Origin of the sequence: Moraxella sp. E33BD (assembly GCF_041807865.1) — a bacterium.
GTDB classification, from domain to species: Bacteria; Pseudomonadota; Gammaproteobacteria; order Pseudomonadales; family Moraxellaceae; genus Moraxella; species Moraxella haemolytica.
Map to the genome: position 1 here is coordinate 1 of NZ_JBGTZD010000007.1, position 115,343 is coordinate 115,343.

General features: G+C 41.1%; 115 protein-coding genes, 1 tRNA gene and 2 pseudogenes (1 of these 118 running past the window's edge). 60 read left to right on the plus strand and 58 right to left on the minus strand.

What is annotated here, in order from left to right:
- The 4 genes from ACERC6_RS05295 to ACERC6_RS05310 form a co-directional block, all read left to right on the plus strand.
- The coding region (locus tag ACERC6_RS05295; RefSeq protein WP_373628065.1) for a Tfp pilus assembly protein FimT/FimU at positions 1–660 on the plus strand (660 nt) is incomplete at its 5' end.
- Between the two features lie 11 nt (positions 661–671).
- Positions 672–1,706 (plus strand): 5'-nucleotidase, encoded by a 1,035-nt coding sequence (locus tag ACERC6_RS05300; RefSeq protein ID WP_284674030.1) that lies wholly within the window; start codon positions 672–674, stop codon positions 1,704–1,706.
- 68 nt (positions 1,707–1,774) lie between these two features.
- Complete coding sequence (locus ACERC6_RS05305; protein WP_373628066.1) at positions 1,775–2,617, plus strand: TatD family hydrolase; 843 nt, start codon at positions 1,775–1,777, stop codon at positions 2,615–2,617.
- Positions 2,614–3,384: a tRNA threonylcarbamoyladenosine dehydratase gene (locus tag ACERC6_RS05310; RefSeq protein WP_284674032.1), complete on the plus strand. Its 771-nt coding sequence runs from the start codon at positions 2,614–2,616 to the stop codon at positions 3,382–3,384. The genes ACERC6_RS05305 and ACERC6_RS05310 overlap by 4 nt, the downstream gene beginning before the upstream one ends.
- Positions 3,385–3,446: 62 nt before the next feature.
- Here the strand turns inward: ACERC6_RS05310 and efp are convergent, their stop codons facing one another.
- Positions 3,447–4,016 carry an elongation factor P gene (gene efp / locus ACERC6_RS05315; protein WP_284674033.1) on the minus strand — a complete coding sequence of 190 codons (570 nt, stop codon included), beginning with the start codon at positions 4,014–4,016 and terminating at the stop codon, positions 3,447–3,449.
- A gap of 145 nt (positions 4,017–4,161) precedes the next feature.
- Between efp and epmB the strand changes: the two genes are divergently transcribed.
- The 3 genes from epmB to lpxC all read left to right on the plus strand — a co-directional run bounded on the left by epmB (position 4,162) and on the right by lpxC (position 6,444).
- Positions 4,162–5,178, plus strand: coding sequence for an EF-P beta-lysylation protein EpmB (epmB, locus tag ACERC6_RS05320; RefSeq protein ID WP_373628067.1), 1,017 nt, complete (start codon positions 4,162–4,164; stop codon positions 5,176–5,178).
- Between the two features lie 57 nt (positions 5,179–5,235).
- Positions 5,236–5,312 (plus strand) — tRNA-Val (locus ACERC6_RS05325).
- A gap of 199 nt (positions 5,313–5,511) precedes the next feature.
- Positions 5,512–6,444 (plus strand): UDP-3-O-acyl-N-acetylglucosamine deacetylase, encoded by a 933-nt coding sequence (lpxC, locus tag ACERC6_RS05330; protein WP_373628068.1) that lies wholly within the window; start codon positions 5,512–5,514, stop codon positions 6,442–6,444.
- On the opposite strand, the gene ACERC6_RS05335 is transcribed toward lpxC, so the two are convergent.
- Positions 6,427–6,657, minus strand: a complete 231-nt coding sequence (locus ACERC6_RS05335; RefSeq protein ID WP_373628069.1) for a hypothetical protein — start codon at positions 6,655–6,657, stop codon at positions 6,427–6,429. The genes lpxC and ACERC6_RS05335 overlap by 18 nt on opposite strands.
- A gap of 101 nt (positions 6,658–6,758) precedes the next feature.
- Positions 6,759–7,274 carry a hypothetical protein gene (locus ACERC6_RS05340; RefSeq protein WP_373628070.1) on the minus strand — a complete coding sequence of 172 codons (516 nt, stop codon included), beginning with the start codon at positions 7,272–7,274 and terminating at the stop codon, positions 6,759–6,761.
- A 272-nt stretch (positions 7,275–7,546) separates the two neighbouring features.
- Here ACERC6_RS05340 and ACERC6_RS05345 point away from each other — a divergent pair, with 272 nt between their 5' ends.
- Positions 7,547–8,209 carry a CHAP domain-containing protein gene (locus ACERC6_RS05345; protein WP_373628071.1) on the plus strand — a complete coding sequence of 221 codons (663 nt, stop codon included), beginning with the start codon at positions 7,547–7,549 and terminating at the stop codon, positions 8,207–8,209.
- Between the two features lie 97 nt (positions 8,210–8,306).
- On the opposite strand, the gene ACERC6_RS05350 is transcribed toward ACERC6_RS05345, so the two are convergent.
- Entirely contained in the window at positions 8,307–8,906 is a 600-nt protein-coding gene (locus ACERC6_RS05350; protein WP_373628072.1) for a hypothetical protein, read from the minus strand.
- 69 nt (positions 8,907–8,975) lie between these two features.
- On the minus strand, positions 8,976–9,296 hold the full coding sequence (locus tag ACERC6_RS05355; protein ID WP_284674040.1) for a YhbY family RNA-binding protein: 321 nt from the start codon (positions 9,294–9,296) through the stop codon (positions 8,976–8,978).
- A 176-nt stretch (positions 9,297–9,472) separates the two neighbouring features.
- On the opposite strand from ACERC6_RS05355, the gene ACERC6_RS05360 reads away from it, so the two are divergent.
- The 3 genes from ACERC6_RS05360 to ACERC6_RS05370 all read left to right on the plus strand — a co-directional run bounded on the left by ACERC6_RS05360 (position 9,473) and on the right by ACERC6_RS05370 (position 13,086).
- On the plus strand, positions 9,473–10,105 hold the full coding sequence (locus ACERC6_RS05360; RefSeq protein ID WP_373628073.1) for an RlmE family RNA methyltransferase: 633 nt from the start codon (positions 9,473–9,475) through the stop codon (positions 10,103–10,105).
- 125 nt (positions 10,106–10,230) lie between these two features.
- Entirely contained in the window at positions 10,231–12,129 is a 1,899-nt protein-coding gene (gene ftsH, locus ACERC6_RS05365) for an ATP-dependent zinc metalloprotease FtsH (protein ID WP_284674553.1), read from the plus strand.
- A gap of 177 nt (positions 12,130–12,306) precedes the next feature.
- Complete coding sequence (locus ACERC6_RS05370) at positions 12,307–13,086, plus strand: lysophospholipid acyltransferase family protein (protein ID WP_373628075.1); 780 nt, start codon at positions 12,307–12,309, stop codon at positions 13,084–13,086.
- 82 nt (positions 13,087–13,168) lie between these two features.
- On the opposite strand, the gene ACERC6_RS05375 is transcribed toward ACERC6_RS05370, so the two are convergent.
- The 5 genes from ACERC6_RS05375 to ACERC6_RS05395 form a co-directional block, all read right to left on the minus strand.
- Positions 13,169–13,657, minus strand: a complete 489-nt coding sequence (locus tag ACERC6_RS05375; RefSeq protein ID WP_373628077.1) for a peptidylprolyl isomerase — start codon at positions 13,655–13,657, stop codon at positions 13,169–13,171.
- A 162-nt stretch (positions 13,658–13,819) separates the two neighbouring features.
- On the minus strand, positions 13,820–14,335 hold the full coding sequence (lspA, locus tag ACERC6_RS05380) for a signal peptidase II (RefSeq protein WP_373628078.1): 516 nt from the start codon (positions 14,333–14,335) through the stop codon (positions 13,820–13,822).
- Entirely contained in the window at positions 14,328–17,114 is a 2,787-nt protein-coding gene (gene ileS, locus ACERC6_RS05385; RefSeq protein WP_373628080.1) for an isoleucine--tRNA ligase, read from the minus strand. Before ileS ends, lspA begins: the two co-directional genes overlap by 8 nt.
- Positions 17,115–17,205: 91 nt before the next feature.
- A complete protein-coding gene (locus ACERC6_RS05390) occupies positions 17,206–17,670 on the minus strand; it encodes a hypothetical protein (protein WP_373628081.1) in 465 nt (154 codons plus the stop codon).
- Entirely contained in the window at positions 17,667–18,437 is a 771-nt protein-coding gene (locus ACERC6_RS05395; protein ID WP_373630509.1) for an MFS transporter, read from the minus strand. The genes ACERC6_RS05390 and ACERC6_RS05395 overlap by 4 nt, the downstream gene beginning before the upstream one ends.
- A 522-nt stretch (positions 18,438–18,959) precedes the next feature.
- Between ACERC6_RS05395 and ACERC6_RS05400 the strand changes: the two genes are divergently transcribed.
- Together ACERC6_RS05400 and ACERC6_RS05405 are read left to right on the plus strand one after the other, a co-directional pair.
- Positions 18,960–20,288: a solute carrier family 23 protein gene (locus ACERC6_RS05400; RefSeq protein WP_373628164.1), complete on the plus strand. Its 1,329-nt coding sequence runs from the start codon at positions 18,960–18,962 to the stop codon at positions 20,286–20,288.
- Positions 20,289–20,501: 213 nt separating this feature from the next.
- Entirely contained in the window at positions 20,502–22,004 is a 1,503-nt protein-coding gene (locus ACERC6_RS05405) for a sodium:alanine symporter family protein (protein WP_284674048.1), read from the plus strand.
- A gap of 213 nt (positions 22,005–22,217) precedes the next feature.
- On the opposite strand, the gene fdxA is transcribed toward ACERC6_RS05405, so the two are convergent.
- From fdxA to ampD, 4 genes are all read right to left on the minus strand, one after another.
- Positions 22,218–22,541 (minus strand): ferredoxin FdxA, encoded by a 324-nt coding sequence (gene fdxA, locus ACERC6_RS05410; RefSeq protein ID WP_284674049.1) that lies wholly within the window; start codon positions 22,539–22,541, stop codon positions 22,218–22,220.
- Positions 22,542–22,836: 295 nt separating this feature from the next.
- Entirely contained in the window at positions 22,837–23,334 is a 498-nt protein-coding gene (locus ACERC6_RS05415; protein ID WP_373628083.1) for a hypothetical protein, read from the minus strand.
- Between the two features lie 140 nt (positions 23,335–23,474).
- Positions 23,475–25,025, minus strand: coding sequence for a murein biosynthesis integral membrane protein MurJ (gene murJ, locus ACERC6_RS05420; protein WP_373628085.1), 1,551 nt, complete (start codon positions 25,023–25,025; stop codon positions 23,475–23,477).
- A gap of 152 nt (positions 25,026–25,177) precedes the next feature.
- A complete protein-coding gene (ampD, locus tag ACERC6_RS05425) occupies positions 25,178–25,801 on the minus strand; it encodes a 1,6-anhydro-N-acetylmuramyl-L-alanine amidase AmpD (protein WP_284674555.1) in 624 nt (207 codons plus the stop codon).
- Positions 25,802–25,847: 46 nt separating this feature from the next.
- Here ampD and ACERC6_RS05430 point away from each other — a divergent pair, with 46 nt between their 5' ends.
- Together ACERC6_RS05430 and ACERC6_RS05435 are read left to right on the plus strand one after the other, a co-directional pair.
- Positions 25,848–27,647 (plus strand): DUF4105 domain-containing protein, encoded by a 1,800-nt coding sequence (locus ACERC6_RS05430; protein WP_373628086.1) that lies wholly within the window; start codon positions 25,848–25,850, stop codon positions 27,645–27,647.
- Between the two features lie 73 nt (positions 27,648–27,720).
- Entirely contained in the window at positions 27,721–28,560 is an 840-nt protein-coding gene (locus ACERC6_RS05435; RefSeq protein WP_373628087.1) for an NAD-dependent epimerase/dehydratase family protein, read from the plus strand.
- A gap of 71 nt (positions 28,561–28,631) precedes the next feature.
- On the opposite strand, the gene ACERC6_RS05440 is transcribed toward ACERC6_RS05435, so the two are convergent.
- The 10 genes and pseudogenes from ACERC6_RS05440 to ACERC6_RS05485 all read right to left on the minus strand — a co-directional run bounded on the left by ACERC6_RS05440 (position 28,632) and on the right by ACERC6_RS05485 (position 43,406).
- A complete protein-coding gene (locus ACERC6_RS05440; RefSeq protein ID WP_373628089.1) occupies positions 28,632–30,995 on the minus strand; it encodes a penicillin-binding protein 1A in 2,364 nt (787 codons plus the stop codon).
- Between the two features lie 329 nt (positions 30,996–31,324).
- Positions 31,325–32,491, minus strand: coding sequence for a 2-methylaconitate cis-trans isomerase PrpF (gene prpF / locus ACERC6_RS05445; RefSeq protein WP_373628091.1), 1,167 nt, complete (start codon positions 32,489–32,491; stop codon positions 31,325–31,327).
- A gap of 52 nt (positions 32,492–32,543) precedes the next feature.
- Entirely contained in the window at positions 32,544–34,100 is a 1,557-nt protein-coding gene (locus tag ACERC6_RS05450; RefSeq protein ID WP_373628093.1) for an RNA-directed DNA polymerase, read from the minus strand.
- 80 nt (positions 34,101–34,180) lie between these two features.
- On the minus strand, positions 34,181–36,760 hold the full coding sequence (acnD, locus tag ACERC6_RS05455) for a Fe/S-dependent 2-methylisocitrate dehydratase AcnD (protein WP_373628094.1): 2,580 nt from the start codon (positions 36,758–36,760) through the stop codon (positions 34,181–34,183).
- 96 nt (positions 36,761–36,856) lie between these two features.
- A complete protein-coding gene (locus ACERC6_RS05460; protein ID WP_373628095.1) occupies positions 36,857–38,302 on the minus strand; it encodes an HAD-IA family hydrolase in 1,446 nt (481 codons plus the stop codon).
- A gap of 68 nt (positions 38,303–38,370) precedes the next feature.
- A pseudogene (prpC, locus tag ACERC6_RS05465) lies at positions 38,371–39,532 on the minus strand (2-methylcitrate synthase).
- A 145-nt stretch (positions 39,533–39,677) separates the two neighbouring features.
- Positions 39,678–40,445, minus strand: coding sequence for a sulfite exporter TauE/SafE family protein (locus tag ACERC6_RS05470; protein ID WP_373628096.1), 768 nt, complete (start codon positions 40,443–40,445; stop codon positions 39,678–39,680).
- Positions 40,446–40,454: 9 nt separating this feature from the next.
- Positions 40,455–41,234 carry a TauD/TfdA family dioxygenase gene (locus ACERC6_RS05475; protein WP_373628097.1) on the minus strand — a complete coding sequence of 260 codons (780 nt, stop codon included), beginning with the start codon at positions 41,232–41,234 and terminating at the stop codon, positions 40,455–40,457.
- Positions 41,235–41,297: 63 nt separating this feature from the next.
- Positions 41,298–42,188 (minus strand): methylisocitrate lyase, encoded by an 891-nt coding sequence (gene prpB, locus ACERC6_RS05480; protein WP_373628098.1) that lies wholly within the window; start codon positions 42,186–42,188, stop codon positions 41,298–41,300.
- A gap of 294 nt (positions 42,189–42,482) precedes the next feature.
- Entirely contained in the window at positions 42,483–43,406 is a 924-nt protein-coding gene (locus tag ACERC6_RS05485; RefSeq protein ID WP_373628099.1) for a LysR family transcriptional regulator, read from the minus strand.
- A 385-nt stretch (positions 43,407–43,791) separates the two neighbouring features.
- On the opposite strand from ACERC6_RS05485, the gene ACERC6_RS05490 reads away from it, so the two are divergent.
- The 3 genes from ACERC6_RS05490 (at position 43,792) to ACERC6_RS05500 (ending at position 46,541) form a co-directional block, all read left to right on the plus strand.
- Positions 43,792–44,058 carry a DUF4212 domain-containing protein gene (locus tag ACERC6_RS05490; protein ID WP_284674065.1) on the plus strand — a complete coding sequence of 89 codons (267 nt, stop codon included), beginning with the start codon at positions 43,792–43,794 and terminating at the stop codon, positions 44,056–44,058.
- A 3-nt stretch (positions 44,059–44,061) separates the two neighbouring features.
- Positions 44,062–45,837, plus strand: a complete 1,776-nt coding sequence (locus ACERC6_RS05495) for a sodium:solute symporter family protein (protein ID WP_284674066.1) — start codon at positions 44,062–44,064, stop codon at positions 45,835–45,837.
- Between the two features lie 236 nt (positions 45,838–46,073).
- Positions 46,074–46,541, plus strand: coding sequence for a hypothetical protein (locus tag ACERC6_RS05500; RefSeq protein ID WP_284674067.1), 468 nt, complete (start codon positions 46,074–46,076; stop codon positions 46,539–46,541).
- A gap of 187 nt (positions 46,542–46,728) precedes the next feature.
- Here ACERC6_RS05500 and ACERC6_RS05505 read toward each other — a convergent pair whose 3' ends face one another.
- Positions 46,729–47,238, minus strand: coding sequence for a helix-turn-helix domain-containing protein (locus tag ACERC6_RS05505; protein ID WP_284674068.1), 510 nt, complete (start codon positions 47,236–47,238; stop codon positions 46,729–46,731).
- A 64-nt stretch (positions 47,239–47,302) separates the two neighbouring features.
- Between ACERC6_RS05505 and ACERC6_RS05510 the strand changes: the two genes are divergently transcribed.
- The 10 genes from ACERC6_RS05510 to gdhA all read left to right on the plus strand — a co-directional run bounded on the left by ACERC6_RS05510 (position 47,303) and on the right by gdhA (position 59,067).
- Complete coding sequence (locus tag ACERC6_RS05510; RefSeq protein WP_373628100.1) at positions 47,303–48,298, plus strand: TerC/Alx family metal homeostasis membrane protein; 996 nt, start codon at positions 47,303–47,305, stop codon at positions 48,296–48,298.
- Between the two features lie 38 nt (positions 48,299–48,336).
- Complete coding sequence (locus ACERC6_RS05515) at positions 48,337–48,912, plus strand: TerD family protein (protein ID WP_284674070.1); 576 nt, start codon at positions 48,337–48,339, stop codon at positions 48,910–48,912.
- Between the two features lie 81 nt (positions 48,913–48,993).
- A complete protein-coding gene (locus ACERC6_RS05520; protein WP_284674071.1) occupies positions 48,994–49,671 on the plus strand; it encodes a hypothetical protein in 678 nt (225 codons plus the stop codon).
- A gap of 176 nt (positions 49,672–49,847) precedes the next feature.
- Positions 49,848–51,620 (plus strand): gamma-glutamyltransferase, encoded by a 1,773-nt coding sequence (gene ggt, locus ACERC6_RS05525; protein ID WP_373628101.1) that lies wholly within the window; start codon positions 49,848–49,850, stop codon positions 51,618–51,620.
- A 239-nt stretch (positions 51,621–51,859) separates the two neighbouring features.
- Positions 51,860–52,888: a tRNA (adenosine(37)-N6)-threonylcarbamoyltransferase complex transferase subunit TsaD gene (gene tsaD, locus ACERC6_RS05530; RefSeq protein WP_373628102.1), complete on the plus strand. Its 1,029-nt coding sequence runs from the start codon at positions 51,860–51,862 to the stop codon at positions 52,886–52,888.
- Positions 52,889–53,109: 221 nt separating this feature from the next.
- Complete coding sequence (locus ACERC6_RS05535) at positions 53,110–54,087, plus strand: DUF1852 domain-containing protein (protein ID WP_373628103.1); 978 nt, start codon at positions 53,110–53,112, stop codon at positions 54,085–54,087.
- Between the two features lie 88 nt (positions 54,088–54,175).
- Positions 54,176–55,213 (plus strand): methionine synthase, encoded by a 1,038-nt coding sequence (locus tag ACERC6_RS05540; protein ID WP_373628104.1) that lies wholly within the window; start codon positions 54,176–54,178, stop codon positions 55,211–55,213.
- 77 nt (positions 55,214–55,290) lie between these two features.
- The gene (locus tag ACERC6_RS05545; protein WP_373628105.1) at positions 55,291–55,782 is read left to right on the plus strand and encodes a flavin reductase family protein; all 492 of its coding nucleotides are present in this window, start codon (positions 55,291–55,293) and stop codon (positions 55,780–55,782) included.
- 248 nt (positions 55,783–56,030) lie between these two features.
- Positions 56,031–57,479: a C13 family peptidase gene (locus tag ACERC6_RS05550; RefSeq protein WP_373628106.1), complete on the plus strand. Its 1,449-nt coding sequence runs from the start codon at positions 56,031–56,033 to the stop codon at positions 57,477–57,479.
- Between the two features lie 247 nt (positions 57,480–57,726).
- Positions 57,727–59,067, plus strand: a complete 1,341-nt coding sequence (gene gdhA, locus ACERC6_RS05555; RefSeq protein ID WP_284674079.1) for an NADP-specific glutamate dehydrogenase — start codon at positions 57,727–57,729, stop codon at positions 59,065–59,067.
- A 279-nt stretch (positions 59,068–59,346) separates the two neighbouring features.
- Here the strand turns inward: gdhA and ACERC6_RS05560 are convergent, their stop codons facing one another.
- From ACERC6_RS05560 to ACERC6_RS05575, 4 genes are all read right to left on the minus strand, one after another.
- On the minus strand, positions 59,347–60,189 hold the full coding sequence (locus ACERC6_RS05560) for a sulfite exporter TauE/SafE family protein (RefSeq protein ID WP_284674080.1): 843 nt from the start codon (positions 60,187–60,189) through the stop codon (positions 59,347–59,349).
- Positions 60,190–60,208: 19 nt separating this feature from the next.
- On the minus strand, positions 60,209–60,397 hold the full coding sequence (gene ccoS, locus ACERC6_RS05565; RefSeq protein ID WP_284674081.1) for a cbb3-type cytochrome oxidase assembly protein CcoS: 189 nt from the start codon (positions 60,395–60,397) through the stop codon (positions 60,209–60,211).
- A 196-nt stretch (positions 60,398–60,593) separates the two neighbouring features.
- The gene (locus ACERC6_RS05570; RefSeq protein ID WP_373628107.1) at positions 60,594–62,054 is read right to left on the minus strand and encodes a protein adenylyltransferase SelO family protein; all 1,461 of its coding nucleotides are present in this window, start codon (positions 62,052–62,054) and stop codon (positions 60,594–60,596) included.
- A gap of 95 nt (positions 62,055–62,149) precedes the next feature.
- Positions 62,150–63,331, minus strand: a complete 1,182-nt coding sequence (locus ACERC6_RS05575; RefSeq protein WP_284674084.1) for a fatty acid desaturase — start codon at positions 63,329–63,331, stop codon at positions 62,150–62,152.
- Positions 63,332–63,686: 355 nt separating this feature from the next.
- Here ACERC6_RS05575 and ACERC6_RS05580 point away from each other — a divergent pair, with 355 nt between their 5' ends.
- Positions 63,687–64,298 (plus strand): TetR/AcrR family transcriptional regulator, encoded by a 612-nt coding sequence (locus tag ACERC6_RS05580; RefSeq protein ID WP_373628108.1) that lies wholly within the window; start codon positions 63,687–63,689, stop codon positions 64,296–64,298.
- 178 nt (positions 64,299–64,476) lie between these two features.
- Here the strand turns inward: ACERC6_RS05580 and nhaA are convergent, their stop codons facing one another.
- Positions 64,477–65,700, minus strand: coding sequence for a Na+/H+ antiporter NhaA (gene nhaA / locus ACERC6_RS05585; protein ID WP_373628109.1), 1,224 nt, complete (start codon positions 65,698–65,700; stop codon positions 64,477–64,479).
- A 124-nt stretch (positions 65,701–65,824) separates the two neighbouring features.
- Between nhaA and ACERC6_RS05590 the strand changes: the two genes are divergently transcribed.
- The 6 genes from ACERC6_RS05590 to ACERC6_RS05615 all read left to right on the plus strand — a co-directional run bounded on the left by ACERC6_RS05590 (position 65,825) and on the right by ACERC6_RS05615 (position 71,346).
- Positions 65,825–65,965, plus strand: a complete 141-nt coding sequence (locus tag ACERC6_RS05590) for a hypothetical protein (protein ID WP_373628110.1) — start codon at positions 65,825–65,827, stop codon at positions 65,963–65,965.
- A 140-nt stretch (positions 65,966–66,105) separates the two neighbouring features.
- On the plus strand, positions 66,106–67,392 hold the full coding sequence (gene coaBC, locus ACERC6_RS05595) for a bifunctional phosphopantothenoylcysteine decarboxylase/phosphopantothenate--cysteine ligase CoaBC (RefSeq protein WP_284674088.1): 1,287 nt from the start codon (positions 66,106–66,108) through the stop codon (positions 67,390–67,392).
- Complete coding sequence (locus ACERC6_RS05600; protein WP_373628111.1) at positions 67,389–68,159, plus strand: TSUP family transporter; 771 nt, start codon at positions 67,389–67,391, stop codon at positions 68,157–68,159. The genes coaBC and ACERC6_RS05600 overlap by 4 nt, the downstream gene beginning before the upstream one ends.
- Before the next feature lie 170 nt (positions 68,160–68,329).
- Positions 68,330–70,039, plus strand: coding sequence for an AMP-binding protein (locus ACERC6_RS05605; protein WP_373628112.1), 1,710 nt, complete (start codon positions 68,330–68,332; stop codon positions 70,037–70,039).
- A 132-nt stretch (positions 70,040–70,171) separates the two neighbouring features.
- Positions 70,172–70,888 (plus strand): ribonuclease PH, encoded by a 717-nt coding sequence (gene rph, locus ACERC6_RS05610; RefSeq protein ID WP_284674091.1) that lies wholly within the window; start codon positions 70,172–70,174, stop codon positions 70,886–70,888.
- The gene (locus ACERC6_RS05615; protein WP_284674092.1) at positions 70,888–71,346 is read left to right on the plus strand and encodes a hypothetical protein; all 459 of its coding nucleotides are present in this window, start codon (positions 70,888–70,890) and stop codon (positions 71,344–71,346) included. Before rph ends, ACERC6_RS05615 begins: the two co-directional genes overlap by 1 nt.
- Positions 71,347–71,376: 30 nt before the next feature.
- On the opposite strand, the gene hemJ is transcribed toward ACERC6_RS05615, so the two are convergent.
- The 5 genes from hemJ to serB all read right to left on the minus strand — a co-directional run bounded on the left by hemJ (position 71,377) and on the right by serB (position 76,750).
- A complete protein-coding gene (gene hemJ, locus ACERC6_RS05620) occupies positions 71,377–71,802 on the minus strand; it encodes a protoporphyrinogen oxidase HemJ (protein WP_284674093.1) in 426 nt (141 codons plus the stop codon).
- 97 nt (positions 71,803–71,899) lie between these two features.
- Complete coding sequence (locus tag ACERC6_RS05625) at positions 71,900–73,741, minus strand: autotransporter domain-containing protein (protein WP_373628113.1); 1,842 nt, start codon at positions 73,739–73,741, stop codon at positions 71,900–71,902.
- 54 nt (positions 73,742–73,795) lie between these two features.
- A complete protein-coding gene (bioB, locus tag ACERC6_RS05630; protein WP_373628114.1) occupies positions 73,796–74,848 on the minus strand; it encodes a biotin synthase BioB in 1,053 nt (350 codons plus the stop codon).
- A 132-nt stretch (positions 74,849–74,980) separates the two neighbouring features.
- On the minus strand, positions 74,981–75,460 hold the full coding sequence (locus ACERC6_RS05635) for a hypothetical protein (protein ID WP_373628115.1): 480 nt from the start codon (positions 75,458–75,460) through the stop codon (positions 74,981–74,983).
- Between the two features lie 186 nt (positions 75,461–75,646).
- Entirely contained in the window at positions 75,647–76,750 is a 1,104-nt protein-coding gene (gene serB, locus ACERC6_RS05640; protein WP_373628116.1) for a phosphoserine phosphatase SerB, read from the minus strand.
- A 293-nt stretch (positions 76,751–77,043) separates the two neighbouring features.
- Here serB and ACERC6_RS05645 point away from each other — a divergent pair, with 293 nt between their 5' ends.
- From ACERC6_RS05645 to ACERC6_RS05685, 9 genes are all read left to right on the plus strand, one after another.
- Complete coding sequence (locus ACERC6_RS05645) at positions 77,044–78,345, plus strand: hypothetical protein (protein ID WP_284674098.1); 1,302 nt, start codon at positions 77,044–77,046, stop codon at positions 78,343–78,345.
- Positions 78,346–78,485: 140 nt separating this feature from the next.
- Positions 78,486–78,704 carry a PA3496 family putative envelope integrity protein gene (locus ACERC6_RS05650; protein ID WP_373628165.1) on the plus strand — a complete coding sequence of 73 codons (219 nt, stop codon included), beginning with the start codon at positions 78,486–78,488 and terminating at the stop codon, positions 78,702–78,704.
- Between the two features lie 97 nt (positions 78,705–78,801).
- Positions 78,802–79,323, plus strand: coding sequence for a YecA family protein (locus tag ACERC6_RS05655; RefSeq protein WP_373628117.1), 522 nt, complete (start codon positions 78,802–78,804; stop codon positions 79,321–79,323).
- Positions 79,324–79,412: 89 nt separating this feature from the next.
- Positions 79,413–79,814: a YbjQ family protein gene (locus ACERC6_RS05660; RefSeq protein ID WP_373628118.1), complete on the plus strand. Its 402-nt coding sequence runs from the start codon at positions 79,413–79,415 to the stop codon at positions 79,812–79,814.
- A gap of 15 nt (positions 79,815–79,829) precedes the next feature.
- Positions 79,830–80,315, plus strand: a complete 486-nt coding sequence (locus ACERC6_RS05665; protein ID WP_373628119.1) for a YbjQ family protein — start codon at positions 79,830–79,832, stop codon at positions 80,313–80,315.
- A 130-nt stretch (positions 80,316–80,445) separates the two neighbouring features.
- Positions 80,446–83,313, plus strand: coding sequence for a valine--tRNA ligase (locus ACERC6_RS05670; RefSeq protein ID WP_373628120.1), 2,868 nt, complete (start codon positions 80,446–80,448; stop codon positions 83,311–83,313).
- A 70-nt stretch (positions 83,314–83,383) separates the two neighbouring features.
- Positions 83,384–84,289: a DNA adenine methylase gene (locus ACERC6_RS05675; RefSeq protein WP_373628121.1), complete on the plus strand. Its 906-nt coding sequence runs from the start codon at positions 83,384–83,386 to the stop codon at positions 84,287–84,289.
- Positions 84,273–85,115 carry a type II restriction endonuclease gene (locus ACERC6_RS05680; protein WP_373628122.1) on the plus strand — a complete coding sequence of 281 codons (843 nt, stop codon included), beginning with the start codon at positions 84,273–84,275 and terminating at the stop codon, positions 85,113–85,115. The genes ACERC6_RS05675 and ACERC6_RS05680 overlap by 17 nt, the downstream gene beginning before the upstream one ends.
- Positions 85,116–85,937, plus strand: coding sequence for a site-specific DNA-methyltransferase (locus ACERC6_RS05685; protein WP_373628123.1), 822 nt, complete (start codon positions 85,116–85,118; stop codon positions 85,935–85,937). It begins immediately after the preceding gene.
- Here the strand turns inward: ACERC6_RS05685 and ACERC6_RS05690 are convergent.
- Together ACERC6_RS05690 and ACERC6_RS05695 are read right to left on the minus strand one after the other, a co-directional pair.
- Positions 85,930–86,841, minus strand: a complete 912-nt coding sequence (locus ACERC6_RS05690) for a histone deacetylase (RefSeq protein ID WP_373628124.1) — start codon at positions 86,839–86,841, stop codon at positions 85,930–85,932. The two genes, ACERC6_RS05685 and ACERC6_RS05690, sit on opposite strands and share 8 nt — an antisense overlap.
- 27 nt (positions 86,842–86,868) lie before the next feature.
- Complete coding sequence (locus tag ACERC6_RS05695; protein WP_373628125.1) at positions 86,869–87,477, minus strand: hypothetical protein; 609 nt, start codon at positions 87,475–87,477, stop codon at positions 86,869–86,871.
- 152 nt (positions 87,478–87,629) lie between these two features.
- On the opposite strand from ACERC6_RS05695, the gene ccmA reads away from it, so the two are divergent.
- Positions 87,630–88,253 (plus strand): heme ABC exporter ATP-binding protein CcmA, encoded by a 624-nt coding sequence (gene ccmA, locus ACERC6_RS05700; RefSeq protein ID WP_373628126.1) that lies wholly within the window; start codon positions 87,630–87,632, stop codon positions 88,251–88,253.
- The gene (locus ACERC6_RS05705; RefSeq protein ID WP_284674110.1) at positions 88,250–88,924 is read left to right on the plus strand and encodes a heme exporter protein CcmB; all 675 of its coding nucleotides are present in this window, start codon (positions 88,250–88,252) and stop codon (positions 88,922–88,924) included. The genes ccmA and ACERC6_RS05705 overlap by 4 nt, the downstream gene beginning before the upstream one ends.
- A 71-nt stretch (positions 88,925–88,995) precedes the next feature.
- Here ACERC6_RS05705 and ACERC6_RS05710 read toward each other — a convergent pair whose 3' ends face one another.
- From ACERC6_RS05710 to ACERC6_RS05730, 5 genes are all read right to left on the minus strand, one after another.
- Positions 88,996–89,847: a nitrilase-related carbon-nitrogen hydrolase gene (locus ACERC6_RS05710; RefSeq protein WP_284674111.1), complete on the minus strand. Its 852-nt coding sequence runs from the start codon at positions 89,845–89,847 to the stop codon at positions 88,996–88,998.
- 27 nt (positions 89,848–89,874) lie between these two features.
- On the minus strand, positions 89,875–90,075 hold the full coding sequence (gene thiS, locus ACERC6_RS05715) for a sulfur carrier protein ThiS (protein WP_284674112.1): 201 nt from the start codon (positions 90,073–90,075) through the stop codon (positions 89,875–89,877).
- 41 nt (positions 90,076–90,116) lie between these two features.
- Entirely contained in the window at positions 90,117–90,482 is a 366-nt protein-coding gene (locus ACERC6_RS05720; protein WP_284674557.1) for a DUF423 domain-containing protein, read from the minus strand.
- A 67-nt stretch (positions 90,483–90,549) separates the two neighbouring features.
- Positions 90,550–91,404 (minus strand): RNA polymerase sigma factor RpoH, encoded by an 855-nt coding sequence (gene rpoH, locus ACERC6_RS05725; RefSeq protein ID WP_284674558.1) that lies wholly within the window; start codon positions 91,402–91,404, stop codon positions 90,550–90,552.
- Positions 91,405–91,710: 306 nt separating this feature from the next.
- Positions 91,711–92,058: a sulfurtransferase TusA family protein gene (locus ACERC6_RS05730; RefSeq protein WP_284674113.1), complete on the minus strand. Its 348-nt coding sequence runs from the start codon at positions 92,056–92,058 to the stop codon at positions 91,711–91,713.
- A gap of 186 nt (positions 92,059–92,244) precedes the next feature.
- On the opposite strand from ACERC6_RS05730, the gene ACERC6_RS05735 reads away from it, so the two are divergent.
- A complete protein-coding gene (locus ACERC6_RS05735; protein ID WP_373628127.1) occupies positions 92,245–93,729 on the plus strand; it encodes a M48 family metalloprotease in 1,485 nt (494 codons plus the stop codon).
- Between the two features lie 103 nt (positions 93,730–93,832).
- Here the strand turns inward: ACERC6_RS05735 and ACERC6_RS05740 are convergent, their stop codons facing one another.
- The 9 genes from ACERC6_RS05740 to sodC all read right to left on the minus strand — a co-directional run bounded on the left by ACERC6_RS05740 (position 93,833) and on the right by sodC (position 99,546).
- A complete protein-coding gene (locus ACERC6_RS05740) occupies positions 93,833–94,279 on the minus strand; it encodes a GatB/YqeY domain-containing protein (RefSeq protein ID WP_284674115.1) in 447 nt (148 codons plus the stop codon).
- Between the two features lie 68 nt (positions 94,280–94,347).
- Positions 94,348–95,175: a 16S rRNA (cytidine(1402)-2'-O)-methyltransferase gene (gene rsmI / locus ACERC6_RS05745; RefSeq protein WP_373628128.1), complete on the minus strand. Its 828-nt coding sequence runs from the start codon at positions 95,173–95,175 to the stop codon at positions 94,348–94,350.
- Positions 95,176–95,303: 128 nt separating this feature from the next.
- Complete coding sequence (gene yihA / locus ACERC6_RS05750; protein ID WP_373628129.1) at positions 95,304–95,993, minus strand: ribosome biogenesis GTP-binding protein YihA/YsxC; 690 nt, start codon at positions 95,991–95,993, stop codon at positions 95,304–95,306.
- Between the two features lie 197 nt (positions 95,994–96,190).
- On the minus strand, positions 96,191–96,544 hold the full coding sequence (locus ACERC6_RS05755) for an integrase core domain-containing protein (protein ID WP_373628130.1): 354 nt from the start codon (positions 96,542–96,544) through the stop codon (positions 96,191–96,193).
- A complete protein-coding gene (locus tag ACERC6_RS05760) occupies positions 96,516–96,740 on the minus strand; it encodes a DDE-type integrase/transposase/recombinase (protein WP_284674118.1) in 225 nt (74 codons plus the stop codon). The genes ACERC6_RS05755 and ACERC6_RS05760 overlap by 29 nt, the downstream gene beginning before the upstream one ends.
- Complete coding sequence (locus ACERC6_RS05765; protein ID WP_373628132.1) at positions 96,724–97,032, minus strand: hypothetical protein; 309 nt, start codon at positions 97,030–97,032, stop codon at positions 96,724–96,726. Before ACERC6_RS05765 ends, ACERC6_RS05760 begins: the two co-directional genes overlap by 17 nt.
- 57 nt (positions 97,033–97,089) lie before the next feature.
- On the minus strand, positions 97,090–97,824 hold the full coding sequence (locus ACERC6_RS05770; RefSeq protein ID WP_373628133.1) for a hypothetical protein: 735 nt from the start codon (positions 97,822–97,824) through the stop codon (positions 97,090–97,092).
- 20 nt (positions 97,825–97,844) lie between these two features.
- A complete protein-coding gene (locus ACERC6_RS05775; RefSeq protein WP_373628134.1) occupies positions 97,845–98,324 on the minus strand; it encodes a DUF3800 domain-containing protein in 480 nt (159 codons plus the stop codon).
- A gap of 682 nt (positions 98,325–99,006) precedes the next feature.
- On the minus strand, positions 99,007–99,546 hold the full coding sequence (gene sodC, locus ACERC6_RS05780) for a superoxide dismutase family protein (protein ID WP_159630647.1): 540 nt from the start codon (positions 99,544–99,546) through the stop codon (positions 99,007–99,009).
- A gap of 205 nt (positions 99,547–99,751) precedes the next feature.
- On the opposite strand from sodC, the pseudogene ACERC6_RS05785 reads away from it, so the two are divergent.
- The 4 genes and pseudogenes from ACERC6_RS05785 to ACERC6_RS05800 form a co-directional block, all read left to right on the plus strand.
- Positions 99,752–100,961 (plus strand): annotated as a pseudogene (locus tag ACERC6_RS05785) (IS3 family transposase); the annotation flags it as partial.
- A 146-nt stretch (positions 100,962–101,107) separates the two neighbouring features.
- Positions 101,108–101,533, plus strand: coding sequence for a replication initiation protein (locus ACERC6_RS05790; RefSeq protein ID WP_373628135.1), 426 nt, complete (start codon positions 101,108–101,110; stop codon positions 101,531–101,533).
- 28 nt (positions 101,534–101,561) lie between these two features.
- Positions 101,562–102,104: a replication initiation protein gene (locus ACERC6_RS05795; protein WP_373628136.1), complete on the plus strand. Its 543-nt coding sequence runs from the start codon at positions 101,562–101,564 to the stop codon at positions 102,102–102,104.
- 850 nt (positions 102,105–102,954) lie between these two features.
- Positions 102,955–103,377 (plus strand): DUF417 family protein, encoded by a 423-nt coding sequence (locus ACERC6_RS05800; protein WP_373628137.1) that lies wholly within the window; start codon positions 102,955–102,957, stop codon positions 103,375–103,377.
- Positions 103,378–103,509: 132 nt separating this feature from the next.
- On the opposite strand, the gene ACERC6_RS05805 is transcribed toward ACERC6_RS05800, so the two are convergent.
- The 5 genes from ACERC6_RS05805 to ACERC6_RS05825 all read right to left on the minus strand — a co-directional run bounded on the left by ACERC6_RS05805 (position 103,510) and on the right by ACERC6_RS05825 (position 107,417).
- Complete coding sequence (locus tag ACERC6_RS05805) at positions 103,510–104,550, minus strand: IS481 family transposase (RefSeq protein ID WP_373628138.1); 1,041 nt, start codon at positions 104,548–104,550, stop codon at positions 103,510–103,512.
- Positions 104,551–104,646: 96 nt separating this feature from the next.
- A complete protein-coding gene (locus ACERC6_RS05810) occupies positions 104,647–105,123 on the minus strand; it encodes a DEAD/DEAH box helicase family protein (RefSeq protein ID WP_373628139.1) in 477 nt (158 codons plus the stop codon).
- Positions 105,124–105,252 carry a hypothetical protein gene (locus ACERC6_RS05815; RefSeq protein ID WP_373628140.1) on the minus strand — a complete coding sequence of 43 codons (129 nt, stop codon included), beginning with the start codon at positions 105,250–105,252 and terminating at the stop codon, positions 105,124–105,126.
- Between the two features lie 29 nt (positions 105,253–105,281).
- The gene (locus tag ACERC6_RS05820) at positions 105,282–107,099 is read right to left on the minus strand and encodes a DNA methyltransferase (RefSeq protein ID WP_373628141.1); all 1,818 of its coding nucleotides are present in this window, start codon (positions 107,097–107,099) and stop codon (positions 105,282–105,284) included.
- An 87-nt stretch (positions 107,100–107,186) separates the two neighbouring features.
- On the minus strand, positions 107,187–107,417 hold the full coding sequence (locus ACERC6_RS05825) for a DUF6471 domain-containing protein (protein WP_373628142.1): 231 nt from the start codon (positions 107,415–107,417) through the stop codon (positions 107,187–107,189).
- A gap of 247 nt (positions 107,418–107,664) precedes the next feature.
- Between ACERC6_RS05825 and ACERC6_RS05830 the strand changes: the two genes are divergently transcribed.
- The 7 genes from ACERC6_RS05830 (at position 107,665) to ACERC6_RS05860 (ending at position 112,107) form a co-directional block, all read left to right on the plus strand.
- Positions 107,665–107,721 carry a hypothetical protein gene (locus ACERC6_RS05830; RefSeq protein WP_373628166.1) on the plus strand — a complete coding sequence of 19 codons (57 nt, stop codon included), beginning with the start codon at positions 107,665–107,667 and terminating at the stop codon, positions 107,719–107,721.
- 104 nt (positions 107,722–107,825) lie between these two features.
- Positions 107,826–108,479 carry an IS1595 family transposase gene (locus ACERC6_RS05835; protein ID WP_373628143.1) on the plus strand — a complete coding sequence of 218 codons (654 nt, stop codon included), beginning with the start codon at positions 107,826–107,828 and terminating at the stop codon, positions 108,477–108,479.
- 9 nt (positions 108,480–108,488) lie between these two features.
- On the plus strand, positions 108,489–108,920 hold the full coding sequence (locus tag ACERC6_RS05840) for a hypothetical protein (protein WP_373628144.1): 432 nt from the start codon (positions 108,489–108,491) through the stop codon (positions 108,918–108,920).
- A gap of 297 nt (positions 108,921–109,217) precedes the next feature.
- Positions 109,218–109,514: a cytochrome c5 family protein gene (locus tag ACERC6_RS05845; RefSeq protein ID WP_373628145.1), complete on the plus strand. Its 297-nt coding sequence runs from the start codon at positions 109,218–109,220 to the stop codon at positions 109,512–109,514.
- Positions 109,515–109,842: 328 nt separating this feature from the next.
- Entirely contained in the window at positions 109,843–110,535 is a 693-nt protein-coding gene (locus tag ACERC6_RS05850; RefSeq protein ID WP_373628146.1) for a cytochrome c, read from the plus strand.
- A 136-nt stretch (positions 110,536–110,671) separates the two neighbouring features.
- Entirely contained in the window at positions 110,672–111,766 is a 1,095-nt protein-coding gene (locus tag ACERC6_RS05855) for a hypothetical protein (RefSeq protein WP_373628148.1), read from the plus strand.
- Entirely contained in the window at positions 111,754–112,107 is a 354-nt protein-coding gene (locus ACERC6_RS05860) for an RnfH family protein (protein ID WP_373628149.1), read from the plus strand. The genes ACERC6_RS05855 and ACERC6_RS05860 overlap by 13 nt, the downstream gene beginning before the upstream one ends.
- A 116-nt stretch (positions 112,108–112,223) precedes the next feature.
- Here the strand turns inward: ACERC6_RS05860 and ACERC6_RS05865 are convergent, their stop codons facing one another.
- Complete coding sequence (locus ACERC6_RS05865) at positions 112,224–112,595, minus strand: outer membrane protein assembly factor BamE (RefSeq protein ID WP_284674130.1); 372 nt, start codon at positions 112,593–112,595, stop codon at positions 112,224–112,226.
- A gap of 354 nt (positions 112,596–112,949) precedes the next feature.
- On the opposite strand from ACERC6_RS05865, the gene fur reads away from it, so the two are divergent.
- Complete coding sequence (gene fur / locus ACERC6_RS05870; protein WP_284674131.1) at positions 112,950–113,384, plus strand: ferric iron uptake transcriptional regulator; 435 nt, start codon at positions 112,950–112,952, stop codon at positions 113,382–113,384.
- A 130-nt stretch (positions 113,385–113,514) separates the two neighbouring features.
- Here the strand turns inward: fur and ACERC6_RS05875 are convergent, their stop codons facing one another.
- Positions 113,515–114,555 (minus strand): type IV pilus twitching motility protein PilT, encoded by a 1,041-nt coding sequence (locus ACERC6_RS05875; RefSeq protein ID WP_373628150.1) that lies wholly within the window; start codon positions 114,553–114,555, stop codon positions 113,515–113,517.
- 187 nt (positions 114,556–114,742) lie between these two features.
- On the opposite strand from ACERC6_RS05875, the gene ACERC6_RS05880 reads away from it, so the two are divergent.
- Positions 114,743–115,343 carry the 5' portion of a YggS family pyridoxal phosphate-dependent enzyme gene (locus ACERC6_RS05880; RefSeq protein ID WP_373628167.1) on the plus strand. It continues 92 nt past the right edge of the window, so the window shows 601 of its 693 coding nt (coding positions 1–601); it begins with the start codon at positions 114,743–114,745; the stop codon falls past the right edge of the window.

Here is a 115,343-nt window from a genome sequence, read left to right on the forward strand (position 1 = left end):
AAACGTCTTAGCACCGATGGTAGTGTGGTTCGCCCATGTGAGAGTAGGTCATCGTCAGCATCTTATTTCAAACCCCTCACATTGGAAGATGTGGGGGGTTTATGTTTGGGGGGGTTGGGTTTCATGATTGAAAAGCATCAAGAAGGATTTGGGTTGTTTGAGATGATGATTGTGCTATTCATCATTTCCATCTTATTATTTTTTGCCTATCCTTATTATGAAGTATTGGCGCAAAGATTTGAATCTAATGCGGTGCGTCGCTATATTTATGAGTCTATTCGTGTGGCAAAAATAGAAAGCTATGTACAAGACAAGGATGTGATTATTTGTGCGATGAATACATCAGATCAGTGCAGTAAGGTGGCTCAACAGAGGCTTGCGGTATTTTTGGATAACAATCATAACAACCAGTTTGACATAAAAGACGATATTGTTAGCAGCCAACCATTAATTTTAAAATATGGTATAATCGATATGCGTGCTTCGCTAGGTCGAGATTACATGAAGTTCATGGGTGATACAGGTAAACCCCGTGGTAATTTTGGACATATTAAATATTGTAATATTGCTGATAATAAGCAGAACAGCTTTCAAGTAGTGATTAATGCTCACGGCGTGGTTTCTTTAAAACAAGGCGACATGATTGAGATTGGTTGTTAGGTGGTGGTTAGATGGCGGTGGATTTTTCTCAGACTTTGATTGTGGCAATTTCAGCATCGGCATTATTTGATTTATCTGCCATTGAGGATAAATTGCTTACATTAACCCAACAGAATGCAAAAACTGCCGCTAAGCGTTTTCGTGAGTATATGCAATCTCAGGAAAGTGAGCCGTTGCAACATGGTGCAGGCTACCCACTTATTCGTGCCTTATTAAATCTCAATAAGTATCAACAATCAAAGGATTATCATGATGAATCGCCTTTTGTAGAGGTTGTGATTGTTTCTAAGTCCACGCCTGATATGGGTATACAAGTGTTAAATGCAATTCGTACGCACGGTTTGGGTATTACTCGTTCTGCCTTTATATCAGGAGCATCGGTGGCAGATTATATCAAAGACTTTGATGTGGATTTATTTTTAACGACCAATCAAGAGGATGCTCAAAAGGTAGCTGATGCTAAAATTTGTGCTTGTGCGATTTTAGATGCAACCCCTATTGATATCTCTGAGTTAGATACTGAGCAAGTGCGTATCGCTTTTGATGGTGATGCGGTGCTGTTTGATGAAGCTGGTGAGTTGGTATTTCAACAACAAGGTCTGCAAGCATTCCATCATCATGAAGATGAGTTAATGGATTTGCCCATGCAAAAAGGCCCTTATGCGGATTTTTTGATTAAGCTGTCTAAATTGCAAAATAAATTGCCCAATGAGACTGAAGATGCGGTGCACAACCCAATTCGTATTGCTTTGGTTACCGCTAGAAATGCCCCTGCGGATATGAGAGCGATTAAAACTTTGCGTGAATGGGGCGTAAGTGTTGATGTGGCATTCTTTTTGGGTGGGCTTGGTAAAACTAGGGTACTAAAAACTTTTGCTCCGCATATTTTTTTTGATGATTCCATCAGGCATATTAATGCAGCACGGAGTGTGGTACCATCTGCCTTAGTGCCATATCACTCTACTTCTCCACTTAATGAATTGACTAAATCTTTAGACAGCCAAGTTTTTCAACCGGTTAATCCATGTGCGCAGAAAAAATCATAAAGAACAACACGGTTAAAACTTCGTTGTTGTCATTTTATTATTGTTACCAAGATGAAGTAGCCTAAAAAATGACCATTGAATTGATTGATACCCATACACATTTTGATGTGTCTGATTATGATATGACGCGAGATATGCTCACCAAAAGAGCCTACGATGTTGGTGTGCGTCATTTGTTGCTTATTGGTCTTACGGCAAAAAACTTTGAACGGATGCTTAAAGTGCATAAGTTGGTATCTAATCAGCAGTTGGTTCAAGCTCATTTGGCATTTGGACTACATCCTTTATACATCTTTGAACATTGTGATGAAGATTTATCAATGCTTGATGCGTACTTATCTGCTCATCAAAATATTGCTATTTCGGAAATTGGGTTGGATACTTTTGATAAGTCGTTGGCGATACTTGAGATATTTGCCAAACAAGAGCGGTTTTTTATTGAACAAATTAAGCTTGCTCAAAGTCATGACCTGCCCATCATTTTACACATTCGTAAGGCACATGGGCGAGCATTGCAGATTCTAAAAGCACAAAAATATTCTGCTAAGGCACTAGGTGGTATTGCTCATAGCTTTAGTGGTGGTGAGCAAGAAGCACTTGCTTTTGTAAAAATGGGATTTAAATTGGGTATTACAGGGCAAATCACCAATCCCAATGCGAAAAAATTACGCCGAGTGGTCATGATGTTATTTCGCCAATTTGGAACATCGCCTTTTGTGATTGAGACTGATTGCCCCGATATGATGCCAGTGCCTTGCCAACACCAAGGATTTTTGAATGAACCTGCCAATTTGACCTATGTGCTTGACGAGTTGGCAGTCCTATTTAAGATGGATAAAGAAGTACTGGCAAGGCAACTGTGGCAAAATACGAACGAAGCTTTGCGTCAAAATTGGATTTATAAATCATGAATGATGAGATGTTGAGTGCTCGCGGATTTACTGGCACTCGTACGCTGTATGGTCAAAATTTTGAGAAATTCTGTCAGGCTCATGTCTATGTGATTGGTGTGGGTGGTGTAGGTTCTTGGGCGGCCGAAGGTCTTGCTCGAACGGGCGTTGGTGAGATTACTTTGGTGGATTTGGATGTGCTTGTTGAGAGCAATATCAATAGACAATTACCCGCCTTAGCTTCGACGCTTGGTGAGTCAAAGATAGAGGCGATGGCATACCGACTAAAACAAATCAATCCTAACCTTGTGCTAAACTTGGTTGATGATTTTGTTACGCCTGACAACATTAAGACCATACTGCCTACCAAAGAGATGGTGCAAGATGCCTTAGCGATGGGTCGCCGTATTGTGGTGCTTGATTGCGTTGATGACATGAGTGCCAAACTTGCCATCGCCTTGCACTGCCGATTTAATAAAATAAGATTGGTTGTCTCAGGTGGTGCAGGCGGTAAAATTGACCCAACTCAGATTCAGGTTGCCGACCTAAAAGATGTGAGTCAAGACCCACTACTTGCTAAGCTGCGAGTTCGCCTTAAAGAGAAAAATATCAGTCAAAATAAAAAGGGTAAATTTGGCATCAAGTGTGTTTATTCTGCTGAGCAGTTAAAATTGGCGACAGTGTGTGAAAGTGGTCTAAACTGTGGTGGTTATGGCTCAGCGGTGGCGGTAACAAGCGTGGTGGGTATGGTGATGGTATCTGAGTGTCTATCGATGATTGCTAAATAAATAAGGCTTTGGCTTGAATATGGTAATAAAAAACCCCCAAAATTGGGGATTTTTTATTAGGATTATACACGAGAGAGGTATTCACCTGTACGAGTATCAACCTTGACAATCTCTTCTTGCTGTACAAATAGTGGTACACGAACGACAGCACCTGTTTCTAGGCGTGCAGGCTTACCACCACCGCCAGAAGTATCGCCACGAAGACCAGGGTCTGTCTCAACGATTTGTAGTTCAACGAAGTTTGGTGGGGTAACACTCAATGGTGTGCCGTTAAAAAGGGTGATGGTGCAAAGTGCGTTTGAGTTTTCTTTTAGCCATTGTGCTGCATCGCCCATGGCGTTTTTATCAGCAGACATTTGCTCAAAGGTTTCTGGGTGCATGAAATGCCAAAACTCGCCATCATTGTACAGATAGTTCATTTCGGTATCAAGCACATCCGCACCTTCTAGGTTATCGCCAGATTTAAAGGTTTGTTCTAGAACTTTACCAGTTTTTAGATTGCGAAGTTTTACACGGTTAAAGGCTTGACCTTTACCTGGTTTTACATATTCGTTTTCGATGATGGAGCAGGGGTTGCCATCAAGCATAACTTTTAGACCTGCTTTAAAATCATTGGTAGAATAACTTGCCATGATGATTACCTTTTTTAAAAAAGAAAAACTTGTTAAAAAACAAACTGGGGCGAAAGTGCGGTATAATAAAACGCCCGAAAATGTCGCTGAACAGCACATTATATATAGTTTTATTGAATGTTGTCAAAAGATAATGAACGATTTTATGAAAAATTCCGCCATACCAGTGGTTGATGAATTAAAAAGTACTACTTGGCAAGAGGAGCTTGGTCAAGCGGTCAGTAGCGTCCATGAGCTGTATGAGATTTTGGGTCTTGATTGTACTAAAATACACACCCCTAAGTCATTTGGGCTAAAAGTACCAAGAGCTTTTGTTCGTAAGATGAAGCAAGGTGATTTAAACGACCCTTTGCTCTTGCAAGTATTGCCAGATACGCAAGAGACAATAGCGATGGCAGGATACAGCAACGACCCTTTGCTTGAACATGAACATAATCCCATTAAGGGGTTGTTGCACAAATATAAAAGCCGTGTGTTGATTACGACCACAGGGGCGTGTGCGGTGCATTGTCGTTATTGCTTTCGCCAGCATTTTGATTATCAGTCGAATATGCCAACAGCTGCTCAAATGGGAGAAATTGGGAGTTATATTGCCGCTTGCGATGACATTGATGAAGTGATTTTTAGTGGTGGGGATCCATTAAGTCTAAGTCATCGCCGTTTGGCATTATGGTTTGAGATGATAAATGCTCTGCCCAATATCAAAACCATTCGCATTCATACTCGTCTGCCAGTAGTGTTGCCAAGCCGTGTTGATGATGCGTTACTAACCTTATTAAAAAATTCGCCTAAGAACATTGTCATGGTGTTGCACATCAATCATGCCAATGAAATAGATACGGTTTTGCAGGATAAATGCCAAGCCTTAAAACAAGCGGGTATTACGCTATTGAATCAAACTGTGCTATTAAAAAGTGTGAATGATGATGTAGATACGCTATGCAAACTGAGTCATGCGTTGTTTGGGGTAGGGGTGTTGCCGTATTATCTGCATGTACTGGATAAGGTGCAGGGGGCGGCTCATTTTGATGTGCCTATTGCTCGAGTGGTGGAGATTTATTGGCAGATGCTTGAGCGATTGTCAGGATATTTGGTGCCAAAGCTAGTTCAGGAACTGCCTAACAAGCCCTATAAGACCCCTGTTAATCTGTATCGTGAATAAAAAGTAAAAAAGTGCTTGCAAAATTTTCAAAAATTGATAAAATAATCAACACTTTTTAGGCGTATAGCTCAGTTGGTTAGAGCACCACCTTGACATGGTGGGGGTCGATGGTTCGAGTCCGTTTACGCCTACCATATTTAAACCCCTGTAACCGTAATGGTTGCAGGGGTTCTTCTTTATATTTGTTGTAAGTGGTGATTCTTTTATTAAGTAAACTAAATGTAGTCAAGCAATTAAAGATGAAATTTTGCGGATTTGATTTGTCAGTGGATGACAAAGTTGTGATGAAGTGATAAACTATTTGTTAAATATTTTGTAACATTTGGAATAGCCATGATTTATGAACGCACCATCGCTCAAGAGATTACAGCGACTGGCATCGGACTTCATAGTGGAAAGCAGGTGGTGCTGACCTTATCGCCTGCCGAAGCTGGTGCGGGTATTGTCTTTGAACGCATGGATTTGAATAATGCACATATTCCGATGAGTGCCAGTTTGGTACAAGACACCATGATGTCGTCCAATCTGGTTTGTGGCGAGGCTCGTGTCGGTACGATTGAGCATTTGCTATCGGCAGTGGCGGCGTGCGGTCTTGACAATCTTGTCATCAAGGTTGATGCTCCCGAAATGCCTATCATGGATGGCTCTGCAGCACCGTTTTTGTATCTGATTCATCAGGCCGGCATTCAAGAGCAAGACGCCCCCAAGCAGTTCTTAAAGATTGTAAAGTCCGTGCGTGTTACTGATGGTGATAAATGGGCGCAGTTTGAGCCTTATGATAAGGGGTTTTTGATGGATTTTGAGATTGATTTTGATCATAAAGCCATCAAAGCTACCAACCAAAAAATTAGTCTAGACTTTAATACTGCCAATTTTGCCCAAGAAATCGGCAGGGCACGTACTTTTGGATTTTTAAAGGATTTGGAGTACCTAAGAGCCAGAAATCTAGCCCTAGGCGGTAGTTTGGATAATGCAGTGGTGCTTGATGACACTTCGATTTTAAATAAAGAAGGTCTCCGTTATCCTGACGAATTTGTCCGTCACAAGATGCTTGATGCAGTGGGTGATTTATTTGTTATCGGGTATCCGATTTTGGCATATTTTTCTGCTTATAAATCAGGCCATGCGGTGAATAATATGCTAATTCGTGCCGTGCTTGCTGACCCAAGTTGCTATGAAATTGTAAGTTTTTGTAACAAAGAAAACGCACCCATTGAATATTTAGAGCCTGTTTTTTTCTATCAAAAATTAAGTCAAATTTGCTAAATAACCAATAATAAGTAAGTTTTGTGCAATTAAATAGTAAGATTGCATGGGTTTTGCCAACTGCATTATCAAGCTGGTTATTATAATCAAGGAAAAACCGCCAAATTGTAGCATCAGGCGGTTTTTCTTTTGATAAGCCTTTGTGATTCTAGGCTTTAACAATGGCGGACCATCAATTATCGTAGAATACGAATCATTGATTGATGTTGGCATGATGGTCTGATTTTGGTTTTTTTGATTACATAACTTTACAAAACTAGGCAATATTTACCCATCTATTCACAAAACTATGACAATAAACAGTCGTTCACTGATTAGTCATTACTCAGACGCAATAGTGCTTGCTTTAACCCTTCATGGGTGATGACAGTCGTTGCGGTTTGGTTTATAATACGCTTCGTGTTTTCGCTTAAGGTTTTTTTGGAACTGAATTGGCGAGAGTCTGATGATTGAGTTTTTGGTGTTACTATGACGCTAAGCTCTTCTAAAAAACAAAACCGTTTATCATATGCACGCAAAGCTTGAACACAACTATCGGTAAGATAGCGCATATGATTGGCAGCGGTTGTTGAAGGTAGAGCTATTGTAAGGCGATGCTTGTCGACATGAGCAATGATGCAGTCGTTAAGTAGCTCACTTGGAAACAGTGCTTGTAAAGCATTTTTTACCAAAATACCATAAGAGTGCCGTTGTTCTATCTGCTCTGCAAGGTGTTTGGGGATGCTTGCACCAGCGGCGGCTTGTTTTTCAAGCGTGCTTGCTAAGTGGTTTGGGGTGTTATTTTTGACCAACAAATCATCAATATGCTTTGGTTTTGTTAAATCGGACATACTCTTACCTATTATAATGCCAAAAAATCATGGACATGGTGTCCAACAGAGCAAGTGTATCATGCCTTACGAGTAGATTACCAACAAAATTGTATGGCTTTTTAAAAGATTGTTAAGCTGTGTTGTTTTTTGTTGTATGTGTATTGTGTTAGGTAATCTTGGTGCATTCGGATGTGTATCGCTGTTCACAAGCTTTTAATCAAAACCCAATTAAGGCCGACCAAACAAAGGGGCTAACCCAAGTATGTTTTGGGCGTGCAAGGACTATATCTATGAAAAGAGTATTTTGGTTGATGTCAGCAGTTGGGCTGACTTTTGGACAATCTAGTATTGCCCAGTCAAATAGCATCCAAGTAGATCAAGTGGACTATACGAATGTTGATGTGGTAAATATTGATGATACCATCAACCAGTTGATTGCTAGACAGTCAGCGACACCAACATCATACACCAACCAATATTCAAACGCATCAAATCTTAGTGGTAATTACCAGTCTTTAGCCAAACCTGCTCCGCTCACTGCAAATAGTGCACCAAGTATTGCTGCTAAGGCTGCTTCAAGAGTGGCACACGGTAAGAGTATGGGTCGCTGTGCTTTGTATGTTAGAAAGGCCTTGCAATCAGCAGGTTATGAGTTTACTCCAAACCCATCAGCGTATCAGTATGCAAATGGCACATTAGCAAGTGCAGGATTTACCAAAATCAGCAATGATAATTATCAACCGCAGATTGGTGATGTGGTTGTATTTAACCGCACTGCTCGTAACCCACACGGTCATATTCAGATTTATGATGGCAATCAATGGGTTTCTGACTATCGCCAACCAAAATTCAGCCCATATAGTGCACATAATGGCTATACCGTGTGGCGTGATATGCGTCATGCGGATGCATCGGCAGACACAGGCATTATGTTGGCTTTAAATGAACAATAAACGATGAACTGATATAGAACCGACCAATAAGGTCGGTTTTTTTGGCACTCAAAGAGATTTATTTGCACAGGGTGTCTGATGGGGGTGGAGTTTTGAGTTAGTCTTGAACTAGAGTTTGCCAAAATGCCTTGTTGTGAAAGTCGGGTGGGCTTGCATGGCAAGAAGCATAAAAAATGGGTGTGCCATTATGATATAAGGTGGCGGTAGTATTGATGTTGTTGATGTTCATCTGCTTAATGCCATCGAGTGTAACGCCTAAGTGATAGACATTAATTGTGATTTGCTTTTGATAAATATGTTCGTTTTTATTGACTGTTACAGAGCCATCTGCTCGCATGGGCGGTAGCGTGCTTGGTGAGCGATAATCATCAAAGCGATACAGATTAAATGCACCATTTGGAGAAAAATTCAGCTCAAAATAAGATTTGCCATCACCGCCTTGCAAATCAAAAAAGCATTCTAGGCAATGCTCTTCCCATAAAAAATCTTGGCGTTCTAGTTTGTCAGTAGGGTGGTAGGATACATCTAACCAGTCGCATTGCTCAATATAATAGCTTAATTGTAGGGTGTCTTTTTGGGTGCTGACGATGACTTGTATTTTTGGGGCGTCATCTGTAGTGGGTGTGAGTATAAAGCGTTTTGTTGTGGATGGCATAGCCAACCGATGAAAAAACAGGTGATGTGAATGTATGGTCATGATTTTTCTAAATGACTAAGATGGAATTGCTTAAATAAAAAGTCGCTTATACAAACGACTTTTTGATGATTAGTATCCAAATCTTGCTAAGTTAGACAGCTTAGGATTGGGTTCTGGGTTTTTGCGAAGTAACAGCACCATGCGTCCAATGTGATGAATGACTTCACTCTCGGTTGCTTCTGCCAGTGTATTGGCACACTCTTTTCTTGCGTCAGAAGAGCCTGCAGGAATTTTGATTTTGATGAGTTCGTGGTCATGCAAGGCACGCCCAACTTCTTCAATAACAGCAGGGCTAAGACCATCGCTACCAACGATGACAACAGGATTTAGGCGATGACCGATGCCACGCAACTCTTTTAGGTCTTGTTTTTGTGCTTTTTTGTTGCTCATAAATATTTCCAAAGTGAAAAATTTGCGAATTTTATGAACATTATAGCAGAAATTATCCCAAATTATCTGAGAAAATGGTAAACTAGAGCGTTATTGAATTTATTTAGTAAAATTTATCATAGACATGACGGTGATTGTTGAACGCTACCGTCGTTGTTACGGATTATTAAGGCATCATGGCAACTCGCATCACCAATAAGAAATTTTCAAAATCTAGTCGTGCTTGGATGAAAGAGCATATTGATGATTTTTATGTGCAAAAAGCCCAAAAAGATGGCTATCGTGCTAGAGCGGCTTATAAATTGCTTGAGATTAACGAAAAGACAGGTCTTATTAAAAAAGGCATGACGGTGGTGGACTTGGGTTCTGCCCCTGGCTCGTGGTCGCAAGTAGCAGGTCAGCTTGTGGGTGATGAGGGTGTGCTGATTGCTTCTGATATTTTACCGATGGATACTTTGGAGAATGTTACCTTTATTCAAGGTGATTTTCGTGAACAGGAAGTTTTTGATAAAATCATGGCTGAGGTTGATGGGCGAAGCGTCAATGTGGTACTCTCTGATATGGCACCAAACACTTCAGGTATGTCGGCAGTGGACATGCCACGCATGATGTATCTGTGTGAGCTGGCGGTGGATTTTGCTTTAAAGGTGCTACCAGAAGGCGGTGCACTTATCATGAAAGTTTTTCAGGGTGAAGGTTCGCCTGAGCTTCGTGCCCAAATGCAAAAAAAGTTCAGTAAAATTAAAAGTATTAAGCCTGTTGCTAGCCGACCACGATCAAAAGAAATGTTCTGGGTGGCGATTAAATAGATAATCTGGCTTGAATTTTTAAAGACAATCCGCATATTAACTAAAACTGCACATGGTGCAAAACAGGGCAAGCCCCTAAAAATCAGCGAATAACGCTAAGTAATATAGGAAAATTAGTGAGCGACATGGTAAAAAGCACTTTATTGTGGCTGGTTATTATTGGCGTGGTGGTTGCGATTTTTAGCAATCTAGACCGTACCAATGCCGATGCTGACCAGTTGAATTATTCATCATTTGTAACGGCCGTTGCCAAAGGCGAAATCAAGGAAGTGAAGATTGATGGCGAAGAGATTACGGGCACCAAAGTTAATGGCTCGGAATTTGAGACAGTGCGTCCCCCCATCAGTGATGATGAGTTAATGCCACTGTTGCGTGAGCATAATGTGGAGGTGCAAGGAACTTTGCCCGAGCGTCAAGGTCTAGGCTCTCAGCTATTGATTGCCGCCTTTCCCATTCTCTTGATTATTGGTTTGCTGTGGCTATTTATGCGTGGCATGGGTGGTGGTAGTGCAGGCGGCGGCATGGGTGGGCGAAACCCTATGAGCTTTGGTAAATCTAAGGCTAAAATGCTGTCTGAAGATCAAATTAAAGTTACCTTTGCCGATGTGGCAGGCTGTGAAGAATCCAAACAAGAAGTTGTGGAGATTGTTGACTTTTTAAGAGACCCTGACAAATTCACCAAGCTTGGTGCAACCATTCCACGAGGCGTACTGATGGTAGGTCCGCCTGGTACAGGTAAAACCTTGCTTGCCAAAGCCATCGCAGGCGAAGCAAAAGTGCCGTTTTTTTCAATCTCGGGTTCTGACTTCGTGGAGATGTTCGTTGGTGTGGGTGCTAGCCGTGTGCGTGATATGTTTGAGCAAGCCAAGAAAAATGCCCCTTGTATCATCTTTATTGATGAGATTGATGCAGTTGGTCGTCATCGTGGCTCTGGCATGGGTGGCGGTCACGATGAGCGTGAACAGACTCTTAACCAGTTGCTTGTCGAAATGGACGGTTTTGAGGGTAATGATGGTGTTATTGTTATTGCAGCGACTAACCGTGTTGATGTGTTGGATAAAGCCTTATTGCGACCAGGTCGTTTTGACCGCCAAGTATCTGTTGGGTTGCCTGACATTAAAGGTCGTGAGCAGATTTTAAATGTGCATCTAAAAAAACTACCACAGACCATTGGTGTCGATGTGAATGCACTTGCTCGTGGTACACCAGGATTTAGTGGAGCTCAGCTTGCCAACCTTGTTAACGAAGCTGCTTTATTTGCCGCTCGTCGCAATAAGTCGCATGTGGACATGAACGACTTTGAGGATGCCAAAGACAAGCTCTACATGGGACCAGAAAGAAAATCTATGGTGTTGCGTGAAGATGAACGCCGTGCCACAGCTTATCATGAAGCAGGTCATGCCTTGGTTGCTCAGCTGTTACCAGGTACTGACCCTGTGCATAAAGTTACTATCATGCCACGAGGCTGGGCATTGGGCGTAACATGGCAGTTGCCAGAACAAGATGCTGTTAGCAACTATAAAGATAAGATGCTAAACGAGCTTTCCATCTTGTTTGGAGGTCGTATCGCTGAAGAGATTTTTGTGAATCGTAAGTCTACAGGGGCGAGTAATGACTTTGAGCGTGCCACCAAAATGGCTCGTGCGATGGTTGCTAAATATGGCATGAGTGATAATCTGGGCATCATGGTCTATGAGGCTGAAGAGCATGGTGGTTATATCGGTGGCTCAACTCGCACCATCTCAGAGGCAACACAACAAAAAGTTGATGATGAGATTCGCCGTATCTTAGAAGAACAATATAATGTGGCATACAAACTCATTGATGATAATCATGACAAGATGCACGCCATGGTGGATGCACTCATGAAGTGGGAAACCATCGATCGTGAGCAGTTTTTGCAAATCATGAATGGCGAAGAACCTCGTGAACCAAAAGAATATCAGCATGAAGTGCTGGACATTACTGTGGGTGCACCAAAATCGCCATTTGATGAGCTACCGCCACCATTACCTACTGCTTAACCATGGCAATAAAAAACAGTGTCGTTATGACGCTGTTTTTTATTGCCTGTCAATCTGTTCTACCAATAATCTTTTTAAATTTAAACACTCGTTCACTAAAAATGCTTGCAATTTTACCAAAAGTCTTATAGCATGATTATTTTTATTTTCTAAAATCAATTGGTAAGAAGTATTATTATGGCAGGTTTTTTAAAAACTCAATTTAATCGTGGAAAAAAAATCACAGGCATGGGGCTGACACTTGTTGGTGGATACCGAGCTGCTAAGCGTATCGGTGCATTTGGCGAGGTGCCACCTAGAGATATCCTGCCTAAGTACATTCAAACCTTTTGCAAAAAGATGGCAAATTCATTCGGTGTGCAGGTGGTGCAGGTTGAGCGTGTTCCGCAGATGCAAGGGCTATGGGTTTGCAATCATGTCTCATGGCTTGATATCCCTGTGGTAGGTAGTGTTGCTCCTGTGTTTTTCTTATCGAAGGCGGAGATTGGTGAGTGGTTTATTTTTGGTCGTCTCGCTAAGGCAGGCGGTACGCTATTTATTAAGCGTGGGTCTGGGGATTCTGCCAGTGTGAGTGAACAGATTGCTGACTTTTTGCGTGGTGGTTCATCAGTGGTGTTCTTTCCTGAGGCAACAACCACAGATGGCAAACAAATCAAAAAAATTCATGGTAAGCTATTGGAGGCTAGCATACAGACAGGATTGCCCATCCGACCGATGGTTATTGCTTATGTGGATCAAGATGGCAAGTTGTCGGATGATGCTGCTTATTATGGTAAGCGTACGATGGCACAAAGCTTAAAGAGAGTTGCTGACAGTAGTGGTATTACTGCTTATGTATTACCGCTAGATCCAATATTCTCAGAGAATAAAAAGAGAAATGAGCTAACTGCTGAGTTACAACAGGCGATGGAGATGGGATTGGCGGAATTACACAAAAGGGTATTAAAATCCAACTAAGGATGATAAACAACAAAAACAAATGATTGTTTTTGTTGTTTTTTTTGATGACTAGACCGCCTAAGAGTTCAGTGATGATTGATTAGACAAATTTTAGACTGCTTTCGCCTTTTGGCGTTACCTTAAAAATTTGCACCTTAAACAGCACCTCTTGCCCTGCTAATGGATGGTTAAAATCAACCTCAACCTCATCGTTGCCAACCTTGCTAATCACCCCAACAAGCGAGTTTTTGCCTTTATCATTAAATTCCATCATCATTCCGACTGCAGGATTCGGCTCAGATAAGGAAAACTTGGCTCGAGGGAAAGTTTGTACATTGTCGCTGTTCCACACGCCAAAGGCTTGTTCTGGTGGTAGGTGGGCGGTTCTGACATCGCCTGCTTTTAGATTGATGAGAACCTGCTCAAAGCCTAAAAGTAGACTCTCATCGCCAACAGTTAGGCTGACAGGCTCATGACGCCCAAAGGTTGAGTCAATCACTGTGCCATTGGGTAGGCTGACTTCAAAATGCAGACTGACGACACTGCCGTGGGTGATACGAATCTCTTCATTAGGTAGAATGGGGTTCATGGGTTCTTAGCCTATATTGATTAAATTTGCTTAGTTTATCATAGGCGTAATTGATAGTAAAATATCCAACGAGCGTTAGAAGGCTGTGCTAAATCAATTTTATAAGCATAATAAAAAAGGGCGAAAAACCACACCCTTTTTAATGCTGGCATCATAAAGGCACTAAAGTGTTTTGGGCTGCCGTTTTTTTTCTAAAAACAACATATCATAAACAACCAGTACCATGCCTATACAGATACCAATATCGGCAATATTAAAAATCGGATAATGCCAAATATCAGCATAATGGACATGAATAAAATCAATGACATAGCCATAAAGAAAACGGTCAACTACATTGCCAATTGCACCGCCTAGCACCAATGCCAAGCCGAGCGATAATGCTTTAGCCATGCGTGGAACTTGCCGTATATAAACCGTGAGAAATACTGCTACTGCTAATCCCAAAACAGCAAAAAACCATTTTTGCCAGCCTGCTTGGTCAGCCAAAAAGCTAAATGCTGCACCATGATTATAGGCTAAAGTCCAATTTAGTAGAGGCGGTATGACATCTACTGTCTCATACAGTTCAAAACGACTATTAAAGTATATTTTAGTGATTTGATCAAGCATGAGTACAACAAGAGCGATGAGATAATATTTCATCGCGTTGTTATTGGATGGGGTGATATTAGGCATAATGACGCACTTCTCCATCACCTTCAATGTTGGTTATACAGCGACCACACAATTCAGGGTGTGCTTTGTGTGTGCCAACATCCGTACGAATGTGCCAACAGCGGGTGCATTTTTGCCCTTCGGCAGGCGTGATGGCGATATTCAACTCTGTCCCTTGAGAGATGGTGGCATCACTGGTAATAAAGACAAAGCGTGCCTCATCGCCTAGTTTTGCTAGGGCTTGATGGGTTTTTTCTTCGGCACTGATGGCAACCTTAGCTGTCAGGTTTGAGCTGATTAGCTTCTCGGTGCGAGCATCTTCGATGGCTTTATTAACTAAATCTTTAGTGGATAATATCGCTTGCCAGTCATCTTCTGTGATGTCGTGCATGGCGGGCGTTGGTAGCTCGTGCCACAGCTGAGTAAAGACATATTTGTCATCATCTTTGTTGGTGCGAACCAGTTCCCACGCTTCTTGGGAGGTGAATGGTAAAATTGGTGCAATCCAGCGAATGAGTGCTTGTGCGATATGATAAAGTGCGGTTTGGGCCGAGCGTCTTGGCTGACCGTCTGCACGAGTGGTGTAGGTGCGGTCTTTGATGATATCCAGATAAAAACCACCCAAGCTTTGTGAGCAGAACATGGAAATGGCTTGCACCACTTGGTGAAAATCCATGTCGTCATACGACTTGATGACGGTTTGTTGGGTTTGACTAGCAAGATGTAAGATGAATTTATCAACACTGACCAAATCGTCAATCGTCACAGCATCGGTCGCCACATTAAAGTCGCTCGTGTTAGCCAATAAGAATCGCATGGTATTGCGAATACGGCGATAGTTATCTACCGCCCCTGCAAAGACTTTTTGTCCTGCACTCATTTCGTAGCGATAGTCGGCAGAGGCAATCCATAGGCGGAGCATATCCGCCCCTGTTTTATCGATTTCTTTTTGTGGTTCGATGATATTGCCCACGGATTTACTCATTTTATGGCCTTTTTCATCAACCACAAAACCATGTGTCAAGACCTGCTTAAACGGTGCTCGCCCATAAATGGCTTCAGAGGTTAACAAAGAGGTCTGGAACCAGCCACGATGTTGATCCGAACCTTCTAGGTACATATCAGCAGGGTTGGTTAAGCTGTCATCTTGACCAAGTACAGTAAAATGCGTTGTTCCAGAATCAAACCAAACATCTAGCGTGTCAGTAACTTTTTGATAGGTATCGGCATCATCACCTAAGAATTCACGAGCATCTGCGTCAAACCACGCTTCAATACCACCTTGTTCAATCACTTGGGCAACTTTTTCGATCAGCTCGCTAGTATTTGGGTGTAGCTTACCCGTATCCTTATGAATAAAAAAGGCAATCGGCACTCCCCAAGTGCGTTGGCGAGAGATACACCAATCAGGACGGCTCTCCACCATGGCCTCAATGCGGTTTTGCCCCCATGAAGGTGTCCAAACGACTTTCTTGATATCTTCTAGAGCTTTTTGACGCAGTCCGCCTTGCTCCATGCTGATAAACCACTGAGGTGTGGCACGAAAGATAATCGGTGTTTTGTGTCGCCAGCAGTGCGGATAGCTGTGGGTGATTTTTTTGTGGTTTAATAAATGCCCACTTTCTTCTAGACTTGCAATAATCTTTGGCTGCGCTTTATAGATATGCTCACCGACAAAAATTGTGGCTTCTGGCAAATAAACGCCATTCGCTCCGACTGGGTTTTCGGTCGGTAGGTCATTGGCACGCCCAACATTATAGTCGTCCATGCCGTGAGCAGGAGCGGTATGTACCAGACCTGTACCACTATCAGCTGTTACATGTTCACCTATGATAAACGGAACTTGGCGGTCACAGATGAGCGGATGTTGGGCTTTTAGGGCGGTTAGTTGTTCGCCTTTGATGCTAAATAAGGTAGTATAATTCTCAATCCCTATGGATTTGGCAAAATCATCTTTTAGACTATCTGCCACGATATAGATTTTATCGCCAGTTGTCAAAAACGCATACTCAAGCTCGCTGTGGACAGCAATCGCTTGGTTGGCAGGCAAAGTCCAAGGGGTTGTTGTCCAAATCACAGCCTGCAGCGTACCTGATAAATCGGCGGTTACTGCTAAGCTTTCACGACCTAAAACATCAAAAGCAACATAGATGGCGTCTGATTGTTTGTCTTGATATTCCACCTCGGCTTCAGCAAGGGCAGAGCCACAGTCCAAGCACCAATTGACAGGCTTTAAACCTCGCACAATATGCCCATTGTCATAAATTTTGCCCAAAGCACGCACAATGCCTGCTTCGGTGGCAAAATTCATCGTCAAATAGGGGTTGTCCCAATCCCCTAGCACGCCCAGTCGCTTAAAGTCTGCCATTTGTAGCTGGATTTGGCTGTTGGCATAGTCTCGGCAATGCTTGCGAAATTCGGTGGCATTAACTTTTTGACCGACTTTACCAACTTTGGCTTCTACTTTTTGTTCAATTGGCAAGCCATGACAGTCCCAGCCTGGCACATATACCGCATCAAAACCTGAGAGATTTTTGGATTTGGTGATGATGTCTTTTAATACTTTATTTACGGCATGACCTAAGTGGATTTGACCGTTGGCATAAGGGGGGCCATCATGTAAGATGTATTTTGGTAAGCCTTTTTTGGCGGTACGAACTTTTTTGTAAAGTTTGTCTGCTTCCCATTCGGCTAGCCATTTTGGCTCTCTTTTGGCAAGGTCGGCACGCATGGGAAATGGGGTGTCGGCAAGATTTAGGGTGTTCTTGTAGTCGGTGGCTGGATTGGTTGGCTGACTCATTTTATTGGCTCGAAAATCAAGAGAAATACTAATTATACCCCAAAAAACAGGCTTTATAAAGACAAACTTGCCCCAATACTGCAATCGGTGTTTATGAATACAGTTTGGGATAAAGCGTGCCATAATGACCATCCAATCTCTCATCGCCAATTTGATAGATGTGAGCGATGGTGGTATTTTTAATGACTACCCAAGACAATATCAGCATGATAAAGCCTACTGTACCATAAAAATAAATCAACACATCGTGTCGTAACGCCCAAGTCGTCAATACCACCCCAACAGGAATGAACGCAATACAACACGCCAAAAAGACAAATTCAAAACTGGTGCGAACATGCTTTGGGGTAGCGGTACAGCGAATGTGCATACTGCTGATATTAAACATGACCACGCCAACACCCATCATCGCAAGTGCAATACAAAAGCCATAAAAATTATCCACCACAGACAGCACAATCCCAACCGCCACCAATAAGATGCTGAATATGACAGTCCTTTGCTTGCCAAGTGATTGATTAACTATTTTTAACAAATAAGCACTGCCAACCATCATGCCAATCCCAAAAAAAAACTTTCGGCAATGCCAATATAAAACGCAGGTAATTTGAATTGGTGGGCAATCTTATAGGGAACGATATAAGCAATGATTGGCGTGATGATAAAATTTGCCAATGATGATACCAAAACCATCAGTCTTTCGATGGGATTGTTAAGCAGGATGTTAAAAGTGTTTTTTGATAGTTGTTTTGGGCTTTGTTTTAATTTGATGTCTTTTATGCCATAAAATAAGAGACTGCTTATTAAGGAGACAATCATACAAAATAAGATGATTGTCTGGGCGTTAAAATAATGAATGACAAGCCCAGAGATGGCAGGGGATAAAATGGTATTGATGGCATTAACAAAGGCCCGCACCTTAAAAGCGTGCGATTTGTTATCATCAAGATACAAATCGTTGGTAAGGCTTGTCCCCAGCGGATTTAAAAGAATACTAATCATCAAACTGATGATAAAAATCATGCCAAAAATAAAATAATGCTGCACAAATGACAATGCTAAAAAAGACAGCAGGCAAATCAAACAAAAGCCAATTAGGGTCTTTTTGCTGTGAATGGTGAATGACGATTGATGGCATATCCAAGAAAATAAGAGTAACGCCAATACCTGACACGCCCAAGAGATACCAATAAACACGCCCAAATGTTCAGACTGATGAAAGGTGGTGAGCATGAGCCAAACAAATAAAAGTCCGATCGTTCTGATGCTTGTATTGAGTAGAGTTTCTGTAAATTGATAGAGATCAAAATCTTTATGCTTCATCATTCTCTCCCTTGGGGTGTTTTGCACCTTATCTTAGCTGTATGCAAACTTTGGTGTAAATGCTATAGTTTTATTAAGTCATAGGCATTAAACGGGTGATGTCATAGATGAGCTGTGTTGCAATATCCATTGGGGTAAAATACCGACTTCTTGTCATGAATTCTTATTTTTATGCGATTGCAATTATATGATTGTTGCCAAGTCTAGCAGCCTTGTTTTGGTATTCACTGAGTTAATATAACATACTTTTACTCTCTTGTGGTTTTTTTATTGTCGATAACATCAGCTAAAATTGATAAAAAATATGGCAATTTTTGTAAAATTTTGTTATAATTTTGCGATTTTTTTAATCGGTACGCCATAATGACTTTTAATGTTCTAAACTGTTTTAGCAATCAATCAGCATACCGCCTAGTAACGGTGCTAAATAAGTCATTGAAAAATATCTATTTTTTTAAAATAACCAATAGCCTTATCGTTATTGGTTTTTTATTACTCCAAAATCAATAAAATAAGGGTAATATTATGTCGTTTTTTCCAAAATACCGACCTTATACGGGCAATCTTGATACTACGCCTGTCGCCACGAATGAATACCTGCCTGTTACGCAGACTGCCATGCTCGGCATTCAGCATGTGCTAGCGATGTTTGGGGCGACAGTTTTAGCACCGATTTTGATGGGCTTTGATGCCAATCTTGCCATCATGATGAGTGGTGTTTGTACGATTTTGTTCTTTTTGATGACAGGTGGGCGTGTGCCGAGCTATTTGGGTTCGTCTTTTGCCTTTATTGGGGTAGTGGCGGCAGCGACTGCTCACGCCACTGGCTCTGGTGCAAATCCTAATCTTGGTGTGGCATTGGGCGGTATCATTGCTTGCGGTATTTTGTATGCGGTGATTGGGTTTTTGGTGATGACAACGGGCACCAAGTGGATAGAGAAGCTGATGCCACCTGTGGTTACTGGTGCAGTGGTGATGATTATTGGACTAAATCTTGCTCCTGTTACGGTCTCATCTGTTGCTGGCAAACCATTTGAACTGTGGATGACTTTGGTAACTGTGCTTTGTATGGGCATGATTGCAGTATTTGCACGAGGATTCATGCAGCGTCTGCTACTACTACTTGGCTTGGTGCTTGCCTACATTATCTATGCCATCGTAGCAAACGGTCTGGGGTTTGGTGCACCGATTGATTTTAGTGTTATTGCTCAAGCGGCATGGTTTGGTATGCCGAGCTTCTCATCGCCTGTATTTGATATGAATGCCATGCTCATCATTGCACCTGTTGCGTTCATTTTGGTTGCAGAGAACTTAGGACACATCAAGGCGGTTGGTGCGATGACAGGTGAAAACCTAACGCCATATTTGGGCAAGGCGTTCGTTGCAGATGGTGTAGCGACCGCATTGTCAGCCAGTGTGGGTGGTACAGGCATGACGACCTATGGCGAGAACATTGGAGTGATGGCGGTAACTCGTGTATATTCAACCATCATCTTTGTGGTTGCAGGGGTGTTTGCAATTTTCTTGGGCTTATCACCAAAATTTGGTGCACTCATTCAGACAATCCCTGCACCGATTTTGACAGGTGCTTCCATCGTGGTATTTGGTTTGATTGCCATTGCAGGTGCAAAAATCTGGATTGATAATAAGGTAAACTTTGCAAATAACAAAAACCTCATGGTTGCTGCCATCACCATCATTTTGGGCACAGGCGATTTTGGGTTAATGATTGGCGAGTTTAATTTGGGTGGTATTGGTACAGCAACTTTCGCTGCCATCTTGCTGAATTGGTTTTTTAAGTTTAAAAGAAGCAACAAAGACAGGGCAAGCTCATTGATGGTTAAAAATTGACCGCAATTGTTGCTTGATGGATAACGATATTTACAAAAGGTTTGCATATTTGTAACAAAAGCCTTATAATAAGTACATCTATCCATTGCTAATGTATCAAGTGATTTGATGGCAACAGGTGGCAGCCATGATGAGTTGTCGCCTTTTTTCGTACTTAGTGCTATTGATTTAGTATGGTTATAAATTCACAAAAATAAAAATATGGGGTCAATCATGTATGATAATCCATTTTCTTGTACTGCACAGCCAACTTTCGTTGAAGGTCTGCATTGTGTGGTAAATGCGTTTAGTGCACCGCTTTGGGATGTCTTGCTGTGGCTACTGATTATAGCCGGTTTGTTTTTTACCGTGATGTCAGGTTTTGCACAGTTTCGCCTATTTGGTCGTAGTGTTAAGACCATGTTGGGTAGTCGCACAGGTCATGATGAGCGTCAGGGAATCTCTGCATTTCAGGCTTTTGCTACAGGCTTGGCAAGCCGTGTTGGTGTGGGTAACATCGCAGGGGTGGCACTTGCCATCGGTATCGGTGGTGCAGGGGCGGTCTTTTGGATGTGGCTGATTGCCTTGATTGGTATGTGTTCAGCATTGGCAGAATCAAGTCTGGCTCAGTTGTTTAAGATTAAAGATGAAGCAACAGGACGGTTTCGTGGTGGCCCTGCTTACTACATTGAGCAAGGATTAGGTCAAAAGTGGCTTGGGCTTGTGTTTGCCTTGGCTTTGATTGTGTGCTTTGGCTTTGTGTATCAGTCAATTCAATCAAATACCATTACGCTGTCAATTCAATCGGCGGTAGGTTGTACTGCTCAAGATGATGCGTGTCAGAGTGATTGGCAGATTTATAAGCACATCATTGGTGCGGTGTTGGTGATATTGGCTGCCCCTATTATTTTTGGTGGTATTAAGCGAGTATCAAAGATTGCTGAGGTGATTGTTCCTGTGATGGCGACAATCTATCTATTGGTATCGGCTTATGTCATCTTGATGAATATTGGCGACCTGCCTGGTGTTATTACGCTGATTTTTAGTAAGGCGTTTGCTTTTGAGGCGGCAGGTGGCGGTCTGCTTGGTTCTATGGTGTCAATGGCAATGATGCAGGGCATTAAGCGTGGTCTGTATTCTAACGAAGCAGGTCAAGGCTCTGCCCCAAATGCGGCAGCGGCAGCGAGTGTTAAACATCCTGTGGAGCAAGGCACTATTCAGATGCTCGGTGTATTTGTTGATACGCTGATTGTCTGTTCTTGTACGGCATTTGTGATTTTACTTGCGACCATGCCAGAAAATGCAGCCGATCTATCTGGTGTACAGCTTACCCAAGCAGCCCTTGAGAGCCATGTGGGCAGTTGGGGTCAATATTTCTTAGTGGTAATTTTGTTCATGTTTGCATTCTCAACCATCATTGGTAACTATGCTTATGCAGAGTCAAATATGCAATTTTTGAAAAATAACCCTGCGGTATTGACGCTGTTCCGCTTGTTGGTGCTTGGCTTTGTATATTTTGGAGCGGTAACAAAAGTGGCGGTTGTTTGGGACATGGGTGATTTGACCATGGGAATTATGGCTTTCATCAACTTAATTGCCATTTTACTGCTATCAAGATATGTATTCTTGCTTGTCAAAGATTATACCAAGCAAATCAAGGCAGGCGTAGCAGAGCCAGAGTTTAAACTGGATAACTACCCAGAGCTTAAAGCAAAAATTAAATCTGATATTTGGTAATTGTATAATAAAAAAGACCTGCTATTGTGGCAGGTCTTTTTGTTTGGCTAGGTTTCGTGTTGATTGAGTACTGGTATAGACCCGTTCTATGTAAACTTTGGTAGTTATGGGTACTTATGATATTTTATAATGAATGGCTGGGGGTAAAGATAGTGGGCATAAAAAAGCCCATCACAATGGGCTTTTTAAAGAATATGCCGTCAATATTGCTAATTAACGCTCAAGATATTGAATCTTACCTGCAACACCGTCCCACTTTTCATGCTCTGGCATTGGGTTTTTTTTCTCGGTGATGTTAGTCCAAATTTGTGATAACTCTTCGTTTAGGGCGAGATATTCTTCTTGACCTGATGGGATTTCATCTTCGGAGAAAATGGCATTGGCAGGACATTCTGGCTCACACAGTGCACAGTCAATGCACTCATCAGGATTGATGACCAAAAAGTTCGGACCTTCATAAAAACAGTCCACAGGGCAAACTTCCACACAGTCGGTATATTTGCACAGCACGCAGTTATCGGTTACAACAAAAGTCATGGGAGTACCTTGGCTAAAAATGGCTAACAGGTAGCAATAAGTTTATTATCAAAAATGCACAATGTATGGGCATGTATAAAACGAGCTATATTTTAACTTGTTTATGAGATTTTCTCAAACAAAACCTGTCATTTTATTATGCCAAAATAGAAAAATGATTGATGAAAACTGCAAATAGCAAGCGTCATTAAGCAAGATGATGACCCATGTTGGCTTAATGACGCTTTGATGACATTGGTGAACTAAACCTAGATAAGCAAATAGATTGCTGATGGGTTTAGTGTGTTGATGCGTATCAGTTCGCCTTTAGCTGAGCTTCTTTGGCGACTTGATAGCAATGATCAATATGTTCAAAGGCGATTTTTTTGAAAATCATATAACCAATGGTGGCAGCGACCATTTGACCGCCAAGTGGTACATATTTAGCAACTTGCTTACCAATGATACGACCACCAAACCCTTGAATGGTCTTATTTACCACGCCACGAGTTGCCACTAGACCACCAATGGCAACGATACGGTTTTGAATGCTTTGTTTGCGGTCTTGTTCGCTGACGCTACTGTTTGGGTCTGTCGGTTCTTGCAGTTCGAATCTTTTGGTGATTTCAGGCAAGAGTTTGGACAGCATGCCAACATCAATCGCTACATCTATGAATGGCACAGGAATGATGGCGACACCTGCCGAGATTTTAGCACGAGATTTGGCAAGAGTGCGACACTCGGCACGGACTTTTTCAAGGTCTAGATTTGGATTGAAGTCTTTAGCGATGGGCTGAGAGATTGGTTTTATCATGATTTGTTTCCTTTTTAAATGGGTTGGTGATATATCAATTTATTGTACATGATATACAACCCATTATTGTACATGATATGTAACTAAGCTGTAACGATATGAGTTGTTTTGTGTAGAATTAGCACACTAAGTACGAACCATTAGTGATGCTTGAGATGGCGTGGGCGAAAGCCTGTGCTAAGCAATGCTATGCCATAGACCAATGCACCCATCACACAGATGCCCAAAAGAGTAAAGATTCGCATCAATGTACCGCCATCGGTTGGATAATAGGGCAGTAGCATGGATAATGCCAGCACCATTGCAAGGCTTGATATAACAAATTGTAAACCCATCTTTTGCCAATGCTTACATAAGCGAAAGATGTCTCGCTTATGTAAGAAATAGTAAAGAAGCCCTGCATTAACAAAACTGGCAGCGGTGGTTGCTAATGCTAAGCCACCATGTAGTGGAAGCTTCATCAAATAAAAAATACCAATGAATAGTACACTAAAAATCATGTTAGCAAATACAGAGATGATGCCAATCTTAACGGGGGTCTTGGTATCTTGCCCTGCAAAAAAGGCGGGGGCAAAAATCTTGATGAGCATAAAGCCTAAGATGCCACCTGATAGGCACTTTAGGGCAAAACCGCTCATCAGAGCATCATTTTGGGTGAATTCGCCACGCACAAACAAGGCATTCATCAGCACATCAGACAACATGAACATGGCAAGTGAAGCAGGTAGTCCCACAAGAACAACCAGCCTTGCTGCCCAGTCGAGTGTTTTTTTGAAGGTGTCATCATCGGCTTTGGCACGACTGGCGGACAGACTTGGCAAAATCACTGTGCCAATTGCAATGCCAATTAGTCCTAGCGGTAGCTCGCTTAAGCGTTCGGCAGCATAAAGCCAAGATACCGAACCGCCAATCATCAGCGAAGCAAAAACAGTATTTAGCAGTAGGTTGATTTGAGTAACGGATACGCCAAAGATGGCAGGGAGCATTAGTCTTAAAATGCGTACCACGCCTTCGTGCTTGAATTCTATTTTTGGGGCGATGAGTAGCTTTTGGCGATACAACTGCGGTAGTTGAATCAAAAGTTGTAGTAGCCCAGAGATGGCAACTGCATAGCCTAATGCCATGATGGGTGTATCAAACATTGGGGCAAAGAGTAGTGCTGCCAAAATCATGCAAACATTAAGCAATACAGGTGCAAAAGCAGGAGTAGCAAAACGACCATAGCTTTGCAAGATACTGCCAAAAAATGCCGTCATAGAAATAAATAGCAGATAGGGGAATGTCAGTCTTAATAGTTCGGTAGCTGCCACAAACTTGATGGGGTTGTCTTTAAACCCAGGAGCGAACAGATGAATGATAACTGGTGCGATGGCGATGATAATGACAGTTAAAGTAAGCAGTATAACGCTTAGCACGCCTGAGACACGGCTGATGAGTATCTGAACTTCGTTGAGCGTGCGTTTTTCCTTGTATTCGGATAAGATGGGGACGAAGGCTTGGCTAAAAGCCCCTTCGGCAAATAAACGACGCAAAAAATTTGGGATTTTAAAGGCGACCAAAAAGGCATCCATCAACCCACCGGCACCAAATACACCCATCAAAACAACATCACGCAACAAACCTAAGATGCGAGAGAGCATGGTCATGGCACTAACCACCATGGTTGAGCGAAAAAGACGAGATTTTGCCATAATACAGCTTAACAATAAAAAAGAATATTATAATGGATTTTTGTAGAGTTCGTATGCAAAAGTTTATGTAAATTTTTAGCTGACTACTGTGAGCTTTATCAGTAATAAAAAAGCTGTGGCAAGGGATGGTAAGATAAGGATTTTGGTTGAGCTTAGATGGTTGTTTTGATTTTACTATCGTTATTATTTAGGCATAGTGTTTCAATCATTTGTCTGATTCTTGACCAATCAAAAAACTTGCCAGGATCGCTTTTTCGGGTTGGTGCGATATCGCTATGCCCCATTAGATGACGCATTGTCTTGGGGTAGGCTTGGTAAATGGCATGAATGACCTGAGCCAGTGCTGTATATTGAGCATCAGTAAAGGGCGAAAAATCATCTCCTTCAAGCTCAATGCCAATGGTAAAATCGTTGCAATTTCTCCTGCCTAGATAGACCGACTCTCCTGCGTGCCAAGCCCGATCATCAAAATTAACAAATTGTACGATTTTGCCGTTTCTTTTAATGAACAAATGGGCAGAGACCTTCATCGTATAGATGGTGGTAAAGTACTCATGATCATTTGGGTTTAGTTGATTTTGAAAAAAGGCTTCAACAAAGTGTATGCCATTTTTGTCGGTTTGTTCAAATTGGGATGGTGGCAGGCTAATATTATGAATGACGATACCGTCAATAGTGGGCGTGCCATCAATGGTGGGGCGAGTGTTAAAATTGGGCGATGGCATGAAGTTTGCCCCTTCTAATACGCCATTTTTTATGCTGAAATGCGTCATGATGATGGTATAATACTAAAGGTATATCTATTATTGTAGCAAAATTATCATGAATACGAAACGCTTTTGTTGGATTTTATTGGTGGTGTTGATGACAGGTTGTGGTATGGCAGGCTCATTGGCAACAGCACGGTCAGCACCGCTACAAGATAAGATTGGTGTGGAAAATCAACTACCTTTTGCACTTAGTGATGTACAAATTGATAAGCTGTCCCAACATGTGCTGTGGAGACGGCTGTTGATGCTTGGTGATGGCGGATACGCTAAAGATAAAAACCGCATTGATACAGAGACATTTTTCTTGTCGGATGATGGGCATACAAACCCAAAAAGTGAACTGATTGCCATGCTATCGGCAATAGCGGTAAATGACCAGAAGATAATTTGTCGTTTTCCTGCACGAACGCATTTTTTAAAGACCGAATTGGTCAAGTTAGGTGTTAATGTGGTGGCATCTGATGCAGACTGTCAAGAATTTCGTACATGGGCGGATAAAATAGATGCACGACAGTTGTCGTTTGTCTTTGCCGAAGAGCATGGCAATAATATTGCTTCGGCTTTTGCACATGCGTTCATGCGTATTGATGGTGATGAGCGTGCGTCCGATGAGCGTGCTACTGTCATGAATTATACAGTGGCAAGTAGTGCAGATGATGGTTTGATTGCCAATGCGATTAAGCCGCTGACAGGTCGCTATGCAGGCGTGATGGAGATTTTACCTTATCGTGTAAAATCTGATGATTATCTGGTTAAGGACGAAAGAGACTTGTGGGAATATCGTCTTGATTTAACACCATCTCAGGTTGATCAAATCATGCGTCATCTTTGGGAAGTGAAAGATTTGGCACGCTCTTATTATTTAACCCATGATAACTGTGCTACTGAGATTGCTCGTCTTGTTGATGTGGTGCGTGCTGATAAATCGCTACTGTCCATGTTTGGCATGGTAACTACGCCTGCTCAGGCTGTCCAAGTACTTGATAGGCAAGGTATCATCACAAACACCACCTACCACCCATCAAACGCCACAAAACGCCAAGCCATCATGACCAACGGCAATGCATTTGATATGACTGCCATTCAACCAAATAACAACAATCCTGTTACTGCCAGTCCAACGCATCGCTTAGGTATGGCAGTATCTTATGATGAGCGGTATGTAGATAAAGCTGGCTATCATGTGAGTATCCGCTCAGCTTATCAAGACGCACTGGACAACCCTGCTGGTGTGCGTAAGTTTCACGAGGTAATACTACCGTCCATCGACTTAGCCTATCAAGATGGCAAAATTCGTCTCAATGAACTGACGATATTTAGAGCAACCAGTCTAAACCCAGCCAATACCGCTAAAGCTTATCTTGGCGGACAAAGTCAAAAAAAGGCGTGGGCAACACGAATGCAGCTTGGATTAAAACAGGCAGTTGATGCTTCAGATGAACAAAACGACACGCATCTGGTGGCAGACATTGCCCTACAAAAGGGCAGGTCTTGGACGCTTGGTAAGCCCAAGGCTCAGACGGGCGATATGGCAGATATGGTATGTTATGTGCTAGGTGGCACAGGAGGACAGATTGGCAAGGTTAATCAGGGCTATCGCATGGGGTTGAAGTTTAGTGCGGGTTGTATTTATCATCAGACGGATAGATGGCGAATGACAGGGGAGATTGAAGTGCCGTATTGGTATCACAAAGACGATGCGGGGCGGTCAAGTTATGTGCAGCCTGAGCTAAAACTGGGTGCACAGTACGACCTAAGTCGTTATCATGCTTTAAGAGCAACTGCCAGTATCCAAAAGAACCATAGCCAAAACAACCATGCTGTTAAATTTCAAATACTGCGTTACTTTTAGGTCATGAAAGAAGGCTGCAGTATTTGAATGTTCTTAAAATAAACGATGTGATGAGTTTTTTAAATGGGGCGATATGAATAATTATCATCAAAAATACTATCTTGTCATTGGGCAGGGCGATATTGGATTATCTTTGACCAGACAGCTTGCCCAAACAGGGTGTCAGGTTGTTGGGCTATCACGCACTGCCAAGTGCCATGCCAATTTGCCCATCACGCATTGGCAAATGAACGCCTTAGAGTTGGATGCCAAACGACTGCACAATATCACACACATCGCCATTATTGTTTCGCCCGATACACAAAAGGATAAAGTGCGGGCATATCAAGACAGCTATCTTGCCATTTGTCAGCATATGGCATCTTTGGCGGATGAGTTGCCACAGATTCGTCAGATTTTATTCGTATCATCAACAGCAGTTTATAGTGAAAATGCAGGCGAGGTGGTTAATGAGCAGATGATTGCACAGCCTAGTACACCAACTGCCAAGGTGCTGTATGATGCAGAGCAAGTCATTGTGAAAGCCTTTGGGGATAAGGCGGTGATTGTCCGACCAAGTGGCATCTATGGGGTATCAAGACGGCGTATGCTAAGGCTAGCGAAGACGGCACATGGCGATGGTGTGCCAAGCCAACATTACACCAATCGAATCATGGATACCGATTTGGTGATGGTGCTTTGGCATATTTTAATGCAAAGTGAGCCAAAGCCCATTTACATAGCGACCGACTTTTGTCCTGCTAGTAGCCGAGAAGTACTTGATTTCTTGTGCCAAAAATTACAATATCAGCCACTGAAGGTGATTGATGCTCCCGCCACAGGCAAGCGACTTGTAAGTAACTTACCCAAAGAGTGGTTGCAATTTGGTGATTATCGTCAGGGATATACACACATTGTGGGTAATTTAACTTGATATTTTTGGGGTATACCACCCAGCAAAAGATGGTGAATTAGTACCATCTTTTTATTTACATTAAGGGGTTTTTATTTGCCTTTGGCTGTAGTTGGATCTTCTAATGGAATCCATTGTTTTGGAGTGTTGCGTAGCTGTTGGCGACTAAAATTCACCCAAATCGGCAAGGCGGCAACACCACCATATTCTCTTGTACCCATTGGTGCAGGGTTATCAAAGCCAACCCAAACCACCGTTGAGCTGGTTGGATGCACGCCAGCGAACCAAGCATCTTTGGCTTCGTTAGTTGTGCCTGTTTTGCCACCCACATCAGATCGCCCTAGTGCCAATGCTTTTTTGGCTGTACCACTGGTGATGACTTCTCGTAGCATTTCTGCCATTTCATAAGAAGTCTGATGACTGATGACTCTGGGTGCTTGCTTAGCCGTAGTATGGATGATGGTTTTGTTTGGCTTTAAGCGATCATGTTTTGTTGTGGCATTGGGACTGCTATCGGTAGGTTGGTTGTCCTTTGTGACTGTCTTTTGGACTGCTTTGCTGTTTGCTGACCGTTGTGCTTTGGCAAGTTCCTTGTTGTGGCATGGAGCACAAGCTTGGGCGGGGTTTGCCTGAAAGATGGTCTCATTGTCAAAATTATAAATGCGATCGATGAAATAAGGTTGTACACGATGACCACCATTGATAAGAGCAGCAAAACCTGTTGCCATCTGTAAAGGCGTTGCGTTAGCGGCACCTAGTGCCAATGCTAAAGTTTCAGGCAGGCGTTCTTTTTCAAGCCCTAGCATATCTAGCGTTTGGCGAGCTTCATTCAGTCCTGTTGCACGCAACAGACGAATGGATGGGGTGTTTCTTGACAAGGCGAGAGCTTGCCGTACTGACATATATTCTGTGTACTTGCCATCGGCATTTTTGGGCTGCCATTTGCCTATACGAATGGCAGCATCTGAAATAAGACTATCTGGTGTGTATTTTCCTGACTCTAGGGCGGCAGCAAATATCAGTGGTTTGATGATAGAGCCAGGTTGGCGATAGCCTTGGGTAACACGGTTGAATTTGCTGTGGTTAAAGTCAAATCCACCTACCAAAGCACGAATTGCTCCGTTTTGTGGGTGAATCGATATCAAAGCACCTTGAATTGATGGTGGTTGGGTCAATCTCCACGCAGTCTTTTCTTGGTTTAAGGGCATGACTCGTACGATATTGCCTACTTTTACCATCTGATGGGCATTGCTAAAGCGACCGCCCACACGACCTGAACCGATGGATCGGCGAGCCCAGTTCATGCCAGACCATGGAATGGTGATGGTATGACCTGATTGCAGTATGGCTTCAAAACTTGAATTATTAACTTTGACAACTTTGGCAGGATACATGTTGTCAAAATTTTTAAATTTATCTAAATCACCATTTTGAGACTCTGGACCTTGCCAACCGTTACCATGACGGCTGTCATAGCTTTTTAGTCCTGCAACGAGAGCATTTTCGGCGGCAGTTTGCTCTTGGCTGCTGACGGTGAGCTGTACACGCCAGCCACTATCCATGACTGATTTACCGTATTTTTTAACCAAAGCACTTCTTGCCATTTCCGCCAGATAAGGCATATTCATGTCAAGTTTTTCTTGATACAGGTTGAGTCCGATGGGGGCAGCTACTGCTTCATCATGCTGTGCTTGGCTGATGCGTCCTTCTTTTAGCATACGCCTGATAATCCAGTTGCGGCGTTCTAAGGCTCGTTTAGGATTGATGACAGGGTTGTAAGCTGATGGGGCTTTTGGCAAACCGGCAATCATTGCCATCTCAGCGATGGTGAGTTGGTCTAGCGTTTTGCTATAATAACGGCGAGCTGCAGCAGCAATGCCGTATGCACCTTCGCCAAGATAGATTTTATTGACATATAAGGTTAAAATTTCATCTTTGGCCGTCTCATTTTCTATTTTTCTGGCAATGAACAGCTCGGTTAATTTACGATCAAGCGTGCGTTCGGCACTCAAAAAATAGTTCTTTGCCACCTGCATGGTGATGGTTGAGCCACCTGTTCGGGTGTCGTCATTGGTAATCACTTCAGTGATTGCACGCCCAATGCCCTTGACGCTGATACCACTATGCTCAAAAAAGCTAGAATCTTCTGCTGATAAGAAAGCATCAATCAGGTGCTTGGGGATTTGTTCGTAGCTAACCGGCATAGAAAAGCGGTTGCCATACTGACCAATCAGCTTATTGTCCGCCGTATAAATCTGCAAAGGCATTGCAAAACGATTGGCATCAATGTTTTTTACATCTGGTAAGGTAGGCTCAAGATACATCGCCATGCCATAAAAACCGATGGGAAAGGCAAGCACCAAAATTAAAAGCAGGGCGATAATGGCAGCTAAACAGCGTAAAATCACAGAAAGTATTGACGCATTAAGCATTGTGGCGGTATTGGTTTGAGTCATGTTGGTCTTTTTGATTTGGTGTGGCGATTGCCTGTAGCCACTGGATTTTACTTCATTGAATGGTCATTTTACCATTTTATTAAAAAAATGCCAGCCCTGTATTTTGCGTCTCACAAAAGACTGATTGATGTTTTGTGATTGGCTTTTTTTTATGCAAAATCATGAATGTATTTAGTATTTGGGTTGTTTTATTGCAGTTTTAAGGTGGGTAATGACTAAAGGTGCTTGTTTGGTTTTTTTGATGTACTGCTTGTGAAGTAATAAAACTGCTAAAAATAATATACAAAATGGGCAAGTTATTTTTTAATTCGCCCATGGATCGTTTGTGTTTAAAAACTATCGGTAGGTACAAAGACATTGCCGACCATAAGCCGTCTTGCACTGCGGCTCATAGATACTCTGCGAGCCACCCATTTGCCATTCACGCATTCAGACTGTCCACCAACGGTAAGTCTGCCTGATGGGTGTCCAAAACAAACTTCGGTCAAACACCCACCACCTGCCACTTCATTGACAATCGTACCGACTATCGTTCCTGCTGTACCAATCGCTACGCTTGCTGTACCCATCATGGCATGATGTAATTGCCCCATACTCATCGCACGAACCAACAGGTCTATGTCATCGGCTTTAACCGTTTTGCCACTTGATGAAATGTACTCAACAGGCGGTGCAACCCATGCAATTTTTGGCATGTGTTGGCGAGTTTTAGCTTGTTGAATATCATTAATTAAGCCCATTTTAACCGCCCCATAAGCACGGATTTTTTCTAACTTGGTTAGGATTTCGCCATTGGCGTTAATGTCGGTTTGCCTTTCTGTGCCTGAAAACCCAAGCTCGTGAGCGTGTAAAAATATCGTGGGAATGCCTGCGTTAATCATCGTAACTTCAAACTCGCCCACATTAGGCACGGACAAAGTGTCCTTTAAATTGCCTGTGGGGAACATCTCTCCGCCCTCGTCCACAGGGTCAATAAATTCAATTTTGATTTCGCTCGCTGGAAAAGTTACCCCATCAAGCTCAAAATCGCCTGTTTCTACCACTTGACCATTCTCAATCGGTACATAGGCGATGATGGTCTTTTTGATGTTTTCTTGCCAGATACGCACGGTGCAAATGCCGTTGTTGGGGATTTTTGACTTGTCAATCAAGCCATTAAAAATGGCAAACGAACCAACCGCTCCTGTTAAATTCCCACAGTTGCCCGACCAGTCAATCATCGCCTTGTCAATGGCGACCTGCCCAAATAGATAATTGACATCGTGTACGCCGTCTGTGGCAGGCGAGATAATCACGACCTTTGATGTGCTTGATGAGCCATTGCCCATTCCGTCAATTTGCTTGCCGTAGGGGTCTGGACTGCCCACGACACGGAGCAAAAAAGCATCTCGTGCCTGCCCTGACACTTGGCAAGGCTTTGGCAAATCCGCCAAATTAAAAAATGTGCCTTTTGATGTGCCACCACGCATATAAGTGGCTGGGACTGGGGTTTGCATTTTATGGTTTCCTTTTTTTGATGTGCAGGAGGATATACATCACCATTTTTCATTACAAAGAAATAGTCATTATATTAACTTCATCACTAGAAACAATTTCAGATAACTTATTAAAAGTTTCCCAACAAATAATTGGCGTACTACCCATTATTTGCTTTATTTTATCGCCCTTGTTACCATTTGGTAACCAAGAAATATTCCATAAATCCGAAGGAAATTTATTCTTGTCAACCTGATGACATAATTTTTCATTAAATACATAACTTTGCAAGTTATCTTTGAGTATTCTTTGTAGCCAAATTTGCGATAATCCAGAGTTTGGTATTTTTGATAATTTATTAAAAATCAAACCTTTAATATGTTCGGCGTTATCTACTAATGGTAGTAAATCACTAATAAAGGCACAAGCATTGGACACTAATTTTGGATTATGAATGCCAATATCCAATAAAATAGAAATAGCCACTTCATAATTGATAGCAAATTCTTCTAAATCTGCTGTTTCTCTTAGGTGTTTTAATAAGCGAAATATACTACCTGCATTGGGGTATTTTTTGCTATGTTCTCTCAAAACAAGCAATTTTTTCTGTAACCCCATTTTTTCATTAAAGATAATTTCTAATGATGGTATTTTATCTTGTTTAATGGAATTGGAAATAATATCATTACTACCAAATGTTTTATTTTCATTTAATTTTAATCCAAATGTACGTAATAAACCAGATAAAATCTTTATAATTTTTTCTCCGTCAGCTTTATTTTTAACAAAAATACGATAATCATCTCTATATCTTAATATGGCATAGTTATCACGATTTATGTTTTGCTTTTTGATTTCCAATGTTAATAAAAAATCTAGGTAGTTGAATAGAATTTCTGCAATAAAGTCCATAAGAACAGAACCTTGTGGAATACCATTAGTTTGCCTATTTTGCATTTGTTGAATACATCTGTCTATTTTACTCCCTAAATAGAATTTTTTATTTTTTCCAGATATATCTTTATCTTCTCTATAATTTCTTGTTTTGGCTAGCTTTATACCGTCTATTGCCCAAGCTAGCGAATGAGTATAGATTGAACTATAACAATCAGCTACATCTGTGCTGAACATATAGTCATATTCTAATGATAAAGCAATAGACTTTTGCTCAATTCCTGTCCACCATTGCAATATTTGCTCTCCTTTATTTGAGTTTTTTCTTGTTGAATTTGCAATGGGTATACTTAAACAAGATACATTTGATAATGAACTAAGTTTTTTAAATCTATTTTGTATTTTTTTCCAATTATTTTCTTGTGTCAAAACATTGACTAATGCCAAATATGCTAATGGGTGAATTAACTGTAAAGGTCTCCAAGATAAATTACTACCTTTATTTCCATAAATGATATGATTTAAATCCATTGTGTCCGCCATATCACTTCTCGCAGGTTCACCTAGAAACAATGACAACGGTTGTTTTTTAATAACCTTTGATAATTTATTTAATAATTCGGAAAAATTAAAGTAAGGGGGAAGTGATAAATTGCAATAACTATCAGTTTTTAAGAAAAAATCGTGTGCATCATTTGCATCTAATTCCAACACAAGAGTATAAGATTTGGACATACTTTACCTAATTAAATTTAAAACCAACTGACAGACAGTACCACGCTATCTGCCAATTATACCACAATTTTTTACACCCATTAACTTAGGAACTTACTCGCAAACTCCCTTAACACACCCCCCGCCTTATAAGTCCTAACATCGCTATCGCTATCTAGGCGGCATAACACAGGCACTTTTTCAATATCGCCATTTTTGCGTTCAATGATTAAATCCAAAGTACAGCGAGCTGAAATTTCCCCTTGTACCGCATAAATTTCTGTACCATCTAATTTAAGGGTATGGCGATTTTGACCGTTGATAAATTGCAGTGGTAACACGCCCATTCCCACCAAATTGGTGCGGTGAATGCGTTCAAAGCCTTCTGCGACAATCACTTCCACGCCAGCGAGACGCACGCCCTTTGCCGCCCAGTCCCTGCTTGACCCTTGTCCATAATCCGCCCCTGCAATGATGATAAGAGGTTGTGAGCGGTTCATATAGGTCTCAATCGCCTCCCACATTCTCATCACCGTACCATCTGGTTCAACTCGTGCCAGCGAGCCTTGTTTGGTCGTGCCGTCTTCGTTACGCACCATTTTATTAAAGAGTTTTGGATTTGCCAAAGTCGCTCTTTGTGCGGTCAAATGGTCGCCTCGGTGTGTGGCATAAGAGTTAAAATCTTCCTCTAGCACACCCATTTTTGCTAGATATTCTCCTGCTGCCGAATTTTTGATGATGGCATTGGACGGCGATAAATGGTCGGTGGTAATATTATCAGGCAAAATGGCAAGCGGTCGTAAGTTTTTAAGTTCACATTCTTTTGCCAATGCTCCCTCCCAATAGGGTGGACGGCGGATATAGGTGGACTTTTCACGCCAATCATACAGCGGACTTTGGGCGGTTTGTGAATTGCCCAAATCAAACATTGGAATGTAGATTTCTTTAAATTGCTCTGGTTTTACGCACTTGGCGACAATCTTGTCAATTTCATCATCTGATGGATAAATGTCTTTTAGATAAATCGGCTTGTCGTTATGATAGCCTAAGACATCATTTTCAATATCAAAACGAATCGTGCCAGCAATGGCATAGGCAACCACAAGGGGCGGACTTGCCAAAAATGCCTGTTTTGCTTGTGGGTGAATGCGTCCATCAAAATTGCGATTGCCTGAAAGCACTGCTGTGGCGTACAAATCACGATCGATGATTTCTTGCTCAATTTCAGGTCGTAATGCACCACTCATGCCATTACAAGTCGTGCAGGCAAAGCCAACAATGCCAAAGCCCAATTTTTCAAGTTCGGATAATAATCCTGCTTCTTGCAAGTACAATTTGGCTACTTTTGAACCAGGGGCAAATGATGATTTGACCCAAGGCTTGCGAGTTAAACCCAGTTCATTCGCCTTCTTCGCCAACAGTCCTGCGGCAACGGTGTTTCTTGGGTTGGAAGTGTTGGTACAACTCGTTATCGCGGCGATAATCACCGCTCCGTCAGGCATTAGACCATCTGTGCGATTTTCTACCACGCCTGCAATACCTTTTGCCTTTAGCTCGGCCGTTGCTACTCGTGCGTGTGGGTTGGAAGGACCTGCGATATTACGAGTAACGGTGGATAAGTCAAATTCTAATACTCGTGGATAAACTGCCTTGGTCATTGCTCCTGCCCACAGCCCAATGGTTTTTGCATATTGTTCAACCAATTTAACTTGTTTAGGCTCACGACCTGTCAAAGTCAAATAATCCAAAGTGTTTTGGTCAATATAAAATAGTCCAGCACTTGCCCCATATTCAGGGGTCATATTGGCAATCGTTGCTCTATCGCCAACTGACAGACTGTCCGCTCCTTCGCCAAAAAATTCCAAATACGCCCCAACCACTCGCTCGTTGCGTAAAAACTCAGTTAACGCCAGTACGATGTCGGTTGCTGTAATGCCTGCTTGCTTTCTGCCGATTAAATGCACGCCAATGATATCGGGTGTACGCATCATTGACGGTTGTCCTAACATCACGCATTCAGCCTCTAGACCGCCTACACCTACCGAAATTACACCTAGTGCATCGGTATGTGGTGTATGGCTGTCTGTACCGACACAGGTGTCAGGAAATGCTACACCATCTTTAATCTGCACCACGGGCGACATCTTTTCAAGGTTGATCTGGTGCATGATGCCATTACCTGCTGGTATGACATCAACATTTTTAAAAGCGGTTTTTGTCCATTCAATAAAGTCAAAACGGTCATCATTACGGCGGTCTTCAATGGCACGGTTTTTGGCAAAAGCGTCAGGGTCATCGCCGCCGTGTTCCACCGCCAAAGAATGGTCTACAATGAGCTGGGTTTGTACCACAGGATTGACTTTGGAGGGGTCTCCGCCAGCTTGGGCAATCGCATCACGAAGTCCTGCTAAATCGACCAAAGCCGTCTGACCCAAAATGTCGTGGCACACCACACGACAAGGATACCAAGGAAAATCCAATTCTTGCTTATTATGGATAAGCTCGCCTAAGTATTCGCCCAATTTTGGGTCATCCTTGCAATTTCTTACCAACTGTTCAGCAAGAACTTTGGCGGTGTAGGGGAGAGTCTTGTAGCTATCCGCCTTGACATCGTTAATCGCCTGCTCTACATCAAAATAATGTAGCTCGGTATCAGCTAAAAGTTTGCGGTAGTTTTTCATTGCTAAGTTCCTTTTTTGGCTGTGAAAAATTCAATAATATGTCTGCAAAACACAACAAGCACATACCTTTATATTTTTGATATGTGCTTTTATTTTTTAGTGGTCTTGAAAAGGGCATTTAATGATTTTTTTGCTCACAATATCAAGCAAATTATAAAAATCATCGGTAATGTAATCAGGACTACATTTAGCTAGTAATTCTTTGCTGTGAGACCCCCAAGTTACCGCACAGGTTTTGACATTCGCAGACTGTCCAGCCTGTATATCAAAAGTTGTGTCTCCAATCATAATTACTCTTTTATAGTTGTCTTGTTTTATGCCAAAAAAATCCAAAGCAACCTTAACGCATTCAGGATTTGGTTTTGGTTGAGTAACTTGGTCTGCTCCAACCAAAAAATCCACATAATCACTGATACCTAATTGTTGAATATTTCTGATGGCAACATCTGTTTTTTTGCTTGTAACAATAGCAATTTTTTTTCCTTGTTGTTTTAATGCTGATAGGCATTCTTTCATATAAGGAAAACCTTTTATGTGTTGCTCTGATTCTGAACGATATATATTCCTAAATATAGACAAAAGTTTTTCAAACTCATTTTGGCTTAAATGGCTTGCTCCCAGTTCCTTAAAAGATAACTCTATTGGTATTCCCATTAAATGAACGATATGTTCTGATGTTGGGATTGCCAACCCAATTTCTGAAAAAGCCTTTTGGGTAGATATAATAGCACATTCTGATGAATCCGCTATTGTACCATCAAAATCAAATAGTATATGAGTATATTGATATACATCATTTTCCCAAAACTTATCAAACACTACATCATTATTGTCTGGTAAAAAATATGATTCAGGGAATGGTCTTGGTTTTCCGTGATTAAATAAAGAACCTAGTCCTTCATAAACTTCCATTCCGTTATCATATTTTTTTGTGCGTTCTCGGATTTTTTTCTGCCAAGTGAGCTTATCATCAAAATCCTTATAAAAACAGTTAGACCCAGATAAAGTCTGCATTGCTAGCACAATAGATGAACCTAAATTTCTTGATTTTCTTTCGTTATGAAAGGGGCTACTGACATTCACAAACCAAATTTCTCCATCAAAACAATATGCAAAATTGGGAGATGCAGAATTTTTTGGAATTTCCTTTATCCACTCACTTGGGTCATACTGATGTGTCTTTGTGAGCAAATCCCAAGCAGAATAATGATGAGTATCTTCAAGTGATAGTCCGCCTTTTAATTCCATAAAAACAATCAATGGCAACAGCCCTTTATGCTCTTTATCATCAAGACTCCTTAAAATATTCAAATACTCTTGCATAATCTGAGACATTTTAAGACCAATATCAGATTCATCTTTTTCAATAAACCCTACTTTTGTAAGTTGCTTTCTGTGAGCAATAATGCCAAGTAAACAAGGGAAATCTTTTTTATTAAGATTATCATCAAGTTCAGTAAATGACTGTACTACCCAATTTGGTAAAGAAATGTTTGGTTTTGGAACGAAATCATCATAAGAATATAAAATTTTTGATTGCATAATAAATATTTCCTTAAAATTCATAGAATGAAATATATCAATTCCATTCTATGAACATAATCCAAAAATTACCGCTCATTCATCGGCATAAATTTTAAATTCTCAGGGCCTGTATAATTGGCACTTGGGCGAATGATTTTTCCATCTGCTCGTTGTTCTAAGATATGAGCCGCCCAGCCAGCCGTGCGAGCCAGCACAAACAGTGGGGTAAACATTGCGGTGGGCACCCCCATTTTTTGATAAGACACCGCAGAGAACCAATCTAAGTTTGGAAACATTTTTTTCTCATGCCACATAAGAGTTTCTAAGCGTTCAGCAATGTCAAATAGTCGCATATCGCCTGTTTCCTCCGATAGGTCTTTGGCGACTTGCTTAATGACGACATTTCTAGGGTCAGCAATGGTATAGACAGGGTGTCCAAAGCCGATGATGATTTCTTTTTTTTGCAATGCGTTCTTTAATGTCTGTTTCTGCTTCATCAGCACTGCGATAGCGTTTTTGAATATCATAAGCGACTTCATTCGCTCCGCCGTGCTTTGGTCCTTTTAATGCTCCAATCGACCCACAGATGCACGAATAAATATCAGACCCTGTGCCAGCAATGACACGACTGGTGAATGTGGACGCATTGAACTCGTGCTCAGCATATAAAATCAGACTGATGTGCATTGCTTTAACATGGCTGTTGTCTGGTCGTCTGCCGTGCAATAGATACAAAAAATGCCCACCAATGCTGTCTTCTTCACTCTCCACACTGATACGCTTGCCATTGTGGCTGTATTGATACCAATACAGTAGCATAGAGCCTAGACTTGCAATTAGTTTATCAGCAATGTCTTTAGCCTCTGACGCAGGCTGGCTCTCACGCTCGGGGTGTACGCAACCAAGCATGGATACACCTGTTCTCATCACATCCATCGGGTGTGTATGGGCAGGCAGGCTCTCTAATACTTCAATGACCCGAATCGGCAAACCACGCATGGATTTTAATTTTTGTTTGTAGGCTGTCAGCTCAAATCGATTGGGTAGGTGTCCGTGGATGAGTAGATGAGCGACCTCTTCATATTCGCAGTTATTTGCTAAGTCTAAAATATCATAACCACGATAATGCAAATCATTGCCTGATTTACCAACGGTGCAAAGAGCGGTATTGCCTGCGATTTGTCCGCTTAGGGCGACTGATTTTTTGGGTTTAAAGCCGTCAATTTTGGGTAGGGTTTGTTCACTCATAGCAGTGTTCCTTTTGTCCTTAATGGGAAGAATGATAATTTAATGGCATTAGGCGGTTAAATTATCGGTTTTTGGATAATTATGCTTGGATAATTATCCGTTTTTTAAATATCCTTTTTAAAACTGGGTGGGGATATTTAAATTTTTACAGCTTTAAAAATCCAGAGTGCCCAATTTTTAAAGCCAATATTAACAATATTATAAAAATTAACATTTTAAAAATGTTAGTACTAATTTTATCTCTTAACCATATACCAATATATAGACCGATAATAGAAAATATGGTTAGAAAAAATATCAATCCATATTCATTTTTATCAAGTAATAAATATTGATTTCTTAGCATATAAATTTGAATAATTTTTGCCAATAAAAAACATAAATTACTTGCTTTTGTGATACGATTTTTATCATCTGTTTCACTAAATAAAAACATAAGTAATATTGGGGACATTGCATTAGTAGCACCACCAACTATCCCAGCTAATAACCCAAATAAAACCATATTTTTATTATTAGGATTTACTTTAATGCTTTTAGCTTTTCCATACATATTCAATAATCCGTTTATTGAATAATATAGGGTAATACTTGCCATTAAAATATATAAATAAGATACTGGTAACATTAAAAGCATTTTTACACCTAAAATACTTCCAATAACACTACTAATAGCAAGCAATTTATAAGCTCTTAGGTAGTAAATTATTTCTTGATAAATGCTTTTTTGATTATTGCTACATAATACCAATATACTCATCAAAAGACTGGGTAATGCTACCAATGCAACTACCTTAGATAGGGGCATAACAAATGCTAAGGAAGTAGTTCCTAGCATTGGAAATGCCATACCTGTAATTCCGTGCAATATTGAAGCAATAACAAAAACAACAGATTGTATTATCTCTTGCACAAAATCCCCCTAAATGGTAATTCTAGCTCTAACATAATGTCTAGATTTATCTGTATAATCTGTTCTAGCGTGCAAACCATTGGAATTATCAATAATGATTAAATCATCATCTTGTGCGGAAAACTCTTGAATATTATTGGAGTTTTTTATCAAACTTACCATATAATCAAGAGCATCTATCATTTCTTGTGTTACCTTATCTTTATTTTCTAAAATGCCTTTGTAAATACAATCATCTCTAAATCTAATCATTTGACTATCATTGGGCAAAATAGTTCCCCATACAACACCATCTCTTTCCCCAAAGGATTTTGGTGTTTTAAATGGATGCTGATTTGCAAGAATATTTAGATATTGCAATCCAAGTTCTGTATTTGATAGTTCTTTCTTAATATCAGATGAACTTAAAAATAGAGAATTCTCCCCATCGTTAGCAGATTTTACAACATACATTACCAAGTAATTTTCTGGATTTTCACTAAAAGACGAATCGCTATGAAGTGGGCATTCTCCAACATCTTCCGAAAATGTAATTTCATTGTTAGTTGCATAGTCATCACCACGATATTTAATATCCCAAAATATGGATTTTAAATTATCATCATTTTTATGATTTGTTAATTTTCCTAATTTAGAAAGAAAGTCAAATAATTTTTGATTTCTCTCTACTTCATCACAATTACCAATATTTAAACCACGAACAATACAATATCCAACATTGCTGACCGTTTCGTGAATTTTTTCCAATAGATTGACATTGGTAACAGATAGAATATGGTTTTTACTCATAGTAGATAACCTTATTTAACTAGTTGATTGAAAATTGATTGCTTTTGATTTATGAAGAAATCATTAGTTAGCTTTTGCGTTAATATACCTCCTATCCAAATAATCCTCAAAAGCGTGGTAATTAATGCGTTCGTATAATTCACTGCGAGTTTGCATTGTGTCTATGACATTTTTTTGTGTGCCGTCAGCTCGTATGGCATTATAGACATTCTCTGCCGCTTTATTCATCGCTCTAAATGCCGACAGTGGATACAGCACCAGCGACACATCAACGCTGGCTAATTCGTCCGTGGTATAAAGGGGCGTTGAACCAAATTCGGTAATGTTCGCCAAAATCGGCACGCCTGTCGCATTGGCAAATTTTTGATACATCGCAAGGTCGGTAATTGCTTCTGGAAATAGCATATCTGCCCCTGCCTCTACATAGGCACACGCTCGCTCAATCGCACCGTCTAAGCCTTCTACTGCTAAGGCATCGGTACGAGCCATAATCACAAAATTGTCATCGGTACGAGCATCTACAGCCGCTTTGATTCTATCTACCATCTCTTGCGTGGAGACAACGGCTTTATTTGGGCGGTGACCACAGCGTTTTGCACCAATCTGGTCTTCAATGTGCATTGCTCCTGCCCCAAATTTGATTAAAGATTTTGTGGTGCGGGCAATATTAAACGCACTCGCCCCAAAACCTGTATCGGCGTCCACCAGCAGGGGTAAGTCGCATACATCGGTAATGCGGCGAACATCGGTAAGTACATCATCAAGATTAGAAATGCCCAAATCAGGCAAGCCAAGAGAGCCTGCTGCCACACCACCACCTGATAAATAGATGGCTTTAAAGCCTGCTCTTTTGGCAAGTAGTGCATGGTTTGCGTTAATTGCACCGACAACTTGTAAAGGTCTTTCATTGTTGACGGCTTGACGAAAATTAAGACCTGCTGAAGTGATACTCATGATGGTTATCCTTTGTTCTTAAAAGCAGCAAAAGCTGGCTGGGATTGAATGATGTTTACAAATTAGTGTGTAAGTAAGGCCTATATAATAGGCGACTAAATGATGGTGGTGATATGATTTAGTATAGTCATAAGTTTGAAATATTGCCATAGACGAGTTCTAAAAAACACTCATCATAAAGATGAGTGTTGCAATACTATACAGAAATTAAATAATATACTTTGTGTTTTGCAATATTATGGGCGGATTTATACAAATTTTGGATATTATTTAAAATATTTTGTTACAAATTTATCAATAAGGGGTTTGTTTGTATGATGCCTTTTTTTCATAGACAGTTTGGATTGATTTTAATAGTGTAGTGATGTTAGGGTTTTGGTTGTCCAAAAGTGTATTAAGATATATGGGGGAGGTGGCATTATCAGGGCTAAGTGGTAGGTAGGTGATTTTTTCTTGATGAATTCCCTTTAGGCTTATTGGCACGATGGTGACGCCTTCACCTGCTGACACAAGCCCTAAGGCAATCTGCATATCTCTAACCTTTTGAGTATTTTTTGGAATAAGATGTCGTTCGTAAAATAAATGTAAAAGAGGATCAAACTCTTGTCCTGTACTCAATAGTATGGGTGTGCGATGATACAAGATTAACATCTCATCATTTAATGATTTAAAAGAAATGTTGCTTTTTTTTGTAAGTTGATGATTCATCGGCAGGGCAACAACCAGCTGTTCATGTCGTAAGAGTATTTGTTTGATGAATGATTCTGACGATAAAAAACGACCAAAGCCGACATCGATTTCGCCTGCTTTTAATGCACGATTCTGATCACCAGAGCTGATTTCTGTCAGTCTAACATCAAGGTTTGGCAGTTGTACTCTTAGCTCGCCTATTACATCAGGCAGTAGTCCATATAAGATTGATGCCACAAAACCGATTCTTAAAGTATTTGGGGTGTATTTACCAAAAGTTTGGGTGAGTGTGATGAGTTCATTTAGCTCATGCAGGTTTTTTTTGGCGTGATTATAAAAAAAGATACCTGCCGCTGTTAACTGTATTGGTCGATGGCGACGGTCGATGAGTTGTTGTCCGAGCGTCTGTTCAAGCTGGGCAATATGGCGAGATAAGGTGGGTTGTGAGATACCTAGCATCTTGGCGGACTGGCTGATATTACCCGTCTTTGCTACATGAATAAAGGTGTTGAGATGAGATAAATCCATGATTTATGCCAAGTTTAAAAATAGTATAATTAGAATAGCACAAAATCATAGTTTTGTGTGGTATGACTTAAATTGAGTTGCTATAATGTTGCGGTAGGGTTAAAAAATTCTCAAATTTTCCACAAAAATACTTGAAATGCTAAAAAACTATGCTATCATGCGAACTACCAAATTTTATTTATATTTTATGGAGCCTAGTTCATCACGCAAGCTAAGTCAAATAAAGATGGTGTTTGGTTGATGGACTGGTGAGAATTGTGGCCTACTTTCTTAACAGGATTTAATAAGTAGTAACAATTTTTAGGGCTAGGAGTGGTCTTAAGAAGTATTTTGTTAAGGAAGTGAATTTTTAAATTGCAACTATGCAATTTACAAGGAGGTTACCATGTCGCATGGTACAGAACACGATGTCGTGGGCTACTGGAAAGCCAATGTACGCCTCATCATCGGTTGCTTAATTGTTTGGGCATTATGCTCGCTCGGTTTTGCTATCATACTTCGCCCAGCATTGATGGGCATCACTTTCATGGGTACAGACCTTGGACTATGGTTTGGTCAGCAAGGTGCTATTCTTGTTTTTGTCGCTTTGATTTTTTTCTATGCTTGGCGTATGAACAAGCTGGATAAAGAATATGGCGTAGAGGAGGAATAAGCCATGAGTCAGTTTTGGATTAACCTATTTTTTGTTGGTGCTTCGTTCGTGCTTTACTTTGGGATTGCACTGTGGGCGCGTGCTGGCTCAACAGAAGAATTCTATGTTGCAGGTGGCGGTGTTCACCCTGTTGTGAACGGTATGGCAACGGGTGCTGACTGGATGAGTGCTGCGTCATTTATCTCAATGGCAGGTATGCTAGCGATGGGTGGCTATGCTGCGTCGGCCTATTTGATGGGTTGGACGGGTGGTTTTGTATTGCTTGCATTATTGCTCGCCCCTTACCTTCGTAAGTTCGGTAAATTTACTGTACCTGACTTTATTGGCGATCGTTTCTATTCTAAATCGGCTCGTCTGATTGCGGTTGTCTGCCTTATTCTTGCATGTACAACCTATGTTATCGGTCAGATGACAGGTGCTGGCGTTGCTTTCTCTCGCTTCTTAGAAGTTGATAAGAATACAGGTCTTATCATTGCTGCTGTTGTGGTATTATTCTATGCTGTATTAGGTGGCATGAAGGGTATCACCTATACACAGGTTGCTCAGTATGTGGTATTGATGATTGCCTATATCGTGCCTGCGATTTTTATTTCTTTAAACATCACTGGTAACCCTATCCCAGCTTTGGGCATGTTTGGCAATGATGTGGAAAGTGGCATGACCATGTTGTCTAAGCTTGACGCATTAGTAACCGATCTGGGTTTTGCTGCTTATACTGCCGATGTACCTGATAAACTAAATATGTTCTTGCTGACTTTATCGTTGATGATTGGTACTGCTGGTTTGCCACATGTTATCATCCGCTTCTTTACGGTTAATAAAGTATCCGATGCTCGTTCGTCAGCAGGCTGGACATTGGTATTCATCGCCTTGCTATATACGACCGCTCCTGCGGTAGGTTCTATGGCTCGTATGAATTTGGTTGAGACTGTATATCCAAATGGTACAGCTTCTGCACCGATTGATTATGAAGCTCGCCCAGAATGGATGAAAAACTGGGAACAAACAGGTCTTTTGAAGTTTGAAGATAAAAATGGTGATGGCAAAATTGATTACTATAATGACAACTCAAAAGACGATGCTTTCTTGGCAGCGGCTGAAGCCAAAGGCTTAAAAGGCAATGAATTGGTTGCTAACAATGACATCATGGTACTTGCCAACCCTGAGATTGCAAACTTACCTGGTTGGGTTATTGGTCTGATTGCAGCAGGTGGTATCGCAGCGGCGTTATCTACTGCAGCAGGTCTGTTGCTAGCCATCTCGTCAGCCATTTCGCATGATTTGATTAAAATGGTGCTCAAGCCAGACATTTCGGATAAAGGTGAACTAAATGTCGCCCGTGTCGTGATGGTATTATCGATTGCGGTAGCCACTTGGTTGGGTATGAATCCGCCAGGCTTTGCGGCACAAACAGTCGCCTTGGCGTTCGGTATTGCAGGCTCTTCGTTGTTCCCTGCCTTGATGATGGGTATATTCTCAAAACGCATTAACAACAAAGGTGCGGTTGCGGGTATGCTAGCAGGGTTGATCTTCACCTGTATATACATATTCTTGTTTAAAGGTTGGTTCTTTATTCCAGGTACTGCAAGTCTTGCTGATGATGCTTCTGGTTGGATATTTGGTATCAATCCACTTGGTATCGGTCCGATTGGTGCATTGCTAAACTTCGTGGTCGCATTTGCGGTATCGTATATGACAGCACCGCCACCACAAGAGATTCAAGATCTTGTTGAAAGTGTGCGCTATCCTAAAGGTGCAGGTGCTGCGATTGATCACTAATCGCAAAGCCTTCAAAAAATGCAAGTCTTAAGGGCTTGCATTTTTTATTGTATATTTGCACTCATGACTAACGATATGAAATTATTTATATGTCAAGTCAAAGTGTATAAAAGGGTTGAAAAAAACTAACTATTCAAGCAGAATGCTTTGTGATATAGTTTGGATACTGTATGATGACTTATGATAATCATCAAAGCATTTGGCAAACTGATTGGTAAATTTAAGGAAAAATAACGATGTTTTGGGAATTGATTGCAACTTTTTTGACAGGATTTATGGCGGCAGGCGTGGTGATGTCATTACGACTTATCATCAAAAAATTACCAAAGTGGATTGTGCCGGCAGCAGCAGGGCTTGGTATGATTGGTTTTCAGGTGTATAGCGAGTATGATTGGTTTGACCATACCAAAAACCGTCTCCCAGAGGGAGTGGTCGTGGTGGCGACGCATGAATCATCTGTATTTTATCAGCCTTGGTCGTATTTTATTGCACCAACCACTCGCTTTGTGGCTGTCGAAAAGATAGTAGGTGAGTCAGGTCTTGTTAGGCAAGCGAACTTATACTTTTTTGAAAGACGCATGTCGGCAGAGCATACGCCCATTTTGGTGGATTGTCAGAATAAACGCCAATCTGACTTCTCAAAAGTACCAAATTGGGGCATAACGCCAATGACTAATAATATCGTCATGGCAGTATGCAATTAAAGTGTTCTAAAGATTAATAGCAATAAAAACCTTGATTATATCATACCAGAAAATAGATAATTTTGTAGTAGTTCTCATTGTGTACACATCTTATAGATGATTTGAGTAATAAGTTTAAAACCAAAGTTAGTAAAATAAAAGTGAGTATTTAAATAAAAAAGTCCTGCCAGTGCAGGGCTTTTTTGGTTTATGAATCAGATTTTGAATTTTTCTTTAACAAAGTAATAATTTCTTTTAGTGAATCAATCTCATTTTGTTTTTGTTCTAGTAGCACATCTTTATTTTGAAGTAATTCATCTTTATGTCTCAATAACATCTTTAGTTTTTCGTTGTCAGTGGCAATACTATCATTTGTTCCACAGTAAGCTGTATTATTATCTGAACTTTCGTTATTCATTAAAAAATAAATGTTTTTATTGCTATTTTGCATCAGTTCAAGCACATCCAACTCAAAAATCTGTGCTATTTGTTCTAGTTTGGCTAATGTCAGCTTGGTCTCTCCGCGTTCAATCTTGGCGTAGCCATTAACAGACATATGCAATTTATTTGCCATCTCCTCTTGAGACCACTGATTTATTTCACGCATGATTTTAATTTTTTGGGGAATGTTTTTCATATTGCCTACTTTTTGGGTAATTTTCACCACAAATGTGTTTTTTATAAATATTGCTTGTTGGTGGTTGAAGTTGCTTGTCATCACTATAATTTCATTATATTTTTTGTTGCTTTAATTGGCAAGTATTTTTTAAGTAAGGATTTGTATGCAGGGTTTTGGTTTTCCAATTGAAACGATTGTAATATTTTTTGGTGTGATTGTCATTTCTGTTTATTTAGATTTATTTGCTCACAGAAACACTGCTGAAATTAGCATAAAAGATGCATCGCTTTGGTCTGTCTTTTGGATTGGTCTTGCGATGCTATTTTATAGTTATTTGTGGTGGCGATTTACACCTGAATTTGCCAATCTTTATCTGGCAGGATATGTTCTAGAAAAGAGTTTATCCATTGATAACCTAATGGTCTTTATGGCAATTTTTTCATCATTTGGTATTGCAGGCAAGTTGCAACATCGAATTTTGTATTGGGGAATTATCGGTGCTTTGGCTTTTAGGGCGATATTTGTAGCAATCGGTACAGGGCTTTTTGTTGCCAGTCCTTGGGTTGGTTTCTTGTTCTCTGCATTTGTCATTTGGAGTGGGTTTAAAATGCTACAAGGCAGCGATGATGATAGTGAAGAAATTGAAGATTATTCTAATCATTGGAGCGTGCGATTGATGGGTAAATTTACACCTATTTATAGCCGACTTTTTGGCGATAAATTTTTTGTCAAACATGGTGAGCTTAATGCTGAACAATTAGCTGTAACGACAAGAAAAGGTTTGCGTTATGCCACCCCTGCTTTTTTGTGCCTAATGGCGATTGAGACATCTGATGTGGCTTTTGCTTTTGACTCTGTACCTGCGGTTATTGCGATCACTCAAGAGCCATTATTGGTGTATGCGGCAATGATTTTTGCCATTTTGGGGCTTAGAAGTTTGTATTTTGTACTAGCTGCATTAACCAAATATTTGGTGTATTTAGAAAAGGCGGTGGTTGCGTTATTGTTTTTTATTGGCTTTAAAATGGGTTTGCAGTCGTGGAATCATGCCATTAGCGACACAGGCATTCATATTTCAGCAAATACAAGTTTAATAATAGTTTTATCTGTTCTAGCAAGCGGTGTGATTGCATCGTTTATTTTTCCTGAAAAACAATAACTGTTTTTCTTTTTCACTTGACACAATGGAGAATGATTATGTCAGTATCTTTATCAAAAGGCGGTAATGTCAGCTTGAGCAAAAGCGACCCTAGCTTAACCAAGCTTATTATTGGTTTGGGTTGGGATGTGCGTTCAACTGATGGTGTGGATTTTGACCTTGATGGCAGTGCTTTTTTGTTGGCTAGCAACGATAAAGTGCGTTCAGATAATGATTTTATTTTTTATAATAACTTAAAGTCAATTGATGGTAGCGTGGAGCATACAGGTGATAATCGTACTGGTGAGGGTGATGGTGATGATGAAAGTCTAATCATTAATTTAGATAAAGTGCCAGCAGGTATTGAAAAGATTGCCATTACTGTAACCATTCATGATGCCGACATTAGAAGACAAAGTTTTGGTCAGGTTTCCAATGCATTTATTCGCTGTGTAAATGGGGTAAGTGACAGGGAAATCGCTCGTTTTGATTTAAATGAAGATGCTTCTACCGAAACCGCCATGATTTTTGGGGAAGTGTACCGCCATAATGGCGAGTGGAAATTCCGTGCTATCGGCCAAGGTTTTTCAGGTGGTTTAGGAGCTTTGGCACGCAATTATGGTATTAATATCTAATAAATAGCTATTGACAATAAAGAGCGGTTAATTATTCGCTCTTTATTTTTTAGGGTTGGTTCTTATGATTAGGAGTGCATAATGGCAATTGATGTAACCAAAAAACCAAAAATTTCACTGAGTAAAATTGTGCTAGAAAAATCTGGCGATGCAGCAAGAGTAGACTTATCCAAAAATAATGACAGTGCTATCGTTATTAATTTAAACTGGTCTCAAAGCAAAAAACCTAATGGATTGCTAGCTGGTTTATTCCAAAAACATCAAGAGATCGATTTAGATTTGGGTTGTTATTATCAATTAAAAAATGGTCAATCAGGTGTCATTGATGGCGTGCAATTTTCTCACAATCGTGGCGGAGCAAGAAACCAACAAACCGCACAAGGTTGTTATACACAATCACCTTGGGTATGGCATTGTGGAGATGATAGAGTTGGTAGTAGTGCGACTGGCGAAAGTATTTTGGTTAACCCACAGGGTATTTTAGATATTAGACAGCTAATCGTTTATTGTTTTATTTATGATGGGGTTGCCAAGTGGAATGAGTCTGATGCCATTGTAACAATAAAAATACCCAATCAACCTGATGTTGTGGTTGAAATGGGCAGACAGACTGATGGCAGAAAATTTTGTGCGATTGCTATGATTGATTTTTCTGGTAATCATATGACAGTACGCAAGCAAATTACCTTTCATCGTGGACATAAAGACTGTGACGATTATTATAAATGGGGCTTTAACTGGGGAGCTGGTTCTAAATAGTCTATTAATGTTTAAAAACCGCCTTAGTGCGGTTTTTTGTCATCTTTGAGTCTTTGTTTTATTAGAGTCATCACATTTAGCTTGGCAACTTTATCAAAATAATCATATACAAAAATATGATGCCTTGTTAAAATACAGTTAAATTCTAGCAACAAAATTTTATTAAGGAATATCCAATGAAGGCTGCTTTATCTTTGATGACGGTATTTGTTTTGTCAGGTTGTGTGGCAACACCCACCACGCAAACCAAAACTGCCAAACCTACAACTAAAATCAGTGAACGAAAAAAACAAGACATTGCCCCAGAAATTGGCTATGGTTTAACTGACCAAAAACTGACGCACGCCAAACATTTTATGGTAGCTACCGCTAATCCTATTGCCACGCAAGCAGGCTATGATATTTTATTAAAGGGTGGTACAGCCATTGATGCTATGATCGCTGTACAGAGCACGCTTGGCCTTGTTGAGCCGCAATCATCAGGACTTGGCGGTGGGGCATTTGTTGTCTATTGGGATAATAAAACTAAGCAGTTAACAACTTTTGATGGGCGGGAAACTGCCCCACAAGCGGTTGATGGTGAGTTATTTATGAAGGATGGTAAGCCTATGGGCTTTATGGATGCAGTCGTTGGCGGTCGCTCGGTTGGTGTGCCTGCTATCCCCATGCTTATGGAAACCTTGCACAAAAAATATGGTAAATTAGCATGGCAAAGCCTATTTGATACACCCATTGGTTTAAGCAAAAATGGTTTTTATGTCTCAAAACGCATGGCAGACTCTATTAAAAGTAATCAAAAAACCTTAGCAAATTATAAATCAACTGCTGATTACTTTTTGCCAAATGGCAAACCTTTGCAAGAGGGTGATTTGCTAAAAAATAATGAATACGCAAATACCTTAAAAATGCTTGCTGCAGAAGGTTCACGCCCATTTTATCAAGGTCGGTATGCCCAAAACATCGTAGGTGTCGTCCAAAATAACAACGGTGCATTAAGTATGGCGGATTTTCATGATTATAAAGTCATACAAAAAGAGCCTGTCTGTGCCAATTACCGCAGCTATCAAGTGTGTGGTATGGACGCACCAAGCTCTGGGGGTATTGCGGTTGGGCAGATTGTCGGTGTGCTCAATCAATTTTCAAAAGAGCAATTACCAAAAGATGACCCAAACACGCTAAGAATCTTGGGTGATGCGTCAAGGCTTGCATTTGCTGACCGTGAAAAATATGTAGCTGACCCCGAATTTGTCAATGTGCCAAGCCAATTTTTGATGTCAGACCATTATCTAAAAAACCGTGCCAAACTTATCAAAAACAGCAATACTGCCCTTGATGTGGTTCAAGCAGGCAATGTGCCCAATTTACAAAGCAAGTATGCTGCTGCCCCAAGTCTAGAATTACCGTCTACAAGCCATATTAGCATCGTGGATAAATATGGCAATGTATTATCCATGACCACATCAATCGAAAATGCGTTTGGTTCAGGGCTTATGGCGAATGGTTATTTATTAAATAACGAATTGACTGATTTTTCTTTTGAGCCAACCAAGAGCGGTAAATATGTCGCCAATCGTGTTGAAGGTGGTAAGCGTCCACGCTCATCAATGGCACCTACTATTGTGATGCTAGATGGTAAGCCGTATATGGTAGTTGGTTCGCCAGGCGGTAGTCGTATTATTGGCTATGTCGCCAAAACACTGGTGGCACATATTGATTGGGGTATGGATATTCAACAAGCGATTAATTACCCAAATGTTTTAAACCGCTTTGGTAATTATGAGCTTGAACAAAACAGTGATGCAATAGACTTTAATGATAAGCTCATTGAGTTTGGCTTTAAAACTGATATTCGGGATTTGAATTCAGGCGTTCAAGGTATTGTGATTACGAATGCAGGTCTATCGGGCGGTGCTGACCCACGCCGAGAGGGTAAGGTTATGGGGCGTTGATACTATTTTGCGATCATTTTAAATTCTAATAATCATAACAGCATAAGAGGTAGCTCAAGTAATCCGATAAATGATGCAGGTCTTTGAACGCATGTTTAGCTATCTTTTTTGGATTTTTTAAAGATGTTTAAGACCTTAGGCTATTTTGGTCTATTACTTAAGTTATGCCATATTACAAACTGTATCATAAAAATCATGTTATAATAAAGTGCTAAATGATTTGAAAAACTTGAGAAATTATGAAAGTATTGGGGCTTGAGACATCTTGTGATGAGACAGGGCTTGCGATTTATGATAGCCAAATGAATGATGGAAAGGGCGGTGTACTCGCTCAAGTGCTGCATAGCCAGATTGAACTGCATGCTACTTATGGTGGCGTTGTGCCTGAGCTTGCTAGCCGAGACCATATTCGTAAACTTGTACCGCTTTTTCATGATTTGTTGGAGCAGGCGAATATCTCAAAGCACAAGATTAGTGCTATCGCCTATACCAAAGGTCCAGGATTGATTGGTGCTTTGATGACAGGAGCGTTGTTTGGGCGGACGCTTGCTTATGGGCTTGGCGTGCCCGCCATTGGTGTGCATCACATGGAAGGACATCTGTTAGCACCTTTGTTGGGTGATGATGTGGCATTTCCTTTTGTCTGTTTGTTGGTTTCAGGTGGGCATACCATGCTTGTGCGAGCAGATGGGGTGGGTCAATATGAAGTTTTGGGTGAATCTATTGACGATGCAGCAGGCGAGTGCTTTGATAAAGCAGCAAAGATGCTAAATCTGCCTTATCCGGGCGGTCCAAATATCGCACAACTGGCGGTCGGTGGGGATAAGAATGCCTATGAGCTACCACGCCCCATGTTGGGCAAAGGACTTGATTTTTCATTCAGTGGCATGAAAACTGCCATTCATAATGTCATCAAAGACACGCCAAATGCCGATAAGGACCCTGTGGTTCGTGCCAATATTGCAGCAAGTTTTGAGTTTGCAGTTGTTGATACACTGGTTAAAAAATGTATTAAGGCATTAAAGCAGACAGGACTAAAACGCCTTGTTATTGCAGGTGGTGTGTCCGCCAACAGTGAACTTCGATTAAATCTAGAAAAACAGCTCGCCAAAATTCATGCCACCGTGCATTATGCACCAAAAGAGCTATGTACGGATAATGGAGCGATGATTGCTTATGCAGGATACTGCCGTTTACAGATGGGGCAGAGTGATGGACTATCGGTTTCGTGTGTGCCCAGATGGGATATGCAAAGTTTGGCAGTCTAGTTGCCGTTTTGTTTGTTGGTTATTTGTGAGCCATGTGTCGGATTTTTGGTAAATTGAAGAAGCGTAAAGTAAAAATAGTTGGGCTTGTGAGGTAACTTGAATTATTTTCAATTATTTTTAAAAATATATCATTTTTATTCATCTAAGTTTTGTGGTTTAATATACATGTCTTTTAAGCAGTTGTGAAAAACAGCTGACAACCACTAAACATAGGTGATGACATGACAACACAATTTAAATGCCAAGTTCATACCCTTGAATTTGATGAAAATTATGAACCAGCCAGTAGTACTCGCTTAACCACTAACTTTGCCAACTTGGCTCGAGGCGAGAACCGCAAGCAAAACTTACAAAATGCCATTAACATGATTGACAATCGTTTTAATGATTTGGCAAATTGGGACAATCCTAATGGCGACCGCTACTCAGTAAAGCTAGACATTGTGTCTATTGATATTGATGTGGCAGGTAAGGGCGAGTTCTTCTCAGGTCTTGAATGGCTAAAAACTTCAGTGATTGACCATAAGACTGGCAAAACCATCGATGGCATCATCGGTAATAGCTTCTCATCTTTTGTGCGTGATTATGATTTTAGCGTGTTGCTTCGTGAATATAACGAAGGCAAGAGTGAGTTTAGCGTACCAGCAGGTTATGGCGATTTGCATGGCAAATTGTTCAAACTCATGGTAAACTCGCCAGAATACCAAGCTCAATTCAAAAAACCACCCGTCTTGTGCTTAAGCGTGGCAACCACCAGGACTTACCACAGAACAACCAACGCTCACCCAATTTTAGGTGTGGAATATGTGCAAAATGACTATTCATTGACTGATGAATACTTTGCCAAGATGGGCTTAAAGGTTCGCTACTTCATGCCGCCTAATTCGGTTGCACCGTATGCGTTTTATTTTGATGAAAATGCTGATTTGCTCAATGATTATACCAACCTTGAACTAATCAGTACGATTGCCACAATGGAAGCTTTCCAAAAAATCTATCGCCCAGAGATTTATAATGCTAACTCGGTGGCAGGGCAGGTGTATAAAGGTAGCTTGACTTATCAAGACTACTCACTGACCCAAGTTGAATATGACCGTGTGGAGCGTACCGAGCTTGCCATCAAGCAGGGTAAGCTTGCAGAAGAGCAGTTCATCAAGCCCTATAAAGAAATTTTAGATGCTTGGTTAAATGAAAAATAATTAACTTTGGTTCAAATCAGCTGATAGAATCATCGGCTGATTTGGCTTTTTTGTATCACATGAGATTTTAGGCTTTTAGGAAAACACAATGAGCAAACTTTTACTCCCTACTTCTACTGCCGGCAGTTTACCAAAACCTGCTTGGCTTGCCGAACCTGAAAAACTATGGTCGGAATGGAAATTCTCAGGCGATGAATTGCGACAAGCCAAGCAAGATGCCTTGTTGGTGTCACTTGCTGAGCAAGCCACTGCTGGTATTGATATTGTGAGCGATGGTGAGCAGACTCGCCAGCATTTTGTAACGACATTCATCGAACATCTAGACGGTGTGGATTTTAATAAACGAGAGACTGTTCGTATCCGCAATCGTTATGATGCTAGCGTGCCTAGCGTGGTAGGGGCGGTATCACGCCCTAAATCGGTATTTGTGGAAGATGCCAAGTTCTTGCGTGCACATACCGATAAACTCATCAAATGGGCGTTACCTGGTCCGATGACGATGATTGATACGCTGTATGATGGGCATTATAAGAGTCGTGAAAAGTTGGCGTGGGAATTTGCCAAAATCCTAAACGATGAAGCAAAAGAACTAGAAGCAGCAGGCGTAGATATTATCCAGTTTGATGAACCTGCTTTTAATGTGTTTTTTGACGAACTTAGTGATTGGGGTGTGGCAGCTTTAGAGCGAGCAGTAGAGGGTCTAAACTGTCAAACAGCGGTACATATTTGCTATGGCTATGGCATCAAGGCAAATACCGATTGGAAGCAGACGCTAGGCAATGAGTGGCGGCAATACGAAGAGAGCTTCCCGTTACTACAAAAATCAAGCATTGATATCATTTCATTGGAATGTCAAAATTCTAAAGTGCCAATGGACTTGATTGAACTGGTGCGTGGTAAAAAAGTCATGGTGGGGGCGATTGATGTGGCAACCAATACCGTTGAAACACCAGAGCAGGTGGCGGATACTTTGCGTAAAGCTCTACAATTTGTGGATGCAGATAAGCTATATCCTTCTACCAACTGCGGTATGGCTCCTTTGTCTCGCACGGTGGCACGAGGTAAGCTCAACGCCCTTAGTCAAGGAGCACAGATTATCCGTACCGAATTGACAGCGAATCGCTAGGCGTATTTGTACATAAGGTGTGCATGCCGCACCTTATGTTTACTTTGATAAACATCGATTAGATTTTAAGAATTAACATGGTATCTGTAACAGATTTTAAAGATGCGATGGCAAAGCTAGCCACTGCCGTGCATGTCGTAACCACTGATGGCGAACATGGTCGCTACGGCTTTACTGCATCGGCAGTAGCAAGCGTTACCGACTCACCACCCACGCTTCTTGTGTGTATGAATACAAGCATTCGCTTTTATGAGGATTTTGTCAAAAATGGCGTACTGATGGTCAATACGCTAACTGTCAAGCAGTCGCATTTATCCAACGCCTTTGCATCTTCGTTGAGTGCAGAAGAGAGATTTGCTACTGCCAGTTGGACGACTTTGGCAACAGGTTCGCCACTTTTGGAAGAAGCTCTCATTGGTTTTGATTGTAAGATTCGTGAAATTAAGGAAGTAGGCACGCACGGCATCTTGATTTGTGAAATTGTGGCAATCAAGCATGGCGATAGTAATGAGGCGTTAACTTACTATGAGCGTGGATACCATCAAGTTGCCCCACAGACGGCATTATAGATTGATGTATTTATTGATGAAATTGCACAAAAGGGCGAATCTGTTCGCTCTTTTTTATGCCTGCTTTTTTATTGGCAATCAACTTATGTTTACTGCAATCACTCAGTATGGGTTGTTATCTTGTTGAGCTGATTTAAGGTGTTGATAAATTTATCTTGCTTAGATGATGCTATTTTGAGAAAATAGGCTGTTTGGTAGATGTATCGTTAATCATCAATCCACCCACTAACCTTAAAAAAGAGTTCGCCTTGCCGTTATCTGAATCATCTTTAAAATTTGAATCCGTACCAGGGTTTGCCAGTCTATATTCTAATATCTTAGCTGCATTAAAAATGCTGGTTGGTAGTACTCGTGCATTTTCGCTGGTTAAGCCAACTTTTGGGCAGTTTATATTATTCTTATTGACAGCTTCAGGGTCAAACATTTTGTTTGGCTACTTGTCGGCACATGAAAGTGGCTATTTTAATGAACAAGGACTCATCAGTTATCTGATTTGGCCAGTCATTATCTTGGTGGCAGGCATCATTTTGGCAAAACGCACGATGAACTATTCGTTATTGTTTGTGCCTGTGATTTTGTGGCTGACTGCTGATACGATGCTTGTGTTATCACAAAGTGCCATCCAATTTTTGGATATTAAGGGTCTGCTGCCATCATCTTTATATGGTATTTTGCCTAATTTATTCATGTTGCTGTTTGTATGGCAGACGGCATCGTTGTTGTGGATTTTTGCCAAAAAGCTACATTGGCAGTGGTGGGAGCGACTGTTGATGATTGCTGGTGCGGTAGCATTACTGATTGTCTGGCAAAAAAACACCGCCGACCAACCGATTTTTAAGGTTAAGGAAGTTGTACCAACGCTAAGTGAGCAGCAGTTCTATGAGCAGTCAGCACTGCTGGAGCAAAAGCTATCTGCCATCGCCAAGGGGGTTAAGGGTAAGAGTGAGTGGTATTTTGTGGGGGTGGCAGGTTATGCAGAACAAAATGTCTTTGCCAAAGAAATTGAACAAGCACATCAGCTGTTTGAAGCTCGTTTTGGGGTAAAAGATCGTGCACTCATGCTGATTAACAACTTGTACACTTGGGATACTCATCCCATCGCCAGTCGCACAAGTTTGGCTCAGTCGCTAAAGAATATCGGCACAAAGATGAATCCTAATGAAGATGTGCTATTTTTGACATTAAGTTCACATGGGGCGGTTGATGAATCAGGTAGTATATTGGGGGATTTGGTGATGACTAACCCTCCTTTGACGCTTGACTCCATTGATCCTGTGTGGCTTCGTGGAGCACTTGATGCATCAGGTATTCGCTGGCGTGTTATTGTGGTGTCATCGTGCTATTCAGGGTCGTTCATTCAGGCTTTATCAAGTCCGACTACCGCCATCATTACCGCCAGCCGACCTGATCGTGCATCTTTTGGTTGTAGCAATGACGCTGACATGACTTATTTTGGTCGAGCATTTTTTGCAGAGAGTATGCGTGAACAAACGACGTTAACTGGAGCATTCTCTCAGGCTCGTCGCCGTATTGGCGAGCGAGAAGCACTCATGGGATTTGAGCCATCTGAACCGCAAATGGTGATGGGAGCGATGATGCAAATCGCTTTACCTGAGCTTGAAAAAACATTGTTTGATCGCACCAATAGCCTAAGTGTAAAGTTGCCTAAGTTTGATCACCTAGAGATTGTTAAATAAAAAAATCCTGCCTAATGGCAGGGTTTTTTATGGATTAACTCTTTGGAATGATTAAAGTATATATTTGATAAAACTAATTGATGAGTTGATATATATCATAAATTCAGATATATGTATAAAAAATTGTGAATAATGTTTGCATTTTATTTAATTTTTGACTATATTATCTTTGCTAATAAAGGCATTAACAGAAATTATGAATTTCTATTAATAAAATATTTTTTATTGTCAACACAGGAAGATTGCCATGACTATTCAAGCTACTATCGCTAAAATTGAGCAAAACTACGCTCATCAGCCAGAATTTATCCAAGCTGTTAAAGAAGTTGCCATGACTATCGAGAAGGTCTATGGCGATAACCCAAAATACGAAGCCTTGCAGGTATTTGAACGCCTATGTGAGCCTGATCGTATCATCTCATTCCGTGTAAACTGGGAAAACGATAAGGGTGAGATTCAAGTAAACCGTGGCTGGCGTGTACAGTTTAGCAATGCCATCGGCCCTTATAAAGGCGGTATCCGTTTCCACCCAACCGTAACCGAAGGCACTCTAAAATTCTTAGGTTTTGAGCAAATTTTCAAAAATGCCCTAACTGGTTTGCCAATGGGTGGTGCTAAGGGTGGTTCAGACTTTGACCCTAAAGGCAAGAGCGAGGCTGAGATCCGCCGTTTTTGCTACGCATTCATGCGTGAGCTTCATAAAAATGTCGGCAAAGATATGGATGTGCCTGCAGGCGATATCGGTGTGGGCGGTCGTGAAGTGAACTATATGTTTGCGATGTACAAAAACCTAACTCGTGAGTTTGAGGGGGTGCTAACTGGTAAAGGCGTAGGTCATGGTGGTTCGCTCATTCGTACTGAGGCGACAGGTTATGGACTTGTTTACTTCCTTGATAATATGCTAAAAGTCAACAACGATAGCCTAGAAGGCAAAACCGTCCTAGTATCAGGTGCAGGTAATGTGGCACAGTACGCTGCCGAAAAATGCCTACACTTGGGTGGTAAAGTCATCACTTTCTCTGACTCAAAAGGCACGCTTGTTGATAAAGATGGTTTCACCCAAGAGAAGATTGACTGGGTTAAAGCTCACAAAGAAAATGGCAAAGCTTTGGCTGACTATGTATCAGAGTTTGGTGGCGAGTGGTTAGAAGGTCAAAAGCCTTGGCAGTTTGATGCTGAAGTGGCTCTGCCTTGTGCCACCCAAAACGAAGTTAATGCTGACAATGCCAAAGCCCTTGTGAAGCATGGCGTCAAATATGTTGGCGAAGGTGCAAATATGCCACTGACAGCCGAAGCGATTGATATTGTGCGTGACAATGGCATCGCTTATGCTCCTGGTAAAGCTGCCAATGCTGGCGGTGTGGCGGTATCTGGTCTTGAGATGAGCCAAAACTCAGTGCGTAAGTACAAGTCTTTTGAGGATTTGGATTTGGAACTTCAAAAAATCATGAAAAATATTCATGAAAGTGCCAAGGCTGCTGCTGAAGAGTACGGCACAACCGAAGGTGCGATTGACTATATGACAGGTGCTAATGTGGCAGGCTTTACCCAAGTTGCCAATGCACTTGTGGCTTACGGTTATCTATAATCGCTCTTTTGTTAATGAATAAATACTATTAACAAGTTTTACTAAAATAAACACCCCAAAAGCCAGATGCCTTTGGGGTGTTTTTTATGACAACATATAATCATCTGTTATAAGGCATGATTTATGACGGATTATCTGTGAAGAATTATAATCTTGGTGGCATGATTGAATCAAACTAAAGCAAAAGATGGCTTTACCAAGAGCTCACCCCAACCAAAAGGCATCAGAAGTTGGAGTGATTGGTTGATTTAATTCTTGGGCAATGATGATTTATGATATTTAATGTGTGTGATGCGAGCTGTGATTTTGATGTTGGGTATGGCTGTGATTGTCTTGCGTGTGATGGTGTTCAGTAAAGCTATGCTCGGTGTGATGATTGTGAATATGATGTTGGTGGTTGCCAACGAAATGACCATGCCCAGTGTGGTCGTGTCCGTGCATCATGTGCATGATGGTGGGCGATAAAGCAACCAAAATCCCTGATATTAGCATTAATGCACCACTGAACTTGCGTAGGTTGAATTTTTTTACCGTTTTTTGCAAAAAGGCAAGTATGCTATCAGTAGCGATAAGCATCGGCAGTGAACCTAAGCCAAAAAATAGCATGAATGTCGCACCAACCAAAGCATGGGTATGTAGGCTTGATATGCTGACCGCCATAACCAATGCACCATACACTAAACCACAAGGCAAAAACCCCCACAATATTCCTGCTAAAAATGCCTTAGAAGGACTATCAATGGGCAAGACCTTTTGACGCACTGGAGCAAGTTTGTTCCATAGTCCTAGACCTAATTTTTCAAGGCGGTTTAAAGCAGGTAAGCCAAGCATGAGCAGGGCAGCAAAGATGAGAGCCGCTCCAAGCAAAATTCGTGGCATGGCGTTATTTGTTAAAAATGGTGCAATGAGCTGGCTACCTATAAGCGTTGCCAACACGCCCAATGCCATATAACTGGTCAGTCTGCCAAGATGATAAGTGGCAACCAAAAGTCTTCTTTTGGCGGGTGAAAGATGTCGCATTGAGATGCCAAATGCAGTAACAATACCACCACACATACCCAAGCAATGTGGCGAACCAAAAAAGCCCATAGCAAGGGCTGCCAGTAATAAAGAAGCTGTCATGAACCACCTTCAGGATATGTTAATTTACATGGTTGTTTGGATTGTTGGCTAGGGATTTTCGGCGTGCTTGCCTGTCATCTAAGATAATCTGTTCTGGTGCGTTGTCTAGGTCTTCAAACTGATTGGATTTCACAGCGTACCAAATCGCCCAAATCGCCACAATGAACAAGATAAGACTTAAAGGAATGAGCAAGTAGATACTAGGCATAATAATCCTTGTTATAAATTGATGACAAACTGCCAATCATCATGATATGGCTTTATTATAACATACTATGGCAGGTATTACCAATAAAGAGCTTGCTTATGAGTGATTTTTTACTGGGCGACCACAATGGCACATGGCAGATGGTGCAGGCTTTTAATGGTTTTGGTTGCATTGCCATGATTGTTGATTGCATTTATCAAGACATACAGCTGATGGGTAGCATATCGTGCTGTTGTGTGGGCAGTGTATCACTGGGTTTGGCAATATCTTGCACCGTAAATGGTGTCTTTAGTAGCTGAAATAACCGCCCAATCTCGCCAAAATCCCCTGCTAGCACGGCATCTATTGCGTCTTGTGCCATACTATTTCTAAGTATGTACACAGGATTGGTTTGTTTCATAAGACAGGTGGCATCTGTTTTATTTGTGGTGTGTTCGATGAGCTGTATGTATCTTGTCGTCCAATCCATCCATGAAGTTTGACCATCTTGAGCGTCTATCTCTGCTGTGAGTGTGTCTAATAGTGCTTGCTCGTGTGGCGATGGCATATTATCCACTAGGGCAATGAGTGCCCGAAAACTGTTGGTATAATCAAGTTCATAAGTTTTTAAGAGACTTACAAATTCATAGGCAAGATTGACGCTGTCTTGGTGATGAGGCAGTCCTAATTTTTTGCATATCCCTTCATTATAAGTATGATAAAAAGTCTCTTGGTAACTATCCAGGCTTGCCATCATGGTTTCTTGTTTTATTGACAGCAAGGCAAAGCAAGATAGCCATTTTTGTAAATTCCAATGCCCAATGGTTGGTTGGTTTTGATAGGTATAGCGACCATGATGGTCGGAGTGGTTATTGATCCAAGTTGGGTTAAACCGCTCCATCATGCCAAAAGGACCAAAGTCTAGTGTTGAGCCTGTAATGTTTAGGTTGTCTGTGTTCATCACACCATGACTAAAGCCGATAAGCTGCCAATGGGCGATGAGCTTGGCGGTATTTTGACAAACCTGTTTTAAAAATTCATCAAGGTCATTTTTGGGTAAATGTGGATAATAAGTTGCAAGCATCTCGTAGGTAAATTCGCTAAATAGCTTAGGCTGGTATGCTGCAATCCATTCAAAATGCCCAAAACGCACATGGCAATCATTGACTCGTAGCAGGCTTGCGGCTTTGACCATCTGTATGCGAGCAATCAGCGTGTCTGAGACAACAAAACCTAAAGCGTTTGAACTTTTGATGCCTAGGCTAGATAGGGCATGACCGCCTAGATATTCACGCACGGTACTATCGACCATCGCTCGCCCATCACCAAAGCGAGAAAAAGGCGTGCGTCCTGAACCCTTTAAGTGCAGGTCGGTGAGTTTGCCATCTTTATTAATAACTTGAGTGAGTAATAGACCTCGTCCATCGCCAAGCTGTCCTGCCCATTGTCCAAACTGATGTCCTGCATAAACCATCGCCAATGGACAAAACTCATCAGCAAAAGCATTATTATCTCCACCAATGATGCCTTGCCAATCAAGTGCGTCAAAGGGAATATCAAAAATACGCTCATACAAGTCATGATTAAAATGCACCAGTAAGGGATTTTCTAGCGGTAGGGCGGCTTGCCTGTGGTATAAGATGGGGTCTAGAGTGAGATAATGATGATGGTATTTCATGGGTATGCTCGTTAATTTAGCCCATTGTATCACAAACAGCCATAAAAAACCCTTTGTCATTGAACAAAGGGTAAGGAGAAAAACGATGTTGGTACTTATTGGACCGATTTACCTTTTAACTGCAAGTAAGCATTCTCAATGCGTTCACTGTGTGCCAAGATTTTGGCTTCTACTTGAGCAAATTGTTCCTTTAATTTCTCATCGGCTTCATGCAGACGATTGACAAATTCGGTACGCTTAAGTTCAACAGATTTTGCTTTTAGAGCGTGCCATTCTTCTACCGTTTGGGTGAACGCATCATATTCGGCACTGATGCGTTCTTTAAAGGCAAGCAGGCGATCATCTAGACTCTTTTCGTTGCTTTTTTCAATGCGAGCTTGGGCACGCTTGAACTGCATGATGACTTCGGCGTGCTTGATGGTTACATCATCAACTCGTTTTAGGTCTTTGGCAAGTCCGACTTTGTGTAGCATGCTGATGAACCATTTGGTTGGGTCGTATTGCCACCATTTTACGCCATTGCGATAGTCATATTGAAAGTAATGATGGTAGTTATGATAACCTTCACCCCAAGTAAAGATGGCAAGAATTGGGTTGTCTCGTGCGGTGTTTTCATCAGTATATGGTCTGCTGCCAAACATATGGCACAGCGAGTTGATAAAAAAGGTGAAGTGATGAGTTAGCACCATACGAAGCAGACCTGCAATTAAAAAAGTGCCAAGCATATCGCCCGTCAATATACCTGCCAAACCAACCACCACGATATTGGTTAAGATTACCCAGATGCCATAATATTTATGCTGAAGTTGTAGTAGTTTATCTTTTTTAAGGTCGGGAATATTTTTGTAGTCGTATTGACCGCTTGGATATTTACGAAGCATCCAATTCATATGGCTAAACCAAAAACCACGCTGTGATGAGTATGGGTCATCATACTCATCGTCAACATGACGATGATGGGTTCTGTGTCCAGAACACCAGTCAAAGGCTGAACTCTGTACAGCTAAGGTTGCCCCAAGCAACAAGAAGTATTTGATGATGGGGTGTGCCTCATAGGATTTGTGTGCCCATAGGCGATGATAACCTGCTGTAATGGATAGCCCTGTCCACGCCATAAAGAAAGCAAAAGCTGTCCAAACGGCAGGATTGACACCATGTGTCCACAGATACCAAGGCACAAGTACGATGGCAAGCAGCGGGGTTGATAGCAAGACAATGGCTGGCACCCAGTTGATGGGGGCGTTCTCAAAGGCTTGCGGATTTCTTTCGACGCTCATGTTGGGGTCCTGTTGGTCAAAATAGACTGGAATGATGGTTAGTAATATTATTATATTGTAGCCTAATTTTTTAAAAAAGTGAACATTTATTCACATTAAATTAACTGAACTTTGTCAATGTTATTATTGATTTTATCAATCATATCGTAAATTTTGATTGGCGGTGGCTTTTGAGAGTTTTTCGATGAATTTTTAAGAAGTTTTTGGTGAAATTGGTGTTTTTTGTGGTGTGAGTTTGTTATAATTTTTTGTTAGCTTGCTTGCTAGACAACAGACGCTTTTGGGCATTGTAGAGATTGTATTTACTAACTGGTTGATGCAGGCAGCTACTTGGTTTAATTTTGTAAGGACTGATATGTCAAATCGCAAGGAATTATTTGAAATTAGGGAGACTAAAATCCTGCAAGCTGCTGAGCAACTCATCTTAGAATCAGGCGAAGGCGATTTGACATTAGATAGCTTAGCGTGGCATTTGGATTTGGCAAAAGGCACACTGTACAAGCATTTTGCCAGTAAAGATGAACTGTTACTTAGGATTCTCATTGACCATGAAAAACGGCTATTCGCCATGAATCAGACCCAAGATGGGGCGGCAGCAGGCGTTGCTCGCATGGTATTACAACAACTACGACTGCCACAACGAGCGATGCTGTTTAACCATATTGAAGAGAGTCTGGCGGGTACATCGTCAGGGCTTAATAAGATATTTGCCGAGCTATATCGTATCCGCCGTGAACGCATGAAAAGACTGCTTGAAATCGCTGAACAGTATCTAAAGGAACAAAAAAGTGCGATGACGGTGCGAGATTATGTGGCGAGCATTTGGGCGGTCGGTCAAGGCGGTGCAGGATTGCTCAATTCAAGTTTTTATCAGCGGTATTTGGGTAGTAGGGAGACTTTAAAATATGCTCTTGTGCAACAACTGCTTGATTTACCAAAACTGTATCCACTTGATCGTGCTGATTGATGAGTCTGACGCTTGTCATCATGCTTGCTTTGGCAGGCTTTGTTTTTGATATTTTGACAAAAATGGCGTCAGCATGATTGTTGATGCTGACGCCAGTCATGGGTTGTTTGTGTTTATTTATAAGGATGGTTTTTGACACGCTAAAAGTCGGTAAGTCTAGATTGATATTGCTTCATCATCAAGATTGCCCACTGGTTCCTAGATACATACCGTCATTTTTAGCAAGGATTGGGTGATCGGTATCTTTAATATTGGCTCTTAACATCATGTAGCCTGCAACACCAGAGATGAGCGAACCTAAGATGATGCCTAATCGTGGGTCGTAATCTTCAGGAATGCCACCAAAGGCAAGACTCGATATGAATAGCGACATGGTAAAGCCGATACCGCACAGCAGTGATACCCCATATATCTGTTTAAGATTTGTCCCTTTGGGTAGTTGTACTAAGCCTAATTTTACCACCAAGAGTACAGGTAGCATAACGCCAATTTGCTTGCCGACAAATAGACCTAGTGCAATACCTAACGGCACACCATGAATAAGACTATCTAAATTCGTACCGGCAAGAGAAATACCTGCATTGGCAAAAGCAAATAGTGGCAAGATACCAAAGGCAACGGTGTTGTGCAAGTCGTGCTCTAGCTCTTCTAATGGCGAGTGTTCTGGGTCTTTTTTATTGCGAAGTGGGATAAAGAGTGCCAACAACACCCCTGCCAATGTTGCGTGTACGCCTGATTTTAACATTGCAGCCCACAACACCGCACCGATCAGTAGATAGGGCGTTAAACGCACAACATTAAGGCGGTTTAAGATGAATAAAAACGGCAGACAAACAGCCGCAATACCTAGCGAAACCAAGGACAGCTCGGAGGTGTAAAATAGTGCGATGATAATGATTGCCCCCAAGTCATCAAAAATGGCGATGGATACCAAAAATACTTTTAGGGCGTTGGGTACTCGGTTACCAAGTAGGCTTAATACGCCGATAGCAAAGGCAATGTCGGTGGCAGTTGGAATCGCCCAGCCTTGCATGGCAATGGCATTACCGTGATTTAGTCCTGTATAAACTAAGGCGGGAGCTATCATACCACCTACTGCACATAAGGCAGGCAGGATAATCTGCTTGACATCAGACAGCTCGCCAATGAGGGCTTCTCGCTTTAGCTCTAGCCCCACCAAAAAGAAAAAGACTGCCATTAGTCCATCGTTAATCCAATGATGGGCATCTTTATTGATGCTAAATTCGCCAATCTGAACCACAACGGGGGCATGAATAAAGCTGTTATAAAAGTCATACAAGGGTGAGTTAGCGACAATCATTGCCAAGATAGCAGCGACCGCCAACACAATGCCTCCAGCGGCTTCTAATTCAAAAAATGCTTTAATTCGGTTCATTGGCATAAGTATTATTCTCTTGACTAAAAAATAAACAATCTTAGAAATATATCATAAAAACTGATGGGGCTAAAGGTCTTTTATGATATTTTGCGTAAAAAATTATAAAAAATATCATTTTATGCTTTTGATGAGTAGACTAGAATTTGATGGCGTCTATGGCAAAATCACGGCGAGCGGTATTGAGCATTTGCCAACTGATTGCGTTATTAACTTGGCAATAAAAACCGTCAGCTTGTTGGTTGGGCTACTAAAATTACAACTGGTCTGATGACCTGATATTTTATTGGTATTAAAAAATAGGACAGGCTAGATAAAACATCAATCATACTAGGTAGGGCAAAAGCGTTCCACACCCACGCCTAATCTGTGCTAAAATATGCACTATTTTTAACCTTTACATCTCTTATAATGAATCACGCCTTCCAGACCAAAAATATACTCCTTGCCATCACAGGTGGTGTCGCCGCTTATAAATCTGCTGCTCTTGCTCGCTTGCTCATGAAGGCGGGGTGCAATGTGCGTGTCATGATGACTGATGCGGCGTGCCAGTTCATCACGCCTTTAACTTTGCAGGCATTGACGGGTCAAGAGGTGCATACTCAGCTACTTGATGAGCAAGCAGAGCGAGGCATGGGGCATATTGAGCTTGCCAAGTGGGCAGATGTGGTGGTGATTGCCCCTGCTACAGCCAATATGATTGGTAAACTGGCTGGTGGCTTAGCAGATGATTTGGTGGGTACGGTGTGCTTGGCAACTACCGCACCAATTTTGATTGCCCCTGCGATGAATCAGGCGATGTATGGACAAAAAGTCGTCCAAGAAAATCTGCATAAATTACAAAAATTTGGTCATATAATCCTAAATCCTGACAGTGGCGAGCAGGCGTGTGGCGATGTGGGAGCTGGCAGATTGCCCGAACCTGAAGATTTGTGCGAGCGAATTTTGGGTTATTTGCGTCGTTGTTCGATACCCCAAAATTTGACAGGCAAGACCGTTGTTATCACCGCAGGGGCGACAGTAGAATCCATTGACCCTGTGCGTTACCTATCCAACCATTCTACAGGAAAAATGGGCTATGCCATCGCTCGTGCCTGTCTGGATATGGGTGCAAAGGTTATTATTATTGCAGGTAAATCGGTTCATCTGCCCACGCCAATAGGTGCGGATAAAATCACCATCACAACGGCAGATGAGCTGTTGGTTGCTTGTCAAAGTGTGATGCGTGATGATGGCGATACCATCTTTATCGCCACCGCTGCCGTTGCTGATTATAAAGTCAAAACTGTCGCTACCCAAAAAATCAAAAAAAATGCTGATAATGACGCTCTGGTCTTAGAGCTTGTCAAAAATCCTGATGTGCTTGCCACTATTGCCAAAGAATTCCCCCGTGCTTTTATGGTTGGGTTTGCTGCTGAGACTCAAGATACCGAAAATTATGCCAAATCCAAGCTTGTCAGTAAAAACTTGGACATGATAGCGGTAAACGATGTGTCAGATACTTCCATTGGCTTTGGTGCAGATGATAATGCCATGACGGTGTTTTTTGCTCAAGCCTACGCCAAAGACAAAAGACTACTTGCTAAGGCAAGCAAAGATGATATCGCAGCTCAGCTTGTTTTGATGATTGGTGAAACAATGCTGTTAAAACAAGCCCAATTTAATCAACAAAGCCAAGCTAAGAGCATGATAGTATGAAAACCTTGACGCTGGAGGTGTGGTTGCTCGCCTTATTTTTGGTGGCGTCATTATTGCATGGTATTGCAGGCATGGGTTTTCCGCTCATTACTATTGGTGCATTAAGCTCGCCTTATGGTTTGGCAGAAGCGATTATCATTGTGCTGATACCAACAGCGGTGTTAAACCTAATTGCATGGCTGTTTGGCAATGGTAGTATTTGGCATAACTTTAGCCATTACCTTAGAAAATACTGGATGTTGATTGTTGTTTCGGTGATTGGTAGTGCTTTGGGTGTGTATCTGCTACTTGTTATGAACTCAGCATATCTGATGTTGACGTTGGTCGCTGCGGTGCTGTGGTACGCCATCATGAGTCTTTTGGGTAAAAAAATCGTTCTGCCTAATAACCTAGTATCATTGATGATAATTGGTCTGGTTGCAGGTGTGATTGGTGGGGCGACCAACGCCATGCCATCGGTGTTATTGATGTACTTATTATCCATCAGTGATGATAAATTTACCATCATCAAGCTAGGCAATCTATGCTATTTTGTTAATAAACTAGTACAAGCCATCATTTTAAAAGATGCCATCATGAGCGTGCCAAGCCAAACTTGGGTTGTGATTGCTTTCTTAACGGTGTTGTCTGTGGTAGGGATTGTGCTTGGTGGACGGCTTGGCAGTTGTTTACCCAAAGAAAAATTTCGCTTATTGACTTTGGTGATTTTGTTGCTACTTGGCATAAAAGTTGGTTATCAAGCGGTGCAAATGCTATGGTTATCTTAGTGGCGGATTATTTTGGTGTGGGTCTTTCACAAAACATAAAAATTGATTGGCAAATCCAAAAAAATGGTGTATTTTATTAGAAAATTTTAATCGCAATATTTGGCGTTATGTAATATTGTGCCGATAGGTCGAATGAGATCGGCCGCTTCATGTAAAAAAAGGAATAGATTATGACGACATCTAACTTCGCACTCCCAAAAGATCGCTTGTGGTATAAGACCTACGAACAGTATGGCGTTGATTATGATTTTGAGATACCAGAACATATTAATTCGTTGGCGGATAGTTTTGAGGAGTATATCGCCACTCATAGAGAGAATAATGTGCTAACTTTCATGGATAAGTCCATGACCTATAGCGAGTTAGATGTAGCAAGTTTAAAGATTGCAGCGTATTTGCAGTCGCTAGGGCTACAAAATGGCGATAAAGTAGCGGTCATGATGCCCAATGTGCCACAATATCTCATCACGATGTTTGGTATTATTCGTGCAGGTTATACACTAGTCAATGTCAATCCGTTATACACTAGCCATGAGCTTGAGCATCAGCTCAATGATAGCGATACCAAAGTATTATTCATCTTGGAAAACTTCGCCAAAACTTTTGCTGATGTCAAAAACAAGGGGCAGGTAAAGCATGTCGTGGTCGCCAGTATTGGCGATATGTTGGGTCTAAAAGGCTTGGTGGTAAATCTGGTCGTCAAACACATCAAAAAAATGGTACCAAGCTATCAGTTGGATAATGCCGTCAGCTTTAAAGAGGCGTTAAACAAAGTTCCGCACAGTAATTATAAACGCCCACAATTAGAACTTGATGATGTGGCAGTGTTGCAATACACAGGTGGTACAACTGGTGTGGCCAAAGGTGCGATGCTGACCCATCGTAATATTATTGCCAATGTTAGACAAGCAAGCAACTTCGTGCAAACGGCATTTCCTAATGGCGTAACAAAAGGCGAATATGTAACGATTGCTCTACCACTTTATCACATATTCTGCTTCATGGTGAGCCTGTTGGCGATGCGTATCGGTTTTTCGTTATTGTTGATTCCAAATGCTCGTGATTTTAACGACTTAACCAAACAGCACAGCAAGTATCGCCCGGCTTTCTTTATGGGCGTTAATACGCTATTTAATGCACTGACGAACCATGAAGGCTTTAAGAATATTGACCACAGCAACTTAAAGTTTAGTCTTGCAGGGGGTATGTCTGTCTTACCTAGTACTGCCAAAGCGTGGGAAGATATGACAGGTTGTTATATCACCGAAGGTTATGGACTATCAGAGACTTCGCCTGTACTGACTGTTACGCCACCACCGGCAGGCTATTCTGGCAGAATCGGTGTTCCTTTGCCACACACAGATATCCGCTTGCTTGATGATGCGGGCAACGAAGTGCCATTTGGTGAGCCGGGTGAAATCTGTGCCAAAGGTCCACAGGTCATGAAAGGCTACTATAAGCGAGATGATGAAACCGCCAAAGTGATGACTGATGATGGATTTTTCCGCACAGGCGATATTGGCATTATTGATGCAGAAGGGTATATCAAGATTGTTGACCGCAAAAAAGATATGGTCTTGGTGTCTGGCTTCAATGTCTATCCAAATGAAGTTGAAGCGGCAATCTCCGCTCATCCAAAAGTACTAGAATGTGGGGTTATTGGTGTGTCGGATGAGTATAGCGGTGAAATGGTGAAAGCCTATATTGTTAAAAAAGACGAAACTTTAACTGAGCAGGAAATCAAACAATGGGCAAAAGAACAGCTAACAGGCTATAAACGCCCAAAAATCATTGAGTTCATCAATGAATTGCCAAAATCAAATGTCGGTAAGATTTTGCGTAAGGATTTGCGTAAGCTTGAAGAACAAAATAAACAATAAGTTGCCATTGGCGATGTAGTTTTAAAGAAAAAGACCTAAGTGGGTCTTTTTCTTTGGATAATGTTTTGTATTATTGGGCGGAACTTGATAGAATATCCTTGCATTAACAAACATAAAAAATGAGTAAAAATCATGCGATACAATAACCGTGCATTCAATGAAATGCGTCCCATCTCATTCACCAGAAATTACACCAAGCACGCTGAAGGTTCGGTATTGGTATGCTTTGGCGATACCAAAGTGCTGTGTACTGCTAGCATTGAAGCGGGCGTACCACGCTGGCTAAAAGGGCAGGGTCAAGGTTGGCTGACAGCTGAGTACGGTATGTTGCCTCGTGCCACAGGCACACGCACCCAACGAGAGGCGGCTAAGGGCAAGCAATCTGGACGCACCCAAGAGATTCAAAGGCTTATTGGACGCTCTTTGCGTGCGATGCTTGATTTATCAAAACTGGGAGAAAATACCATCTACATTGACTGCGATGTCATTCAGGCAGATGGCGGTACTCGCACAGCAAGCATTACAGGGGCGGCGGTAGCACTCATTGATGCCCTAGAGACTTTGCAACGAGACAAAAAAATAACCCAAGACCCATTATTAGGCTTGGTTGCGGCGGTGTCTGTTGGCATCAAAGATGGTCAGGCTTATTTGGATTTGGATTATAGTGAAGACTCAACTTGTGATACCGACTTGAATGTGGTAATGACGCAGGCGGGTGGCTTTATTGAGATTCAAGGGACGGCAGAAGAAAAGCCCTTTACGCCTGATGAAGCAAATGAGATGCTTGCTTTGGCATATTCTGGTATTCGCACACTGATTGATGCACAGCAAAAGGCATTGGGCTGGTGATGCAGGTTATAGAAGATGGTGTGCAAATAAGGCTGATAGGCAAGACTTGCGATTATTTGTTTATTTGGGCATTGGCCATGCTACTTTGTTCGGTGCTAGTAGCGGTGATTTGCTTTACCATGCCTGTTCCTTATGCTATCGGTGCGGTGGCATTATGGGCGGTGCTGATGTATTTTTTTAATCAAAAAAAACATACCGCCAAGACGCAACAATACCATGCTCAAGGTCTGCTTGTGATAAAACAAGGATTCTTTAGTATCAATGGCATGAATGTTAGGCTAAGTGAGAATGCTTGGATACAGGCTGACCAAGCCCAGCTAACCATTTGCGATAAAGGATACTGCCATCACTTTGTGGGCTTTGCTGATGAACGAGAAGTTGTCATTGCCAAAGCGGTGCTTGAGGGGCAAAAAATAGCCATCAGACAAACAACCATCAAGATGGGCACACCCTCTTGATGGTTTTTTAAATATGGGTTTGGTTAGCAATTAAAATGGTTTGACCACCACCAGTACAACTACTGCTACAAGAATAAAAACAGGAACCTCATTAAACCATCGCCAATAGACATGGCTTTTTAACTTGGGGTTATCCATCAGACGCATCCGAAAACGCCCGCATAGCAGGTGATAGATGGTTAGGAGAATGACAAGTGTGAGCTTGGCATGTAGCCAGCCTTGTGTTTTGTACACCTGCCAATTCATGATGACCATTGATAGACCTAGCACCCATGTGGCTATCATTGCAGGAGTCATAATCCCACGATACAGCTTACGCTCCATAACAACAAAGCGATCTAGGCTTATCCTATCCTCACTCATGGCGTGATAGACAAAGAGGCGAGGTAAATAAAAAATCCCTGCAAACCAGCAGATCATCGAGATGATATGAAAAGCCTTAATATAGTCAAACATGAGAAGCCATCAGCAATATAAAAATTGTAGATAAAATAAAAAGTGGCATGATACCACTTTTTATTTGACTTTGAAAGTTGATTATTCAAAGAGGTTATTAAAACGCCCATGCGGTACTGATGAAGCCACCAGTATTGGTATCTGTACCATGCTTGCCATCTAGATGTGTAGCATAAGCACCCACGCCTATTTGGGTGCGACCGATTTGACCTTTTAGACCCAATGTGGCACTTGTGGCATGAACTTTATCACCCACGACAGTGGTGGTAAAGCCTTTGGCGTATTCAGGCACTGATGTGAGAGCGGCATTGATCACACGGTCATTTTCCTTAAACTCGTGAGTATGGCTTACTCCACCTGTAAAAGTTACCTTTGGCGTGATGACATAATCCATATCAATGCCAACCTTACCTTGCAAGGAGTTGATGTCTTGCTTATGGAATCTCATGGCGGTAGACAGTGCAAGTTGGTCTTCTGTCAGTGCGTTTAAGGCTACTTTTTGCGTGTTAACACCAATATAAGGGCGAATGCTTGCTTTGTCTAAACTGATGTTATAGCCAGCTTGCATATCAGCATGGAAGCGTCTGGCAGTTGCATTGGCACTGTGCTGGCGTGCTTCACCTTTCCAAGCGATTCGGCGATTGGTATTGACTGTTAGGCGATCGATGCCTGCATTCATACCTAGGTATAGATTGTTGAATACATGGCGATGATATACACCAACACCAATGTTCTTAGCCTCTGCACTTAAGGTATTAGATAGGGCATAATCTTGGTTTTGATGGCTTAGATATGCTCCTGTATGGCTACGCTCGCCTGCAATGTCAAGCCCTGTGGTAAGCGAACCATTGCTACCTGCAAGAGCATCTACCCATATACCATGTTTTTGACCATTTAAACGATTTAGGCGACGGCTTAGATGCTCATTGTTAATGGTACCTGTATTAAGTATCTGCTGAGGCAGTTTGCTCACTTGAGTAGGTGCATCAATGATGGAGCGGTAATACTGTGCCAAGATACGGTGAGTGCGTCCTGATGGATGAATTTCATCAGCAAAGGCGAAGTCTTCATTGGCTGTAGGGGTCTGCCAAGAGCTTTGGTCGCAAGTAACTGAGATTAATGATGATGGTAATTGTGGATGAATAGGCTTGCATCCGTAGGTGTCGGTATGTTTAAAGCCAAAAGCCTCTTTGTTGCTTACTGCTTCTTGAAGCAGGGCAAAAGTGTTGGCAGGAATGACATTTGCGTCGCTTTGATTGAGACCGGTGTATAGTGTGCTGTTGTAGTATTGAGCGGCAATGGTGGCAGATGCTTTGTTTGGGTCATTAATCATACGAGGAGTTAGACTGACATCAGGTAGATTTGGCACCAAGATTTGCTTTGCTCCTGAGTCGCTTAGACGCTTGACTGATTGTATTTCAGACTGTGCAGCATCTTGTAGAATTTTAATAGAATCTAAGATGCTGTGTTTTTTATCACTGGCTTCTAGTAGGTCATTTGCACCAATCCAAACGGCATAAAGTGCTTTGGGGTCAGCTTTATCATGTTTGTTAAAATAACTGTCAATTTGTTGTTTTACAGAGGGGCTTGTGGCAATACCAAGAGGTTGCACCACCTCGAATTCTGCTCTAGCACCACCAACAGCATAGTTTGTTCCTGTTAGTGTTTGGTTGTCATTAGGTTCGGCAGTATGTCCATAAGAGTGAGCAAGTACGCCAGCCCATGTTGTATTAGGGTTTGTGGTAAAAGAAGGCTGAGCCTTTGTATTAAAGATAAGTCCAATTAAGCCACCATCGTTGATTTGTTTAGCAAAATTACCTGTGTCCGACAGACTGTCTCCAAATACAATGACTTGGCTGTACGGCTGTGCATGAGTACTTAGAGCAAGGGATATGGTCAAGCCTAGGGCTGACTGTTTAAGTAAGGTGGATTTTTTCATGGGATTTAATCTCTTTGAGTGGAAAAAGAAAAATATTTGCTCATAAAGCTTTGATTAAGCAAATAGCGGACAGTTTTCAGGCAGATCCTGAAATTCATCTTTGCCTGTCATGGCATTAACGATGGTGGGTTTGGGTTTGGGTTGTTGGGCGATAAGTCCTAATTCAGCTATGAGTCGATCATCGTTGGCTTGGGACTGATTGCCTGTGGTCAGTAGCTTATCGCCATAAAAGAACGAGTTTGCTCCTGCCATAAATGCCAATGCCTGCTCGCCATCGGTTAGGCTTTCACGCCCTGCCGATAGACGCACATAGCTAGTTGGGCAGCAAATACGAGTAACTGCAATCGTACGAATCCATTCAATGACGGATAACCGACCTTCTTCTAGAACCTTATCGCCAAGTGGTGTGCCTTTGATGGGGACAAGCAGATTGACAGGAATGGATTGGGGGGCTACAGGCATAGTGGTTAGTTCATGTATCCAATCAATGCGATCTTCACGGCTTTCGCCCATGCCCACGATAGAGCCACTGCATACATTGATACCGGCTTTGCGTACATGGTCTAGGGTTTTTAAGCGGTCATCATAGGTGCGAGTAGAGGCAACTTGATTGTAATAATTGCGAGAGGTATCAAGGTTGTGATTGTAATAATCAAGACCTGCGTCAGCAAGCATTTGGGCTTGTTCAGATTGTAACATCCCTAAAGTCATGCAGGTTTCAAGCCCTAAGGCTTTAACTTCACGAATCAGTTCGGTTAGATAGGGCATGTCTTTGGCTGAAGGGTGCTTCCAAGCGGCACCCATACAAAAACGAGAAGAGCCAGATGCTTTGGCTTGTTTTGCAGCATTGATGACTTTTTGGACTTCTAGGCGTTTTTCAGCTTCAAGCCCTGTTTTATCACGGTAATGACCTGACTGTGAACAGTAGCCGCAGTCTTCAGGGCAGTTGCCTGTTTTGATGGATAGTAGGGTGCTGATTTGTACTTCATTGGCATTGAAATGCTGTCGGTGTACACTTTGAGCCTGCATCAGCAAATCCATGAGTGGCAGGTCGAACAGGCGAGCAATCTCTTCTTTACTGCGTCTTATTGCTGTGTTGTTGTTCATTAGCAGTCCTGTCAAAAATAAACTGAAATTTATCAGTAAACAAATGTTCCTTATTCTAACAAACTTTATAAAAATAGTAAACAAGTATTCAAAAAAGACGCCATCATTGCTATGATGAATCAATTAGGTGAGTTATTTACCAGTCTTGCTTTTAATGGCATTAACAACCTGCTCAACATAAGGCTTGGCTTGGTCAATATAGCCTTTATATTCATCAGGGATTTTTGTGGCGTGCTTGGCAACTCCTGCAAACCAAAGCACAAGCTTATAGTCTCCTGTGATTTTGACATCGCCATTTCGTACAGCGGTCATAAAAGCGGCGATATCACCTTTGGTAAGTAGCTTAACACCTGTGTTGGAATCCTTAAAATCAATGGTTAAATCCGCTTTGTCTGTTTTGCCTAGCGACTGACTAAACGAGCTTTGTGTAAACTCATAAAAACGCTCAGCGGTTGGGCTGATGAACTGGATGCTGATATTTTTGTCGGCAATGAGAGAATTTAGCTCATCATTTGAACGGCTTTTAATGAGCGAGCTTAAACGAAAGCCTAAAGTGGCAAGTAGGGCATCTAAGGCATCTGCTTTAATATCTAAAAAAGGCACTATAAACATATCAAAACTCAAAAATAAAAAGTGAATAAGGGCTAATAATTAGCTAATTGATAAAAACTCATCAAGTAGTATAACAAAAATTTTTCACGAAAAGCTAGCTATTCAAATCATGATTATTATGTTTTTGTGTTTTATTTGACGGTTTTGGTGGTACATGTGCAGTTGGGCAAGTCAAGCGTACATCAATCAAGTGTGTACATCAAAACGATGACCCAAGGCATATAGCACTCCTTCAAGCCCTGTAATATTGATGGCTGCATCAGCTTTGGCTTTAACAATAGGTTTGGCATGATAAGCGATGCCTATATCGCTGATGTGCATCATTGGTAAATCATTTGCCCCATCGCCAACGCAGACCACTTGGTGCATACCGAGCGAGTGTGCGTTTGCAATCTTAGTAACGATGGCAGCCTTTTTGTTGCCATCAATGATATCGTCATCTATTTGCCCTGTTAATTCACCACCCAAAACAGATAGGGTGTTAGCGTGATATTCATCTATGCCGAGCGTTTGAGCAACATATTGGGCAAATGGCGTAAAACCACCTGAAATCAGTACTGTATGATAGCCCAACGCTTTTAGTGCCTTGATGGTGGCGTATGCACCTGAGCTAAAGGTAATGCGTTTGGCGATGATTTCGTCAATGACCGATGCCAAGACCCCTTCAAGCAGTGCCACACGGCGAGCAAAACTGGTTGCAAAATCAATCTCACCACGCATTGCCTGCTCGGTAATCTCTAAAACCTTATCCTCAATGCCACAGAATCTAGCAATCTCAACGATAACCTCTTGTTCAATTAAGGTAGAGTCCATGTCAAAGCACGCCAAACGGTGGTTGTGCAACACTTGACCGACAGACAAAATGTGTACATCGGCATCATTATCAAGCCTATCTGCCAAGTAGGTGCTAAGCTGTTCATCAATGATATGAGTGGCAGCTTTGCGTTCGCCATCGCTCATCTGGATACATTGGGCTTGGGCGAGCAGATAGCGATGAACAGAAACATCAGCTAGCGGTTCTTGAACTTCTATGAGATGGGCATTTGTTTTGGCGTTTTCATCATCATGGACAATGATGGCTTGCCAGTTTGCTTGAGTATCCACCCATGCCTGTATGAGCGAATCAACATTGCCGTGCGGACGCTTGACAACGACCACGATGGCAAAGATGGGTAATTGTTCCAAAGGAGCGGTAGTTATGCTCATGCCTATGGGTAGTACATTGGCAACAGAATTTAGGGCGTTTTGCCATGCTTGACTATGCTTTGGTAGGGCGTAAGTGATGCTCATATATGGATAACCCTGTTTTCTTGGTGATGAGTATGGGCTATCATGCCCAAATATCAAAAAAAATACAACCCCCATTCCAAACTTTTTACCCTTTGGTATCAAAAATATAACCAAGATTGTGTTATTGTTTGGGTATTTTTAGAAAAAACACTGATTTTTTGGCAAAAATAGATAAATTTTAGCTAAAGATGCAGCAATTTTTAGCATAAGCGTGGTAAAATGGTTGTTCTCATCAAGTTATTTACCCATTGTTGCCACAATCCTTGGCAGGGGGTTTTAGGTTTTTGTATCTTATGACTTTCTTAGCACCACGACAAGGGCTTTTTGCCGTATTTATTTTGGTTAGTTTATGTCTGCATACTTTGTTTTTTGTGCTCAGTGAAGAGCGTGAAAGCAAAGATAGATACCGCATTTCTGCTGAGCAGTCAATCGCTGAGCTTACCTTGGAGCTAAAAGCACCACTTGCTAACAATGACCGTATCAGCATGAGCGTGCTAGCAGATAAATATGCCAAAGATTATGAGCTGTCTTTTGTGGGCATCTATGACGCTAAAGATATCCTGATTGTACCTGTGGGCAGTGAGAATGATGCAGGTATTTCCCTAAAGGGGTCGGTGGTCTCGGGCAGTGATGCACTAGGTAGCGTGGTGGTAAAAGCCCCGAGCATCAGTCGTGCTAAGATTATCTCAGAACATTGGCTATTTTTGCTTGGTGCATTGGCACTGCATATGATTTTGTGGTTGATATATGGCTATATTGCCCGCCCAACCAGTGAACTAAGAGATAGTATCGCCAAAAAAGTACGCCTAGAACTACTGGATAAAGGTCTTTTGGTACAGCAGACTACGCAGTCGCTAACTGCAACCGCTAAGGCAAATGAAGATGTAAATGACAAAGGCGAAGACAAAGACAGGGGTAAAGCCGTCCCATCGGTGAATTCATTTCTACAAAAAGCCAGAATTCAGCAAGAAATATCAATGGGTGATACGCAGGCAAATACTCATGATGTGACTGACACTATCTCTGATCAAGCTGGTTACATGGTTCAAATACTGCTTGAAGACCCAAATCAACTATTATCCACCGTAAGCCATGACAATAAAGTGGCGTATTTCGCCTTATGCAATCAGCTACTAGATAGGTCGCTAAAAGAGCTGTTGAATCTGACATTATTGGTGGGTGTGCAAGCAAAAGTGATTAAATATTATGATGATAAGGGTGCAAAAGTCGTCATCAATGGCAACGACCGTGCCAAACAAGCAACAGCAGCAGTATTCTTATCAAAGCTCATGCTTATGCTGAATCAGGCGGTGTACGATAAACATCGTGAAATCAAACGACCTGCATGGCAAATTCGCACCGCTGTTAGTAGCGTACAGCATGCTAGTGTGGTGTTGGGATTGACCAATAAACGCAAAGAAACGCCACTGATTCTGATTGATGAACAAGCTCAAGAAGAAGTAAAAGTGTATGTTGAGCTTGTGCGGTTAGATAACCCCAAATCCATTCACGAGCGTGAAAGTCGCAGTCTTGCCAGTGTGAGTAGGGCTACTGCTGAGCGATTACGCCAAGCGATGGAAAAAGTGCTGTTATAAGAATGCTATCATAAAAAAAATTCAAAAATACTTGACATTTTTATAAATAACTTATATAAGGCTGTTGGTGGTTGATAAAAATGCAATCAAAAGTCATTCTATCGGCTACCTAATGAACAGATGATTAATGGGGAGTCATGATGAGCGAAATTGATGATTTTGATGATGACAACTTTGAAGAAGATACCGATGCAAAATTGGTAGATGAAGTCAAAGCAAAACCTTTGGAAAAACGCCTAAAAATTGATGCACTGCTAGAGCAACAGCGTTTAAAAAAGCTCGAGCAGGCACTTGAGCAGGAAGATGATTTTGCTGAGTTTGATTTAGATGATGATTTTGATGACTTTGACGATTTTTAACCTGTTAAGTAACGGCAAATTAAGATGATGGGATTTGTACCTGTTGGTATAAATCCTTTTTAAATGATATACCTTGATAATGATTAAGAGAGCAACAATGAACAAACAAGCATTATTTGATTATCTAGAATCCGATGCCAATCAATTCGGACCAGATCCGATTGCTGCACATGGTTTTTTGACAGCAACGGTTGTAGGCAAGCCTTTGCCAAATTGGCTATCGGCATTTTTTGAAGGCGGTGAACAGCAAGTTGCTGACGAGGTCAAGCAGGCATTGCTAGCATGGCAACAAGAATTGTACGACACACTAAAAGCAGAAGAACCGATTGAATTGCCTTTTAATGCCAGTGAAGAAGCTGAAGATTTTAGTGAAGAAGGGGATCTGGCGGCGTGGGCCATCGGCTTTGTTGATGCCATGTACTCTGATGAGAATGTTGATTGGTTTGATGATGAAAGCACCGAAGAAGATGTGGCGATGCTTACCCTGCCAATGGTGCTTTTATCCGGCATTGATTCAGAAATGGACGATATGCGAGATGAAGAGACGCTGGCACAGATGGCAAATGCCCTTGAAGACAATATTACCGAGCTGTTTTTGTTGTTCCATACAGATGATTGATGATGGTTGTTTTTTAAGCAAATTGTGCGTAAAATGGGTCTTGGTTGACCCATTTGTTATGTCAAAATCAACAAACAGCGGAAAAAATCATGCAATTATCCAATCTAGAGCACTTGCCCAATCACACCATTACTGAACGCTTGGATGTGGTCTATGGTAGCACGGTGCGTACCAAACATGTGGGTAAGGACTTTTTGGCAGGGCTTAAAAATATCATAGGCGGTGAGCTTGTTGCCTATACCGAGCTACTCGAAGAAGCACGCCAAGAAGCTCTTGGCAGAATGATTGCTAAAGCGGTGGAGCTTGGAGCAGATGCGATAGTGGGCGTGCGGTTTGCTACTTCTAATGTGGCAGCAGGTGCGTCTGAAATCTTTGTTTATGGCACAGCGGTTAAGGCAATAAGAGAGCCTTTTGTGCAGACCACCGCACAAGCCATACCACAGCAAGATTTGCAATCAAATCAGGCATCAACCATGAGCCTGTTTGAATAAATCTGGGGCGATGCCATGAATATGATTGCACTGCTTTTGCAGAATTTTCAAATCGTTACTGTCATTATTTTGGTGGGTGTGGGGTGGTATTTTGGCACAAGATCCGAACGCAAGCATCTGGCAAATTTGGATGCTGACGAAAGGATTTTGGCGTATATCGTCATTTCAAATGAACGCTTTTATCAGCCTGATACTCATGCAGATGGCGTACTGGTCTTAGGTTCGGTATCTATTGCTCAAGACTATTTTAAATTGATGTATTCTGTTGTTTTAAGCCTATTTGGTAAAAACCTAACCGTTTATGAAAGACTGCTTGAACGAGGACGGCGTGAAGCGGTGGTGCGAATGAAAAAGCAAGCACAAAAGAGCGGTTATAATCACATCTATGGTGTGAGAATTGAGACATCAACGATAGGTAATGGCGGTGTGGAGGTGCTTGCCTACGGCACGGCAGTGGCCAGTTTGGATAATTTTAATGTATCCTTACAGCCTCCCATCTAAACCAGTAACGCCCACCGTAATAACTTTTTGTTGGTTTCTACCCCTAGCTTTGGTTACCAAAAAATCCCCACAATCCCCTTATTTTTTGCTAAAATAGGGGGTATTTTTTCATTAAAATTTTGGAGTTATTATGCGTACTTTGGATCAGTTGTCCGCCACTTATAATCCTGCCGATATTGAAGCAGGCATTTATGACAAATGGGAACAAAAAGGCTATTTTAAACCTACCACCGACAAAGACAAATCCTTTTGTATTGTTTTGCCACCACCTAATGTAACAGGCTCACTGCATATGGGGCATGGCTTTAATAATGCCATTATGGACGCACTGACTCGCTATCATCGCATGAAAGGCTACAACACGCTATGGCAAGGCGGTACTGACCACGCAGGCATTGCTACGCAAATGGTGGTAGAACGCCAGCTCGGTTTACAAGGTATCAGTCGCCACGACTTAGGGCGTGAGAAGTTTTTGGACAAAGTGTGGGAGTGGAAAGAGTTATCGGGTGGCACAATCACTAGCCAAATTCGCCGTTTGGGGTCAAGCGTGGATTGGTCTCGTGAACGCTTTACGATGGACGATGAGCTGTCCGATGTGGTCAAAGAAGTGTTTGTTCGCCTATATGACGAAGGTCTGATTTATCGCAAAAAACGCCTTGTGAATTGGGATACCAAGTTGCATACCGCTCTATCGGATTTGGAGGTAGAAAACCACGATGAGCAAGGTTCGCTTTGGCATTTTAATTATTATTTCGCTGATAAAAATTTAACAACGATAGATGGTAAAAATTACCTTACCGTTGCCACCACTCGCCCAGAGACACTGCTTGGCGATACGGCGGTTGCGGTTAATCCTGATGATGAAAGATATGCTCATTTGATTGGTAAAACAGTTATTTTACCTATTACTAATCGTGAAGTACCCATCATTGCTGATGATTATGTGGAAAAAGAATTTGGCACAGGTTGTGTAAAAATCACCCCTGCTCATGATTTTAATGATTACGATGTAGGTGAACGCCATCACTTGCCTTTAATTAATATCTTTGATAAAGATGGTTGTATTTTGACCGAATTTGATGTGATTGGACAAGATTCAATTTCAGCTCCGACTGAGTATGCAGGACTTGACCGCTTTGTTGCTCGTAAAAAGTTGGTTGAGCAGGCTACCAATGAGAATTGGCTTGAAAAAATAGAGCCACACGCTTTAAAAACGCCAAAAGGCGACCGTTCTGGTACGGTGATTGAGCCATTACTAACCGACCAATGGTATGTCAAAATTGATGAACTTGCCAAACCTGCCATCGATGCAGTGCAAAATGGCGATATTAAATTTGTGCCAGAGCAATATACCAATATGTATATGGCGTGGATGCGTGAGATTAAGGATTGGTGTATTAGCCGTCAGCTTTGGTGGGGGCATCGCATTCCTGCGTGGTATGATGACAATGGTAATTTTTATGTGGGGCGTAATGAAACAGAAGTTCGCCAAAAATACAATCTAGGCGATATTGCTTTACGCCAAGATGATGATGTGCTAGATACTTGGTTTAGTTCGGCTCTTTGGACATTTAGTACATTGGGTTGGAAAGGTGATGAGAGTGATTTTGATAATCAAATCTTACAAAAATTCCACCCAACTTCGGTGCTGGTAACTGGCTTTGATATCATCTTCTTTTGGGTTGCCCGAATGATTATGATGACTTTGCATTTTGTCAAAGACAAAGACGGTAAACCGCAAGTGCCTTTTAAGACGGTTTATGTGCATGGGCTTGTTCGTGATGGCGAAGGTCAAAAAATGAGTAAGTCAAAAGGCAATGTATTAGACCCACTGGATTTGATTGATGGCATTGATTTGGAGAGTTTGGTTGCCAAACGCACCACAGGACTGATGAATCCTAAAGATGCCACCAAAATTGAAAAAGCCACCAGAAAAGAATTTGAAAATGGCATCAATGCTTATGGTACAGATGCGGTGCGTTTTACTTTTTGTGCATTGGCGAACACAGGGCGAGACATTAAATTTGACTTAAAACGAGTAGAAGGCTATCGTAATTTTTGTAATAAAATTTGGAATGCTACTCGCTTTGTCTTGATGAATGTTGATGGCAAAGACATTGATACTGATGCACGCCCAGAGCTTTGGGAGTTGCCAGAACAGTGGATAGTAAGCCGTCTGCAAAAAGCAGAACAATCGGTTAATCTTGCTTTTGATACTTATCGGTTGGATTTGGCAAGTCAAGCGATTTATGACTTTATTTGGAATGAATATTGCGACTGGTATGTGGAGCTGACCAAGCCTGTCTTAAATGACCCTGAAGTATCTGATGACAGAAAAGCCCAAGTGCGGTATGTCTTATTATCGGTGATGGAAGTTGCCCTACGCCTTGTACATCCAATCATGCCGTTTATCAGTGAGGAAATTTGGCAGACGCTTGCCCCAATGATTCATCGTGGTGGAGAAAGCATTATGCTAGCTCCTTATCCAATCGCCGATGACAGCCGTATCAATGAGCAAGCCGAAAATGATATGGCGTGGTTACAAGGCTTGATTGGGGCGGTGCGTAATATTCGTGGTGAGATGAATTTGGGTAATGCGGTTAAATTGCCTGTATTGCTACAAAATATCAATGAGACCGAACAAGAGCAAATCAGCCGTATTGAACCACTATTTAAAGCACTTGCTAAGGTGGAAAGTATCACATTCTTGACAGATGATGAAAAAGCCCCCTTGTCGTCATCAAGCGTGATTGGACAAGCGACCATTTATGTACCGATGAAAGGCTTGATTGACCCTGCGGTAGAACTTGCTCGCTTGAATAAGGAATTGGATAAACTCACCAAGCAATACGAACAAATCAAAACCAAACTTGCCAACGCAGCCTTTGTCGCCAAAGCCCCTGCTAATGTGGTAGAAGCTGAAAAAGCAAAATTGGCGGAGTTGGAAGTGCAGATTGGGAAGGTTAAGGAGAGTGTGGGGGAGATTGAGGGGCTTTAAATCAAAACAAGCAAATAGATCATTATGTGATCTATTTGCTTAATAGTGTTAATTTGAGTGATAAAAATAGATGAAACCTTTTTTAAAATGGGCTGGCGGAAAAACATCTTTGATTGGCGAAATTCAAAAACGCTTGCCTGATTATGTTTATACACAAGACTTTTGTTTGATAGAACCTTTTGTTGGTGGCGGAGTAGTTTGCTTATGGGCATTGTCGCGGTTGCCATATCTTAAAAAGCTAATTATCAATGATTGTAATGCTGATTTGATTAATGTTTATCAAGTCATTAAAAATAGTCCTAATGATTTGATTAAATATGTCCAAATTTTGCAAAATGACTACGATAAATTAACAGATTTAGAAAGCAAAAAGCCTTATTTTTACCAAAAACGAGATGTATTCAATCAACGAAACAGCAACCATATAGAGCAGGCGGGATTATTTATTTTTTTAAACAAATCTGCTTTTAATGGTTTGTATCGTGTTAATAAAAATAACCAATTTAATGTTCCTATTGGTAGTTATAAAAGCCCAAAATTTATAGATGAAGAGAATGTCTTAGATATTTCAAAAAAATTGCAAGACACCCAAATATTAACAGGGGATTTTGAATTGGTTTTATCTTATTTACCTACTGATTTACCCTGTATGTTTTATATAGATCCACCTTATCGCCCAATCAGCGATACGGCAAGCTTTACCGCTTATTCTGATAATGGATTTAATGATAATGAACAAAAACGACTGGCAGAATTTTGTAAGACAATAGATAAATTGGGTCATCAATTTTTATTGAGCAATTCCGATCCAAAAAATCATGATGAAAGTGATGATTTTTTTGATGAATTGTATCAAGGTTTTAAAATTGAGAGAGTAGAAGCTAATCGTGCCATTGGTGCTAATAGCAGTAGTCGTAAAAAAATTAACGAAATTATGGTTAGTAATGGAGCTGAAAAAAATGAAGTTGTTATTTGACGATTTTCTAAATAGTATGTCAGAAACGAATGCTACATTAGATTATTTTACTGACTTTGATAAAGTAAAAAAGAATGTTGCTCAGATTGAAATTAAATTAAACCAATTAAATTATTTGCTAGGAAAGGATAACTTAACACAAGCTGTTGATGAGCTGTATAAAGAATGCCCAAATGCATTTTCTATTTTGGAAATACTCATTGCGGTTAGGCAAAAAGAGAAAAAGAAAACCTTAAATAAGCAAGGTCAAGTAATTTTGTTGAATAGTTATTTAACATCACCAGATAAGATTATTGAATTTTTTGAGAGTACAGGTTTGTCAGATGTATTTAGAGATAAAAATATTAAAAGCTTGGTGGATTACGTTTTTGGCATAGAAGTGGGTTTAGATACAAATGCTCGTAAAAATCGTGGTGGAGATAATATGTCAAAAGCCGTTCAGTATTTATTTGATAACTCAGATATTTATTACAAAAAAGAGGTTAGAAATACCATTTTTTTAGAAATTGAGAGTTTAGGGGCTGATGTTAAACAGTTTGATTTTGTTATTAAAACAAATGCAAAAACTTATGTTATTGAAACGAATTATTATAATAGTGGCGGTTCAAAATTAAATGAAGTTGCAAGAGCTTATACTGATGTTGCTCCAAAAATTAATCAATATTCAAGCTATGAATTTGTGTGGATTACTGACGGTCAAGGTTGGTATAGTGCGAAAAACAAATTGCAAGAAGCCTATATTCAAATTCCTGCTGTTTATAATTTATCAACATTGCCTAATTTTATAGAGAAAATAACCAACGAAGGTGTTATAAGAGATTGGTAGATGAGAATTCAGCCTTATTTTGAAACCGATGATCAGACATTTGGTTTACATTTAGGAAATTGCATTGATGTAATGCCCTTTTTAAAAGAAAGCTCAATAGATATGATATTTGCTGATCCGCCTTACTTTTTATCCAATAATGGTTTGACTGTTAAAAATGGTATTATCCAATCGGTTAATAAAGGAGATTGGGATAAAAATGGAATTCCGGAAGATATTTATTGCTTTACCAAAAATTGGTTAATGCAAGCCAAGCAACTATTAAAGGAAAATGGCACGATTTGGATAAGTGGTACACATCACAATATTTTTATATTGGGTCAAATCTTAAATGAGCTTAATTTTAAAATTCTAAATATGATTACTTGGGAAAAACCCAATCCGCCACCCAATTTTTCTTGTCGATATTTTACTTATTCTACCGAGTGGATAATATGGGCAAGAAAAAACCAAAAGATGCCCCATTATTTTAACTATGAATTGATGAAAAAATTAAATGCTGATAAGCAACAAAAAGATGTTTGGCGATTGCCTGCTGTTGGTAGTTGGGAAAAAACACAAGGCAAGCACCCTACTCAAAAACCACTTGGGCTTTTATCTCGTATTATATTATCATCTACCCAAAAGGGTGATTTGATTTTAGATCCATTTTCAGGATCTGGTACAACTGGTATTGCAGCGACTTTATTGGATAGAAATTATATCGGTATTGAACAAGCATTGGAATTTTTAGAATTGTCAAAAAAGCGTTATCAGGTGATTACGCCAAGCATAAAAAATAAGTTTAAACAAAAAATCCGTGAGCAAATTAGTGTTATTTGATTGCCATTAAGTTTTTAACCACCCCAAACACCAAACTATGCCCCTGCACTATCACATCAATATCAGGGGCATAGCCACCGCCCATGGTCACCACCGTTGGCAATCCCTTGTCAAACAGTGTCTGAATCACATACCGCTCTCGCTCATACAGCCCATTCATGGTTAAGTTTATCCGTCCAAGCCTATCATCGGCAAGCACATCTACCCCTGCTTGATAAAATACAAAATCAGGATTAAAACCATCAAGCACTTTGGGTAAGTGCTGTGTTAACAGCGACAAATACTCATCATCGCTCATGCCATCAGCAAGATGAATATCCAAATCTGATTTGGGTTTGTGATAGGGATAATTTTTCTCACCGTGCATACTCATCACAAAGACATTGGCATTATCCGCCATAATGGACGCATTGCCATTACCTTGATGAACATCTAGGTCAAGGATTAAAATCTTTTTGGTAAGCCCTTGGTCTAACAGTACATGGCTTGCCACACAAACATCATTTAAAATACAAAAGCCCTCACCACTATCTGCAAAGGCGTGATGCGTACCGCCAGAAGTGGATAGGCTAATGCCATCTGTCAAGGCATATTTGGCACACTCGATTGTCGCTCCAACAACAAGTCTTTCACGGTCTATGAGTTCTTGACTCATCGGCAAACCGATTTTACGGCAGTCTTTGGGTGGTAGTGTCTGTGTATTTAGGGCGTGCCAGTAGTTGGCGGTGTGCGTGGTTAAAATCTCATCAACAGTTGTCATTGTCGGTGTAAAAAATTGAGAGAGTTTGGCAATGTCATCAGCAAGTAGTTTTTTTGGTAACAATGCGTACTTTGCCATCGGAAAACGATGTCCTGCTGGCAGGGGTAGGCAAAAAGCGGGGTGATGGGCGATTTTAAAGGGCATGGCTAATGGTTGGTGGTGCGTATGGTTTTATTGGGATTGATTGGTGGGGATAAAAAAGCCACCATCGCTTTGTGATTCAGTCTCATCAGCTATCTCTAGGTAATCATATACGATAGGGCTAGGCTCAACCTCACCCATGACCTCGTTGAGCAATCGCCAAGCCAGTTCTGTTAGTCCAGACAAGCCTTGCAAATAGCAGGTGAGAGCCTTATCGCTTAGGGTGCTAAACTCGGCATCAACTGACATTTTTACACGCACTTCACCATCGGTGGGGTCAAGCTCTATGCTACCAAAAGCGATGTTTAAGTTGGTGTGAGCAATTTTCATGAGCATGGGTGCGTAGTGACTGGGCGGTACAGTCTGGGTGAGTACGCCAAACATTGCCATAAGCTGATTTTGTTCATTGATGCGAAACACGCAGGTCCAGTCTGATGAATTATCCGAAAAACTTAAAATCACATGATGTGTGCGACCATCAGTCTTGGGGCTGGGTTTGCGATGTTCGTAGTGCCAGTCTTGGGCACTAAGCCATGCTGTGATGCGGTCGGTGATGGGGTGGGGGCTTGTGCTTAAGGTCTGCTCTTGAGTGGGTTGTATTTTTGTGAGTAAATTTTTTAGCTTGTTGAAGAATCTCATGATGTGTGCGTTCGTTATTTTTGGTGAAATTGTAGCCTAATGGGGTATATTATGCAAAACAAATATCAACTAAATTGCTAAAATTGCATAAATCAGTTTTGATTGTGTGGGATTTTTGGTATTATTAACCATATTTTTAAATGATGACAGATATGACGGTTTTTACTCAATCGCCCATTGTTACGCTTGATGCCATTGATGTACAGCGTGGAGAGTTTGTGCTGTGTCAGGGTGTGAATTTGACGCTTAATGTAGGCGATGTATGCCACTTGATTGGTGAAAATGGATTGGGTAAGACAACGCTGCTATCACAAATTGCAGGACTGCTACCGATTGTCTGTGGGCAGGTGATGTATCATAATGATGTCGTAAGTCCAGTTTATGTGTCGCATCAGCTTGGGATTAGCGGTAGTTTGACGGTTCGGCAAAATTTAGAGTTTTTATTGTCTTTATATGGGGCGGATACACACCGTGAAGTGATAGATTTTGCTCTTGAGCAGGTGGGGCTTTATGGTTTGAGTGATGTATCTAGCGTACAGCTGTCAGCAGGGCAGATGCGAAGAGTGGGGCTGTCTCGCCTGTTCGTCTTAACGCCTAGAGAGTCAAAGTTTTGGTTACTTGATGAGCCATTAACGGCACTTGATGTTGACATGGTAAAACGCATGGAATATCGTATCGCAAACTTTGCAAAATTGGGTGGTGCGGTGCTGATGACTAGCCATCAAAGTACCGAGCTAAGAACGAGTGTGCTTGATTTGGCGGAGTTTGCGTTATGATGAAAAATGCCTTTGCTACGATGTTGCTAAGAGAGTGGCATATTAAAAGACAAGGAGCGGTGCAGTGGCTATTCCCTTTGATGATTTTTTTGATTATCATCACGCTGTTTCCACTTGCAATAGGGGCTGAACCTGCACTCTTGTTACGCTTGGCAACTTCTGCTATTTGGATTGCAGCTTTATTGTCGCTAGTGATGGGTGTTGATGACCTATTTAAAGCTGATATGGAAAATGGCACGCTAGCACAGCTTGTGGTGTCAGGGGCGTCGTTACCAATCTGGGTGTTTGCCAGATTGCTTGTGCATTGGGTATTTAGTGCAGGTTCCGTCTCTTTGTTGTCATTGCTTGCCATGCCTTTATTTAATATGCCGCTTGGTGATACGCTCATGCTCATGTTGTCTATTTTGGTGGGTTCGCCGCTCATGCTTATGTTATCAGCGATTGCCAGTAGTTTGACCTTGAGTCTAAAAAATGGTGCGGTACTTGTGCCACTTGTTGCCTTGCCCATGCAGTTACCTGTGTTGATATTTGCTACTGGTGCGGTTGATTTGTATGCCACTGGACTAAATGGGCTGCCGACTTTGGCACTGCTTGGGGCAATGAGTATTATGGCGATTATCATCACGCCATGGGTGGTGGCACAGATATTAAAGATGGTGTGGTCAAATTAGCATCAAGAATTCAATCTAGCAAATAAACCAAAACCGCTAAACATATGGCGGTTTTGGTTTATTTGGTTGGATTAGTTAAGACGATGACAGTTAAAGATTGGCATACTTTGGCGGATGTGCTCTTGTTTGGTCTTGTCAAACTCTCCATAAACAACCAAATAGCCCGCTTCGCCTACTTCACTTTGATGGCTATCGGCAATCACTTGCCCATGAGCGTCCACCATCATTGCATGACCCCAAGTTTCTCGGCTCTTACTACCGATGTGGTGAATGCCTCCTTGCGTACTACCAATCATCATGCACTGACTATCTAAGGCACGAGCTTGTAGTAATAATTGCCAATGTGCCTCCCCTGTCTTATGAGTAAAGGCGGCAGGTACGCTGATGATGTCAGCTCCCAATGCTCTTAGTTTTTGAGCCATCATAGGGAAGCGGACATCAAAGCATATCATCAGTCCTAAGTTAATCTTTTGGTCTTGTATGCTTAGGGGGACAACCACAAGCTCATCACCTGCCTCAAAGGTCTTACTTTCGTCATAGCTACCTGTGCTGTCATTGACGGTGGCACGAAACAGATGAATCTTATCATAACGAGCGATTTGACGGCCGTTTGGGTCAAAAACTAGGTTGGTTTGGCGGTATTTGCCATCTGATACAACAGTGCCATTATGACGCCTATTACATGGCAGTGTACCTGCAACCAGATGTATCTGATGTATTTTGGCGAGATTTGACAGGGTGTTACAAATCTCATCAAAACGCCAAGCCAGTTCGTTTTGTCTGCCCATGACACACATATTTTCAGGTAATACGATGATGTCAGTGTGCGGTGCGACATCGGCGATGGCACGACCTATGATGTCAAGATTGGCATCAATGTTGGTCTGACTATTTAGTTGAATGCTAGCAATACGAATGGTCATGGCATACTCTATAATGAATGAAGATAATTAGCCGCCGCCTACCGCTTGCACGACCTCGATGGTCATGCCATCATTGATGGCGGTGTTGGAAAGTTGTGATTTTGGTATCAGCATACCGTCAATCTCAACGGCAAATCTGCCTTCGGTCATTGCCAGTTCGGTCAATAAATCAAGGACGGTGGCTTTATCGGTGGCGAGTGATTCGCCATTTAGGGTGATATTTTGCATGGCTATTGGATTTTGGTTGTTAAGATTGATTGGGTGAATTGTTAGTTTGATTGTGCGGTTAATCTGCCAAAAACAAGTATCAGCCATCCGCTAATCATAAGTATGCCACCAACTGGTGTAATCATACCAAGCCATTTGGGTGCACCCAAAGCGATGGCATACAGTGAACCGCTAAAGATGATGATGCCACATTGCAAAAAATACGCAGGCAGAGTCATTTTGTAGCGACCTGTAGCATTCAATACACCGATGGCAAGCAGACCTAATGAGTGTATGAATAGATACAAGGTTGCTGTATCCCAAATGCCTAATTCATACGCACCTGCAAAATTTTTAAGTCCATGAGCACCAAATGCACCAAGGGCAACGCCAATGGCAAGATTGATGGCGGCAATTTTTATCCAAATCATAAAAAACTGTGCTATTTTATCAAAATTTATTTATATCAGCCTTATGTCAGCAAAACCTTTGATGTCAGTCGCTTAGCATGGTGCTATCTATAGTCATGGCTTCTCGGATTTTATCCATGGCGTTTTTTTCAATTTGGCGGACTCGCTCGGCAGAGATGTTATACACTGCGGCTAGGTCGTGTAGGGTGGATTTTTGGTCAGCAAGCCATCTTTGGGTAATGATGTCTCGTGAACGCTCATCTAGCTCTTCCATGGCTTCTTTTAAGGCACTGGTGGTATTTTCTTCCCAGTCGGCTTCTTCAACCACATCAGCAGGGTCAATGGCATCTTCTAAGAACAGTTGTGGTGCATATCTCCCATCATCTTCATCGGAGTCTTGCATTTCAAATGATGCATCATAGCTGGTCAAACGAGATTCCATTTCAAAGACTTGTTTGACGGTAACATTTAGGTCTTTGGCGATGGCTTCAGCTTCTTCTTGGGTGAGCTGGTTGCTGGATTTTTTAAGACTTCTTAGGTTAAAAAACAGCTTTCTGTGTGCTTTGGTGGTCGCAACCTTGACGATTCGCCAATTTTTAATGACGAACTCATGAATCTCTGCCTTAATCCAATGTACTGCAAATGATACCAGTCGCACACCTTTGGTTGGGTCAAAGCGTTTCACCGCCTTCATCAGACCTAAATTACCTTCTTGAATCAGATCGGCTTGCGACAGTCCGTATCCAGAATAACTGCGAGCAATATGAATCACAAATCTTAGGTGGCTCATGACAAGCAGGCGAGCAGCTTCAACATCGCCGTCGTGGTAGTAGCGTTCAGCAAGCTGTTTTTCTTCGTCAGGTGTCAAAATAGGAATTTGATGAACTGTATTGATGTACGCACCAAGATTTACGCCAGGGGCTGCCAAATGTGTTGGCATGGCAGGGACTAAATCACGGGTGGCGACTTCATGATTGGGTGTATCGCCATGCGTAATGATGGTGCGAATGGTGGGCGTGATGGTCTTGATATCATCTATGCCTTCATAATCATCCATATCATGCACATGAAAACCATCGCTAAGTGCCAATTCATCCATCTCATCAATGGCGTACTCACCGTTATAATCATCAAAGTTACTCATGTCATCTAAATCATCATAATCATGAGTGCTGTTGTATTTTTTTGTCATAAATAGTGCTTAGGCAAATAAATTCTTTTGGGTCTATTGTAAGGCTTAACCGACCTAAACGCTAGCTTTTTTTGTGATGATAAAGTGAAAATAGTTTGCTGTATTGTGGCCGTCATCACTTTGCCAAGTTGTTATGGATAGCCCTTGTTTTTGACAAAATGCCACTAGGTCTGTTTGGGAGTTCTTATCACTGGCAATCAGGTACAAACTCTCATCAGTCGCAACGCCTCTTAGGGCGATTTTTGCTTTTAGTAATGGCATGGGGCAAGCTAAGTTACGAGCATCAAAAAAAGCGGACAGTGTTATGTTGTTATGCTTGCCTGCGAGTGCTTGCTGAATGTCGGTTAGTTGCTCTGTTGTTAATTGAAGCATTAAAGATGGAGTAAAGGTAATGGTTGTCATGTAAGGCGTTCTTATGTGTGGTTTTTTATGGTTGGTTTAATGGGATATTTGGGCGAGTTTATATTTTACAAGATAAAAAGAATGATTTGCACTGTTTAATAAGATGATTGTGGTGATGAATAACGGAGTTGGGTTTTGTGGTGATTTATAGTAAGATGATACAAATCGTTCTATAATGAATCCATGATGAAAAAAACACCCCTAGCCATGCTTTTGCTATCGATACCCTTGATGATGCCGGCAGTAGCTTATGATGGACAACAAACGACCGTCAAAGCACCAAATCTGATGGCAGGTGTGGGCTTTAATGAGCAATATCATCACCGACAAATTGCCCTATGGTCTTTGCGACAGATTCATGCCAATATACCTTTGGTTGATGATCTGTGGTCGGTTCAGCTGTTGCATGGCATGGCAAATCAGATGAATGCAACAGTCCGACAGCAACCTGTCATTGCCATGCCACTCATCAATGACAATCAGGTTAATGCTTTTGCTGTGCCAGGTGGGGTGATTGGGCTAAATACAGGCGTGGTGTTGTCAGCAGATGGGCTAGATGAGGTGGCGAGTGTCTTGGCTCATGAGATAGCTCATTTAAGCCAGCGTCATTATGAACAGCGTGCAGATAATCACAAAAAACTCTTGGCGTGGCAGTTGGGTGGGCTATTGACAGCATTGGCGGCAAGTGCAGCAGGTGGCGATGCGGTATTAGCTGTGATGGCCGGCTCTCAAGCGGGTATGGCAGAGAGTGTTGCTGCTCATAGCCGAGAGCATGAGCGAGAAGCAGATAGGGTAGGTCAGCAGATATTATCTAAATCGGGTTATGATGCCCATGCCATGCCTAGATTTTTTCATCAGTTGCACCGGCAGGTTTCTTTAAATCAATCCTCAAGCGTTTTTATTCCTAGTTTCATGCAGTCGCACCCATTCACGATGGAGCGATTGTCTGAGGCGACCGCTCGTGCATCTCGCTATCCTACCGTGCCCATGAGTGATAAGCAAAACCAAGCTCGGCTGTTTGATTTATTATACTGGCGACTAAAGTATCTGACTCGTCAGACAAATCTGTCAGAACTGATGGTTAATGTCAAACAAAGTCAAGGGGCAAGATTGGCACTGGCAATGTTTTTCATGGATGATGGTCAATATGACCAAGCCCAAAAGACGCTTGATGAAGGTAATTTTACTCATGATGAGTTGTTATTCGTACTTGTGCAGGCAGATTTATTGAATGCACAGCATCGTTATGAGGAGGCGGTTCGCCTACTAAAGCCATTGCAGGCCATCTATCCTGAACGGCGAGATGTGCGATTGTATTTGGCAAAAAATCTCATCGCAACACAGCAAGCCCCTCAAGCGATTGCATTATTGCAAGATTTAACCAAAAAAACTTCGCACGATGTGCAGGCGTGGCAACTCATGCAACGGGCCTATGAATCTAAAGCTTATGGCGATCATGATGAACGCAGTCAAGAAATATCTACCATTTACGCATTGCAAGCTCGCTCTTGGACTGAGTTTTGGACGGATAAACACGAAGCTGCTTTGCGGTCTAACGCCCAAGCACTAAAAATCGCCAATGCTCATAAATCACTACAGTCATTGGTTGCGATGTTACAGGCCGATAAAGAACAGATTGTCATGGCAAAAGACTTTAAGCCAAGATTTTAGATGGGTAGACTCATGGTTGTTAAATCCAATAAAAAGCACGCCATACGGGTGTGCTTTTTTTGTTGATATAAACTGTAAAATAAACCCCATAAGTTTTGATGGGTTAGGCGGTCAAAGCCTTTTTGACAAGCACTGATATGACGCCAGCATCAGCCCGACCTGCGGTCTTATCTTTGACAGCATTCATCACACGCCCCATGTCTTTCATGCCAGATGCACCTAATTCATCAATGGTCTCGTTGATGATGGCGTTGAGTTTGTCATCGGATAATTGCTCAGGTAAAAAAGCAGAGATGACATCAATCTCAAATTGCTCTTTTTGTGCCAAATCATCACGCCCATTGGTGGTATAGATGCTTAGGGACTCTTGGCGTTGCTTGATTTGTTTTTGTAAAATCGCCAATATGTCTTTATCATCAAGCTCGGTTTGCCCATCAATCTCTACTTGCTTAATGACAGCCTGCACATTGCGTAGTACCTTGACTTGTTCCATGTTTTTGGCTTTCATGGCGGTCTTGATGGTATCGGTTAGGGTGGTTTTTAGGGTCATAAGAGTATCCTTTATTAAGTTGTAAAAGTTAGGTAAGAAATGATGTGTTTTTGGTGATATCAACCAAGCTATTGTTGTAGTTCAAGCAATCTATCATATACCACGCTTTTTTTAATGCCTAGCACATCTGCCACGATTGCACTGGCTTTTTTTGGTGGCAGTTCTTTGGCAATGGCAAGTAGCCAATCATCATAATCGGCTTTTTGTACTGGTTGGGTGTTGCCTGCAACAACCAACACGATTTCGCCACGCTGTTGGTTGGCATCGTTTTTTACAAATGCCAATAAATCAGCCAGTGGCAATTTTTTTATTGTTTCAAAGGTTTTGCTAATTTCACGGCATAGCGTAACTTCTCGTTCTCCACCAAACACATCCACCATGTCGGACAGGCACTCCACAATGCGGTGTGGTGCTTCATAAAAAATCAAGGTCTCGGTGTGCGAGTCATACAGTCTTAAGGCTTCTTTGCGTCCATGTTGCTTGGCGGGTAAAAACCCTACAAAACTAAACTTATCAGATGGTAATCCTGCAACAGACAACGCCCCAATGACCGCACACGCCCCAACAATGGGAACGATGCTCACACCCACATCATGGCACGCTTTAACCAACCTAAACCCAGGGTCTGAGATAAGCGGTGTTCCTGCATCTGAAATCAAGGCGATTGATTGACCGTTCTGTAATCGTTCGGTAAGCCGTGCTGTCTGTATGTCGGCATTATGCTCGTGATAGGCAGTGGTGGGCGTGGTAATGTTAAAGAAACTTAATAATTTAGAGCTTGTACGAGTATCTTCACACGCGATCACATCGACCGATTTTAGGGTGTCAATTGCCCGTTTTGTCATGTCGTTTAGATTGCCAATGGGGGTGGCAACAACATATAAAATGCCTGTCATGGTATTTTGCCTTTTTTGGGTAAATAATGATTATTGGTCTAATTTGGGTAGGTTTAATTTGTCTTTGAATGTATCATTTTACAAAAATCTTTGACTGTCTTTAACCATCTTTTTTAACCAGCATTGTTCTAATCACTACTTTGCAGTTCATTATTTGCTATGTTTTGGCTTACCAAATCTGTATCCGCTAAATCCAGATTTTCCCCCAAGTGTAGCCAATTTCCCAATACATCTGCCAATTCATCGAGCCCTTCTTTATTCAATGCTGAAAACAACTGAATGGAAAAAGGTAGTTCTAGAGCTTGTAATTGTTTTTTTGTTTGCAATAGTGCGGTTTTGGCAGCCCTACGCTTTAATTTATCTGCTTTGGTCAGCAGTACATGCACAGGCAAACTACCATCTTTTGCCCAATGAAGCATTTGCTCATCAAAATATTTTAGTGGATGGCGAATGTCAGTGAGTAAAATTAGACCTGTTAGACTTTCACGATGCACAAGGTAGTTTTCAAGCTCTTTTTGCCACTTGATTTTCATCGCCTCTGGTACTTGAGCGTAGCCATAACCTGGTAAATCAACGATACGACTATGCTGACAACCAACATCAAAGAAGTTAATCATCTGCGTACGCCCTGGAGTTTTTGATGAGCGAGCAAGCTGTTTTTGGTGAGTGATGGTATTGATGGCGGATGATTTTCCTGCATTGGAACGCCCTGCAAATGCCACCTCAAAGCCTGTATCAGCTGGGCAAAGTTTTAGGGTGGGGGCGGATAATGCAAAGGTGGTCTGGCGAATGATTTTTTGGTAGTCGGTGGTGGTCATGGCTTGCAAATTTGTGGTTTGATTTGTCGTAAAAATAACCAATAGTGTATCATGAAAGCCATAAAATAGCGACAATAAAGGAGTGTGTATATTTAAAGAAAGGAGTGTGTATATTTAAAGCGAATTGGTTTGGGCTTATCAACGCTATTATGTAGCAGTTGCACAAAAACTGCCTAAAAAAATAAACTGTAATAAACTCAACCGTTATTTACACTCTGCCCAAAATAGAACCCTAACCACTCATAAGGAGTAAAAGTCAAAGTTTTTCCTGTAGTCTCATCTTTCTTAGTTAAAGATGAATGTGGTCTAACTGTGTTGTAGAAATTAAGAAATCTGGTTAATTCTTGCTTTCTATGTTCACTACTGACAAATTCGTATTTATCGTGCCAAAGCTCCATTAATGTTCGTATCACTCGTTCAGCTTTACCGTTGGTTTGTAGTCTACCTACTTTGGTAAATTTTTGGTTAATATTGTTGGCATAGCAGACTTTAACAAACTCATGGTCTTTGGTGCCTTTGTATTTAAGTACCGTTATCTGAATACACCACATCAATTTGGTAGGGACACGGTTCTATCATTTGTTCTGCCAAAAACTGTGCTGCACTAAAAGCGGTTTTGTCAGGCAGTATGGCAGCATACAGTTCACGAGAATAATCATCTATGACAACAAACAGATATTCTCTAGGACTGTTTGTGGTTTGTCCTTTGAGCAGAGGTAAGCGTTTGGTATCAATGCACCATTTCACCAAGATAAGATTTGTTGTAGCGCTTGGCTTGCTTTCTAAGTTTATCTTGGATGAATTTTTCAACTTTAGCTAAGCGTTTAATGCCATGTTTGGCTTGTTTAAAGCGATTGTTGGTGCCGGTTTGGGATTTTAATAACTTAACACGAGCAAGTTTTAAGACCTTGTAGATGGTAGGTCTTGATACTTTGTACTCCAATACTAGCAAAGTTACCGATTGCTTATTCTGGTGATAAGCAGTCCAAATCGCTTCCCTGTGGTGGGGAGGCAGTCTTGTGTTTTTGTGTATGTTCATTTGCAGTATTTTACCTTAATACTGTAAATAACGGGAGTTTATCTTACAAATAAGTCTTTAAGTACTTACTTTTTTAGATCTCAAAACTTCTCGTATTAAGGACACCACCTGATCGTCTTTAAACTGCGTTTGAAACACCAATTTAGTTTCACTTTTAATATCGGCAAAAAGTTGTTGTGCATGCTTGATTTTTTGCTGTTCTTCTTGGCGCAAATCATCGCCGCCTGAAACATTTTTGCTTTCTAAAACCAAATTCAAGGTTTCGCCTGAATCGGTTTTCACAATATAAGCAAAATCAGGGGAATACGTTTTGCCACCAGCTACAGGAATTTTGATGGAATTTTTTGGAATTTTGGTAAACACAATCACTTCTTGAATCCGATTATCCGTGATGTTTTCACGCTCCAATTCGCTGTCATAAAACACACTTTCAAACAAAAATTCTTCTAGCGGATTCACTTCATCAAACTGCGTACCCAAATCAGAAGCATTCACTTCGGATAAAGCATTACCTTGATTATCGGTAAATTTTGTTGGGTGTACACTGCCACCCACGCGGCTATAACCCACTTCAAACGCACTAAACGAATTCAGCAACAACCAACGGTCAAACCCTGCCTGAATCGCTTTAATCGTCTGTTCATTCAGGTATTTTGAAATATCCAATACATCACGCACGGCAAAAAATGCTTGATGTAAGGTTTGCATTTGAATCAAAGCCGTTTGCGATAACTTGAGTAAAAAATCACGATAGCTCAATGTGTTAATGGATTCAAATATTTCATCATACACACTTTCGCTGTTTACTGCTGTTAATAATCCGTTACTGACTTGGATTTCTCCGTCGATGATTTATCAAAGATAGAAATGCCTCTTTGGGTATTACCTTGGTAATGTAAACGGCTCAGATACATATCAAATCGAGATGATATTTGCTCAAAACATTCTGTGATAGTATCCTGACCACTAGAATACCCTTGCTCTATAACTGCTGCAAATATACGAATATTATTACTTTGAACTAATTTCAAGCAATCTTGAATGGCATTAATACGCTCACTCATTGGAATGCCTCTCCATTCACTCTTTCCAGATCTCATTGGTGAACCATGTAACTCATAGAAATATGGATCACTCCCTTCAGAATATTGGCAGAATCGAGAGGCTATCACATTCATTTTTTCCTCAATCCAATGAGTATTTCGTTCAAATACAGCGATACCTGATAATACAAAATATTTTTGAGTATGATCTGTCGTAGAACCAGACTCATCAACATACATAAGATACATATAGCCTCTTTGTTCAATAAAAAAGAGCTATCGCTAGATTACTCTACCAGATAGCTCTTCCATAAATTTCTATTAAGGAGAGCCAGTAATGAAAATCTCATTAAACACCGTTAAACAGCGAAAACTGACCCTGCCACATAGTATAGAGATTTTTTGACAAAAATCAAGTATAAAAAATGATTTTCAGGCTTTACAAACTTGAAAGAATGTGTAAGATCTAGAACGTCTGACATACGGACAGAAAATCCTAGTGGATGTATTGGCTGGATACATCGTAGTAACTGTGTATTTGCGAATATGATTTGAACAGTTCTACGCAGTTGATTAAAAATCTTTTGCCATAGATTGGGCATTGCAGCTGGAATAGATTAAATAAGTTGAGCCCAAATTGTTTAAAAATTCCGCTAAAGATTGACCAATGCCTCTACGAGGTGGGTTTACAATCACCAAATCAGGTGGGGTGCCGTTTTCATTTAAGGCAAATTTTGCAGAATCGAGCGAGATAAATCTTACTCTGAACTCTTAGAAAAAGTTGCTTGTTCTGGAAGTATTTTATGGGGTTCTTTTTTTGCTTTTATAGACATATATTTCTCCTTAATAGGAGGCAATTATATGGTAATGGCTAGAAATAAAAAAGTGTTGGAATGATATTTAAACCAACACTTTTTAACTAGATCAAATTTTATTTAATTACACCACACGCCATTCGAGGACCACCACCACCAAGAGGAGCCGGGTGGTCTGAGTGGTTATCGCCGCCTTCGTGGATCATTAATGAACGACCTTTAATTTCATCTAATTTTTTCAAGCGAGGGGCTAATACTGGATTAGTTGATGTACCATCGTGTAAAACGGTTAATGCAGGTAAATCGCCTAAATGAGCATCATCAGACCACGGTAAGCCGTGATGTGGAGCTTTATTAGGGTTCCAGTGTCCTCCTGCGGCTAAGCCTGCTGTGAGCTTGCCACCTTTTTCTTTTGCATCACAGCTTGGGTTTTCGTGAATATGGAAGCCGTGTAAGCCTTCTGTTAAATCTTTTAGATTTGGAGTAAATACTAAGCCGTATTTAGATTCAGTAATTTCTACTGTACCAATATCTTTATTGCCTTTTTCTACATCAAGAAGTTGAATCGGCACGGTAATTTTTTCCAGTTCGGCTGCTGTTACCGAAAAGCTGAATAAAGAACCTAATGCAATTGCTAATGCTGTTTTCATTTTCATAAGACTGCCCTTTTTCATAGATAAGCCGTTAATTGGCAATTCATTTTAACCATAGCAGTCAAATTTTGTCAAGTTCTAAGGCTAATGTTGCCGCTGATTTTGTGGCACTTTCAATTGCGGATGCTGAAATTTCAATGCCAGTTAATTCTGATCTGCACCCCAAAAGTTGGACTAAACAACCAACTGATTAAGGTGCAGATTTTTTATGACTAAATATAACCAATCTTTCAAACAACAAGTGATCGAATTTTATCTTCAAAATGATAAAAATCGCTCGCTAACCGGACGCCATTTTCAGCTGGCCGACCGCACACTAAAACGTTGGATTAAACAATATAATCATAATGGCATCAATGGGTTAGCCTGCTTAGGTAAGAAGCGAAATTACGCTTTGGAATTTAAATTATCCATTGTGCAAGCGGTTAAAAACGGGCAGTTTTCCGCAGAAGATGCTTGTCTTTACTTTGGCATTGCCAATTCGGGCAGTGTCAGCCAATGGTTGCAAGCCTTTGATAAACAAGGTATAAACGGTCTATTGCCCAAACCAAAAGGTCGTCCGACAATGAAACCGAAATACCCGAAAATGCCTCCTCCACCGAAAACTGAAGAAGAACGCTTACGTTATCGGATTTTGGAACTGGAAGCGGAGGTGGCTTTGCTAAAAAAGTTGCAGGAATACAACCAAGAAAAAATGCGAAAAAAGCAAATTTCGTGAACGCATTGCGAAATCAGTTTCCACTTGAAATCCTATTGCCACTTATCGGCTTAAAACGCAGCACTTTCTTTTACCATCTTGGTGCTAAAGTAAATAAAAATGCGGAGATTGAGCAGAAAATTACTGAGATTTATCACAAAAACAAGGGGAACTACGGTTATCGTCGTATTATGTTAGCCTTGCGTAGAATTTGGGCAATCAACCATAAAAAAGTCCAAGCAATCATGCAGAACTTAGGTTTAAAAGGGAAATGCAAACGCAGAAAATATCGCTCGTATCAAGGCGAAGTGGGCAAAATTGCGGACAATCTACTGAGACGAAATTTCCAAGCAACCAAGCCTGATAAATGGGTTACCGATGTCACGGAATTTAAATGTGCGGAAGGTAAGCTATATCTCTCTCCAATCAAGGATTTATTCAATGGTGAAATTATCGCCTATTCTTTAGCAAAAAGTCCGAATGTTGAGCTGATTAACCGAATGATGAGCCAAGCTGCTACAAGGCTTAATGGCGCAAAACCGATATTACATTCCGATCAAGGTTGGCAGTATCAAATGGTAGATTTTAGAAAAATTTGCCAATGTAATGGCATTACTCAAAGTATGTCAAGAAAGGGAAACTGCTTGGATAACGGCGCAATGGAGCGTTTTTCGGGCGGCTCAAAACGGAATGTTATTTTGGCAAGCAGTTTGAAACCTTTATAAATCCCTTATATATCAATGTTTTATAAATTTATACGACAACAAATTTCCTGTTGTGGACAACTTTGCTTTAACTTGGTGTTGTCTTATTATTGACAACAGTATATTATTTAAATGTTGTTAATAGCAGGGAATTTGTTGTTTTATGGGAAATAATCTAGTTGTGGTAAAGGCTAACAGCCTTATTGAAGCCAATTATAGATTAAGTATTGATGAAGTGCGGATTTTGGCTTTGACGATTGGAACAATGGATTCAATGTCAAACCAAAAAATCTTTGATTTTACCGTAGCTGATTTTGTGCGTGAGTTTCCCGAAATCAGTATGGATAATGCCTACAAGCAAATTCAAGCAGCAATTAAACGAATTTATGAGCGTAGTGTAAGAACCGAAGATAGCAACGGGGTTACAGAATTTCGTTGGGTCTCTTCTCGAACATATTTCAAGAAAGAGGGGCGTTTTAGAATTGCTATGACCGATGAGGTTATGCCTTATCTAACTCAGCTTAAAGGGCAATTTACACAATATCAGCTTAAAAATATCGCTTATTTTAATAGCGTTCACTCAATTTAATAGCGTTCACTCAATCCGAATTTATGAGTTGATTACGCAATATCGTAACGTTGGAAGTAGAGAAATTACCGTTGAAGATTTGAAAAAATGGTTGCAAGTTGAAGATAAGTATCCACGTTTTAACTCTTTTAATCAGAGAGTAATCGAGCCTGCAATTACAGAAATTAACGAAAGATCTGATTTGTTTGTTGATATTGAGCAGATCAAGCGAGGACGAAGTATTTATGCTTTAAACTTTACAATCAAGAGCAAGAAAAGTACGGTTGGAACTGAATTAAAACGCCCACCGTTTCCGCATAAAAACAAGTATGGGAAGTATGTTACCTTGAACAAAGCCAACCCTAAAATGAGTAATGCTGAATACGGTAATTATGCGAAAGATTGCCTAAAAATCCTTGAAGATTTTTATTCTGATATAGCTAATGTTACAACGGAAGATTTGCGGAATTATTGGGTATTTTTAACGTGTAACGCCAGCTTTAAATCAAAGCTAGGTAAGCGTTCTGATTTTGTGAACGAGTTGCAAAATCGTGGGTTCAAGATTGTGAATTGTGAATTAGTTAAAGCGTGAAAATACTATGAATAGCAATTTTTTGCTGATATTCAGCATAATGGTACAACTTATTCACTTTCTCATTTAAACCCTTTTGAAATTAGTTTTTACGGTCAAAAAGTAAAGAAAGAACTCAAATTAAGCGTTATTTTTTCTGATCATTGTTTTACTGAAAGGGCAGATAAACAACGCCGTTCATCAGAGCGAATATTCTCTCTTAAGAGATTTAATCTATCGCTGATGTTACCTGAAATTCTAAAAGGTATGTGCAACGAGAAAGTAAAAGTTTATCAGACATCTGCAAGATGTAATTTTGCTTATGTAGTTCAAATTGAGAATAACGGCCAAGAATATAATGTCTTTTTTGAAGTCAGGAAAAATACCAAATCAAAGCTAACAGACTTAGTGTTACGTGTCGAAAGTGCCTATGTTTTTGATGAGGGAAACGAACTTCAATATAGCGGAAACATCAGATTTCTTATACTTTGTCAGAAAATTTATTTAGGTGAGAAAGTTGAGAGTAGAAAAGATTAGACTTGATTTTCAAATATACAAACCGCATAATTAAAACATAACTTACGGCGACCCGATGAAATTGATCGTAAGACGGCTCGAAAGAGTAAGGTGCGATGCCTTGGCAAGTGTATTCGGGATAATTTAGGTGATTAGCTACCGTAAATTCCAACAATGCAACACTGGTTTCACTGGGTGTAACATTGACGAGTAATTCTGTACTGTTCATTTTATTCTCTATGATAGCTTTGATTAATGGTGCTGAAAATACCGATTTTCATTTTAAATTGCAAATACTTGTCAGAAACACGCTTGATCTGTATAATATACTTCATTTTTTAACTTAGGTATGACGATGAGAGCACTTATCCACACTTTTCGTAGCACGACTTTAGACATCACGATTTTACGTCTTAGCGTATGTCTAATCTTCTTTACTTTCGGTATGACAAAATGGTTTGATTTTGAGGTGGAAATCCTTAAGCCGATGATCAGTCCGACCTGGTTGAATTTTCTCTATGAGTGGCTAGGCTATCACGGCACAAGTTATTTCTTAGGTGTGGTTGAAGGGATTGCTTATATAGCACTTGCCGTTGGCTATTGGAAACCTAGGTGGGGAATTATCGGTTCAATGACAGTATTACTGGTTTCATCTGTTACACTTAGCATGTTGCTACAGCTTGGTTTTAACAGCTTTATTTTCAAGGATATTCTACTTATCGGCGCAGGATTAGTATTATTAAAATACGATCTAAACCGCCTTTACTCCCACGAATAGCTCACGTTGTTTTTTTATCTGCCCCAAAAGTTGGACTAAGCCGTGAGCAATACAGAACTCAGTCCTTGAATTAATGTAGAAGATCAAACCTAATCTGACAGTCCCCCGTTTAAAATTACCGTGTCTGTCAGATTAATTTGAGCTTAAATTCTTTTCCACCCAAATCCGTTTTCCATCAAGTAAGGTTGCCATCGGTGTTCTGCCACAGCACATTTTTCCTTGATGTGTTCGATGGTGATTATAATACATTAACCACTCATCTAAATCCGCTTGTAATGTCGTTAAATCCGTATAAATTTTCTTCCTAAATGCCACTTGGTAGAACTCCTGCAAAATCGTTTTGTGAAAACGCTCACAGATACCGTTTGTTTGTGGCTGTTTCACTTTGGTTTTGGTGTGCTCTATGTCATTGATAGCCAAATAAAGCTCATAATCGTGATTCTCAACTTTCCCACAATACTCACTGCCTCGGTCTGTCAGCACTCCTAACATAGGTAACCTCTGGCTTTCAAAGAATGGTAATACTTTGTCATTTAGCATATCAGCAGCAGTGATAGCCGTCTTCATTGTATACAGTTTTGCAAATGCCACTTTACTATAAGTATCAATAAACGTTTGCTGATAAATACGACCCACACCTTTAATATTGCCGACATAAAAGGTATCTTGTGACCCTAAATAGCCGGGGTGGGCGGTTTCAATCTCGCCACAAGCCATATCGTCTTCTTTCTTCCGCTCCAAGGCTTGTATCTGTGGCTCACTCAGAATAATGCCTTGCTCTGCCACCAATTTTTCGAGGGCAGTTAAGCGTTGCTTAAAATTAGCTAAGTGATGTCTCAACCAAATGGAACGTACACCACCTGCAGAGACAAAAATCCCCTGTTTACGCAGTTCATTACTCACTCGAACTTGACCAAAAGCAGGATTATCTAAAGCGAATTGTACAACCGCTTTTTCTGTGGATTCATCCACACGATTTTTAATGTTGGGAACACGTCGATTTTGATTTAGTAATGCCTCAACACCGCCTTGTTCGACAGCCTGTTGATAGCGATAAAAAGTATCTCGACTCATCCCCATTACCTTACAGGCTTGTGAGATATTACCGAGTTCTTCTGCTAAATTTAATAAACCGGTCTTGTGTTTAATAAGTGGATTACTAGAATAAAACATAAGAGTTTCCTTTTTGTTTAGATTGAATTTGACACTCATATTCTAAACGGGAAACTCTCACTTTTTATAGTGCATTGTCAGATCAAGTCTGATCTTCTACAGCATAGACGATCTTTTCGTTTTGTTTTTTTGACTTTCAATCACATACAGCTTGATTTCTTTCTCGCCATACAAACCTGCAAAATCCTTGCGAAAATGCTCGGCAAGCGAAGTGCTTTCTAAAAATTGTTTCGTTCCTGCTTTAATAGAAAGCGTTGGCACCACCACAATAAACTTAAACACACCCAACACACGGTTTAGCTCAAACATGGTTTTGGTGTAAGTATAGGTTTTGCCTGTGCCTGTTTCCATGGCAATATCCAACACATTGCTGTCTGAAAGCGGTATGTCCTCCACGCTGTTGGCTTTTTGGATTTTCTGCAAATTATCCATTTTCAGGCTGCCCGAAAACACGATTTCGGGATTTTCATCGCGGCTACCGTGTTTTAAATGCACGCGGTCAAACACACTCAAAACCGATTCAATCGCCCGTTCTTGGTGTGGTAAATTTTTTTCATAAGTAAAACCAGCCATTTAAACCCTCGCAAGCACGCTTAAATTGTTCAAACCTTTTTTATTGGCATAAGTTTTAACCGCTTGCGCCAATTCTTTTTGGATGGCACTGTCCATATTTGCTCTGAATAAAACGATGCGTTCAGGCACAAAATCCTTATCGTTGTCCAGCTTTTCAATCAAGGCTTTGACGCGCATTCAGACGAAAAACCGCTTGCCAGCAAATACAGATGATGGCGGCAGTAATAAGCCGTGTAACCCGCCAAATGAATGGTTTGGACTTTTTCAGGCAGTATTGAGCCGTCATACACGCGCCAAGTGGTTAAAAGCGTGTGCAATTGTTCATCGCTTAAAACCGCATCTTTGGTATTGGGCAAATCTGCCTGTTGTGGGTTGAAATCATCGATTAAGGCAGTCTGAAAATTGGGGACGGTTTCAAAGATTTTAAAACCCAAATCGCCTGAATAGTCGGGGTTTTCATTTTTAATTTTTTGACTTGCCTTTTGAATACGGGCTTTGGTAATGTCAAAAATGGTTGTGTAGCCAGCTTTAAATGCTTCGGATTTGTTATCGGTTTTTTCAGGTAACTGAACGCAAATAAAACGGCGGTTGCCGTTGTCTTTGTCTTCTGCATTTAGTTGCATCACGGCGTGGGCGGTTGTGCCGCTGCCTGCAAAAAAGTCCATAATCAAGGAGTTTGGAGTTGCCCCCATTTGAATAATTTTTTTGATCATTTCCATTGATTTGGGAAAATTAAATAGTTTTTTACCTTCAAATAAAGATTTAACTAACAATGTTCCTTTTTCAGAATTATCTTCCTTTCCAGTCCAAACCGAACGTGCCATTTGGCTTGTTTTTCTATATTTTTCAACAATCATAAAGCCGCCATCTTGCATTTTTTTAGCTGCAATCTCTGTATTTAAATTCTGATTAGATTTTTCTCTCCCCCATCTCCAAACAGTCTGAAATCCTTGTGAAATTTTTGGATAAACAGGTATAAATCCACTTCTTTCTTCTAATGAAATTTCCAATAAATCATTATCTAACTTATTATTTTCATTAACATAAAAAGGATAAAACAAATTAGGTCGGTTATCTTTATGGAATGCAATATTTCTATTTCTTAACTCCCTTAATTCAAATCCACCTATTTCATCGCTATAAGGGAAAATTTTTTCACTATTCTCTAATTCATTTATTTCTGTTTCAAAATTCTTGATATAAACAAAAATATATTCGTGCATTCTAGCAACTCCGCCATAATCACGTCCCCTTGAGTTATTAACAACAGTAATTTGCCCGACAAAATTCTCTTCCCCAAACACTTCATCACATAAAACCTTTAATTGTGCCTGTTCATTGTCATCAATGCTGATAAAAATCACGCCATCATCGCGCAACAATTCACGCGCCACATACAGACGCGGATACATAAATGTCAGCCACGCACTGTGCGAATTGGACTTTTTCGCGGTAAACTCCAGTACGCACTTGGCTTCGTCCAAATCCATGCCGCCCAATTGCACCAGCTGCTGCGGCGTGAATTTGCGGTCGTCTTGATACACAAAGCCGTCTGAACCCGTGTTATACGGTGGGTCAATGTAAATCATCTTAATTTGATTTTTGTAGGCGTTTTTCAGGTGTTTCAGCACTTCCAAATTGTCGCCTTTAATCAGCAAATTTTCGCTGTTGGTGTTTTCAGGCTGCCTGTTGTGTGCCGTATCTTCTGCCAGCAAAGTTTCAGGGGGCGTGTCTTTTAAAATACGCGCATAAGATTTACCCAGCCAATTTAAGCTGTAACCCTCTTTTTGCGTGGCAATGCCGTCTGAATGCAGGATTTCCGCCATTTTGTCAGGCAAAAATGCACCGTGTTTGTCAAAGCAGTTGGGGAAATGCTGTTTTAAGATTGCGAGCCGTTCGTTTTCGTTTTGTGGAAATGTTTGGTTTTCAGGCTGTGTGTTTGACGAAAACAAGGTTTCTTGGGTAAGTTTAGTCATCACTTACCACCTTGTTCTTTATCTGTGCTGTGAAAGCATGGAGGTTCCTTAAATTTAAGTCAAGGGGTTTATCTGGAGTTTGTTTGATTAAGCGACTTTGATTTCATCACACCCAATCGCAGTTAATACCTGCAACATAAAATCCGCTCCAAAAGCCCCACGAGTGATTTTGTTGCTTAGGTTTTGAGGCGTCTCTTCAATGCCGATTTCTTTGAGTTTTTCAACGACATCGGCATAACTAAGATTTCGCAGTGCAATCTCAGATTTTAAAATACCTTTGGCTTTATTTCGCCACAAGGCTTGTGTTTCTTTATTCATGGATACGTAACAGAAAAATCATTTAACAATTTTTTTCATTATAAACGATATATTTATAATTGTCAAAGTTTGGTTCTTGGTATATAATCATCATATACGATATATTTATATTGGAGAATCCTATGCCTCAGCACTTCCTTCTCTCTGCCGAAGCACGCAATCTTTCCCCGATTGCGATTGCTCGTATGAGTGAGTATGAAGCCGTGATGGTGATGAAAGAGCTTCGTGGGGTAGGGGCAAGGATGTCGTGTGTCCGCGTTGTGGTGAGAAGCATGAGGCCTATTTCATTAAATCTCGTAAATAGTGGCAATGCAAGGAATGCAACTATCGCTTTTCAGTCACAGCAGGCACTTTATTTGCCCATCATAAATTACCTTTGCGTGATTTTTATTTGCCTGTAGTTTGTATGTGAATGCCACCAAGCGTGTCTCAGCCTTACAGATTGCTCGTGACTTAAATGTACAATATAAAACTGCTTTTGTATTACTGCATAAAATCAAAGAAGCATTAAAGGTGCATAAACAGCGAGAAGCGATGCAGCTGAGTGGTATTGTGCATATGGATGCCACTTATGTACATTCTGGTATCAAACCTAAAAATAAAAAGAATGAGCGTGTTGATAGACGCTTAAAACAACACGAAAACCCGCTAAAACGTGCGATTTTGGTTATGCGGGATAGTTTTGCCAAGCAAGATGATAAACAAAACGCCAAACAAATTGGCGCAAGAAACACCATTGCCTTTGTCGCCAAATCTGAAAACAGCAAGGTTGTTAATCAGCTTGCTAACAAACACATTGAAAAAGGCAGTACCATTCATACAGACGAAAGCCCAGCTTACGACAACCTAATTTATTTTCATGACTTAAAATGTGTGAACCACCAACAAGAATACCGCTCTGATGAGGGTGTAACCAACAACCTAGCAGAAAGCTATTTTAGCCGCTTTAAGCGCATGTACTACGGTCAAGTACACAAGATGAATAATACCTACCTATACGAATACGCCAATGAAAAAACAAAATCAAATCCAATTAAAAACCAAAACAAGCCAAAACAATAAGGGGATAATATGGCAGAATCTCATATCAGCAGCGACATTACCAGTAGAATTGATAAACTTATCAAGCACAAACAGGCACTACAAAAACAAATCCAAGAGATTGACCAACAAATTCACATTCTCACCCAAGCTGCTAAAATCATGGGCGAAATAGACCAACTGCCCAAATTAAGAACATCCGCTTTTAAAAATAGTATCAAAACCCTAGTAGTGCAGGTGCTAAAACAAACAGATAAGCCATTATTAACGCATGAAATCGCAAAACAAGCACTGATGCTAGACAGTGCCAAAAACACAAGTGCAGAGCCTGATAAAGGACACAGCAAAGCCGTTTATAATGCACTAAGACCACTGGTTCAACAGGGCTTAGTCATCCAAACAGGAATAAGAAAAGGCGAAACACGCTATCAGTGGGCGACAAATACCTTAGAAAGCAGCTAAATCCATTAGACAGACAATCAAATCAAAGAAAAAAGCAGCCAAAGAACTGCTTTTATTGTGGTTGGTTTTGTGCAAGTGCTACATAATGGTGCTTATCAATCATCATAAAAATGCTGTTGCCAGTCCGCTTTGATGGCAAGTATCACAAAATTTAATAAGACTTGTGAGTAATCAGCTTGATAATAACCCTTAATTGTAATAATTACCAAATATCCCTTGCATCTTAGCAAAAAACTTGCATAATAAAGCCAATAGAGAAAACGGCCGTTCTCTTATTGAATCCTAGCGGAAGTTATTATGTCAAAATTACTACAAACAATCGTTACAAGCCTTGCTTTATCGGTTGCAAGCATTACCCATGCTGATGTTGCTAGTATCTATAAAGATACCTGTGCTACCTGCCATGACAGTGGTGCTCTAAATGCTCCTAAAAAAGGCGATAAAGCCACATGGGAACGGTTAAAGACCCAAAAAGGAGTGGATACTTTAATTAAAAACACTCGTCAAGGAATGCCAAGAATGCCTGCGATGGGGTTGTGCCAGACTTGCAGTAATGATGATTTTGCTCGGCTGATTGAATACATGGAAAAATAAATTGAATAATGAGTGGTGGTAGGCTCATTGTTTGCCTATCATGAATAATATTTATGATTATTTATCAATATTGAATATATTTTAATAAATAATCAGTAAGATACATTAGATTGGTTAAATTTTGCCTTATTTTTCAAAGAAAGATAAAAAAAATGAAAAAAATGTTACTAAAACCACAATTTCTGTAGGAAAATTTAGTGAAGTCTTGCTATAATAGCAGATATTCTGATGTATTGATTTGCATCAAAAGATTGATGTCGTGTACTTTGAGTTATTTTGAACAAAACCCAAGACTTGGGCGTTGCCCAGTAGTTAGTAGGAAATTGTTATGAAACCTGCCAATAAAACCACTTTCGCCAAACTTGCCCTTGCTATGGGTTTCGGTATTGCCAGCATGGGTGCTAGTGCCATCGTTACCGTACCAAGCTATGACATTGAAGCGGGTAAAAAAATTGTTGATGTTAACTGTGGTGCGTGCCACGGTGTTGATGGTGTTAGCGTTGCACCTGCTCAGCCAAATTTGGGCGGTCAAAATGTCAAATATCTATACAAGCAACTTGTAGATTTTAAAACCAAAGCTCGCCGTAACGGTGTGATGGAAGCTCAACTTGCCAATCTTACCCAGCAAGACTTGGCGAATGTTGCAGGTTATTATGCTTCTCAAGCTCCTTGGGCACCAGGTTATGGTAATAAAGCCACTTACGCCGCTGCTCAAAAATTGTATCTAGGTGGTGATAAGACTCGTGGTATCATTCCTTGTGCTGGTTGCCATGACCCTAAAGGCTCTGGCAATGAGTGGGCTGCTTTTCCACGCTTGGGTGGTCAGCATGCAACTTATCTAGCCACACAATTAAAACTGTTCCGTGCGGCAGGTCGTGAAGATGAAGGTCTGGTGGCCGAACAAGTGCGTACTAATGACTCTGCCAAAAAAGGCGAGAAAGGCATGATGCAGATGGTTGCTGCCAAACTGTCTGACAAAGACATTAAGATTTTATCAGAGTTCTTGGCTGCTGTTCACTGATTTTAGCAGTGTTTTAAACATGATTTGAATAATCATCATCAAAACTGACAAAAAGCCCCATCTGGGGTTTTTTTGTTGTCTACGTATTGATGTGGTTTTGTGATACAATGGAGTATCTTTTTTATAAGGCTAGACTATGTTTCAAAGACAACTGATGTTTTTTGTGGCGTGTGCATTGCCGTTGTTATTTGCACACCAACTTCCACCAAACATGGCAAGGGAATTGGATTTTTGGCTAATTTGGCTTGTGGCGATGAGTGTGGTTGGGCTACCCGTTTTGTTTGCGGAGTTTGCTCTGTCGGCTCGTAGCGGTCAGACCCCTTGGCTTGGTATGCAAAAACTCACCAGAGAGGCAGATGCGTCTATGGTATGGCGAATCTTTGCAGGATTGTCGGTACTGGTGTCTATTCTTATTGCTGCCAATATTGTCTCTTATGTGGCAGGGGGTTTTAAGATGCACATGCCACAAGTGGCTGACAATCTTGGCGTGCCAAGCATAGGCATTGCAACAGCCTTAAGTATTGTTGTGTTGATTTTAAGTCTGCTAAAGTCTCGCTTATTGCCTGTAGGTTTGCTTTTGATTTTGGTGGGTTCGCTGATATCGCTATTTGATGGTGGTCTGGCCAGTGGTGTGAGCATACCTGTGCTTACGCAGGTTACGCTTGGTGAGTGGGGTCGTGCCGTGTTGCTTGCACTACTGTCGGTGGGTGTGGGTACGGGTCTGTATTGGTTCGGTAGCGTCAATGCGACCTTAGAGGTGGTCGATGCTAAGAAATCTTTGACAGGCATGATTTTGCCGATTTGGTTTACACAGCTTATTTTTGGTTCATTGGCACTGTTGGCAGGCAGTGCGATGGTTAATCAGACCTCCTTTGTGGTGGCAGGCGTTGGTATGTTGTTGGTCGCAGCGTTTTTGTTGTCCTATGCCGGTGGTCAGCTGATTGCTCGTTTTGGCATGATGGTAGGTGGAGTAATTTTATTGGTGCTTGGTTTGGCATTTGGTTTATTACCATCAAGCGTGCTACTCATTGTTCTGTCGGTCATCAGTTTGGTTGCGGTTGTTGTACTGGCGATATTTGCAGGCTTTGTGATGAAAATCAGCCATTTGCGTAAGATACTAAATTTTGGTAGCGAGCTTCGTTATAATGTCTGGCGTGTACTGATTCGCATTGTTGTGCCTATGGCGGTCTTGGTTGCTTTTGTGGGTTTGGTAACAGAATGGCTGATGTAATGGTGCGTGTGGCTTTGGCTTATGTTGCCAAACAAGGCGAGCAACTGTACACCGAGATGGATATTCCTGATGGCACAACGGTCTGGCAAGTTTTGCAGATGAGCGGTTGGCTTGATATGCCGATATTGTCTGAGTTTGCCAGCTGGTGTGCGGACAATCAGCACGCCAGTCCCAATCATAAGGCTTGGTATGTCGGTATTTATGGACAAAAAAAACGCCTAGATACACCACTGCATGATGGCGATAGGGTGGAGATTTATCGTGCTTTATCATATGACCCAATGACCAGACGCAAACAAAAATCCAAAAAACAAGTTAGAAATAAAAGTCTAAACCCATGATGATTCGTTGGTGGCTTAATGCTTTATCAATCATTAAAAACAAAAAGCACGCAAAATTTAGCGTGCTTTTTTATTGTTGTGATGGCTGTCTATGGTCTAGAGTGAGACCACAAGTGTTATTGGGCTTTTTGTGTTTTTGTAGGTAGGCTATCATGCCCATCAATACGCACCACACGACCATTTTGAAAGTAGATGCTCATGTATTGACTGGCATTTTTGATATTAGTCTTGCCTTCTCTTTTACCCACAGTGCCTGCGGTGTAGTCATAGATATAATCCCAACGATTAGGATTTAGGGTGTCATGCACAGCAGGACTACCGAGTAGATACAGCACTTGGTCGGCACTCATACCCACCTGAATCCGAGAGGCTTTTTCTTGGGTGATGGGCGTGCCTTGAGGCAAATCGATGGTATAGACACGAAATATGCTACAACCAGATAGGGCGGTTATTGATGCCAGCAGGGTGGCTGTTAGGATTTTTTTCATGGTGTTGTCTCTGATGGTATTATCTTTTGATTATTTTGCAAAGGGGTGCTTCGCCATTTAAATTTTTAACATATTAAACGCAAGTGCCCAAATATGCAAGTTTTTTGTGCCGTATTTTTGGTGATTAAATGCAGGTTTTAGTGTGAAAAACAGCGATATGCTGTGGATATGGGTTGATTTGTTTAATGGGAGTTATTGACAAATTTTTACTTAAAATATATGGGTTTTGGGGTGTAATTTACAGGAAAATGTGATAAAGTATGTTTCATTCATTTTGTAATTGATTATCAGATGATAATAAACCATTCATGAACATTTGATAAAATCAATCATAACGACATAGGTTAGACAATTATGGCATTTACCAATAAAGATTTACGCAAAGCAGGGCTTAAAGTAACCCTGCCACGCATCAAGATTTTAGAACTCTTAGAGACCGCAGAGCATCATCACATGAGTGCAGAAGATGTGTATCGTGCGTTGGCGACACAAGGGGAAGATGTTGGCTTGGCAACTGTGTATCGTGTGCTGACCCAGTTTGAGCAGGCAGGCATTGTTGAGCGACACAACTTTGAAAATAATCTGTCAGTATTTGAGATTGTCCAAGAAGACCATCATGACCATTTGGTGTGCGATGTTTGTGGTAAAATTGTTGAGTTTAACAACAAAGTCATCGAAGATGAGCAAACCAAAGTGGCACAGCAGTATGGCTTTAAGCTGTCGGCACACTCTTTGGTGTTGCACGGGGTGTGTGATAAAGAAGAGTGTCAAAAGACGCTAGATAATTAAATTGATTAAAAAAACAGCCAAATTTGGCAAGTGTTATATTAGATTTATTCACAAAAATAACCTACTTGTTTAGGTTATTTTTGTTTTTATTGGTCGTGAACAAATTAGCTGTTAAATTCATTAAGCGGCACTAAAGTCGTTCAGGCTCATTGGCAAAACTTAGGGCGGTTTGTCTATCAATCAGACCTTGATTAAGTAGCTGTCTTAGACTACCATCAAAACTCATCATGCCATCAGACATTCCTGTTTGTATTGCCGAACGCATCTGGGCAACTTTGTTTTCACGGATTAAATTGCGAATGGCAGGTGTAGCCATCATGATTTCAAAGGCTGCCACACGCCCACCGTTGATTTTTGGGATTAAGGTTTGGGAGATGACGGCTTGTAGCGATTCTGAAATCATGGAACGAATCAGGTTTTTTTCGTGAGCATCAAAGACATCAATAATGCGATCAATGGCTTTGGGGGCGTTGTTGGTATGTAAGGTTGCAAGGACCAGATGACCTGTTTCTGCCGCTCGTAGGGCAAGGCGAATACTGGATAAATCACGCAGTTCGCCAATTAAAATCACATCAGGATCTTCACGCATGGCAGATGTTAGTGCCTGCTCAAAATCATGCGTGTCTTTTTTAATCTCACGCTGGTTGATGAGAGCAATTTTAGAAGTGTGTATGAATTCGATGGGGTCTTCAATGGTTAAAATGTGTATGGGGCGATGCTGATTCATATAATCAATCATGGCAGCCAGCGTGGTGGATTTACCTGAGCCTGTCGCCCCTGTGATGAGTATCAGACCTTGATTTAATTGACATAATTTTTTGAAAGTGTTACTAGGGTCTAAGTCGTTAATATGTGGTATTTGGTCGATAATCAAGCGAAAGACTGCCGATATACCACGGCTTTGATAAAAAGCATTGGCACGAAATCGGCACAGTCCGACAATCTCAAAAGAAAAGTCCAGTTCTTTTTGTTGTGTCAGTTCATCAAGCTGTTTTTTATTTATTATTTCACTAAGTAGCCGTATGATGTCATCATGACTAAGCACAGCAGTCTGAATCGGCATGATATCGCCATCAATACGCAAACGAGGCTTTTCGCCTGCAGATAAGTGCAAATCTGAGGCGTGCATCTGTTTGGCATAGCAAAGCAGGTCGGCAAGTGTTGTAATCATGTTGGCGTTCATGGTGGATTTATGAGTTATTAAATCATGTTTTTGGGTTGATAAACAATCATTTTATGTAAATTTTATAAAATTGCTTAAAAAGATTGGGTGGTCATGATACACTGATATGGTAACAGTAAATATGATAAACCTAAGTACTTTATTAGGTAAGGAACAAGAGATAAAAGAGATGGTCATGCGACAAGACGAACTGTTTAACCATTATAGACAAGTTACCAACGCACTCAATCAAGCAAATGAGCAAAGCAAACAAAAAACCCTAGCCAAACTGCTTGCAGTATCTAAAACCAAGCCTGAATCTGACATTAGAACATTATTTGACTGCGGACAGCGTGATTTTGGTGAGAATTATCTGCAAGAGGCGATTGGTAAGCAAAGTCAGCTAACCGATTTGCCAATCACATGGCATTATATTGGTAGTATTCAGCGGAATAAAACCCGAGACATCGCCACTCATTTTGATTGGGTGCATACCATTGAACGAGAGGTGATTGCAAATAGACTCAATGAGCAACGAGGTGAGCTGCCCCCACTTAATGTGCTAATTCAGATTAATATTGATGATGAGAATACCAAATCTGGCGTACAGCCCGATAAACTACTCACTTTGGCACGGCAGGTGGAAAGTTTGTCAAAGCTGTGTTTGCGTGGCATGATGATTATCCCTGCCAAAGACAGTCATGATGCGTTTGTGCGAGCCAAAGCATTGTTTGATGAGATGGCGGATTTGGGTGAATTTGCCCATTGGGATACTTTGAGCATGGGCATGAGTGCAG

Bases quoted from the DNA above. Each gene is read 5' to 3' on its own strand.
- ACERC6_RS05300 (WP_284674030.1), top strand. From the start codon at position 672: ATGGCGGTGGATTTTTCTCAGACTTTGATTGTGGCAATTTCAGCATCG.
- ACERC6_RS05305 (WP_373628066.1), top strand. From the start codon at position 1,775: ATGACCATTGAATTGATTGATACCCATACACATTTTGATGTGTCTGAT.
- ACERC6_RS05310 (WP_284674032.1), top strand. From the start codon at position 2,614: ATGAATGATGAGATGTTGAGTGCTCGCGGATTTACTGGCACTCGTACG.
- efp (WP_284674033.1), bottom strand. From the start codon at position 4,016: ATGGCAAGTTATTCTACCAATGATTTTAAAGCAGGTCTAAAAGTTATG.
- epmB (WP_373628067.1), top strand. From the start codon at position 4,162: ATGAAAAATTCCGCCATACCAGTGGTTGATGAATTAAAAAGTACTACT.
- lpxC (WP_373628068.1), top strand. From the start codon at position 5,512: ATGATTTATGAACGCACCATCGCTCAAGAGATTACAGCGACTGGCATC.
- ACERC6_RS05335 (WP_373628069.1), bottom strand. From the start codon at position 6,657: ATGCCAACATCAATCAATGATTCGTATTCTACGATAATTGATGGTCCG.
- ACERC6_RS05340 (WP_373628070.1), bottom strand. From the start codon at position 7,274: ATGTCCGATTTAACAAAACCAAAGCATATTGATGATTTGTTGGTCAAA.
- ACERC6_RS05345 (WP_373628071.1), top strand. From the start codon at position 7,547: ATGAAAAGAGTATTTTGGTTGATGTCAGCAGTTGGGCTGACTTTTGGA.
- ACERC6_RS05350 (WP_373628072.1), bottom strand. From the start codon at position 8,906: ATGACCATACATTCACATCACCTGTTTTTTCATCGGTTGGCTATGCCA.
- ACERC6_RS05355 (WP_284674040.1), bottom strand. From the start codon at position 9,296: ATGAGCAACAAAAAAGCACAAAAACAAGACCTAAAAGAGTTGCGTGGC.
- ACERC6_RS05360 (WP_373628073.1), top strand. From the start codon at position 9,473: ATGGCAACTCGCATCACCAATAAGAAATTTTCAAAATCTAGTCGTGCT.
- ftsH (WP_284674553.1), top strand. From the start codon at position 10,231: ATGGTAAAAAGCACTTTATTGTGGCTGGTTATTATTGGCGTGGTGGTT.
- ACERC6_RS05370 (WP_373628075.1), top strand. From the start codon at position 12,307: ATGGCAGGTTTTTTAAAAACTCAATTTAATCGTGGAAAAAAAATCACA.
- ACERC6_RS05375 (WP_373628077.1), bottom strand. From the start codon at position 13,657: ATGAACCCCATTCTACCTAATGAAGAGATTCGTATCACCCACGGCAGT.
- lspA (WP_373628078.1), bottom strand. From the start codon at position 14,335: ATGCCTAATATCACCCCATCCAATAACAACGCGATGAAATATTATCTC.
- ileS (WP_373628080.1), bottom strand. From the start codon at position 17,114: ATGAGTCAGCCAACCAATCCAGCCACCGACTACAAGAACACCCTAAAT.
- ACERC6_RS05390 (WP_373628081.1), bottom strand. From the start codon at position 17,670: ATGATGGTTGGCAGTGCTTATTTGTTAAAAATAGTTAATCAATCACTT.
- ACERC6_RS05395 (WP_373630509.1), bottom strand. From the start codon at position 18,437: ATGAAGCATAAAGATTTTGATCTCTATCAATTTACAGAAACTCTACTC.
- ACERC6_RS05405 (WP_284674048.1), top strand. From the start codon at position 20,502: ATGTATGATAATCCATTTTCTTGTACTGCACAGCCAACTTTCGTTGAA.
- fdxA (WP_284674049.1), bottom strand. From the start codon at position 22,541: ATGACTTTTGTTGTAACCGATAACTGCGTGCTGTGCAAATATACCGAC.
- ACERC6_RS05415 (WP_373628083.1), bottom strand. From the start codon at position 23,334: ATGATAAAACCAATCTCTCAGCCCATCGCTAAAGACTTCAATCCAAAT.
- murJ (WP_373628085.1), bottom strand. From the start codon at position 25,025: ATGGCAAAATCTCGTCTTTTTCGCTCAACCATGGTGGTTAGTGCCATG.
- ACERC6_RS05430 (WP_373628086.1), top strand. From the start codon at position 25,848: ATGAATACGAAACGCTTTTGTTGGATTTTATTGGTGGTGTTGATGACA.
- ACERC6_RS05435 (WP_373628087.1), top strand. From the start codon at position 27,721: ATGAATAATTATCATCAAAAATACTATCTTGTCATTGGGCAGGGCGAT.
- ACERC6_RS05440 (WP_373628089.1), bottom strand. From the start codon at position 30,995: ATGACTCAAACCAATACCGCCACAATGCTTAATGCGTCAATACTTTCT.
- prpF (WP_373628091.1), bottom strand. From the start codon at position 32,491: ATGCAAACCCCAGTCCCAGCCACTTATATGCGTGGTGGCACATCAAAA.
- ACERC6_RS05450 (WP_373628093.1), bottom strand. From the start codon at position 34,100: ATGTCCAAATCTTATACTCTTGTGTTGGAATTAGATGCAAATGATGCA.
- acnD (WP_373628094.1), bottom strand. From the start codon at position 36,760: ATGAAAAACTACCGCAAACTTTTAGCTGATACCGAGCTACATTATTTT.
- ACERC6_RS05460 (WP_373628095.1), bottom strand. From the start codon at position 38,302: ATGCAATCAAAAATTTTATATTCTTATGATGATTTCGTTCCAAAACCA.
- ACERC6_RS05475 (WP_373628097.1), bottom strand. From the start codon at position 41,234: ATGAGTAAAAACCATATTCTATCTGTTACCAATGTCAATCTATTGGAA.
- prpB (WP_373628098.1), bottom strand. From the start codon at position 42,188: ATGAGTATCACTTCAGCAGGTCTTAATTTTCGTCAAGCCGTCAACAAT.
- ACERC6_RS05485 (WP_373628099.1), bottom strand. From the start codon at position 43,406: ATGGATTTATCTCATCTCAACACCTTTATTCATGTAGCAAAGACGGGT.
- ACERC6_RS05490 (WP_284674065.1), top strand. From the start codon at position 43,792: ATGTCGCATGGTACAGAACACGATGTCGTGGGCTACTGGAAAGCCAAT.
- ACERC6_RS05495 (WP_284674066.1), top strand. From the start codon at position 44,062: ATGAGTCAGTTTTGGATTAACCTATTTTTTGTTGGTGCTTCGTTCGTG.
- ACERC6_RS05500 (WP_284674067.1), top strand. From the start codon at position 46,074: ATGTTTTGGGAATTGATTGCAACTTTTTTGACAGGATTTATGGCGGCA.
- ACERC6_RS05505 (WP_284674068.1), bottom strand. From the start codon at position 47,238: ATGACAAGCAACTTCAACCACCAACAAGCAATATTTATAAAAAACACA.
- ACERC6_RS05510 (WP_373628100.1), top strand. From the start codon at position 47,303: ATGCAGGGTTTTGGTTTTCCAATTGAAACGATTGTAATATTTTTTGGT.
- ACERC6_RS05515 (WP_284674070.1), top strand. From the start codon at position 48,337: ATGTCAGTATCTTTATCAAAAGGCGGTAATGTCAGCTTGAGCAAAAGC.
- ACERC6_RS05520 (WP_284674071.1), top strand. From the start codon at position 48,994: ATGGCAATTGATGTAACCAAAAAACCAAAAATTTCACTGAGTAAAATT.
- ggt (WP_373628101.1), top strand. From the start codon at position 49,848: ATGAAGGCTGCTTTATCTTTGATGACGGTATTTGTTTTGTCAGGTTGT.
- tsaD (WP_373628102.1), top strand. From the start codon at position 51,860: ATGAAAGTATTGGGGCTTGAGACATCTTGTGATGAGACAGGGCTTGCG.
- ACERC6_RS05535 (WP_373628103.1), top strand. From the start codon at position 53,110: ATGACAACACAATTTAAATGCCAAGTTCATACCCTTGAATTTGATGAA.
- ACERC6_RS05540 (WP_373628104.1), top strand. From the start codon at position 54,176: ATGAGCAAACTTTTACTCCCTACTTCTACTGCCGGCAGTTTACCAAAA.
- ACERC6_RS05545 (WP_373628105.1), top strand. From the start codon at position 55,291: ATGGTATCTGTAACAGATTTTAAAGATGCGATGGCAAAGCTAGCCACT.
- gdhA (WP_284674079.1), top strand. From the start codon at position 57,727: ATGACTATTCAAGCTACTATCGCTAAAATTGAGCAAAACTACGCTCAT.
- ACERC6_RS05560 (WP_284674080.1), bottom strand. From the start codon at position 60,189: ATGACAGCTTCTTTATTACTGGCAGCCCTTGCTATGGGCTTTTTTGGT.
- ccoS (WP_284674081.1), bottom strand. From the start codon at position 60,397: ATGCCTAGTATCTACTTGCTCATTCCTTTAAGTCTTATCTTGTTCATT.
- ACERC6_RS05570 (WP_373628107.1), bottom strand. From the start codon at position 62,054: ATGAAATACCATCATCATTATCTCACTCTAGACCCCATCTTATACCAC.
- ACERC6_RS05575 (WP_284674084.1), bottom strand. From the start codon at position 63,331: ATGAGCGTCGAAAGAAATCCGCAAGCCTTTGAGAACGCCCCCATCAAC.
- ACERC6_RS05580 (WP_373628108.1), top strand. From the start codon at position 63,687: ATGTCAAATCGCAAGGAATTATTTGAAATTAGGGAGACTAAAATCCTG.
- nhaA (WP_373628109.1), bottom strand. From the start codon at position 65,700: ATGCCAATGAACCGAATTAAAGCATTTTTTGAATTAGAAGCCGCTGGA.
- ACERC6_RS05590 (WP_373628110.1), top strand. From the start codon at position 65,825: ATGAGTAGACTAGAATTTGATGGCGTCTATGGCAAAATCACGGCGAGC.
- coaBC (WP_284674088.1), top strand. From the start codon at position 66,106: ATGAATCACGCCTTCCAGACCAAAAATATACTCCTTGCCATCACAGGT.
- ACERC6_RS05600 (WP_373628111.1), top strand. From the start codon at position 67,389: ATGAAAACCTTGACGCTGGAGGTGTGGTTGCTCGCCTTATTTTTGGTG.
- ACERC6_RS05605 (WP_373628112.1), top strand. From the start codon at position 68,330: ATGACGACATCTAACTTCGCACTCCCAAAAGATCGCTTGTGGTATAAG.
- rph (WP_284674091.1), top strand. From the start codon at position 70,172: ATGCGATACAATAACCGTGCATTCAATGAAATGCGTCCCATCTCATTC.
- ACERC6_RS05615 (WP_284674092.1), top strand. From the start codon at position 70,888: ATGCAGGTTATAGAAGATGGTGTGCAAATAAGGCTGATAGGCAAGACT.
- hemJ (WP_284674093.1), bottom strand. From the start codon at position 71,802: ATGTTTGACTATATTAAGGCTTTTCATATCATCTCGATGATCTGCTGG.
- ACERC6_RS05625 (WP_373628113.1), bottom strand. From the start codon at position 73,741: ATGAAAAAATCCACCTTACTTAAACAGTCAGCCCTAGGCTTGACCATA.
- bioB (WP_373628114.1), bottom strand. From the start codon at position 74,848: ATGAACAACAACACAGCAATAAGACGCAGTAAAGAAGAGATTGCTCGC.
- ACERC6_RS05635 (WP_373628115.1), bottom strand. From the start codon at position 75,460: ATGTTTATAGTGCCTTTTTTAGATATTAAAGCAGATGCCTTAGATGCC.
- serB (WP_373628116.1), bottom strand. From the start codon at position 76,750: ATGAGCATCACTTACGCCCTACCAAAGCATAGTCAAGCATGGCAAAAC.
- ACERC6_RS05645 (WP_284674098.1), top strand. From the start codon at position 77,044: ATGACTTTCTTAGCACCACGACAAGGGCTTTTTGCCGTATTTATTTTG.
- ACERC6_RS05650 (WP_373628165.1), top strand. From the start codon at position 78,486: ATGAGCGAAATTGATGATTTTGATGATGACAACTTTGAAGAAGATACC.
- ACERC6_RS05655 (WP_373628117.1), top strand. From the start codon at position 78,802: ATGAACAAACAAGCATTATTTGATTATCTAGAATCCGATGCCAATCAA.
- ACERC6_RS05660 (WP_373628118.1), top strand. From the start codon at position 79,413: ATGCAATTATCCAATCTAGAGCACTTGCCCAATCACACCATTACTGAA.
- ACERC6_RS05665 (WP_373628119.1), top strand. From the start codon at position 79,830: ATGAATATGATTGCACTGCTTTTGCAGAATTTTCAAATCGTTACTGTC.
- ACERC6_RS05670 (WP_373628120.1), top strand. From the start codon at position 80,446: ATGCGTACTTTGGATCAGTTGTCCGCCACTTATAATCCTGCCGATATT.
- ACERC6_RS05675 (WP_373628121.1), top strand. From the start codon at position 83,384: ATGAAACCTTTTTTAAAATGGGCTGGCGGAAAAACATCTTTGATTGGC.
- ACERC6_RS05680 (WP_373628122.1), top strand. From the start codon at position 84,273: ATGAAGTTGTTATTTGACGATTTTCTAAATAGTATGTCAGAAACGAAT.
- ACERC6_RS05685 (WP_373628123.1), top strand. From the start codon at position 85,116: ATGAGAATTCAGCCTTATTTTGAAACCGATGATCAGACATTTGGTTTA.
- ACERC6_RS05690 (WP_373628124.1), bottom strand. From the start codon at position 86,841: ATGCCCTTTAAAATCGCCCATCACCCCGCTTTTTGCCTACCCCTGCCA.
- ACERC6_RS05695 (WP_373628125.1), bottom strand. From the start codon at position 87,477: ATGAGATTCTTCAACAAGCTAAAAAATTTACTCACAAAAATACAACCC.
- ccmA (WP_373628126.1), top strand. From the start codon at position 87,630: ATGACGGTTTTTACTCAATCGCCCATTGTTACGCTTGATGCCATTGAT.
- ACERC6_RS05705 (WP_284674110.1), top strand. From the start codon at position 88,250: ATGATGAAAAATGCCTTTGCTACGATGTTGCTAAGAGAGTGGCATATT.
- ACERC6_RS05710 (WP_284674111.1), bottom strand. From the start codon at position 89,847: ATGACCATTCGTATTGCTAGCATTCAACTAAATAGTCAGACCAACATT.
- thiS (WP_284674112.1), bottom strand. From the start codon at position 90,075: ATGCAAAATATCACCCTAAATGGCGAATCACTCGCCACCGATAAAGCC.
- rpoH (WP_284674558.1), bottom strand. From the start codon at position 91,404: ATGCCAACACATTTGGCAGCCCCTGGCGTAAATCTTGGTGCGTACATC.
- ACERC6_RS05730 (WP_284674113.1), bottom strand. From the start codon at position 92,058: ATGACAACCATTACCTTTACTCCATCTTTAATGCTTCAATTAACAACA.
- ACERC6_RS05735 (WP_373628127.1), top strand. From the start codon at position 92,245: ATGAAAAAAACACCCCTAGCCATGCTTTTGCTATCGATACCCTTGATG.
- ACERC6_RS05740 (WP_284674115.1), bottom strand. From the start codon at position 94,279: ATGACCCTAAAAACCACCCTAACCGATACCATCAAGACCGCCATGAAA.
- rsmI (WP_373628128.1), bottom strand. From the start codon at position 95,175: ATGACAGGCATTTTATATGTTGTTGCCACCCCCATTGGCAATCTAAAC.
- yihA (WP_373628129.1), bottom strand. From the start codon at position 95,993: ATGACCACCACCGACTACCAAAAAATCATTCGCCAGACCACCTTTGCA.
- ACERC6_RS05755 (WP_373628130.1), bottom strand. From the start codon at position 96,544: ATGTGGTGTATTCAGATAACGGTACTTAAATACAAAGGCACCAAAGAC.
- ACERC6_RS05765 (WP_373628132.1), bottom strand. From the start codon at position 97,032: ATGAACATACACAAAAACACAAGACTGCCTCCCCACCACAGGGAAGCG.
- ACERC6_RS05775 (WP_373628134.1), bottom strand. From the start codon at position 98,324: ATGTATCTTATGTATGTTGATGAGTCTGGTTCTACGACAGATCATACT.
- sodC (WP_159630647.1), bottom strand. From the start codon at position 99,546: ATGAAAATGAAAACAGCATTAGCAATTGCATTAGGTTCTTTATTCAGC.
- ACERC6_RS05790 (WP_373628135.1), top strand. From the start codon at position 101,108: ATGGGAAATAATCTAGTTGTGGTAAAGGCTAACAGCCTTATTGAAGCC.
- ACERC6_RS05800 (WP_373628137.1), top strand. From the start codon at position 102,955: ATGAGAGCACTTATCCACACTTTTCGTAGCACGACTTTAGACATCACG.
- ACERC6_RS05805 (WP_373628138.1), bottom strand. From the start codon at position 104,550: ATGTTTTATTCTAGTAATCCACTTATTAAACACAAGACCGGTTTATTA.
- ACERC6_RS05810 (WP_373628139.1), bottom strand. From the start codon at position 105,123: ATGGCTGGTTTTACTTATGAAAAAAATTTACCACACCAAGAACGGGCG.
- ACERC6_RS05820 (WP_373628141.1), bottom strand. From the start codon at position 107,099: ATGACTAAACTTACCCAAGAAACCTTGTTTTCGTCAAACACACAGCCT.
- ACERC6_RS05825 (WP_373628142.1), bottom strand. From the start codon at position 107,417: ATGAATAAAGAAACACAAGCCTTGTGGCGAAATAAAGCCAAAGGTATT.
- ACERC6_RS05840 (WP_373628144.1), top strand. From the start codon at position 108,489: ATGGCAGAATCTCATATCAGCAGCGACATTACCAGTAGAATTGATAAA.
- ACERC6_RS05845 (WP_373628145.1), top strand. From the start codon at position 109,218: ATGTCAAAATTACTACAAACAATCGTTACAAGCCTTGCTTTATCGGTT.
- ACERC6_RS05850 (WP_373628146.1), top strand. From the start codon at position 109,843: ATGAAACCTGCCAATAAAACCACTTTCGCCAAACTTGCCCTTGCTATG.
- ACERC6_RS05855 (WP_373628148.1), top strand. From the start codon at position 110,672: ATGTTTCAAAGACAACTGATGTTTTTTGTGGCGTGTGCATTGCCGTTG.
- ACERC6_RS05860 (WP_373628149.1), top strand. From the start codon at position 111,754: ATGGCTGATGTAATGGTGCGTGTGGCTTTGGCTTATGTTGCCAAACAA.
- ACERC6_RS05865 (WP_284674130.1), bottom strand. From the start codon at position 112,595: ATGAAAAAAATCCTAACAGCCACCCTGCTGGCATCAATAACCGCCCTA.
- fur (WP_284674131.1), top strand. From the start codon at position 112,950: ATGGCATTTACCAATAAAGATTTACGCAAAGCAGGGCTTAAAGTAACC.
- ACERC6_RS05875 (WP_373628150.1), bottom strand. From the start codon at position 114,555: ATGATTACAACACTTGCCGACCTGCTTTGCTATGCCAAACAGATGCAC.